99 protein-coding genes, 3 tRNA genes, 1 rRNA gene, 1 other RNA gene and 4 pseudogenes (2 of these 108 only partly in view) are annotated in these 115,343 nt (G+C 23.0%); 55 read left to right on the top strand and 53 right to left on the bottom strand.

The features are described 5' to 3' along the window. The 8 genes and pseudogenes from trpD to cls all read left to right on the top strand — a co-directional run. Positions 1–140, top strand: partial view of an anthranilate phosphoribosyltransferase gene (gene trpD, locus AB4W67_RS01360; protein WP_367682778.1) — the 3' portion only. It extends 871 nt beyond the left edge of the window; only the last 140 of its 1,011 coding nucleotides appear in the window; its start codon lies beyond the left edge, outside the window; the stop codon is at positions 138–140. A 3-nt stretch (positions 141–143) separates the two neighbouring features. Then, entirely contained in the window at positions 144–1,517 is a 1,374-nt protein-coding gene (gene trpCF, locus AB4W67_RS01355) for a bifunctional indole-3-glycerol-phosphate synthase TrpC/phosphoribosylanthranilate isomerase TrpF (RefSeq protein WP_367682777.1), read from the top strand. A 20-nt stretch (positions 1,518–1,537) separates the two neighbouring features. Next, positions 1,538–2,734 carry a tryptophan synthase subunit beta gene (trpB, locus tag AB4W67_RS01350; RefSeq protein ID WP_367682776.1) on the top strand — a complete coding sequence of 399 codons (1,197 nt, stop codon included), beginning with the start codon at positions 1,538–1,540 and terminating at the stop codon, positions 2,732–2,734. Continuing rightward, a pseudogene (trpA, locus tag AB4W67_RS01345) lies at positions 2,721–3,529 on the top strand (tryptophan synthase subunit alpha). Before trpB ends, trpA begins: the two are co-directional and overlap by 14 nt. A gap of 73 nt (positions 3,530–3,602) precedes the next feature. Next, positions 3,603–4,346: a YciC family protein gene (locus AB4W67_RS01340; RefSeq protein ID WP_367682775.1), complete on the top strand. Its 744-nt coding sequence runs from the start codon at positions 3,603–3,605 to the stop codon at positions 4,344–4,346. Between the two features lie 23 nt (positions 4,347–4,369). Beyond that, positions 4,370–4,900: a septation protein IspZ gene (gene ispZ / locus AB4W67_RS01335; protein ID WP_367682774.1), complete on the top strand. Its 531-nt coding sequence runs from the start codon at positions 4,370–4,372 to the stop codon at positions 4,898–4,900. Between the two features lie 42 nt (positions 4,901–4,942). After that, positions 4,943–5,353 (top strand): acyl-CoA thioester hydrolase YciA, encoded by a 411-nt coding sequence (gene yciA, locus AB4W67_RS01330; RefSeq protein WP_367682773.1) that lies wholly within the window; start codon positions 4,943–4,945, stop codon positions 5,351–5,353. Between the two features lie 255 nt (positions 5,354–5,608). Next, complete coding sequence (gene cls, locus AB4W67_RS01325) at positions 5,609–7,069, top strand: cardiolipin synthase (protein ID WP_367682772.1); 1,461 nt, start codon at positions 5,609–5,611, stop codon at positions 7,067–7,069. A gap of 176 nt (positions 7,070–7,245) precedes the next feature. Here cls and ribA read toward each other — a convergent pair whose 3' ends face one another. The 10 genes from ribA to mnmA form a co-directional block, all read right to left on the bottom strand. After that, on the bottom strand, positions 7,246–7,836 hold the full coding sequence (ribA, locus tag AB4W67_RS01320) for a GTP cyclohydrolase II (RefSeq protein ID WP_367682771.1): 591 nt from the start codon (positions 7,834–7,836) through the stop codon (positions 7,246–7,248). Between the two features lie 77 nt (positions 7,837–7,913). After that, positions 7,914–8,624, bottom strand: coding sequence for an orotidine-5'-phosphate decarboxylase (gene pyrF, locus AB4W67_RS01315; protein ID WP_367682770.1), 711 nt, complete (start codon positions 8,622–8,624; stop codon positions 7,914–7,916). 67 nt (positions 8,625–8,691) lie between these two features. Beyond that, positions 8,692–9,591 (bottom strand): lipoyl synthase, encoded by a 900-nt coding sequence (gene lipA, locus AB4W67_RS01310; RefSeq protein WP_367682769.1) that lies wholly within the window; start codon positions 9,589–9,591, stop codon positions 8,692–8,694. 69 nt (positions 9,592–9,660) lie between these two features. Beyond that, positions 9,661–10,314, bottom strand: coding sequence for a lipoyl(octanoyl) transferase LipB (gene lipB, locus AB4W67_RS01305; protein ID WP_367682768.1), 654 nt, complete (start codon positions 10,312–10,314; stop codon positions 9,661–9,663). A gap of 17 nt (positions 10,315–10,331) precedes the next feature. After that, the gene (locus AB4W67_RS01300; RefSeq protein WP_367682767.1) at positions 10,332–10,961 is read right to left on the bottom strand and encodes a YchE family NAAT transporter; all 630 of its coding nucleotides are present in this window, start codon (positions 10,959–10,961) and stop codon (positions 10,332–10,334) included. 75 nt (positions 10,962–11,036) lie between these two features. Further along, on the bottom strand, positions 11,037–12,977 hold the full coding sequence (rnb, locus tag AB4W67_RS01295) for an exoribonuclease II (protein ID WP_367682766.1): 1,941 nt from the start codon (positions 12,975–12,977) through the stop codon (positions 11,037–11,039). Positions 12,978–13,119: 142 nt separating this feature from the next. Further along, positions 13,120–13,902 carry an enoyl-ACP reductase gene (locus AB4W67_RS01290; protein ID WP_367682765.1) on the bottom strand — a complete coding sequence of 261 codons (783 nt, stop codon included), beginning with the start codon at positions 13,900–13,902 and terminating at the stop codon, positions 13,120–13,122. A gap of 28 nt (positions 13,903–13,930) precedes the next feature. Continuing rightward, a complete protein-coding gene (locus AB4W67_RS01285; protein ID WP_367682764.1) occupies positions 13,931–14,542 on the bottom strand; it encodes a transglycosylase SLT domain-containing protein in 612 nt (203 codons plus the stop codon). 39 nt (positions 14,543–14,581) lie between these two features. Continuing rightward, positions 14,582–15,955 carry an adenylosuccinate lyase gene (gene purB, locus AB4W67_RS01280; protein ID WP_367682763.1) on the bottom strand — a complete coding sequence of 458 codons (1,374 nt, stop codon included), beginning with the start codon at positions 15,953–15,955 and terminating at the stop codon, positions 14,582–14,584. Positions 15,956–16,000: 45 nt separating this feature from the next. Beyond that, positions 16,001–17,107 (bottom strand): tRNA 2-thiouridine(34) synthase MnmA, encoded by a 1,107-nt coding sequence (gene mnmA / locus AB4W67_RS01275; protein WP_367682799.1) that lies wholly within the window; start codon positions 17,105–17,107, stop codon positions 16,001–16,003. 232 nt (positions 17,108–17,339) lie between these two features. Here mnmA and lepA point away from each other — a divergent pair, with 232 nt between their 5' ends. The 5 genes and pseudogenes from lepA (at position 17,340) to acpS (ending at position 22,202) form a co-directional block, all read left to right on the top strand. Beyond that, complete coding sequence (gene lepA / locus AB4W67_RS01270; RefSeq protein WP_367682762.1) at positions 17,340–19,130, top strand: translation elongation factor 4; 1,791 nt, start codon at positions 17,340–17,342, stop codon at positions 19,128–19,130. A gap of 14 nt (positions 19,131–19,144) precedes the next feature. Continuing rightward, positions 19,145–20,079: pseudogene (lepB, locus tag AB4W67_RS01265) on the top strand (signal peptidase I). Between the two features lie 136 nt (positions 20,080–20,215). Next, on the top strand, positions 20,216–20,896 hold the full coding sequence (gene rnc, locus AB4W67_RS01260) for a ribonuclease III (RefSeq protein ID WP_367682761.1): 681 nt from the start codon (positions 20,216–20,218) through the stop codon (positions 20,894–20,896). Beyond that, positions 20,893–21,714: a GTPase Era gene (era, locus tag AB4W67_RS01255; RefSeq protein WP_367682760.1), complete on the top strand. Its 822-nt coding sequence runs from the start codon at positions 20,893–20,895 to the stop codon at positions 21,712–21,714. The genes rnc and era overlap by 4 nt, the downstream gene beginning before the upstream one ends. A 107-nt stretch (positions 21,715–21,821) precedes the next feature. Beyond that, positions 21,822–22,202, top strand: a complete 381-nt coding sequence (gene acpS / locus AB4W67_RS01250) for a holo-ACP synthase (RefSeq protein ID WP_367682759.1) — start codon at positions 21,822–21,824, stop codon at positions 22,200–22,202. Positions 22,203–22,215: 13 nt separating this feature from the next. Here the strand turns inward: acpS and tadA are convergent, their stop codons facing one another. From tadA to dnaQ, 7 genes are all read right to left on the bottom strand, one after another. Further along, positions 22,216–22,680 carry a tRNA adenosine(34) deaminase TadA gene (tadA, locus tag AB4W67_RS01245; protein ID WP_367682758.1) on the bottom strand — a complete coding sequence of 155 codons (465 nt, stop codon included), beginning with the start codon at positions 22,678–22,680 and terminating at the stop codon, positions 22,216–22,218. A 12-nt stretch (positions 22,681–22,692) separates the two neighbouring features. Next, entirely contained in the window at positions 22,693–23,181 is a 489-nt protein-coding gene (gene smpB / locus AB4W67_RS01240) for an SsrA-binding protein SmpB (RefSeq protein WP_367682757.1), read from the bottom strand. Positions 23,182–23,207: 26 nt separating this feature from the next. After that, the gene (grpE, locus tag AB4W67_RS01235; RefSeq protein ID WP_367682756.1) at positions 23,208–23,792 is read right to left on the bottom strand and encodes a nucleotide exchange factor GrpE; all 585 of its coding nucleotides are present in this window, start codon (positions 23,790–23,792) and stop codon (positions 23,208–23,210) included. Between the two features lie 74 nt (positions 23,793–23,866). Continuing rightward, positions 23,867–24,325 carry a xanthine phosphoribosyltransferase gene (gene gpt / locus AB4W67_RS01230; protein WP_367682755.1) on the bottom strand — a complete coding sequence of 153 codons (459 nt, stop codon included), beginning with the start codon at positions 24,323–24,325 and terminating at the stop codon, positions 23,867–23,869. Positions 24,326–24,424: 99 nt separating this feature from the next. After that, a complete protein-coding gene (gene lpcA / locus AB4W67_RS01225) occupies positions 24,425–25,003 on the bottom strand; it encodes a D-sedoheptulose 7-phosphate isomerase (protein WP_367682754.1) in 579 nt (192 codons plus the stop codon). A 34-nt stretch (positions 25,004–25,037) separates the two neighbouring features. Beyond that, positions 25,038–25,111, bottom strand: a tRNA-Asp gene (locus tag AB4W67_RS01220). 92 nt (positions 25,112–25,203) lie between these two features. Then, positions 25,204–25,911, bottom strand: a complete 708-nt coding sequence (gene dnaQ, locus AB4W67_RS01215) for a DNA polymerase III subunit epsilon (RefSeq protein ID WP_367682753.1) — start codon at positions 25,909–25,911, stop codon at positions 25,204–25,206. A 67-nt stretch (positions 25,912–25,978) separates the two neighbouring features. On the opposite strand from dnaQ, the gene rnhA reads away from it, so the two are divergent. After that, complete coding sequence (gene rnhA / locus AB4W67_RS01210) at positions 25,979–26,470, top strand: ribonuclease HI (protein WP_367682752.1); 492 nt, start codon at positions 25,979–25,981, stop codon at positions 26,468–26,470. Next, entirely contained in the window at positions 26,467–27,216 is a 750-nt protein-coding gene (gene gloB, locus AB4W67_RS01205; RefSeq protein WP_367682751.1) for a hydroxyacylglutathione hydrolase, read from the top strand. The genes rnhA and gloB overlap by 4 nt, the downstream gene beginning before the upstream one ends. A 5-nt stretch (positions 27,217–27,221) precedes the next feature. Here the strand turns inward: gloB and AB4W67_RS01200 are convergent. The 3 genes from AB4W67_RS01200 to AB4W67_RS01190 form a co-directional block, all read right to left on the bottom strand. After that, positions 27,222–27,294, bottom strand: a tRNA-Ala gene (locus tag AB4W67_RS01200). 11 nt (positions 27,295–27,305) lie between these two features. Next, a tRNA-Ile gene (locus AB4W67_RS01195) sits at positions 27,306–27,382 on the bottom strand. A gap of 60 nt (positions 27,383–27,442) precedes the next feature. Continuing rightward, a 16S ribosomal RNA gene (locus tag AB4W67_RS01190) occupies positions 27,443–28,989 on the bottom strand. Between the two features lie 397 nt (positions 28,990–29,386). Between AB4W67_RS01190 and argS the strand changes: the two genes are divergently transcribed. Next, positions 29,387–31,129 (top strand): arginine--tRNA ligase, encoded by a 1,743-nt coding sequence (gene argS / locus AB4W67_RS01185; protein WP_367682750.1) that lies wholly within the window; start codon positions 29,387–29,389, stop codon positions 31,127–31,129. A 96-nt stretch (positions 31,130–31,225) separates the two neighbouring features. Here the strand turns inward: argS and flhA are convergent, their stop codons facing one another. Then, positions 31,226–33,319 (bottom strand): flagellar biosynthesis protein FlhA, encoded by a 2,094-nt coding sequence (flhA, locus tag AB4W67_RS01180; RefSeq protein ID WP_367682749.1) that lies wholly within the window; start codon positions 33,317–33,319, stop codon positions 31,226–31,228. Continuing rightward, positions 33,312–34,463 (bottom strand): flagellar biosynthesis protein FlhB, encoded by a 1,152-nt coding sequence (flhB, locus tag AB4W67_RS01175; RefSeq protein ID WP_367682748.1) that lies wholly within the window; start codon positions 34,461–34,463, stop codon positions 33,312–33,314. Before flhB ends, flhA begins: the two co-directional genes overlap by 8 nt. A gap of 144 nt (positions 34,464–34,607) precedes the next feature. On the opposite strand from flhB, the gene AB4W67_RS01170 reads away from it, so the two are divergent. After that, the gene (locus tag AB4W67_RS01170) at positions 34,608–36,320 is read left to right on the top strand and encodes a proline--tRNA ligase (RefSeq protein WP_367682747.1); all 1,713 of its coding nucleotides are present in this window, start codon (positions 34,608–34,610) and stop codon (positions 36,318–36,320) included. 54 nt (positions 36,321–36,374) lie between these two features. On the opposite strand, the gene dnaE is transcribed toward AB4W67_RS01170, so the two are convergent. From dnaE to rpsB, 9 genes are all read right to left on the bottom strand, one after another. Further along, positions 36,375–39,848: a DNA polymerase III subunit alpha gene (gene dnaE, locus AB4W67_RS01165; RefSeq protein ID WP_367682746.1), complete on the bottom strand. Its 3,474-nt coding sequence runs from the start codon at positions 39,846–39,848 to the stop codon at positions 36,375–36,377. A 28-nt stretch (positions 39,849–39,876) separates the two neighbouring features. Beyond that, positions 39,877–40,341 carry a 3-hydroxyacyl-ACP dehydratase FabZ gene (fabZ, locus tag AB4W67_RS01160; protein ID WP_367682745.1) on the bottom strand — a complete coding sequence of 155 codons (465 nt, stop codon included), beginning with the start codon at positions 40,339–40,341 and terminating at the stop codon, positions 39,877–39,879. A gap of 93 nt (positions 40,342–40,434) precedes the next feature. Continuing rightward, positions 40,435–42,870, bottom strand: a complete 2,436-nt coding sequence (gene bamA, locus AB4W67_RS01155) for an outer membrane protein assembly factor BamA (protein ID WP_367682744.1) — start codon at positions 42,868–42,870, stop codon at positions 40,435–40,437. A 136-nt stretch (positions 42,871–43,006) separates the two neighbouring features. After that, positions 43,007–43,765 carry a polyprenyl diphosphate synthase gene (gene uppS / locus AB4W67_RS01150; protein WP_367682743.1) on the bottom strand — a complete coding sequence of 253 codons (759 nt, stop codon included), beginning with the start codon at positions 43,763–43,765 and terminating at the stop codon, positions 43,007–43,009. A gap of 72 nt (positions 43,766–43,837) precedes the next feature. Beyond that, entirely contained in the window at positions 43,838–45,034 is a 1,197-nt protein-coding gene (gene ispC / locus AB4W67_RS01145; protein WP_367682742.1) for a 1-deoxy-D-xylulose-5-phosphate reductoisomerase, read from the bottom strand. A 68-nt stretch (positions 45,035–45,102) separates the two neighbouring features. After that, positions 45,103–45,660: a ribosome recycling factor gene (frr, locus tag AB4W67_RS01140; protein ID WP_367682741.1), complete on the bottom strand. Its 558-nt coding sequence runs from the start codon at positions 45,658–45,660 to the stop codon at positions 45,103–45,105. A 56-nt stretch (positions 45,661–45,716) separates the two neighbouring features. Beyond that, positions 45,717–46,433, bottom strand: a complete 717-nt coding sequence (gene pyrH, locus AB4W67_RS01135) for a UMP kinase (RefSeq protein WP_367682740.1) — start codon at positions 46,431–46,433, stop codon at positions 45,717–45,719. A 71-nt stretch (positions 46,434–46,504) separates the two neighbouring features. Beyond that, complete coding sequence (tsf, locus tag AB4W67_RS01130; protein ID WP_367682739.1) at positions 46,505–47,308, bottom strand: translation elongation factor Ts; 804 nt, start codon at positions 47,306–47,308, stop codon at positions 46,505–46,507. 43 nt (positions 47,309–47,351) lie between these two features. Then, positions 47,352–48,086, bottom strand: a complete 735-nt coding sequence (rpsB, locus tag AB4W67_RS01125; protein WP_367682738.1) for a 30S ribosomal protein S2 — start codon at positions 48,084–48,086, stop codon at positions 47,352–47,354. A 233-nt stretch (positions 48,087–48,319) separates the two neighbouring features. Between rpsB and map the strand changes: the two genes are divergently transcribed. After that, positions 48,320–49,105, top strand: coding sequence for a type I methionyl aminopeptidase (map, locus tag AB4W67_RS01120; protein WP_367682737.1), 786 nt, complete (start codon positions 48,320–48,322; stop codon positions 49,103–49,105). A 58-nt stretch (positions 49,106–49,163) separates the two neighbouring features. Further along, entirely contained in the window at positions 49,164–49,982 is an 819-nt protein-coding gene (gene dapD, locus AB4W67_RS01115) for a 2,3,4,5-tetrahydropyridine-2,6-dicarboxylate N-succinyltransferase (protein WP_367682736.1), read from the top strand. Positions 49,983–50,041: 59 nt separating this feature from the next. Here dapD and degP read toward each other — a convergent pair whose 3' ends face one another. Continuing rightward, positions 50,042–51,478: a serine endoprotease DegP gene (gene degP, locus AB4W67_RS01110; protein ID WP_367682735.1), complete on the bottom strand. Its 1,437-nt coding sequence runs from the start codon at positions 51,476–51,478 to the stop codon at positions 50,042–50,044. Between the two features lie 869 nt (positions 51,479–52,347). On the opposite strand from degP, the gene AB4W67_RS01105 reads away from it, so the two are divergent. The 20 genes from AB4W67_RS01105 to speD all read left to right on the top strand — a co-directional run bounded on the left by AB4W67_RS01105 (position 52,348) and on the right by speD (position 73,311). Further along, a complete protein-coding gene (locus tag AB4W67_RS01105; RefSeq protein WP_367682734.1) occupies positions 52,348–54,063 on the top strand; it encodes an acetolactate synthase 3 large subunit in 1,716 nt (571 codons plus the stop codon). A 7-nt stretch (positions 54,064–54,070) separates the two neighbouring features. Then, positions 54,071–54,544: an acetolactate synthase small subunit gene (gene ilvN / locus AB4W67_RS01100; RefSeq protein ID WP_367682733.1), complete on the top strand. Its 474-nt coding sequence runs from the start codon at positions 54,071–54,073 to the stop codon at positions 54,542–54,544. Between the two features lie 106 nt (positions 54,545–54,650). Beyond that, positions 54,651–55,589: a 16S rRNA (cytosine(1402)-N(4))-methyltransferase RsmH gene (rsmH, locus tag AB4W67_RS01095; RefSeq protein ID WP_367682732.1), complete on the top strand. Its 939-nt coding sequence runs from the start codon at positions 54,651–54,653 to the stop codon at positions 55,587–55,589. Continuing rightward, positions 55,586–55,831, top strand: coding sequence for a cell division protein FtsL (gene ftsL, locus AB4W67_RS01090; RefSeq protein ID WP_367682731.1), 246 nt, complete (start codon positions 55,586–55,588; stop codon positions 55,829–55,831). The genes rsmH and ftsL overlap by 4 nt, the downstream gene beginning before the upstream one ends. 88 nt (positions 55,832–55,919) lie before the next feature. After that, a complete protein-coding gene (ftsI, locus tag AB4W67_RS01085) occupies positions 55,920–57,614 on the top strand; it encodes a peptidoglycan glycosyltransferase FtsI (RefSeq protein WP_367682730.1) in 1,695 nt (564 codons plus the stop codon). Positions 57,615–57,641: 27 nt separating this feature from the next. After that, complete coding sequence (gene murE, locus AB4W67_RS01080; RefSeq protein ID WP_367682729.1) at positions 57,642–59,135, top strand: UDP-N-acetylmuramoyl-L-alanyl-D-glutamate--2,6-diaminopimelate ligase; 1,494 nt, start codon at positions 57,642–57,644, stop codon at positions 59,133–59,135. Next, a complete protein-coding gene (gene murF / locus AB4W67_RS01075; RefSeq protein ID WP_367682728.1) occupies positions 59,132–59,950 on the top strand; it encodes a UDP-N-acetylmuramoyl-tripeptide--D-alanyl-D-alanine ligase in 819 nt (272 codons plus the stop codon). The genes murE and murF overlap by 4 nt, the downstream gene beginning before the upstream one ends. Continuing rightward, positions 59,926–60,498 (top strand): glutamate ligase domain-containing protein, encoded by a 573-nt coding sequence (locus tag AB4W67_RS01070; RefSeq protein ID WP_367682727.1) that lies wholly within the window; start codon positions 59,926–59,928, stop codon positions 60,496–60,498. Before murF ends, AB4W67_RS01070 begins: the two co-directional genes overlap by 25 nt. Further along, positions 60,495–61,562: a phospho-N-acetylmuramoyl-pentapeptide-transferase gene (mraY, locus tag AB4W67_RS01065; protein ID WP_367682726.1), complete on the top strand. Its 1,068-nt coding sequence runs from the start codon at positions 60,495–60,497 to the stop codon at positions 61,560–61,562. The genes AB4W67_RS01070 and mraY overlap by 4 nt, the downstream gene beginning before the upstream one ends. Further along, positions 61,562–62,890 carry a UDP-N-acetylmuramoyl-L-alanine--D-glutamate ligase gene (gene murD / locus AB4W67_RS01060; RefSeq protein ID WP_367682725.1) on the top strand — a complete coding sequence of 443 codons (1,329 nt, stop codon included), beginning with the start codon at positions 61,562–61,564 and terminating at the stop codon, positions 62,888–62,890. Before mraY ends, murD begins: the two co-directional genes overlap by 1 nt. A 16-nt stretch (positions 62,891–62,906) precedes the next feature. Then, on the top strand, positions 62,907–64,052 hold the full coding sequence (ftsW, locus tag AB4W67_RS01055; RefSeq protein WP_367682798.1) for a cell division protein FtsW: 1,146 nt from the start codon (positions 62,907–62,909) through the stop codon (positions 64,050–64,052). Continuing rightward, positions 64,052–65,113: an undecaprenyldiphospho-muramoylpentapeptide beta-N-acetylglucosaminyltransferase gene (gene murG, locus AB4W67_RS01050; RefSeq protein ID WP_367682724.1), complete on the top strand. Its 1,062-nt coding sequence runs from the start codon at positions 64,052–64,054 to the stop codon at positions 65,111–65,113. The genes ftsW and murG overlap by 1 nt, the downstream gene beginning before the upstream one ends. A 28-nt stretch (positions 65,114–65,141) precedes the next feature. Beyond that, complete coding sequence (gene murC / locus AB4W67_RS01045) at positions 65,142–66,593, top strand: UDP-N-acetylmuramate--L-alanine ligase (protein ID WP_367682723.1); 1,452 nt, start codon at positions 65,142–65,144, stop codon at positions 66,591–66,593. Further along, positions 66,590–67,513: a D-alanine--D-alanine ligase gene (locus tag AB4W67_RS01040; protein WP_367682722.1), complete on the top strand. Its 924-nt coding sequence runs from the start codon at positions 66,590–66,592 to the stop codon at positions 67,511–67,513. Before murC ends, AB4W67_RS01040 begins: the two co-directional genes overlap by 4 nt. Before the next feature lie 152 nt (positions 67,514–67,665). Continuing rightward, positions 67,666–68,910, top strand: coding sequence for a cell division protein FtsA (gene ftsA, locus AB4W67_RS01035; RefSeq protein ID WP_367682721.1), 1,245 nt, complete (start codon positions 67,666–67,668; stop codon positions 68,908–68,910). 51 nt (positions 68,911–68,961) lie between these two features. Beyond that, entirely contained in the window at positions 68,962–70,116 is a 1,155-nt protein-coding gene (ftsZ, locus tag AB4W67_RS01030) for a cell division protein FtsZ (RefSeq protein WP_367682720.1), read from the top strand. A gap of 193 nt (positions 70,117–70,309) precedes the next feature. Continuing rightward, positions 70,310–70,651, top strand: coding sequence for an iron-sulfur cluster insertion protein ErpA (gene erpA, locus AB4W67_RS01025; protein WP_367682797.1), 342 nt, complete (start codon positions 70,310–70,312; stop codon positions 70,649–70,651). A 75-nt stretch (positions 70,652–70,726) separates the two neighbouring features. After that, entirely contained in the window at positions 70,727–71,443 is a 717-nt protein-coding gene (locus AB4W67_RS01020) for a 5'-methylthioadenosine/adenosylhomocysteine nucleosidase (protein ID WP_367682796.1), read from the top strand. 164 nt (positions 71,444–71,607) lie between these two features. Then, positions 71,608–72,468, top strand: a complete 861-nt coding sequence (gene speE, locus AB4W67_RS01015) for a polyamine aminopropyltransferase (RefSeq protein WP_367682719.1) — start codon at positions 71,608–71,610, stop codon at positions 72,466–72,468. Positions 72,469–72,486: 18 nt separating this feature from the next. Continuing rightward, complete coding sequence (gene speD, locus AB4W67_RS01010) at positions 72,487–73,311, top strand: adenosylmethionine decarboxylase (protein WP_367682718.1); 825 nt, start codon at positions 72,487–72,489, stop codon at positions 73,309–73,311. Positions 73,312–73,435: 124 nt separating this feature from the next. Here the strand turns inward: speD and lpdA are convergent, their stop codons facing one another. The 4 genes from lpdA to AB4W67_RS00990 form a co-directional block, all read right to left on the bottom strand. After that, entirely contained in the window at positions 73,436–74,851 is a 1,416-nt protein-coding gene (gene lpdA, locus AB4W67_RS01005) for a dihydrolipoyl dehydrogenase (RefSeq protein ID WP_367682717.1), read from the bottom strand. A gap of 51 nt (positions 74,852–74,902) precedes the next feature. Then, a complete protein-coding gene (locus AB4W67_RS01000; RefSeq protein ID WP_367682716.1) occupies positions 74,903–76,081 on the bottom strand; it encodes a 2-oxo acid dehydrogenase subunit E2 in 1,179 nt (392 codons plus the stop codon). Between the two features lie 13 nt (positions 76,082–76,094). After that, positions 76,095–78,758 (bottom strand): pyruvate dehydrogenase (acetyl-transferring), homodimeric type, encoded by a 2,664-nt coding sequence (gene aceE / locus AB4W67_RS00995; RefSeq protein WP_367682715.1) that lies wholly within the window; start codon positions 78,756–78,758, stop codon positions 76,095–76,097. A gap of 199 nt (positions 78,759–78,957) precedes the next feature. Further along, positions 78,958–80,007 carry a GMP reductase gene (locus AB4W67_RS00990; protein ID WP_367682714.1) on the bottom strand — a complete coding sequence of 350 codons (1,050 nt, stop codon included), beginning with the start codon at positions 80,005–80,007 and terminating at the stop codon, positions 78,958–78,960. A gap of 114 nt (positions 80,008–80,121) precedes the next feature. Here AB4W67_RS00990 and coaE point away from each other — a divergent pair, with 114 nt between their 5' ends. Next, positions 80,122–80,790, top strand: coding sequence for a dephospho-CoA kinase (coaE, locus tag AB4W67_RS00985; RefSeq protein WP_367682713.1), 669 nt, complete (start codon positions 80,122–80,124; stop codon positions 80,788–80,790). A gap of 6 nt (positions 80,791–80,796) precedes the next feature. On the opposite strand, the gene AB4W67_RS00980 is transcribed toward coaE, so the two are convergent. The 3 genes from AB4W67_RS00980 to truA form a co-directional block, all read right to left on the bottom strand. Beyond that, positions 80,797–81,186 (bottom strand): NUDIX domain-containing protein, encoded by a 390-nt coding sequence (locus tag AB4W67_RS00980; RefSeq protein WP_367682712.1) that lies wholly within the window; start codon positions 81,184–81,186, stop codon positions 80,797–80,799. 41 nt (positions 81,187–81,227) lie between these two features. Continuing rightward, on the bottom strand, positions 81,228–83,843 hold the full coding sequence (gene secA / locus AB4W67_RS00975) for a preprotein translocase subunit SecA (RefSeq protein WP_367682711.1): 2,616 nt from the start codon (positions 83,841–83,843) through the stop codon (positions 81,228–81,230). A gap of 897 nt (positions 83,844–84,740) precedes the next feature. Next, entirely contained in the window at positions 84,741–85,547 is an 807-nt protein-coding gene (gene truA / locus AB4W67_RS00970; protein WP_367682710.1) for a tRNA pseudouridine(38-40) synthase TruA, read from the bottom strand. 207 nt (positions 85,548–85,754) lie between these two features. On the opposite strand from truA, the gene dksA reads away from it, so the two are divergent. From dksA to panC, 3 genes are all read left to right on the top strand, one after another. Continuing rightward, positions 85,755–86,210: an RNA polymerase-binding protein DksA gene (gene dksA / locus AB4W67_RS00965; RefSeq protein WP_367682709.1), complete on the top strand. Its 456-nt coding sequence runs from the start codon at positions 85,755–85,757 to the stop codon at positions 86,208–86,210. Positions 86,211–86,314: 104 nt separating this feature from the next. After that, the gene (gene panB, locus AB4W67_RS00960) at positions 86,315–87,106 is read left to right on the top strand and encodes a 3-methyl-2-oxobutanoate hydroxymethyltransferase (protein WP_367682708.1); all 792 of its coding nucleotides are present in this window, start codon (positions 86,315–86,317) and stop codon (positions 87,104–87,106) included. Between the two features lie 20 nt (positions 87,107–87,126). Then, positions 87,127–87,984 (top strand): pantoate--beta-alanine ligase, encoded by an 858-nt coding sequence (gene panC, locus AB4W67_RS00955; RefSeq protein ID WP_367682707.1) that lies wholly within the window; start codon positions 87,127–87,129, stop codon positions 87,982–87,984. Positions 87,985–87,994: 10 nt separating this feature from the next. Here panC and hpt read toward each other — a convergent pair whose 3' ends face one another. After that, on the bottom strand, positions 87,995–88,528 hold the full coding sequence (hpt, locus tag AB4W67_RS00950) for a hypoxanthine phosphoribosyltransferase (RefSeq protein WP_367682706.1): 534 nt from the start codon (positions 88,526–88,528) through the stop codon (positions 87,995–87,997). Positions 88,529–89,211: 683 nt separating this feature from the next. Between hpt and thrA the strand changes: the two genes are divergently transcribed. The 3 genes from thrA to thrC are packed head-to-tail and all read left to right on the top strand — an operon-like array spanning position 89,212 to position 93,900. After that, positions 89,212–91,659: a bifunctional aspartate kinase/homoserine dehydrogenase I gene (thrA, locus tag AB4W67_RS00945; protein WP_367682705.1), complete on the top strand. Its 2,448-nt coding sequence runs from the start codon at positions 89,212–89,214 to the stop codon at positions 91,657–91,659. 21 nt (positions 91,660–91,680) lie between these two features. Continuing rightward, positions 91,681–92,610, top strand: coding sequence for a homoserine kinase (gene thrB, locus AB4W67_RS00940; protein WP_367682704.1), 930 nt, complete (start codon positions 91,681–91,683; stop codon positions 92,608–92,610). A gap of 3 nt (positions 92,611–92,613) precedes the next feature. After that, entirely contained in the window at positions 92,614–93,900 is a 1,287-nt protein-coding gene (gene thrC / locus AB4W67_RS00935; protein WP_367682703.1) for a threonine synthase, read from the top strand. Between the two features lie 58 nt (positions 93,901–93,958). Here the strand turns inward: thrC and ychF are convergent, their stop codons facing one another. The 3 genes from ychF to AB4W67_RS00920 all read right to left on the bottom strand — a co-directional run bounded on the left by ychF (position 93,959) and on the right by AB4W67_RS00920 (position 96,379). Beyond that, positions 93,959–95,047, bottom strand: coding sequence for a redox-regulated ATPase YchF (ychF, locus tag AB4W67_RS00930; RefSeq protein WP_367682702.1), 1,089 nt, complete (start codon positions 95,045–95,047; stop codon positions 93,959–93,961). A 56-nt stretch (positions 95,048–95,103) separates the two neighbouring features. Further along, positions 95,104–95,637 (bottom strand): aminoacyl-tRNA hydrolase, encoded by a 534-nt coding sequence (gene pth, locus AB4W67_RS00925; protein ID WP_367682795.1) that lies wholly within the window; start codon positions 95,635–95,637, stop codon positions 95,104–95,106. Between the two features lie 130 nt (positions 95,638–95,767). Next, entirely contained in the window at positions 95,768–96,379 is a 612-nt protein-coding gene (locus AB4W67_RS00920; RefSeq protein ID WP_367682701.1) for a Fe-Mn family superoxide dismutase, read from the bottom strand. Between the two features lie 256 nt (positions 96,380–96,635). On the opposite strand from AB4W67_RS00920, the gene rnt reads away from it, so the two are divergent. Then, a complete protein-coding gene (rnt, locus tag AB4W67_RS00915) occupies positions 96,636–97,298 on the top strand; it encodes a ribonuclease T (RefSeq protein ID WP_367682700.1) in 663 nt (220 codons plus the stop codon). Positions 97,299–97,401: 103 nt separating this feature from the next. Here the strand turns inward: rnt and grxD are convergent, their stop codons facing one another. Next, positions 97,402–97,734, bottom strand: a complete 333-nt coding sequence (grxD, locus tag AB4W67_RS00910) for a Grx4 family monothiol glutaredoxin (RefSeq protein ID WP_367682699.1) — start codon at positions 97,732–97,734, stop codon at positions 97,402–97,404. Positions 97,735–97,860: 126 nt separating this feature from the next. Between grxD and ssrA the strand changes: the two genes are divergently transcribed. Next, positions 97,861–98,226, top strand: a transfer-messenger RNA (tmRNA) gene (ssrA, locus tag AB4W67_RS00905). A 12-nt stretch (positions 98,227–98,238) separates the two neighbouring features. On the opposite strand, the gene bamE is transcribed toward ssrA, so the two are convergent. After that, positions 98,239–98,580 (bottom strand): outer membrane protein assembly factor BamE, encoded by a 342-nt coding sequence (gene bamE / locus AB4W67_RS00900; RefSeq protein ID WP_367682698.1) that lies wholly within the window; start codon positions 98,578–98,580, stop codon positions 98,239–98,241. Positions 98,581–98,615: 35 nt separating this feature from the next. Then, positions 98,616–99,494 (bottom strand): NAD(+) kinase, encoded by an 879-nt coding sequence (gene nadK / locus AB4W67_RS00895; protein ID WP_367682697.1) that lies wholly within the window; start codon positions 99,492–99,494, stop codon positions 98,616–98,618. Between the two features lie 112 nt (positions 99,495–99,606). On the opposite strand from nadK, the gene AB4W67_RS00890 reads away from it, so the two are divergent. Next, positions 99,607–100,170 carry a nucleotide exchange factor GrpE gene (locus AB4W67_RS00890; RefSeq protein ID WP_367682696.1) on the top strand — a complete coding sequence of 188 codons (564 nt, stop codon included), beginning with the start codon at positions 99,607–99,609 and terminating at the stop codon, positions 100,168–100,170. Positions 100,171–100,277: 107 nt separating this feature from the next. Here the strand turns inward: AB4W67_RS00890 and ung are convergent. Next, positions 100,278–100,944, bottom strand: a pseudogene (gene ung / locus AB4W67_RS00885) (uracil-DNA glycosylase). A 63-nt stretch (positions 100,945–101,007) separates the two neighbouring features. Between ung and AB4W67_RS00880 the strand changes: the two are divergent. Further along, positions 101,008–101,604 (top strand): peroxiredoxin, encoded by a 597-nt coding sequence (locus AB4W67_RS00880; protein WP_367682695.1) that lies wholly within the window; start codon positions 101,008–101,010, stop codon positions 101,602–101,604. 98 nt (positions 101,605–101,702) lie between these two features. Here the strand turns inward: AB4W67_RS00880 and AB4W67_RS00875 are convergent, their stop codons facing one another. Continuing rightward, the gene (locus AB4W67_RS00875; RefSeq protein WP_367682694.1) at positions 101,703–102,407 is read right to left on the bottom strand and encodes a DUF2076 domain-containing protein; all 705 of its coding nucleotides are present in this window, start codon (positions 102,405–102,407) and stop codon (positions 101,703–101,705) included. A 223-nt stretch (positions 102,408–102,630) separates the two neighbouring features. Here AB4W67_RS00875 and gyrA point away from each other — a divergent pair, with 223 nt between their 5' ends. The 4 genes from gyrA (at position 102,631) to yfaE (ending at position 108,939) form a co-directional block, all read left to right on the top strand. Beyond that, a complete protein-coding gene (gene gyrA, locus AB4W67_RS00870; RefSeq protein WP_367682693.1) occupies positions 102,631–105,150 on the top strand; it encodes a DNA topoisomerase (ATP-hydrolyzing) subunit A in 2,520 nt (839 codons plus the stop codon). Positions 105,151–105,220: 70 nt separating this feature from the next. Next, positions 105,221–107,509: a class 1a ribonucleoside-diphosphate reductase subunit alpha gene (gene nrdA / locus AB4W67_RS00865; protein ID WP_367682692.1), complete on the top strand. Its 2,289-nt coding sequence runs from the start codon at positions 105,221–105,223 to the stop codon at positions 107,507–107,509. Positions 107,510–107,547: 38 nt separating this feature from the next. Next, positions 107,548–108,678, top strand: a complete 1,131-nt coding sequence (gene nrdB / locus AB4W67_RS00860) for a class Ia ribonucleoside-diphosphate reductase subunit beta (protein WP_367682691.1) — start codon at positions 107,548–107,550, stop codon at positions 108,676–108,678. Beyond that, positions 108,679–108,939 (top strand): class I ribonucleotide reductase maintenance protein YfaE, encoded by a 261-nt coding sequence (gene yfaE, locus AB4W67_RS00855; RefSeq protein ID WP_367682690.1) that lies wholly within the window; start codon positions 108,679–108,681, stop codon positions 108,937–108,939. Between the two features lie 6 nt (positions 108,940–108,945). On the opposite strand, the pseudogene pta reads toward yfaE, so the two are convergent. Both pta and AB4W67_RS00845 read right to left on the bottom strand, forming a co-directional pair. Next, positions 108,946–110,062: pseudogene (pta, locus tag AB4W67_RS00850) on the bottom strand (phosphate acetyltransferase); the annotation flags it as partial. Between the two features lie 489 nt (positions 110,063–110,551). Beyond that, positions 110,552–111,754, bottom strand: a complete 1,203-nt coding sequence (locus tag AB4W67_RS00845; RefSeq protein ID WP_367682794.1) for an acetate kinase — start codon at positions 111,752–111,754, stop codon at positions 110,552–110,554. A gap of 141 nt (positions 111,755–111,895) precedes the next feature. Here AB4W67_RS00845 and nadE point away from each other — a divergent pair, with 141 nt between their 5' ends. After that, positions 111,896–112,702 (top strand): ammonia-dependent NAD(+) synthetase, encoded by an 807-nt coding sequence (gene nadE / locus AB4W67_RS00840; RefSeq protein WP_367682689.1) that lies wholly within the window; start codon positions 111,896–111,898, stop codon positions 112,700–112,702. 3 nt (positions 112,703–112,705) lie between these two features. On the opposite strand, the gene sirB1 is transcribed toward nadE, so the two are convergent. From sirB1 to prfA, 3 genes are all read right to left on the bottom strand, one after another. Then, positions 112,706–113,515: an invasion regulator SirB1 gene (gene sirB1 / locus AB4W67_RS00835; protein WP_367682688.1), complete on the bottom strand. Its 810-nt coding sequence runs from the start codon at positions 113,513–113,515 to the stop codon at positions 112,706–112,708. Positions 113,516–113,590: 75 nt separating this feature from the next. Next, complete coding sequence (gene prmC / locus AB4W67_RS00830; RefSeq protein ID WP_367682687.1) at positions 113,591–114,418, bottom strand: peptide chain release factor N(5)-glutamine methyltransferase; 828 nt, start codon at positions 114,416–114,418, stop codon at positions 113,591–113,593. Then, positions 114,415–115,343, bottom strand: the 3' portion of a protein-coding gene (gene prfA, locus AB4W67_RS00825; RefSeq protein WP_367682686.1) for a peptide chain release factor 1. 157 nt of this gene lie beyond the right edge of the window; only the last 929 of its 1,086 coding nucleotides appear in the window; its start codon lies off the right edge, out of view — the gene reads right to left on this strand; it ends in the stop codon at positions 114,415–114,417. Before prfA ends, prmC begins: the two co-directional genes overlap by 4 nt.

The raw sequence follows: 115,343 nt of genomic DNA, 5'->3' as shown, positions 1-115,343 counted from the left end.
TCAATGTTGCTATTTTATTAAAAAACTTCGGATATATAAATTTAATAGAAAATACAAAAATTATATTAAAAAAAATTCGTAGTGGTAATATTTATAAACATATAATTAAAATTGCTAATATGTTGAAAGAAGACAAATAAATTATGCAAGATACAATATTAAATACTATTATAAAAGATAAATTAGATTGGATTAAAAATCGAAAAAAAAAAGAACCTTTTGAAAAAATTAAAAATAAAATAAATACAAAAACTCGTAATTTTTATAATTTCTTAAAAAATAAAAGCCCCTTTTTTATATTAGAATATAAAAGAAAATCTCCTTCCTTAGGAATAATTAAAAAAAATTTTAATTTAATTCAAATTTCCCATATATATAAAAAATATGCTTCTGCTGTTTCTGTTTTAACAGATGAAAAATATTTTGGAGGTGATTTAAAATTTATTAATATTGTTAAAAATTATGTTTTTCAACCAGTTTTATGTAAGGATTTTTTTATTGATCCATATCAAGTTTATTTAGCACGATTTTATAATGCTGATGCAATTTTACTTATGTTATCAGTATTAAATAATGAACAATATATTATTCTATCAAAAATAGCAAAAAAGTTAAATATGGGAATATTAACAGAAATTAATAATATTGAAGAATTAAATCGAGCTATTGAATTAAATGCTAAAATTATTGGAATAAATAATCGTAATTTACATAATTTATCAATTGATTTAAATCGTACAAAAATTTTATCTGCTTTAATAAATGATAGAATAATTATTAGTGAATCAGGAATAAATCAATATTCACAAATTAAAGAATTAAGTAAAATTGTTCATGGTTTTTTAATTGGTTCGCATTTAATGTCTAAAAAAAATTTAGAAATAGGTCTGAAATCTTTAATTTTTGGTCATAATAAAGTATGTGGATTAACTCAATCTATTGATATTGAAGCAAGTTCAAAATATGGAGCGATTTATGGTGGTTTAATTTTTGCAGAAAATTCACCTCGAAGAATTACAAAAAAAATTGCAAAAAATATTATATTAGATAACAATTTAAGATACGTTGGAGTTTTTCAAAATCAAAGTATTAATACTATTTTAAATATTTCTAATCAATTATGCTTATATGCTATACAACTACATGGTGATGAAAATCAAAAATATATTAATTTATTAAAAAAACAACTACCTAAAAATATTAAAATTTGGAAAGTATTTTCTATCACATCAAAATTACCGATGCTTAATTGGAAAAATGTTGATAAATATATTTTTGATTCTGGTTCTGGAGGAAGTAATACATCTTTTGATTGGTCAATTTTAAAAAATCATACATTTAATAATGTAATTTTAGCAGGTGGAATCAATATTAAAAATTGCAATATTGCATTAAAATTAAATTTTTTTGGATTGGATTTAAATTCTGGAGTAGAAAAATCACCTGGTATTAAAGATCATAATAAAATAAAACTAATTTTTCAAGAATTAAAATTTAACAAATCATTTTTTATATAAAAATAGGAAATTATTTTTAAATGACTTTACTTAATCCGTATTTTGGCGAATTTGGAGGTATGTACGTTCCTCAAATATTAATGCCAGCCTTGTATGAATTAGAAAAAAGTTTTGTTAGTGCAAAAAAAGATATAAAATTTCAAAAAAAATTTTCATCTCTATTAAAAAATTATGCAGGAAGACCTACACCATTGACTTTATGTAATAATTTAACTAAAGGAACAAAAACAAAAATTTATTTAAAAAGGGAAGATTTACTACATGGTGGAGCACACAAAACAAATCAAGTATTAGGACAAGCAATGTTGGCAGTAAAAATGAAAAAAAAAGAAATTATTGCTGAAACTGGTGCTGGTCAACATGGAGTAGCTACAGCAATTGCTTGTGCATTATTAAATTTAAAATGTAAAATTTATATGGGTTGTAAAGATATTGAACGTCAAAAACCTAACGTTTTTCGAATGAAATTAATGGGTGCAGAAGTAATATCTGTATCAACTGGTTCTGGTACTTTAAAAGATGCATGTAACGAAGCACTTAGAGATTGGTCAAATAGCTATAAATATACACATTATATGATAGGAACAGCAGCAGGTCCTCATCCATATCCAAAGATTGTTAAAGAGTTTCAAAAAATTATAGGCGAGGAAACAAAATATCAAATTTTAGAACAATCAGGACAATTACCAGATTCTATTATTGCGTGTGTTGGAGGAGGATCTAATGCTATTGGTATTTTTTCTGATTTCATTCATGATAAAGTTGAATTAATTGGTGTAGAGCCAGCTGGTTTAGGTGTTGATACAGGAAAACATGGAGCGCCATTACAATATGGAAGAACTGGTATTTATTTTGGTATGAAATCTTATTTGATGCAAAATAAAGAAGGTCAAATTCAAAAATCATGGTCTATTTCAGCTGGTTTAGATTTTCCTTCTGTTGGTCCAGAACATGCATGGTTAAAAAGTATTAAACGAGCTAAATATGTTTCAATTACTGATAAAGAAGCATTAAATGCCTTTAATATTTTATCTAAGAAAGAAGGTATTATTCCAGCTTTAGAATCTTCTCATGCATTAGCTTATGCATTAAAAATAATGAATTTGAATCCTAATAAAAAACAAATTTTAATTGTAAATCTTTCTGGACGAGGAGATAAAGATATTTTCACAGTAAATAAAATTTTAAAAACAGGAAAGAATTGTGAATCGTTATAAAAAAATATTTAAAAAAAAAAATTACTTAAAGAAGGATGTTTTGTTCCATTTGTAGTTATAGGAGATCCTTCTATAAAGATGTCTATAAAAATTATTGAATTATTAATTGAAAGTGGATCAGATGCTTTAGAATTAGGAATTCCATTTTCAGATCCATTAGCAGATGGCCCAATTATTCAAAAAGCTAATTTGCGTGCTTTGTCTAAAAATTATAGTATTTTAAAATATTTTGAAGTAATTCAAATATTACGTAAAAAATATTCTAAAATACCTATAGGTATATTGTTATATGCTAATCTTATATATAATCAAGGTATAGAAAAATTTTATCAATACTGTTCAAAATGCGATTTAGATTCTGTTTTAATAGCAGATGTACCGATTGAAGAATATAATATTTTTTATAAGTATGCTAATAAATATAATATTGACTCTATTTTTATTTGCCCTCCTGACGCAAATGACATTTTTTTATCAAAATTATCTTTATATGCAAAAGGATATATTTATTTATTATCTCGTCCTGGTGTAACTGGTATTGAAGAAAGTAAAAATTTAATTTCAAATATATTTATAAAAAGTATAAAAAAATACACTAATCTTCCTTTATTGCAAGGTTTTGGAATTAAAAATTCAAAACAAATTAAAAAATCAATCTTATTTGGAACAAATGGGGTAATATGTGGATCTGCAATTATAAATATTATTGAAAAAAATTTAAACCAAGAAAAAGAAATGCTGAAAAAAATAAAAAATTTTGTTTGCAAATTAATAATATCTACAAAATTTATTTAAAATATTAAAAAAATTACATTTAAAATAATATGTATCATCTTAAAGTTTTTTATAATATTTATAGGAGATATATATGTCTATTACAGTGCGTCAATTATGTAATGATACATATAATTTTGTATCTAAAGAAATAAAAACTATTTTTTTTATATCAATTATATCTACTTTTATTAGTGTTTTAATCAATATATTAATTAAACCAGATATGCACATTATTTCTATAATAGAAAATAATAAATTTATTAATTCTCATACGCTTTTTGATTTTATAAACAATATGAATGAATATGAGAAAAAAAAACTATTAAAATATTCAATATTTAAAATACTGGAGTTTTTAATTAGTAAAACGTTTTTATTAGGTAGTACAATTACTCTAATTACATACTTATCTAAAAATAAAAAAAAACCGATTATATTTTCAATGACTTTTTTTATTAAATTATTACCAAGTTTATTTATTTTAAATTTTATTATAAATATGATAGTACAAGTAGGCTTTGCATTTTTTATTTTACCAGGAATATTTTTATCTATATTACTTTCTTTATCACCTATTATTTTATGTTTTGAAAAAAACACTTTAATAAATACTATACGAATTAGTATTTTTACTGTATGGAATAATATAAATATTATAGGACCAGGTGTTTTATTTTTCATGTGTATAAAGTTTTTTTTAACAAAAATATTTATGAATATGCACTTAATAAATAAAAATTTTATTACTTTAATATTAAATATTAATATAAATATATTTTTTTCTATTTTAACAATATATTTATTTAGGTTTTATATGTTATTTAAAAATACTTAAAATAAAAATTTTGAGTTTTAAATATGAAAAAAATATTATATCTATTACCAATAATAACCTTTTTTATATTTTATAAAATATATGATATTTTTATAGCATCTGAAATTTTAACAATTATATCATTTGTAACATGTATATTAGATTGGATAATGTACAAAAAAATAAATAAAATTAACTTTTTGAATTTTATAACTATTATTTTTAATTCTCTTGCTATATTTTTTCATAATAGTTATTTTATTAAATGGAAAATTACAATAATTTATATGTTTATTTCTATTGTATTATTATTCAGCCAAGTTTTTAGTAAAAAACCAATATTACAAAAATTTTTAGAGAATAAAATAAAAATTTCTAATATTGAATGGAAAAAATTAAATTTTTTTTGGGCATTATTTTTTTTATTTTGCAGTATTTTAAATATTTATATAATGTTATTTTTTTCAGAAAACACTTGGGTAAATTTTAAAGTTTTTGGACTTTCAATTTTAACAATTTTTTCTATTTTGACTACAGTTATTTACATAAATTTTAAAATGTTAAAAAAAAAATAATTTTTTATATAATTTCAATATAATAGAGTGAATGTTATACTAATGTCAAAAAAAAATAAGTTATTACCTCATGGAACAATAGTATTAAAAACTTTAGCTATGCCTTCAGATACTAATGCAAATGGTGATATTTTTGGTGGTTGGATTATGTCACAAATGGATATAGGAGGAGCAATATTAGCTAAAGAGATAGCAGGTGGGAGAGTAGTAACTGTTAGAGTAGATGGAATTACTTTTTTAAAACCTGTATCGGTTGGAGATATTGTTAGTTGCTATGCAAATTGTATAAAAATTGGAAAAAGTTCAATTACTATTAATGTAGAAGTATGGATTAAAAAAATTTACTCTAAACCAATAGGACAATATTATTGTGCTACAGAAGCTATATTTATTTATGTAGCAATTGATAATTTAGGAAATCCTCGTGAAGTATTACCTATGAGTATTATTTAAATAGATTTAAGATGTTTTTAATTAAATGTAAAATTTTTAATTAATAATTACCAACATTTTTAAAAAGTAATAATATTTTAATTTAAATAAAAAAATTATTACTTTTTTAAAAGTGTTAAACAAAAAATTTTAATTTATAACTTATTTAAAAAATCTAATATTACTTATATAAACTAATATATATTTTATTGCTTAAAATATAAAATTATTAAATATAAAACTTTTTAAAAAAGTATAAATAGGACCATAAAATGAATGAATATTTTTTATGATTCATCTACATGTTTAGTTGTCTTAATATACTGGTTACTAATTGTTAATATTACCTATCGTGTTTTAATCAAACGTCGTAGTATACCCACTTCTATGTCTTGGCTTTTAACTATTTATATTATTCCTTTTATTGGAATTGCAATTTGGTTTTTTTTTGGTGAGCTATATTTAGAAAAAAAACATAAAAAAATAGCAAGAAAAATATGGTCTATATCTAATCAGTATCTTAAACAACTTAAATCATGTAAATATATTTTTCAAACAAAAAATAGTGAAGTTGCTACTTCTCTATTTCAGCTTTGTAAACATAGACAAGGTATGTTTGGGATTAAAAATAATAAAATTACGCTTTTACATGATAATAAACAAGCTATTAAAATTTTAATTCGTGATATTTATTTAGCACGTAAAAATATTGAAATGGTTTTTTATATTTGGAAACCAGGCGGTATTGCTGACGATGTAGCTATGGCACTGATTCATTCTGCTAATCGAGGTATACATTGTAGGCTAATGTTAGATTCAGCTGGAAGTCTTGAATTTTTTAGAAGCCCATGGGTAAAAAAAATGAAAAATTCTGGAATTCAAATTGTAGAATCATTAAAAGTTAATTTAGTAGGAGTATTTCTTCGTCGATTAGACGTAAGACAACACAGAAAAATCATACTAATCGATAATTATATTTCATATTCTGGAAGTATGAATTTAGTAGATCCTAATTTATTTAAAAGATCTTCTGGTGTAGGTAAATGGATTGATTTAATGACAAGAATTGAAGGGCCTATAGCTATAACAATAGGCATGATTTATTCATGTGACTGGCAAATAGAAACAGGTTTAAAAATTTTACCTAAATTACCAAATAGAGAAATGTTAAAAAATAAATCTAATCACAATTCTAGTGTTCAAGTAATTGCATCTGGACCTGGTTTTCCTAAAAATGTAATTCATCAAGCTTTATTAACTACAATTTATTCTGCTAAAAACGAATTAATTATAACTACTCCATATTTAGTACCTAGTGATGATTTATTACATGCTATTTGCACAGCAGCTCAAAGAGGTGTAAAAGTTAGTATTATTATACCTTTATATCATGATTCTATATTAGTAAAATGGGCTAGTAGAGCCTTTTTTAGTGAATTATTAGAAGCAGGAGTTAAAATTTATCAATTTAAAAAAGGATTATTACACAGCAAAAGCATATTAGTAGATCATCAATTAAGTTTAATTGGAACAGCTAATTTAGATATGAGAAGCTTATGGTTAAATTTTGAAATCACTTTATTAATTGATGATAATAAATTTAGTCAAAAATTATATTTAGTTCAAAAAGAATATATTTCTAATTCCGAATTACTAGATAAAAATATTTGGTTTGAACGTGAAAATTGGAAAATAATTTTAGAAAAAATTTTTTATTTTTTAAGTCCATTATTATAAAAAATATATTAATATTAAAATATTTATTAAATAATTAAATATAATATTAAAAAGTTGGGGGTTATAGAAACCCCTACTTATTATATAGATATATTTTTTAAAATATATATATAATAATATTATAATAAAAAATAATTTTTTTTAGTTAAATTATATTATATGTATATTTTAAAAAGTTATTTAAATAATATATGACCCATCTTCTTTTCTTTAGTTTTTAAATAATTATAATTATTATTATTTTTTTTTGTAATAAGAGGAACTCGTTCAATAATATTAATTCCAAAAGATAGCAACATATTAACTTTTAAAGGATTATTTGTTAATAATCGAACTTTTTTTATATTTAAAATATTAAAAATATCTGCACATAAAGAAAAATCTCTTTCATCTGCAGAAAAACCAAGTTTTAAATTAGCTTCAACAGTATCTAATCCTTGATCTTGTAAAGAATAAGCTTTAATTTTATTTAATAAACCAATATTTCTACCTTCTTGACGATGATAAATTAACAAACCTCTACCTTCACGTGTAATTTTATCCATTGACATTTTTAATTGATCACCACAATCACATCTTAAACTAAAAAAAGCATCTCCTGTTAAACATTCAGAATGAACTCTAGAAAGAATAGGTACATTTTTATTTATATCACCATAAACAAGTGCAATATGATTTTTTCCATTTTTTTTTTCTTCAAATCCAAATATAGTAAATTTACCCCAACGAGTAGGTAATATTGCTTTTTCTATCTGAATTAATTGCATAAAAAACTCCATAATTTTTTATTAATTTTTTATAAATTTATTTGATATAAAAAAATATTGATAAATAGATAAAGATATTATTGCATAGATTGTATTATAAAATTTAATTTTTTAATGGGATTTTTTGAGAAAGTAATAGATCGACCTATAACTATATAATCTATTGGAAACTTTTTTATTTGCTCTGGAGTAATAATATTTTTTTGATCATTAAAAGAATCATTTGTACATCTAATACCTGGAGTAATAATTTTACATTTATCACCATATAATAATTTAATTTTTTTAGCTTCCTGACCTGGGCATACTATACCATCCAAACCACAATCAATAGATAATTTTGATAAAGTTAAAATGTAATCTTGTAATGACATTTGTATACCAATCTCTTTTAAATCTTTTCTTTTTAAACTAGTTAATGCTGTAACTGCAATTAATAATGGAGCATTTTTAAAAGTTTTTAATGCTTTTTTTGCAGAAATCAACATTTTTTTACCCCCAGATGCATGTACACTTAACATCCATACACCTAAATCTGCAACTGCTTTTGTTGCATTAAAAACAGTATTCGGAATATCATGAAATTTTAAATCTAAAAATATATTAAAACCTAATTGATGTAATTCTTGAATAAATTTTTTTCCTAAAATTGTAAACATTTCTTTTCCAATCTTTAAATAAACAAGAGATGGATTAAGAAAATCTACTAATTTCATAGCTTCTTTTTTACTATAAAAATCTAATGCAATAATGATTTTTGGAATATTAGAAGAATTGATATTTAACACTATCGCACCTCTTTTAAATAACTTAATTTTTTAAATACTACAATTTTACTTGAAAAAAATATAATTATTAAATTTGAAGATGGGCATGGTATGAAGAACGAACAAAGGGCCCGCAAAAAGCATTTTTAAAACCTATAGAAAGAGCTTCTTTTTTAATATTTTCAAATTCTAAAGGTGATATATAACGTTTTACTGGAAGATGTTTTTTACTAGGTTGAAGATATTGACCTATTGTTAATAATGTAACTCCACAAGAATAAAGATCTTTCATTACCTGAATAATTTCTTTATCTTTTTCACCTAATCCTAACATTAAACCTGATTTAGTAGGAATATTACTATATTTATTTTTAAATGATTCTAGTAATAATAATGATTTTTTATAACTCGCCCCAGGACGTATTTTTTTATAAAGTCTTGGAATATTTTCTAAATTATGATTAAAAATATCAGGAAGTCCTGAATTAAAAATTTTTAATATTAATTGAATTCTTCCTCTAAAATCAGGAACTAATATTTCTATTTTTACTTTATTTTTATATCTAATAGATTTAATACAATTAACAAAATGTTGAGCACCACCATCATATAAATCATCTCTTACAACTGATGTAATTACAACATAGTTAATTCCCATATCAGATATAGTTTTTGCTAATTTATCAGGTTCTTTTAAATTTAAATTTGAAGGTATTCCATGTGAAACTGCACAAAATGGACAATTTCGAGTACATATTGAACCAAGAATCATAAAGGTAGCAGTTCCATTATTAAAACATTCAGATAAATTTGGACAATGCGCTTCTTCACATACAGAATATAAATTATTTTTACGTAATGCATCTTTTATTTTATTTATTTGAGATGTATAAATAGGTAATTTAATTTTTATCCAATCTGGCTTTTTTAATTTATTTTGTTTTTTTAAAATATTTTTAACTGGTATTAAGTTTGATATTTTTTTCATAAATTTTATTTATCATCAAATTTAAAAAATCAATATATTAATTAATATTATTTTAATATATTAAAATTTTTAAAAACATGGTTTTTTTATAATTTTAACATTTAATAACTCAGATAATTTTTTAATTAATATAATACGAAGTTCTGATAATTCTAAATTAGAATTAAATTCTTTTATTTGGGTCATTTTAATATATATATTTCCACATGGATAAATATAATTAAATGGAGTTAAATCCATATTTACATTTAGTGATAAACCATGTAAAGTACATCCATTTTTAACTCTTAATCCTAAAGAACATATCTTTTTATTATTAACATAAACTCCTGGACTATTTTTTTTTATACTAGATTTAATAGAAAAGTAACTTAAAGTTTCTATTATTAAAGTATGCATAATATCTATTAATTTACGAATATTAATTTTTCTACGTTTTAAATCAATTAAAAAATATAATATTTGTTGACCAGGACCATGATATGTAATCTGACCTCCTCTATCAGTTGTTACTACAGGAATGTGATTAATAAAATTATTTTTAGATGTAATTAAGCAATAATTTTTTAATATACCTTGAGTAAAAATAGGATAATGCTCAACAAACCAAAGTTCATCAGGTGTGCAAGTATTTCGATATTTTGTAAAAAAATGCATATTATTATAACTTCTTTCCCAATTTACTAACCCTATATTTTTAAAGAAAATAATTTTATTATTCAATATAATATCCAATATTATTAATGTAATAATTCATTTAAAATAGATTTGATACCAACATTAAAAAATTCTATTCCTAAAGACATTAGTAATAAACCCATAATACGAGTAATAATATTAATACCTGTTTTTCCTAATATTAAAACAACGCATGGAGCTGCTCGAAAACATAACCAACATACTAAAGAAAATAAAAAAATGCATATACTACAACCTATTAAATTTATCCAACTAGAATAATATGTACTCCAAACAATCGTAGAACTAATAGCTCCTGGACCTGCAATTAAAGGCATAGCAAGGGGAACAACACTAATATTTTCTTTATCTTTTTTAATTTTTTGATTTTTTATAAACTTTCCATTAATCATAGAAAAAGCAATACTCATAATTAATAAGCCTCCTGCAATTCTAAATGAATTAATAGATATACCAAAAATATTTAAAATACTATTACCTAGAAATAGTGATATTAATAATATTAAGAATGCAGAAAAATTTGCTATTAAATTAGTTTTTTTTTGTTCAAAAGTAGTTTGATGAGCAGTAATAGTTGTAAAAATAGGAATCATTCCAATTGGATTAACCAAGGCACATAGACTTATAAAAAATTTTATATATATAGAAAAATCAAAAATTGAAATATTCATATTATACTCTTAATTTATATTGGAGTTCTTTAAAAATCTTTTTAAAATAATAAATTTTTTATTATTTAATTAATTTTAATAATTAAGCTTAGCAATAATACTTCTTGTTTTTGTACGAATTTCAAATAATACAACTTCAATTAAATCAGAAACTTTATAATATAAATTACCATTAATAAAAACTTGTCCTATTTCTTGATTAAAAATTATTTCTTCTCTAATCGGATGTAAGAATAATGCAGGGATAAAAACATTTGCACCATTTTTTATTAATTTAGCTCTTATTCCACCTCTAGAAACATCAGTTATCTCAGCATAAAATTTTTTATTTTGATATTCTTTTTTTTGTAAAAGCAATGTATAAAGCCAATCTGAAATATCTCTTTCAGCTATTCTATTTTTTCGTCTTTGTTCACTAATTTTAAATTTAATGTCTTCATGAGGTTTAATAATTTTTTCTTTTTTAATGATTGATTTTAATAAACGATGATTAATTATATCACTATATTTTCGAATAGGTGAGGTCCAAGTTGCATATTCTGAAAAACCTAATGCAAAATGTGGACTTGGTGTAGTACTAAAATCCCCAAAAGATTGATACCGTCGAATTCGACTATTAATGTAATCATTAGATAAAATATTTAATACACGTCTGAGATTACAAAATCCTTTTAGAGTTGTTATTTCTTTAGCTGTAAATTTTAAATTATAATTTTCTAAAAAAGAAACTACATTTTCAGCATTAATAGAATCAAAACCAGAATGTATATTATAAATACCAAAACCTAAATTTCTTGATAAAAATTTTGCAGCTGATACATTTGCGATTATCATTGCTTCTTCAATAATTTTATGAGCAACTCCTCTTTTTTCAATAATTACATCTTGTACTGTACCAGATTCAGAAAATTGAAATCTATATTCCAGGGTGTCTTTAAACAACACTGCATTTAATTTTCTCCATTTTATTCGCAATAAAGATAATCGATATAAAATCAAAATTTGATTCTCAATTGAATGATTTGATGGCTTCCATAATCCTTTTTGATGAATCCAATTTGATACATCATCATAAGATAATTTTTCTTTTGATATAATCCATGCTAAAAAAAAATTAATTTTATTAGAAATATTTCCATCTTTATTAATTATTATAGAACATGCTAAAACTGGTCTACGTTTATTCGGAATTAATGAACATATATTTTCTGATAACTCTCTAGGCAACATAGGAATATTAAAACCAGGAAGATAATTTGTAAAACCACGTTTAGAAGCAATAATATCTAATTTACTTCCACTTTCTATATATGAAGTTGGATCTGCAATAGCAACTGTTAAACAAAAATTACCATTTTTTTCTTCTTTAACAAATAAAGCATCATCAATATCTTTTGTATTAGTATTATCTATTGTAATAAAATCAAGATTTGTTAAATCTTTTCGATATGAATGATCTTTTAAAAGAGTATCTTTTTTTTCAATTAAAGGAGCTTTTTTTTCAAGATTATGACGTGATAAAGTTACCCACCATGGTGTTAATGGATCATTTACTTTTACTATTTCTTCAATTAATTCAGCACAAAATATAGGATTTCCATTAAGTTTATGTTGTATTAAATTCGCAACAGCCCAATCTCCTGTTTCAAAAGAATGAGTAAAATTTTTTTTAGGATAACATATTATATTCAGATCTTTTAAAAAAGGATAATCAGGTAAAATAAATAACTTATTATCTTTTTTTTCAATTTTTCCTACAAATCTTTTTAAAATAGGTTCAATTAATTTTTCAGGATCAACTATTTCACGATCTTTTTCAACTTTTAATAATGCGGATATTTTATCTCCATGCATTACTTTTTTCATATTTTTAGGAGGAATAAAATAACTTTTTTGAATATCAATTTCTAAAAAACCAAATCCTCTTTCAGTACTTTTTACTATTCCTTCAACCCTTGGTATTTTTTTATGTAAATTTTTTTTCAATTGTGCAAGTAATGGATTGTTTTGGAACATAATTATACAACCTAACTATTAAAAATAGAAAATAAATGATTTTATTATTTAAGAATTTTTAATATATAACTTATTTGTAAATTATCATAGATAAATTTTATGAAAATTTTTATAAACACTAATAAAATATTTTTAATTTTTTTTAAATTATTTCATTAGGAATGTTAATATGAAATCCATTATCAACATAAATAATTGAACCAGTGATTCCTAAAGATAAGTCAGAACATAAAAAAGCAGCAACATTTCCTATTTCTTTACTAGTAATATAATTTTTAATTAATGAAACTGATTTTTGATATTCTTGTACTTTATAAAATTTTTTTATTTGACGTGAAGATATAGTTTTTATAGGACCAGATGAAATTGCATTTACTCTAATATTTTTTTTACCTAGTGAATACGCCATATATCTTACATTAGCTTCTAAAGAAGCTTTAGCTGATCCTATTACATTATAATTAGATAAAACTTTTTGAGCACCTATATAAGATAATGTAACTAAAGAAGAAAATTTATTTAGCATATTTATAGATTCCCTTGCCATACTTAAAAAAGTATATGAACTAATCTCATGTGATAAAATAAAAGATTCTTTAGTGCTATTTTTAATAAAATCTTCATTAATCTGCTTTTTAGGACAATAAGCAATAGAATGTACAAATCCATCAAATTTTTTCCATGTTTTTTTTAAATCAAAAAAAAATTCTTTAATATTTTCATCATTAGATACATCACAAAAAAAAATAGAGTTTGCACTCATCGGACGAATTAAATAATTAACTTTATTAATAATTTTTTTATTTTGACAAACAAAATTTAACTCTGCTTTTTGTTTATACATTGCTTTTGCTATACCAAAGGCTATAGATTTTTTATTTGATATACCTGTAATTAAAATTTTTTTACCTTTTAAAAATCCCATATTAAATTTCCAAAAAATTTTTATAAATTTAAATAATTTTATAAATTTTTATTACTTTTTCTAAATAATTTGATGCTTGTTTAGAAGGATGTGTTTTTATATGTTGAAAAAATGTTTTTACTGTCATAGTATTTATCATTTTTATTGCTTGATTTTTGTTTTCATGAAATATTTTTAATAATGCACTTGTTCCATTTACATAAGATACAATAGTTGCATATCTCATTATTTCTTTATCTTTAATCCCAAGTAAATTTTTTTTTTGTAATAAATGAATATAAAGTGTTCCAATATTAATATTAATTTTAGGATTATATAATTCTTCTATAGAAGGTTTTCCCTTTTTTCCATAAAATCTATATATATCTACACCTGCTGCAGAAGGCTTAATTTGCATTAATCCAATTGCATTGGAACTACTTTTTGCATAAGGATTTCCAGAAGATTCAACATATATAATAGATTTAATTAATTTTTCATCAACATGATATTTATTTGAAGCAATTTTAATAAAATTATTCCAATGATAAATTGTTTGTTCAATTTCTTTTTTATTTAAAGAATAGTTTTTTTCTATATTTAGTGATTTATTACAACCTATTAAAAATATAACAGAAAAAATAAGAGCTTTTAATAACACAAGTAAAACTCCTTAAAAATAAATTTTAAAAAAATTTATTTATTCAATTGTTTTTTCAACAATATGAATAGCATAACCAATATAATTTGTTGGAGTGATTTTTTTTAAACGTTTTTTTTCTATTTCTGGAATATTTAAATCTGAAATAAATTTATATATATTAGCTTTACTTATTTTTTTACCTCGAGTGAATTTTTTTAATTTTTCATAAGAATTTTTAATATTATAGCGACGCATAATAGTTTGAATTGCTTCAGATAATACTGACCAATTTTCATTTAAATTCTTTAAAAGTTGAAAACTATTAATTTTTAACTTACTCAAACCACGTAACATTGAATAATATGCAATTATTGCATAAGAAAATACAGCTCCTATATTTCTTAATACTGTAGAATCACTTAAATCACGTTGCCATCTAGAAATAGGTAATTTATTTATCATATGATTCATTAATGCATTAGATAATCCTAAATTACCTTCAGAGTTTTCAAAATCAATAGGATTAATTTTATGTGGCATTACAGATGAACCAATTTCATCTTTGATTAATTTTTGCTTAAAATAATTTAAAGAAATATAACCCCAAATATCACGATTAAAATTAATTAAAATAGTATTAAAAAGAGAAATACATGCAAATATTTCTGCAATATAATCATGTGGTTCAATCTGTGTAGTACATGGATTCCAAATAAGATTTAATGATATAATAAATTCTTTGCTAATAATATGCCAATTAATATATGGATAAGCCGCTAAATGTGCATTGTAATTTCCAGTAGTACCATTAAATTTTGCTAATATTTCAATATTTTTTAATTTTTTATATTGTCTTTTCACACGATAATAAAAATTTAAAATCTCTTTTCCCATAGTAGAAGGAGTGGCTGGTTGTCCATGAGTCATAGATAATAAAGGAATACTTTTATATTCAATTGATAATTTTTTTAAAATATTAATTATTTTTAACCAAAGCGGTAAAATTATTTTTTTAAGAGCATCTTTAATCATTAATGCATAAGCTATATTATTAATATCTTCTGAAGTACATGCAAAATGTATAAATTCTGTAAGATATGATAATTTTTTTGATTGAGATAATTTATTTTTTAAAAAATACTCTAATGCTTTAATATCATGATTAGTTTTTTTTTCTATATTTTTAATATATAACATATCTTTTTCATTAAATTTATTAAAAACGTTATCAATAAATAATATATCATTATTATCTATTTTTTTAATATCTAATAATTTATTCATAGACATGATTTTTTTAAACCATTCAATCTCTACTTTAAGTCGATATTTTAAGTAACCAAATTCACTAAATATATTTCTTAATAATTGTGTTGATTCAAAATAACGACCATCAATAGGAGAAATCGTAGTTAATGAAGTTAACTGCATATTTTAGATTCCTATTTTTGATAATTTTTAATAAAATATAAAATATTACATTAATGATAATTGACGTTTAATAATTCCTCCACCTAAGCATATATCATTATAATAAAATACTACTGATTGTCCCGGGGTAACTGCAATCACAGGTGAATTAAATAAAACTTTTATATGAAAATCATTTATATATTCTATTTTACAAATAACATCATTTTGTCGATATCTTGTTTTGGCGCAACAAGAAAATGATAATTTAATGTTAATACTATTTATCCAAGTAATTTTTTCGGCAATTAAACCTATCGACATTAAATATAGATTATTTAATCCTTGTGCAACAATTAATGTATTTGTTTTATTATTTTTTTTTACTACATACCATGGATTATTGTATTTTCCTTTAATTCCTCCAATGTTTAATCCTTTACGTTGTCCTATGGTATAATGAAATAAACCATTGTGTGTACCAATAATTTCTCCATTTATTGTAACTATATTACCTTTTTTTTTAGAAATGTAGTTAGAAAGAAAATTATTTATATTTCTAGGACCAATAAAACAAATACCTGTAGAATCTTTTTTTTCTGCAATTTTTAAACCTATTTTTTTTGCAATCATTCGAATTTGACTTTTTTTAAATGTTCCAATAGGAAATAAAATTTTTTTTAATTGATAATCTTTTAAAGTATATAAAAAATAACTTTGATCTTTTTGATAATCTATTCCTTTTAAAAGATAATTTACCCCATTTTTTTTTAAAATTCGAGCATAATGACCTGTAGCAATATAATCTGCATTAAGTTGGTTAATAGAATAATTAAAAAACAATTTAAATTTAATTTCTTTATTACATAATATATCCGGATTAGGTGTTCTACCTTTTTTATGTTCATTTATAAATTTTTTAAATACTTTATCCCAGTATTCTTGAGAAAAATTCATTTTATGAAGATGTATATTTAATTTTTTACAAACATTTTTTGCATCATTTAAATCTTTCGCAGCATGACAATAATTTTTTTTATCATCTTCTTCCCAATTTTTCATAAATAAGCCTTCTACAAGATAGGCGTCTTTTTTTAAAAACCATGCAGCTACAGATGAATCAACACCTCCTGACATAGCAATTATCACTTTTTTTTTACATTTATTCATAATAATTACATCTTTTTTAAGATTAAACAATTAAAAGAAAAATAAAATAACTTATATTATTTTATAACAATTCTTTAGTATAAAAATAATCATAAATATATTATATTAAAATAAAAAAAGAAATATATTAAATGTTTATACTTTTAAAAAATATTCATATAAAATACATTTTTATATTAAAAATATAATTAAAAAAAATTTTTAATTAATTTTAAAATAAGTTTAATCTAAAAAAATGAAATATATAAGAAATTTTTCTATTATTGCTCATGTTGATCATGGAAAATCAACCTTATCAGATCGTTTAATTCAAAAATGTGGTGGTTTATGTGATAGAGAGATGTCTCATCAAGTTTTAGACTCAATGGAACTAGAAAAAGAAAGAGGCATTACGATTAAAGCACAAAGCGTTATGATTGATTATATAGATAAAAAAAATAATGTTTTTCAACTAAATTTTATTGATACACCTGGTCATGTAAATTTTTCTTATGAAGTATCTAGATCATTATCTGCTTGTGAGGGAGCATTATTAGTTGTTGATTCAACTCAAGGAGTAGAAGCTCAAACATTAGCTAATTGTCAAACTGCACTAAAAATGAATTTATCAGTATTACCTGTTTTAAATAAAATTGATTTACCTAGTTCTGATGTATGTCGAGTTAAAAAAGAAATTGAAGATATTATTGGAATTTCTACTAAAAATTCTATTCAATGTTCAGCTAAAACAGGTGAGGGTATTGATACACTTATTGAAAAAATAGTTACTGATATTCCTGCTCCTAAAGGAAATAAAAATGGTCCATTACAAGCTCTTATAATTGATTCATGGTTTGATAACTATTTAGGTGTAGTATCTTTAATTAGAATTAAAAATGGATTTATCTCAAAAAAAGATAAAATACAAGTAATGAGTACAGGTCAAACTTATTTTGTTGACCAATTAGGTGTTTTTACACCTAAAAAAATAAACAAAAAAAAATTAAAATGCGGAGAAGTAGGTTGGGTCATATGTGGAATTAAAAATGTTAATGCAGCTCCTGTAGGTGATACATTGACACATTATCATAACCCATCTAAAATAATGTTAAATGGATTTAAAAAAATCAAACCTAAAATTTATGCAGGTTTATTTCCTACTGATTCAAATCAATATGAAACATTTAAAGATGCATTGGAAAAACTAAGTTTAAATGATTCTTCTTTATTTTATGAACCTGAAAATTCCAGTGCTCTTGGATTTGGTTTTAGATGTGGATTTTTAGGTTTATTGCATATGGAAATAGTTCAAGCTCGATTAGAACGGGAATATTCTCTTGATTTAATTTCAACTGCTCCTACTGTTGTTTATCAAATTGAATTAATTAATGGAAAAAAAATTTATTTAGATACCCCTTCAAATTTTCCTTTAATTAATACAATCAAAAATATCAAAGAACCAATTGCAGAATGCAGTATTTTATCTCCTCCAAAATTTCTTGGATCTATAATGAAATTATGTATAAAAAAAAGAGGATTGCAAACTGATTTAATTTATCATGAAAATCAAGTTTCTTTAAAATATCATATTCCTATGAGTGAGATTGTTTTAAATTTTTTTGATGAATTAAAATCAGTTTCTAGTGGTTATGCTTCCTTAGAATATAATTTTAAATATTTCCAAATAGTTAAAATAGTTCGAATAGATATATTAATTAATTCAAAAAGAATAGATGCTTTAACTACGCTTTCTTATTATAAAAATGTACAACAACGTTCTCGTGAAATAGTTGAAAAAATGAAAATGTTAATACCTAGACATCAATTTGATATTAGCATTCAAGCAAGTGTGAATAATGTAATTATTGCTCGATCAACAATTAAACAATTAAGAAAAAATGTATTATCAAAATGTTATGGAGGTGATATTAGTAGAAAAAAGAAACTATTAAAAAAACAAAAAGATGGTAAAAAAAGAATGAAAAAAATTGGTAATATTAATTTACCAAAAAAAGTATTTCTTACTATTTTAAACCTTAATAATTAAAAAGAGAACATAAAATGCCTAACATATTAACAATATTTTTAATATTAAGTACCTTATGTACTGGTTTTTTTTGGTTATTAAACTATATAAAATATTTTATTAACTATTTTTTCATTAAAAAAAAAGAAATAAAATTATTTTAAAAGAAAAAATACTCTTAAAAAATAAAAAAAATATTTATCAAAAAATATCATCTTTATTTCCAATGTTTTTCATTGTTTTTATAACACGTTCTTTTATTTATGAACCATTTCAAATTCCCTCAGGTTCAATGATGCCAACACTTTTAATAGGAGATTTTATTTTAGTAGAAAAATTCATATATGGTTTAAAAGAACCTATTACAAATAAAATATTAATAAAAAATCAACATCCTCAAAGAGGAGATATTATAGTTTTTAGACATCCGATTCAAACTAACATAAATTATATTAAACGTGTAATAGGTTTACCAGGAGATAAAATTAAATATAATATACATAATAAAAAAATTAAAATTTGTATTAATTATACTAATACAAAAAATTGCAAAAATATATTATCTATTAATTATTCAAATAAAAAAACAACTCAATTTTTTCAAAGAATATATTTTTCAGAAAAAAATAATATAAAAACAAAAAAAATATATAATTCTTTTTATTTTAAATTAGTAGAAGAAAATATTAATAATTTTAAACATAAAATACTATTATTAGATGAAATCCAAAATACAAAAAATCATTATTACCAACAAAAAAATATACCAAAATTTACTTGGATAGTACCCGAAAATAAATATTTTGTAATGGGAGATAATCGTGATAATAGTTTAGATAGTCGTTACTGGGGATTTGTACCAGAAGAAAATATTTTAGGAAAAGCTATAAAAATATGGATGAGTTTTGAAAAAAAAGAAAATGAATGGCCTACAAATATACGTATTAATAGGATCGGTAATATATATTAAAATTAATAATATATTAAATAATATTTTTAGATATCTTTCAATATTTTATTAAATTCTATCAAGTTTGTATTATTTTTATGTTATATAAATAAATGAATTAAAAAATTAATTAAAATATTATTGAAATTGGTATGATATGAACCACATTGTTACAAATAAAATACAGGAAGTTTTAGGATATACATTTACTCATAAAAATTTATTAAAACAAGCATTAACACATAGAAGTGCAGGTAGCAATCATAATGAAAGACTTGAATTTTTAGGAGATTCTATTTTAAGTTTTGTAATTGCAAATGCTTTATATCAACATTTTCCTTCTATTAATGAAGGAGATATGAGTCGAATGCGAGCAACTTTAGTTAGAGGCAATACTCTTGCAGAAATAGCATATGAATTTGATTTAGGTGAATATTTACAATTAGGACAAGGTGAATTAAAAAGTGGAGGTTTTCGCCGTGAATCTATTTTAGCAAATACTGTAGAAGCTCTAATTGGTAGTATTTATTTAGACAGTAATATTAAAACAGTAGAAGAATTAATATTAAAATGGTATGAAAAACGATTAGAAAAAATTAGCCCTGGTAATATACAGAAAGATCCTAAAACAAGATTACAAGAATACTTACAGTCTAAACATTTATCATTACCCGAATATTTTATAGTAAATATATGCGGTGAATCTCATAATCAAATATTTACTATACATTGTGAAATTAGTATATATTCGAAGTTATTTATTGGAATAGGAAAAAGTCGAAGAAAAGCTGAACAAAATGCAGCTAAAAAAGCATTAATTAAATTAGGTGTAGAGTGAAAAAAAAACAAAAATATTGTGGATATATAACAATTATTGGAAGAACTAATGTTGGGAAATCAACTTTAATTAATCAAATTGTCAAAAAAAATATTTCTATTACATCAAATAAAAAAAATACAACAAAAAAAAATATAATAGGTATTAAAACTAATGAATTCTATCAATCTATTTATATAGATACACCAGGAATATATTCTAATGATATAAATAGCTTAAAAATAATTAAAAATACAAATATAATTATATTTCTAATAGAAGCGCATATATGGAAAGAAAAAGATGAAATTATTTTAAAAAAAATAAAAAAAACTAATATCCCAATTATTTATGTAATTAACAAAATTGATAAATTATTTAATAAAAATAAAATTTTACCATATATTAATTTTCTTTCAAAAAAAACACATTCAACAGAAATTATTCCCATTTCTGCAAAAAAAAGAGAAAATATTAATATATTAGAAAATATTATAAAAAAATATTTACCAAATAATTTACATGTTTTTCCTAAAAATTATATTACAACAAATTCTTTTTATTTTGAAATATCAGAAATTATTCGAAAACAAGTAATATTTTTTTTAAGAGATGAATTACCTTCAATAATTAGAGTAAAAATTGAATCAATTAAAGATCAATTTAAAGAAATTTATATTCATGCAATTATTTATGTTAAAAATAAAAGACAAAAAAAAATTGTTATTGGTTACAAAGGAGAAATGATTAAAAAAATTAGCGTATCATCTAGATATCATCTTGAAAAAGAAAATAATAAAAAAACACATCTTTTTATATTAGTATTAGAAAAAATTTAAATATAAAACTTTATTTTTAAAATTAGTTAAAATATTTTCAGTATTTTAACTAATTTTAAAAAAATAAAGTTACACTCCTATTAATTTTTAAAAAGAGTTAAATAATAATGTCTATCATAAGTATAGGAACAGATATTGTAGAAATCAAAAGAATTAAAAAAATTTTTTTATCTTTTAGAAATAAACTAGCTCGAAGAATATTATCAGAAAACGAATATATAAAATATTTTAAAATAAAAAATAAAATTAAATTCCTTGCAAAAAGCTTTGCTGTTAAAGAAGCAGCATCTAAAGCACTGGGAACTGGTATTAATTGCGGAATTACTTTTAATCAATTAGAATTATATAATAGTTATCTTGGAAAACCTAAATTAAGATTTTTAAATAATGCTTTAAAAAAATTAAAAAAAATGAAATGTAAATCTATACACGTTAGCACTTCTGATGAAATATCATATTCATATGCTATAGTGATTTTAGAAAATTAATTATTAATAAATTTTAAATATTTGATTTTCTTTTATTTCTAAAAAAATTAGTTAAAATTTCAGAACACTGGTACTCCATAATATTTTTTTGAATTTTTAATTTACATTTTTTTTGAAATTGAAAAAAAATATTATTAATAGAGTATGTATTTTCTTTTTTATAACTAGCTCCAAATACTAATCTTTTAATACGACTATGTATAATTGCGCCAAAACACATTATACAAGGTTGTAATGTGACATATAATGTCGTATTTTTAAATCTATAATTTTTTATATTTTTCCCGGCTTGACGTAAAGCTATAATTTCAGCATGCGCAGTAGGATCATTTTTTGAAATAGAACTATTCCAACCAGTTCCAATAATTTTTTCTTTGAAAACTAATATTGCTCCTATTGGAACTTCACCAATTTTTTGAGCATAACATGCATATTTAAAAGCAATTTTCATCCAATTTTGATCTTTTTTAATTTTCATAGAATATTTTTTTTAATAGATATTTTTAGTTTTTTTTAGTATCTTTAATTTTTCTTTTCTCCATGCGTTACGTTTTTCATCTTCTCTTTTATCTACTTTACTTTTTCCTTTAGCTAATCCTATAAGCAATTTACACCAAGATTTTTTCCATAATAAAGATAACGCAATTAAAGTATAACCAATTTTGTTTTTTTTTATAGATAAATAATTAATTTCATTTTTATGTAATAATAATTTTCTTTTTCTTAAAGGATCACAGGATATATGGCTAGAAATTGTAGATAAAGGTTGAATAATAGAATTACAAAGATACATTTCATGTGAAATATTGCTAACATAACTTTCAGTAATATTAATTCGACCTAATTTAATAGATTTTATTTCCCATCCTTTTAATACTAAACCAGATTGAAATGTTTCTTCTATGAAATAATTATAATGTGCTTTTTTGTTTGTACAAATAGTAGAAAGTTTATAATTAGATTTTTTTTTGATTGACATATATTAATATGATCCGACAAATTAAATTAAGAATCTTTATTTTTTGATACTACAACCATAGCCGGACGCAATAAACGAGAATTATTAAGTAAATATCCAGATTGCATAATTTCAATAATTTGATCTGATTTAATTAAATTTGTATAATTAATAGATATGGCTTGATGAAGATCAGGATTAAATGGTACTTTTATTTCATTTATTTTAGATATTTTAAATACGTCAAATATATTTTTTATTAAAGAAAAAAAATGTTCGATTTTTTTTAAAATATTTTTATATCTTTCTTCTTTTTTTTGTTTTATTAACTCAAAAGCTCGCTCAATATTATCTATAATAGGAAGTAATTCAAAAATTAACTTTTCTAAAGAAAATTTTTCATATTTTTCAATTTCTTTATTTAATCGTGTTTTTATTTTAAAAATTTCTTCATTTTGTTTTAAAATTATATTTTTTATTTTTATTTTAGATGTTTCTAACTCATTCTCTAAATTTTTAATTAAAAAAATATTTTCATTAATTTCTGAATCATTTGATATTTCTTTATTAAATTTACGATCTATATTTTTATCATCTATTATATCTTTATCGGATTTTATATCTTTATTCATAAAAAAATATTCCTTTTTATATTTGATGTAATACTAAATCGATAAAAACCATTAAAAAATTTAAATATTCTAATTTATTTTTTAAGAGGAGAAATATAAGATATTGACATATCCCAAGGTTGTTCTATCCATATATTTTGAGATACATCAATAATATAGTTATCTACTAATATTTTACCCATCGGTTTTGCAAAAATAGTAACAAAATATGCTTTAGGATATAATTTTCGAATAATTTTTGCAGTTCCACCTGTATCTACAAGATCATCTACTATAATAATTTTTGAACTATTACTTTGTGATTTTTTTATAATTGTTCTATTTTTTTTTAAAGAATTATAATTATAACTTGCAATACAAATAGTATCAACATATCGAATATTTAACTCTCTTGCTAATATAGATGCAGGGACTAAACCACCTCTACTAATAGCAACAATTTTATTCCATGAGTTTAATTTAACTAATCGATTAGCTAACTTTCTAGTATAAATCTGAAGCATATCCCAAGTAACAATATATTTCTCACTCATGAAAAATTCCAAAACTATAAAATAGTATTTATTAGAAAGTGGAAATAATTTATAGTTATTTTAGGATGTTAAACTATTGAAATAAAATTAATGATAAATTTATTTATTCATTTCTTTTTCAATAATTAAGATTAATATATGAATAATTTTTATGTGCATTTCTTGTATTCTATCAGAATAACCAAAATATGGAACACAAATTTCTATATCAGATAATTCTTTAATTTTACCTCCATCATTTCCTGTTAAAACAATTACTTTCATATTTTTATCACGTGCTGCATGTATTGCTTTGACAATATTTTTTGAGTTTCCAGAAGTAGAAATAGCTAATAATATATCATTTTCGTTACCTATGCTTTCTATGTAACGTGAGAAAACATATTCATATCCAAAATCATTACCTACAGCAGAAATATGGCCAGAATCAGAAATAGGTATTGCTGGATATCCTAATCTCTTTTCTCTATAAAGCCCTGTTAATTCTTCTGAAAAGTGAATAGAGTCACAATTTGATCCGCCATTACCACAAGAAATTATTTTATTTTTATTTTTAAATGCTTTTGAAATTAAAATACCAGCCTTTTCAATATTTTTTATTTGATTTTTATCATTTAAAAAATTTTTTAATACATCTAATGCAACATTTAATTCACAATAAATAATTTTTTTATACATTAATTAAAGTTCTTATTTTTTTAAAATAATTTTTCGGTGCGGACGGGACTCGAACCCGCGACCCCCGGCGTGACAGGCCAGTATTCTAACCAACTGAACTACCGCACCTTCTTATATTTATTTTATTGTACATATTTTAAAAAAATGAGTCAATCATCTTTTTATAGTTATTAAAAAATTTAATATTTATATATTATTTTTTATTCAATATATTTTATATATTCCATATATTTTTGATGCAATTTTAGTTCTTTATCACTAGCCTTTAATATTTTTAAAGAATATTTTTTATTTGTTATTGTTTTTTTATAATAATCTACATTCTCAATATTTTTAATATTATTACAAAATAACATAGATTTTTGACCAACTGTCATTAAAAGATATAATTTACCTAATAAAAAAGAATCTAAAAGAGCTCCATGTAAAGTTCTATGTGAATTATTTATTTTATATCGGTTACAAAGTGCATCTAACGTATTTTTTTTCCCAGGAAATAATTTTCGAGCAATTTTCAAAGTATCTACAATATAACAAAATTTTGATATATCTACTTTTTTATTAGCAAATATAGAAAACTCTTGGTTTATAAAACCTATATCAAATGGTGCATTATGAATAATTAATTTACAATATTTAATATAGTTAAAAAATTTTTTAGCTATATTTTTAAATAATGGTTTATCTAATAAAAAATTATTAGTAATTCCATGCACTTTAATAGCACTTTGATCTATTAATCTATTAGGTTGAAGATAAACATGAAAATTGTTTCCTGTAAAACGTCGATTAATAATTTCAACAGCTCCAATTTCAATAATTCTATGATTTAAAAATGGTTTATCAGAGTTACTCATTCCTGTAGTTTCAGTATCTAGTATAATTATTCTTTTTTTATTATTTATCATTTTTAATTTATCATTTATGATTATAAACTATTAAAATAATTTAATTTTTTTAGGAATATTAAATATAATGTTAAAATTAGTAAAAATATTTACAGACGGATCTTGCTTAGGAAATCCAGGTTCAGGTGGATATGCTACAATATTAAGATATAAAAAAAAAGAAAAAATATTATCTTCAAGTTTTTTTTTAACTACAAATAATAGAATGGAACTCATGGGTGTTATATCAGGTTTAGAATCTTTAAAAATACCTTGTTTTGTTGAGATTTATACAGATAGTAGATATGTTAAAATAGGTGTAACAAACTGGATTTTTATCTGGAGAAAAAAGAAATGGAAAAAATTTAATAAAAAATCAATAAAAAATATAGATTTATGGAGACGAATGAATAATTTAATAAATAAACATTTTATCAAATGGATTTGGATTAAAGCACATATAGGTCACATAGAAAATGAAAAATGTGATCAAATTGCACGTAAATGTGCAAAATCTCCATCACTTAGAGATATTTTTTATGAAAAAATTTTTTATAATCAAAAAATGGTAAAATTATGATTTTAACAAAAATTTCTGTATTACATGATAATTATATCTGGATATTATATAATAAAAAAGGTTCTTGTATTATTATTGATCCAGGTGTTGCAGATGCAGTGATAACTAAAATTATTCAAAAAAAATTAAATCCAATAGCTATCTTATTAACACATGAACATATCGATCATACTGGTGGTGTAAATAAAATTTTAAAAATATATCCTAATATTATTGTTTTTGGACCAAAAGAAATAAAGAATAATTATATTCATGAAGTTGTTACTGGAGGAGATAAAATAAGTTTACTAAAAAAAAATATTTATGTTTTTTTTACGCCAGGTCACACTTTAAACCATGTTTCATATTATTTGAAACCATATTTATTTTGTGGTGATACTATATTTTCCTGTGGTTGTGGTAAAGTTTTCAATAATAATTATTTAGACATGTATTATTCTATAGAACTAATTAAATCATTTCCTAAATATACTATTTTATGTTGGTCACATGAATATACTCTTTCTAATTTAAATTTTTCTATAAACATTATACCAAAAGATAAATCAATTAAAAAATATTATAAAAAAATCAAAAAAAAATTATATTTAAAAAAAAGCATTTTTCCATTCTATCTATTCAATGAAAAGAAAAATAATATATTTTTAAGAACAAATGATCCTTCTTTGATCAAAGAATTAAAACTTCAATCAAAAAGTTATTTTGATATTTTCAAATACTTAAGAATTGAAAAAAATAATTTTTAAATTTTTGGAGCTAAGCGGGATTGAACCGCTGACCTCCTGCGTGCAAGGCAGGCGCTCTCCCATCTGAGCTATAGCCCCGTAAGCTTGTTTGGTAGGCCTGAGTGGAATTGAACCACCGACCTCACCCTTATCAGGGGTGCGCTCTTACCATCTGAGCTACAAGCCTTTCTAGAATAGAACTATATTAGATAATTTGTGTGGGCACTAAAAAATAAGCATATATTTTTAAGGAGGTGATCCAACCGCAGGTTCCCCTACGGTTACCTTGTTACGACTTCACCCCAGTCATGAATCACAAAGTGGTAAACGCCATCCCTGTTAAGGGTTAGGATATTTGCTTCTTTTGCAACCCACTCCCATGGTGTGACGGGCGGTGTGTACAAGGCCCGGGAACGTATTCACCGTGACATTCTGATTCACGATTACTAGCGATTCCGACTTCGTGGAGTCGAGTTGCAGACTCCAGTCCGGACTACGATTTACTTTATGAGGTTGGCTTGTCTTCGCAGATTTGCTTCTCTTTGTATAAACCATTGTAGCACGTGTGTAGCCCTGGTCGTAAGGGCCATGATGACTTGACGTCGTCCCCACCTTCCTCCGGTTTATAACCGGCAGTCTCCTCTGAGTTCCCGGCCGAACCGATGGCAACAGGGGATAAGGGTTGCGCTCGTTGCGGGACTTAACCCAACATTTCACAACACGAGCTGACGACAGCCATGCAGCACCTGTCTCACAGTTCCCGAAGGCACTTTCTTATTTCTAAGAAATTCTGTGGATGTCAAGACCAGGTAAGGTTCTTCGCGTTGCATCGAATTAAACCACATGCTCCACCGCTTGTGCGGGCCCCCGTCAATTCATTTGAGTTTTAGCCTTGCGGCCGTACTCCCCAGGCGGTCGACTTAATGCGTTAGCTTCGGAAGTCACTTCTCTTGGAAACAACCTCCAAGTCGACATCGTTTACGGCATGGACTACCAGGGTATCTAATCCTGTTTGCTCCCCACGCTTTCGCACCTCAGTGTCAGTATTCGTCTAGGAGGCCGCTTTCGCCACAGGTATTCCTCCAGATATCTACGCATTTCACCGCTACACCTAGAATTCTACCTCCCTCTACGATACTCTAGTATTTCAGTTTCAAATGCAGTTCCTAGGTTGAGCCCAGGGATTTCACATCTGACTTAAAAAACCACCTACGTGCTCTTTACGCCCAGTAATTCTGATTAACGCTAGCACCCTCCGTATTACCGCGGCTGCTGGCACGGAGTTAGCCGGTGCTTCTTTTGCAGGTAACGTCAAGAAATAAAATTATTAGTTTTATTTTTTTCCTCCCTACTGAAAGTACTTTACAACCCTAAGGCCTTCTTCATACACGCGGCATAGCTGCATCAGGCTTTCGCCCATTGTGCAATATTCCCCACTGCTGCCTCCCGTAGGAGTCTGGACCGTGTCTCAGTTCCAGTGTGGCTGGTTATCCTCTCAGACCAGCTAGAGATCGTCGCCTTGGTAAGCCTTTACCTTACCAACAAGCTAATCTCGTCTGGGCTCATCCAAAAGCATGAGGCCTAAAAGGTCCCCCACTTTGGTTTTTCAACTTTATGCGGTATTAGCTACCATTTCTAGTAGTTATCCCCCTCTTTTGGGTAGATTCCCAGATATTACTCACCCGTTTGCCGCTCGCCGACAAGAAAGCAAGCTTCCTTTCGCTGCCGCTCGACTTGCATGTGTTAGGCTTGCCGCCAGCGTTCAATCTGAGCCATGATCAAACTCTTCAATTTTTACAACATCGCTTAAATAAATTTAAGCGATTTAAAAAAATTAAATCTATTTTGTACTTAATTTTCTGTGCCCACACAGATTATCTAATATTTTTTTAAAGAGCGTTTTTGAATTTTTTCTTAAATTTCACTTTTATATAATTTAATTTAGATTACATTTTTTTTATTACCTTGTCAACCTTTTTAATAAAATTAATTTTTTTAATATTATTATCTAAAAGAAAAAATAAAAAAATGAACTTAAATAATATGGTTTTTTGTTATAATATAATTATATTTTAAATATTACGATATTTTTTTAAAATAAATTTTTACAACAAATATCTAATAAATAAATATTTAATAATTACAATTAAAATTTAATTTGAAATAATTTTTAAATACTAAGGATTATATAATGAAAATAAAATATATAATAAAAAAGGATATTGAACAAGCTTTAATTAATATAGGTGTAAAAAATTTTTGCGAACCATGTATTATATCTAGCAAAAAAATAGAATTCGGACATTATCAAGTTGATAATTTAATAAAAATATCTAATATATCTCATATTGATCCATTTAATTTATTTAATAAAATATACTATTTAATTAAATTTAAAGATATATATAAAAAGATAACATTTTCACCACCTGGATTTATAAATATTTTTATCCATTCTAAATGGTTATCGGAAAAATTAGAAAAAATATTTTTTTCATCACGTTTAGGAGTTAAATATGCTTCTTATAAAAAAACTATAGTTATAGATTATTCATCACCTAATGTTGCTAAAGAAATGCATGTAGGACATTTAAGATCTACAATTATCGGTGATGTTACAACAAGAGTATTAGAATTTTTAGGTCATAATGTAATCAGAGCTAATCATATCGGAGATTGGGGTGCTCAATTTGGTATATTGATTGCATATATAAAATATAAAAATTTACAAAAAAAGTTAAATAAAAATCTTATCTCTTTACATGAAATTGAAGAATTTTACTGCAAAGCTAAAAAAAAATATGAATCAGATAAAAATTTTAAAAAAATATCTAAACAATATGTAGTGCAATTACAAAGTGGAGATAAAAATTGTTATTCTATTTGGAAAAAATTAGTTTCTATTACAATGAATAATAATTATAAACTATATAAAAAACTTAATGTAACATTGAATAAACAACATACTATGGGAGAAAGTATATATAATAAAATGCTACCAAATATCATAAAAGATCTTAAAAAAAAGAAATTAGCTGTAGAAAAAAATGGAGCAATTATCGTTTTTTTAGATAAATTTAAAAATCGAATAGGGGAACCTATGGGAGTTTTAATTCAAAAAAAAGATAAAAGTTTTTTATACTCTACTACTGATATTGCTTGTTTAAAATATCGATATGAAATATTTCACGCTGATCGAATAATATATTATACGGATGTACGTCAACACCAGCATTTATTACAAGCTTGGATAATTGCTAAAAAAGCAAAATATATACCAAGTAATTTATTATTAGAACATCACGAATTTGGAATGATGCTATCTAAAAATAAACGACCTTTTAAAACTCGAGATGGTAATACTATTAAATTAAATACATTAATTAATGAATCAATAAATAGAGCTTTAAAATTAATTAAAATAAAAAAACCAAACTTACCAAAAAAAAAGCTTATCAAATTATCAAAAATTATTGGTATAAGTGCAATAAAATATGCCGATTTATCTAAAAATAGAAAAACTAATTATATATTTAATTGGGATTTAATGTTAAGTTTTGAAGGAAATACATCACCTTATATACAATATGCTTATACAAGAATTATATCTATAATAAAAAAATCTAATTTTCATGTACATAAGATTAAAGAAAAAATTAATCTTACAAAAAATAGTGAAATTAAATTAGCAATTAAAATACTAGAATTCGAGGAAATTATTTTAATAATGGAAAAAAATGGAACCCCTCATATTATGTGTAGATATTTATACCAATTAGCTATATATTTTTCTAATTTTTATGAAACATGTTCAATTTTATTTGCTAAAAAAATTAAAATTTGTAAAAGTAGATTAAAATTATCTTTTATAACAGCAAAAACATTGAAAAAAGGATTAAATCTATTAGGTATTAAAATATTAAAAAAAATGTAATTTATATAATTAAGATTTTAACAAGGTGAGGTAGTAATGTAGTATTATAAACAACATACCACTTAAAACCACACCAATTTATTTTTAAAAATATTTTTATTTATTACCAATAATATAAGTAACTTTAATATTTTTTGATTCTGTTATTTCAAGTTGAGATAGAACAGTTAATTCGGGATATTGAGAACGTAAAAATTTAGATAAAAATAATCGCAAAGCATGAGGAACTAGTAAAACAATAGGGGCATTTATTAATTTTTGATTTTCAATTGCTTCTTTAGTTTTAACTAATAAAATATCAGATAAACCTGGTTCTATACTATTTTTTTTACCCTTCAAACTATCTAATAATAATTTTTCTAAATTTGATTCTAAAATCATGACTTCAATTATAGATTTTTTATAAAATAACTTTTGTATAATTAGCTTGCTTAATGAAATTCGAACTAAACTAGTTAATTCATTTGCATCTTTTTGATTAATAGAATATTCTGATAATGTTTCTAAAATAGTTCGCATATCTCGTATTGAAACTTGTTCTAAAAGTAAATTTTTTAAAATTTTATGAACAGTTGTCAAATCAATTACATTAGGTATTAAATCTTCAGTTAATTTAGGTATTTCCTTATTAACATGATCTAATAATTTTTGAGTTTCATAACGTCCAAATAATTCATTAATATTCTGAGAAATTAAAAAATTTAAATGTGTGGCAATAATATCACTACATTCAATTATAGAATATCCTTTCTTTTCAGCGTCATCTTTAAATTCTTTATTAATCCAATAACCAGAAAAACCAAAGGTAGGTTCAATAACTTTTTTGAAAGGTAAAGATTCTATTTCCTGACCAGTAGCAAGCGCCATAAGTTTTCCATATAAACATTTACCTTGTCCAACTTCTAAACCTTTAATAAATATACGATATAAATTACTATTTAATTCTATGTTATTTTTAATATGAACTATAGGCGGAAGAAAACCCATATCTTTTGCAATTCGCTTACGTACAATACGAATTTTTTCTAATAAATCACCATTTCTTTTAATATCTAACAACGGTAATAAATTAAATCCTATTTCAATCCTTATAGGATCTTCTAATTCTACATCATTCCAAGATGCTTCATTATTTAAATTTAAAGTAGATTCATTCTTATTTTTAGAAACTAAAGAAATATTATTATTTAAACTAAGTTTTTTCTTATTTAACCACCAAGATAAAGTAAATAATAAAATTGTAAATATTAAAAATATTAAATTTGGCATACCAGGAATAAAACCAAGTATACCTAAAACTACTGCAGTTAATAAAATTACTTGAGGATTATAAAATAATTGACTAATAATTTGTTCCCCAACATTTTGATTAGTACTAACGCGTGTAACAATTACTCCAGCAGCTGTAGAAATAACTAAAGCTGGAATTTGAGCTACTAAACCATCTCCAATAGTTAATAAAGTATAAACTTGAGCAGCTTTACTTAACAACATATCATGTTGTAAAATACCGATGATAAAACCACCACATATATTAAGTATCATAATTAAAATACCAGCAATTGCATCACCTCGAACAAATTTACTTGCGCCATCCATAGAACCATAAAAATCAGCTTCTTGTGTAATTTGTAAACGACGTTTTTTAGCTTCTTCTTCTCCAATTAAGCCTGCATTTAAATCAGCATCAATTGCCATTTGTTTGCCTGGCATAGCATCTAATATAAATCTTGCACCTACTTCTGCTATTCTTCCAGCCCCTTTTGTAATAACCATAAAATTAATAATTACTAAAATAATAAATACAACAATTCCAATAGCAAAATTCCCACCAACTAAAAAATGTCCAAATGCTTCTATAACTCGACCAGCTGAATAAGTTCCTGTATGTCCATTTAAAAAAATAACACGAGTAGATGCAACATTTAATGCTAATCGTAACAATGTTGAAAAAAGTAAAATAGTTGGAAATGCAGCAAAATCTAAAGTTTTTCGAGTAAACATGGCAACAAGTAAAATAATTACTGATAAAGCAATATTAAAGGTAAAAAAAATATCTAAAATAAAAGGAGCTAATGGTAATACCATCATTGATAAAATAATTAAAATTAGTATTGGACCTGCTAATACTTTCCATTGAGTATTTTTAAAGTTTCTCATGTTCTGAAAAACAGAATAAAAATTAATCATTACTTTTATTTGCTCCTCTAAAATTCAATTCTGATGGAACCGATATATTTTTTGGTTTTTCTGGAAAAATTCCACCTTCTTTTTTCCATTTTTTTACTTTCCATACCCACGCTAAAATTTCAGCAACAGCTTGATAAAGAGGACCTGGTATATATTGTCCTATTTCAGCATATCGATATAGTGCACGAGCTAATAATGGGGCAGAAATTATAGCAATATTATGTCTTATTGCTATACTTTTTATTTGGATAGCTAAAGACCCAATTCCTTTTGCTATAACTTTAGGCGCATTCATATTCTTTTCATCATATTTAAGCGCTACTGAACAATGTACTGGATTAGTGATAACAACATCAGAATTTGGAATATTTAAAATCATTCTTCTTCTTAAGTTATTTTTCATTTGTTGACGAATTCTAGCTTTTAAATGAGGATTACCTTCGTGTTCTTTAAATTCATCTTGAATTTGTTTATAAGACATTTTTAACTGTTTATAGTATTTAAATTGTTGCCAAAAAATATCAAACATAACAACTGGGATTAACCCTAATATTATTAAAAAACAACAATAAAAAATATTTTTCAATCCAAAAGAAAAAGCAGAAAAAACATCTTTAACATGAAAAAATAATATTTCAAAAAAATGTAATGATAGATAATAAAAAACTATACCCCCTATTATTAATAACTTTAACATAATTTTAAATAACTCAAAAAATATTTTTAAAGAAAAAATTCTCTTTAATCCAGTTAATAAATTTAATTTTTTTAAATCAAATTTCAATGATTTAAAACTAAATTTTATACCACTAAATAAAATAGATGGTATGATAATTATAAAAAATAAAGATACTAAAAATGGAGTAAAAACAATTAAAATTCTTTTTAAAAAATAGATTATATTTAATAAACAATTATGTTCATTAAAAATAATATTATTATTAAAATACAAACTACTAAACATAATTTTTTTAAATTCAAATATAATTTTATCTTTAAAATATAATAAATTTAAAACTCCTATTATTAAAATTAGCAAAGAGTTTAATTCACGAGAGTATCTAGTTATTCCTTTCTTTTTAGATTTTTTAATATGACGCTCAGTCGGCTGTTGATTTTTTTCTTCATTCGTATCATTTTTCATTTTAAAATATTTTAACCATAATTAAAAATTATAAATATTAAAAAGTGTTTTATAAAATATCTTATTATATAATAAAATTATTTTTTATTATTAATAAATACTTTAATTTCAAATAAATTTTATTCTTAATTGAGAATTTAACATATGAAAGCAAGTCAATACCTATTACTAACTTTAAAAGAAACATCTCATGAAACAAAAATTATTAGTCATGAACTTATGCTGAAAAGTGGAATGATTAGACAATTATCTTCAGGTTTATATACTTGGCTACCAACAGGCTTGCGAGTAATAAAAAAAATAAATAAAATTATCATAAATGAAATGAAAAAAATAAATGCTTTAGAAATTTTAATGCCTATTATACAACCTAAAACACTATGGGAAAAAAGTGGTCGACTAGATATATATGGAAAAGAACTATTACAATTTTTTGATCGACGAAATCAAAATTTTATATTAAGTCCAACTAATGAAGAAATTATTACAAATTTAATTGGAAAAGAAATTCAGTCGTATCAAAATTTTCCATTAATTGTATATCAAATTCAAACAAAATTTAGAGATGAAATACGTCCAAGATTTGGAATTATCAGAGCTAGAGAATTTATTATGAAGGATGCGTATTCTTTCCATACCAATCAAACATGTTTAGAAAAAACATATAATGATTTTTATCAAAGTTACATTAATATATTTAATAAAATTAACCTTAAGTTTCGTGTAGTTAAAGCTGATTCAGGTTCTATGGGCGGTAAAATTTCTCATGAATTCCAAGCTTTATCTGAAAATGGAGAAGATGAAATAGTATTTTCAGAAAAAACATCATATTCTTCTAATATTAATACAGCAAAATCAATAGAATCTATAAATTTTTTTCAAACATCAAATAAAGATATTCATAAAAAAATAAAAAGTATTAAATCTATTAAACATATAAACGAACTAAAACATCCTATTAAAAAATTAGTAAAAACTATTTTAGTTAAAACTAATAAAACAGAAAAATATCCATTTATAGCTTTATTAATACGATCCGAACATACATTAAATTTATTTAAATTAGAAAAAATTGATATTATAAAAAAACCATTAAAAATACTTAATGAAGAAGAAACTATTAAATTAACAGGTGTGAAAAAAAAATTTTTAGGACCATTAAATTTAAAATTTCCTATATTTTCTGATGTTTCAGTATATTATATGAAAAATTTTATTATTGGTTCAAATATAAATGAAAAATTTTTTATTAATGTAAATTGGAAAACAGATATCCCAATACCTACTGTTGTTGATATTAGAAATATTGATAAAAATGATTTAGGACCAGATGGATTAGAATACTTAAAAATCAAAAAAAGCATAGAAATTGGACACATCTTTCAATTAGGATTAAAATATTCAAAAAAAATGAATATATTAATAAAAAATAAATCTGGTAAAAAACAACACTTATACATGGGATGTTATGGAATTGGTATTTCAAGAATGATTGCAGCTATAATTGAACAAAACCATGATAATAATGGAATTATTTGGCCAAATTCTATCGCTCCTTTCGAAGTTGCTATTTTACCAATTAATATAGAAAATTGCCAAAAAACTAAAAAAATTTCAGAACAACTATATAAAAAAATTAAAAATGAAAATATCGATGTTATTTTAGATGATAGAAATAAAAGAACTGGTATTATGTTCAATGAAATTGATTTACTTGGAATACCACATCAAATTATTATCAGCAAACATAACATAGATAAAGAAAATGTTGAATATCGTTCGAGAATAAATAAAACAAGTATTTTTATTAATATAAAAGATGTTATATTTTTTTTAAAAAAACAATTAAAAATATAAAAAATTAAAAATTGAAAGTAAAATTTTTTATAAAAGAAGTTTTTTATATTTTATCTAATGAAAAAAATCTAATTTTATTTTTTTTAATCCAATTAAAAATTTTAATTCCATTAAAAACTCATTAGTAATAGTAATATAAAACTTCTTTTTTTGCATAATACCTAAAGAAAAATAATATTTTTTAACAATAATATCAATAAAAATATGTCCTTTTTTTTGGTTTTCTAACAATTGATATAATTTTTTTAAACAATACTTATCATTTTCTTTTGTTAAAAAAATAGTTAATTTTTTTACATATTTTTTTCTTAGCAATGGTAAATTTATAATATTAGATGCTATTATTCTATTATTCTTATCTATATCTATTGTTCCTTGAATTAATAAAATTTCATTTAATTTAATTAATCTTTCAAATAAATTAAATAATTTATTAAAAATAATAATTTCTATACGAGAAGTATAATAGTCTAATATTAATATAGCTATTTTATTTTTATTTTTTGTAATTTTAATTTTAATTGAAACTACTATACCTATAATAATTCTTTTTTTATTATCTTTTAAAAGATTTAAATCTAAAGATTTTAAATGATTTATATAATATTTTAATTCTTTTTTAAATTGATCCATAGGATTTTCAGTTAAATAAAAACCTAAAACTTGATACTCATTTTTTAATCTATCTTTTTCAAACAAATCTAATTTTAACAAACGATCATTTTGAATGATATTAAATTCATCTTTAAATGTACCAAAAAGACTACCTTGTCGATTTTTTTGAACACGTAAATATTCTTTAGATGCTTTAATAACGTCTTCAATTGAATTAAGTAAATAACTTCGATTTTTATGAAAAGAATCAAAGCTACCAGACATGATTAATTGTTCTAATATTCTACGAGTAATTTTATAACAATCACAGCGAATACATAAATCAAATAAATCAGAAAATAAACCGTTCCTATTCCTTTCTTTAAGAATATTTTTTATTGAATTCTCACCTATTCCTTTTATCCCTCCAAGCCCATAAACAATATTATTATTACCATCAACATAAAACATATATTCACTTAAATTAATATTTGGAGCAATAATATTTAATTTCATATTTAATGCTTCATTTACTAAAATTATTATTTTATCTGTATTACCTATATCAGAATTTATAGTAGAAGATATAAATTCGGAAGGATAATATAATTTCAACCACAATGTTTGATAAGATATTAAAGCATAAGCTACAGAATGAGATTTATTAAAACCATATCCAGCAAACTTTTCTAATAAATTAAAAATTTTTTCTGATAATTTAAGATTAATACCGTTTTTTTTTGTTCCATTTAAAAAAATTTTTCTTTGTTTTAACATATCTTTTGAATTTTTTTTACTCATAGCCCTTCTTAAAATATCTGCTTTCCCTAAACTATAACCAGCTAAAACTTGAGCAATTTTCATTACTTGCTCTTGATATAAAATAATTCCATAAGTTGAATCTAAAATCGGTTTTAAAAGAATATGTTGCCATTTATGATCAGGATATGAAATTTTTTCATAACCATGTTTTCGATTTATAAAATTATCTACCATACCTGATTGCAATGGACCTGGCCTAAAAAGTGCTAAAAGTGCAATAATATCTTCAAAACAATCAGGTTTTAACCTTTTAATTAAATCCCTCATTCCATCAGATTCTAATTGAAATATTGCTCTAGTTTTACACTGGTTTAATAAATTAAAACATTTTTTATCATTTAAAGAAATAGTATTAATATTAATTTTCTTTTGATTTGTTAACAACTTTGAATTAATCATATCTACTGTGCAACTAATTGTTGTTAATGTACGTAAACCTAAAAAATCAAATTTTAGTAAACCAACATATTCAATGTCATTTTTATCAAATTGAGTAACTGGATTATCTCCTTTTTCATCACAATATAGTGGACAAAAATCAGTAATCTTAGTAGGGGAAATTACAACCCCTCCTGCATGCTTCCCAATGCTTCGATTTATACCTTCTAATTTTTTAGATATATCAATTAAATTTTTTACATCTTCATTGTTTCTATAAAGATGATATAATTCTGATTTTTCAGAAAAAGCATCATTTAATGTTATTCCTGGATCTAAAGGCACTAACTTAGATAAATTATTAATAAATCCATAAGGATATCCCAATACTCTTCCTACATCTCTAATTACAGCTTTTGCTGTCATAGTTCCAAAAGTAATAATTTGAGCTACTGAATTTCTACCATATATATCTGAAACATGATCTATCACTTGATCTCTTTTATCCATGCAAAAATCAATATCAAAATCAGGCAAAGAGATACGTTCAGGATTTAAAAAACGTTCAAACAATAAATCAAATAATAAAGGATCTATTTCTGTAATGTTTAATGCATATGCTACTAATGAACCAGCCCCAGAACCTCGGCCTGGACCTACTGGTATATTATTATCTTTTGCCCATTTTATAAACTCCATAACAATTAAAAAATATCCAGGAAATCCCATTTTATTTATTACACTTAATTCCATATTTAAACGATTTTTATATTTTAAATAAGTTTCTTTATTTATCTTGATATTAGAAGAAGAATGCTTTAAACGTTTCTTTAATCCTTTGTTAGATTCTGTAATTAAATAATTCTCAACACTTATATCACCTGTTGGAAAACATGGTAAAAAATATTTTCCAGACGATATAAAAACATTGCAACGTTTTGCAATTTCTACACTATTAATTAAAGCTTCAGGAAATTCAGAAAAAAGTTTAAACATTTCTTCTTTGCTTTTTAAAAATTGATGTTGACTATAATTATTTTGAATTCTAGAATTTTTTAATATTTCTCTTTCATGAATAGAAACCTTAATCTTATGAATTTTAAAATCTTCTTTATTTAAAAAACAGACATCATTCGTTGCAACTACTGGAATATTTTTAGAATCAGATAATTCTATAGCTAAATGTAAATATTTTTCTTCATTTTCTCGTCCTGTACGTATTAACTCTAAATAATAAGCTTCAGGAAAATATTTTTTATAAAATCCCAAACAATGAGATAATAATGAAAATTCCTTACGTAGTAAAATTTTTCCAATTTCACCTTGACAACCACCAGAAAGTAATATTAATCCATTATTAAATTCAGACAACCATTTTTTTTTTATCGTAATACATTTATTATTAAGATATCCTTTTTTATAAGCACGAGAAATTAATATAATTAAATTTTTATACCCCTCTAAACTAGAAGCTAATATAGTTATTTCTGTTAATTCGTTTTTTATAAACTCTGAAACAAATTTAACAGTTATTCCAATAATTGGCTTTAATTTATACTTATGTGCAAAATTATAAAATTTTATAACACCATATAAATTATTAAAATCTGTCATTGCTAAAGCCATCATTTTTAAAGATACTGCTTTCTTTACTAAATCTTCTGGTTTTGATAATCCATCAGATATTGAATAATGACTACGTACATGAAGATGAATAAATTTTGGTATATTCATTTATTTTCCAAATTTAAAATATAAATTTTTATTTAATATAAACTTTTTTATAAAATAGAATGGTGGCATAACAAATTTTTTGATTATTCACCATAGCAAAAACTTTAAATTTTACTAAATTTTTTTGAGTTTTTAAATAAATTACTGTAATAATAATTTGATCTCCAGGAATAACATTTTTTTTAAATCTAGCATTCTCAATACCAATAAAATAATATAATTGATTAATTCTTAATATACCCGTACTAACATATATTAAAATAGCAGCTGCTTGAGTCATAGATTCAATTAATAAAACACCTGGAAAAATAGGTTCTTCTAAAAAATGACCTTGAAAAAATGGCTCATTTATCGAACAATTTTTCAAAGCTTTCAAATAATCAAATACCTTAAATTTAATAATTTTATCGATTAATAGCATAGGATAACGATGAGGTAAAATTCTTAGAATTTCTTTAATATCTAGAATGTAATCATGATGATTAAAACTCAAAATATTCACCTTATAAAAAAATAAAATAAAAAATATATTATATTAATAATAACTAATACATTAAAAAAATAAAATATGTAAATATTATATAAATCACCAATTTTTACCAATACTAAATTGAAATTTTTCAATTTGATCATTTTCATTTTTTTGAATAGGGTGTGCATAAGAAAAAACTAATGGTCCAATTGGAGAAAACCATTGCAAAGCAAATCCAACTGATGAATGAAAATTTTTTAATTGGTTAAAATCTATAAATTTAATATCAGATTGATTTTTTTCTTGTATTAACTTAGTATCCCAAATATTTCCAAAATCTAAAAAAAATGAAGGTCTAAGAAATTGCGTATAATCTTTTTTAATGAATGGAATAGGTATGATCAATTCTAAATTAGCAACTAAAATAGCATTCCCACCAATTGATTCAATAGATTCACAAAAATTATTTTTTTTATACCCAAAACATTCTTGTATTTTATTAATAGCATATTTTTTTTTAGGACCAATAGTGTTAACACCAAATCCACGTATATAATTTGAGTTATTTAAATGAAAAGATTCATAAAAAGGCAATTTTGATTTATTAAAACTATCTCCGAATCCAGCTTTAAAATGAGCTGAAAATATAAATTCTTTTTCTGTATCTAAAGGAATATATTGTTCAGTATCTAATAAAAATTTATAAAAATTATTATCAGAACCAGGAATTGTGTTCTTTCCAATTAAATAAGTTTGATTTCCAGAAATAGGAAAATATAAACTTTTTAAAGTATCATGTAAAAAAGAATAATTTAAAGTAATATCATTCATTAAACTATTTGTTAAAAATTGATCATCAAGAATTTCTTTTGAATTACTAGTTAAATTTTTTTTATTTATTTTAATAAGGCTATTATTTGACGTACTATCTTGATTAATTAAACTATTATGAGTATATCCTACACCTACATTAAATCTATTAGCATTATTAATTAAAAAACTTAAATCATTTTCAAAACCAAATGTTTTTTTTATTAGATTCGACATATCATTAAAATGATATATAAAATTATTGTAAAACAATCTACTATTTAAATTCGTACCATTATCAAAAAAATATGGATATGTCATTTGAAAGTCTATATATTTTTGATTGTCATTCTTAATAGCACTGACTTTAAAAAAATTTCCCAGTCCAAATAAATTATCTTTTGAAATAGAAGTGTTGAAACTAATACCACTTTCTTTTCCATAACCTAATCCAAAATTTAACGAACCAGTATTACGTTCTTTCAATTCATAAATAATATTAACAGCATTATCTTTATCATGTAAAAACTCTTTAATCATTTTAATATCATATATATACTTAATTTTTTCTAATGCTTCTTTACTTAAATCAAGTAATTTTAAATTACACCATTCACCTTCAGATTGTTTTATTTCACGACGTAAAACTATATCTTTAGTTAATTTATTACCTTTAAAATATATCTGATTTATAAAATAACGTTGATTTATATTTATATTAAAATTTAAAATTATAGTTTTTTTGATAAAGTTAATTTCAGGATTAATTTCAATTTGCGTATTAATATATCCTCTTTCAGATAAAAAATATTTTATTCTTTGAATGATTAATTGAATTTTTTCTTTATTGTAAATTTCATTAGAACTAATAGAAATTAGATTTTTTATTTGCGTATAATATTTTAAAAAATTACCGTTAATAAAAAAATTAGAAATTTTATATTGATTACCTTCAGATATTTTTAAAATAATATTTACTTTATTTTTATTTTTTAAAAAATTAACTATTTTTTTATCTATACTAAAATAATAAAATCCATGATTTAAATAAAAATTATGTAAATTGTTTATATCTCGCTCTAACTCGTCTGCATAATAAATACGTTTTTCAAAAATATTCCACCAAGATGCATAATCTTTTAATTTAAATAATGAAATAATTTTTTCTCTAGAAAAACTTTTATTTCCAATAATTTTAATATGATTTATTTTTAATAAATTCCCCTCATTAATTAATATTTTTATATTAACTCGGTTGTTTGAAGAAAAATTTGTTAATAATCTAATACTTGATTGATATCTTCCAAAATGATAATGAAGTTTTTTTATATTTTGAATAAAAATATATTTTAAATAAGGATTGTATTGTTTACCTATTTCCATTCCTAGTTTTTTTAAATACTCATTAAAATTTTTTTTTGGAATAATATGATTTCCAAAAACATCAATATGAAAAATTAAAGGTTGTTCTTTAATCTTAAAAATTATAGAATTATTAGTAGAAAAAAAAACTTGAATATCTGAAAATTTACCTGTTTTAAATAATAATCTAATGCTTTTTTGGATATCATTTTTAGATATTTTATCACCAATATTAAATAAAATATTTCCTAATACTTCTTGTTTTGTACAATTTTTTAATCCTTTAAATTCAATGTTTTTTACAGTCCATAAAGATTTTGAATAAATATTTATACTAAAAAACATTAAAAAAATTATAAAAAATTTTTTAATTAACATTATTGCATTTTTTCCTGCAATAGATCTAATACTTTTTTGTATTTGTATACAATCTAAAAGAAATTAGAAAATAAAAAAATAAAATTTTGATATAAATTAAAACATCAAAAAATATTTATATACAATTTAAATAAAATTAAATTTTTTTTTCATCTTGAACTAATCCTCCAAAAGTACGATTTCTAGTACTAAAATAATCAATTGCTTCTTGAAATATATAAGAATTAAAATCAGGCCATAGAACATCAGTAAAATACAATTCAGAATAAGCTATTTGCCATAAAAAAAAATTGCTAATTCTTTTTTCACCACCAGTTCTAATAACTAAATCTACTGGTGATAATTGATGCGTAGATAAATATTGAGAAAACGTATTTTCTTCAATTTGATTAATATTTAAATATCCTTTTTGAATAGCAGTTAAAATTTTTTTAACACCCTGTAATATATCCCATTTTCCACTATAATTTGCAGCAATATTTAAAATTAATCCAGTATTACTAAAGGTAATTTTTTCTACATAATGTATATATGACTGCAATTCATTATTAAAAGAAGTTAAATCACCTATTACTTTAAGACAAATATTATATTTTTTTAAATAATAAATTTCACTTTTTAATGCAAATAAAAATATTTTTAGCAAAGATTGTACTTCTAATTTTGGGCGTTTCCAATTTTCTTTACTAAAAGTATATAATGTTAATATTTCTATTTTATTTTGAAGAGCAAATTTTATTGTTCTTTTTACTGCTTTAAAACCTTCTTTATGTCCAAAAGTACGTATTTTATTTCTTTTTTTTGCCCATCGTCCATTTCCATCCATAATAATTGCAACATGATTAGGAAAATTTTTTTTATTTTCTTTATGTAATTTACATTGTTTACATAACATTAAATATATTATCTCTATATGCAATATTTTCTTATCAAAGAAAAAACACTTTACACTAAAATAATATTAATTTTAAGATGATAATGATAATATTCTTTTTTTTGTGTTTATTCTAGTTTTTTGATCAATATCTATAACCTCTTCAATAGAAAGAGGTTCTAATAAATTAGATGACATTAAAATATCATTGTTAATTTCAAATATTTTATTAAATGAAATTCTTGAATTTAAAAAAGCAGATACAGTGACTTCATTAGCAGCATTTAATACTATCATAGCTGATTTTCCATAAATAAATGCATCAATTGCTAATTTTAAACATGGAAATTTTATAAAATCAGGTGTAAAAAAACTTAAATTATTTATTTTTTTAAAATCTAAAAAACTAGATCCAGAAGGAATTCGATCAGGAAAAGAAAATGCATATGAAATAGCTACTCTCATATCTGGTAAAGAAAGTTGTGCTAATACCGATCCATCAATATACTCAACCATTGAATGGATAATTGATTGAGGATGAATGATGATATTAATTTCACTATCTGAAGCATTAAATAGCAATCTTGCTTCAGCATATTCAAAACCTTTATTTATCATTGTGGCTGAATCTACTAAAATTTTTTTTCCCATTGACCAATTTGGGTGTGAATATATTTGAGATGGTTTAACAAAAGGCAAGTCTCTTTTTTTAAAATTAAATAATGGACCACCAGAAGCAGTTAAAATAATAGATTTAACATTAGCTTTTTTTAAACTTATTTTACCTAAATTTTTTTGAAAATACTTAGGTAAAACTTGAAAAATAGCGTTATGTTCACTATCAATAGGAATAATCTGAGCTTTATGAGAAATAACAGCTTTCATAAATAGATTACCACATGTAATTAAAGATTCTTTATTTGCTAATAAAATTATTTTACCAGCATATATAGCTGATAAAGTAGGTAATAAACCTGCTATTCCAACAATAGCAGAAACTACATATTCAATCTGTTCTAATGCAGCAAGCGCACAAATTTCTTTATCTCCAGATAAAACTTGAGTTTGAATATTTTTTTCTTTTAGTTTCTTTCTAAGTATATTAGCAGATTTTTCATTTTTCATAGCCACCCAATCAGGAGTAAATATCTCACATTGTTTTAACATAACAGAAATATTTTTATTAGCTACTAATGCAACTACTTTAAATAAAGTAGAATTTTTTTTAATAATAGATAATGTACTAGTACCAATTGAACCAGTTGATCCTAAAATTGTTACTCGTTTCATAAGTATTTTAAATATTTTTATTAAATTAAGATATCTTTAAGATAATATTATATATTTTTTAAAATATATTAAAATTCCATAAGCTCTTTTTCTTTTATTAATAAGATTTTTTCTATTTTTTTAATATATTCATTTGTAATATTTTGAATTTTATTTTGAGCAATACGTTCTTGATCCTCTCCAATAATTTTATTTTTTACATGAAGTTTAATTTCTTCATTAGCATTTCTTCGAATATTTCGTATACAAACTCGCGTATTTTCTGCATTATTTTTTATAATTTTAATAAGATGTTTTCTTCGTTCCTCTGTAAGTCCTGGTATAGGAACAATAATATCTTTACCATGAATAATAGGATTTAAATTAAGATTAGAATTTAAAATAGCTTTATTTATTAAAGGTGTACTATAACTATCAAATACGTTAATTTTAAGTGTATGATAATTTTCAACTACTATATTAGATATTTTAGGAAGTGATACTTGAGAACCAAAATATTCAATATATATATCATTAAGTAGTTCTGGAGATGCCCTTCCAGTACGAATATTATTTAATTGATTTTTAAAACTTTTAAGACAAATTTCCATTTTTTGATTACTTTTAACATAGATCTTATTAATCACGTAGTTACCTATATATTTTTTACAATTCGTTATTATAAATTAACATTTTAATTTTTTTAATTTGTGATAATTGTACCTTCATTATATCCTTTAATAATACGATATAAAGATTCATTTTTATTAATATTAAAAACTATAATTGGTAAATTATGATCTCTAGCTAATAAAAATGCAGATAAATCCATCACTTTTAATTCATGTTTGATAACATCTCTATACGTTAATTTTTTATACAAAGTAACCTGAGAATATTTTTCTGGATCTTTAGAATATACCCCATCAACTTTAGTACCTTTTAAAATTATATCTGATTGTGTTTCAATACCACGTAGACATGCAGCAGAATCAGTTGTAAATAATGGATTTCCTATGCCTGCTGCGAAAATTACTACATAATGTTTTGATAAAAGTTTAATCGCCCTTTGATATGTATAAGTTTCACATATTCCATGTAATGGAATAGGAGACATAACACAGGAATGAATAGAATAATTATTCATGATATCTTGCATTGCTAAACTATTAATAATTGTAGATAATATTCCAATATGATCACAAGCGATTCTATTTATACCAACTTTAGATAAAGTTGTACCGCGAAATAAATTCCCACTACCAATTACTAAACCAACTTGAACACCAATATTTAATATTAATTTTATTTCTTTAGCTATTTTTTTTAAAGAATTTATATCAATACCAAATTTATTTCTTCCTTGTAATACTTCACCACTTATTTTCAACAAAATACGAGAGTATATATTGGTAGACATATATTTTATCCAAAAAAAAATATTTCATATATAAATTTTATTATAAATATAAAACAAAAAAATATTAACTATTATTTAAGTAGTTTTTCCCCAAGTTCAAATCTAATAAAAGATATAATACTACCTTTATTGTCTTTTAATATTTGACCTACTTTTTTATTTGAATCAACAATAAAATCTTGACCTACTAATGAAATATTATTTACAAATTTGTTCATACGACCATCAACGATTTTTTTTAATATATTAATAGGTTTTTTATATTTTTTTACTAATTCTAATTGGATATTATATTCTCTTTTAAAAATAGAATCAGGTATGTCTTTAGGATAAATATACTCAGGTTTACTTGCTACTATATGCATAGCTATATTTTTTAATATTTCTTTATTTAAATTTTTAGCACTAACTAATACACCAATTCGACTCCTATGTACATAAGAAAATATATGATCTCCCTGTATAATATTAAACCTACTAATTTGAATATTTTCACCAAATTTTATAATTAAATCTGTTATTTTTTCTTTAAAATAACTTCTTATATCAAAAAGATTATTTATATTTTTTAAAAATGCTACTGAGATAATTTCTTGACCTAAATTAATAAATAAATTATCTTTTGATACAAAATCAGTTTCACAATTTAGTTCAAAAATAACTCCAATATGATCTTGAACTTTTGAAAATATTGCACCCTGATTTGTAGTATTTTTTAATTTTTGTACAACTTTCATTTGACCAGACTTTCTTAAATTATCAATTGATAATTCAATATTACCGTTTTCTTCTAATAGTGCTCGTTTACATTCCATGAAACCAACACCTGTTAACAATCTTAATTTTTTAATTAATGCAGCATTAATTGAAATCATGAAATTTCCCTCTAAAATATAAAAAAAATAATATATAAATTATTTATTCAACATATGTATTTTCTTTAGGTGTAATAAATATTTCATCTGATAAATTATTTCTATTTACTCTACAAATACTCATTGAAACAGCTTTTAAATATAATGAAATAGAACGAATAGCATCATCATTTCCAGGTATAATATAATCTATACCATCAGGATTAGCATTTGTATCTACAACAGCAAATACTGGTATCCCTAAATTATTTGCTTCTTGAATTGCAATGTGTTCATGAGCAGCATCAATAACAAATAAACAATCTGGTAACCCTCCCATATTTTTTATACCACCTAAACTATTTTCTAATTTATATAGTTCTCGTGTTCGTATTAAAGCTTCTTTTTTAGTAAGTTTTAAAAAAGTCCCATCTTTAGATTCTATTTCTAGATCCTTTAAACGTTTAATAGATTGACGAACTGTTTTCCAATTAGTTAACATACCACCTAACCAACGATGATGAACATAAAATTGATTGCAATTAATTGCTGTTTCCTTAATTTTTTTACTAGCTGCTTTTTTCGTTCCAACAAATAAAATTTTTCCTTTTTTAAAAGATATCTTTTTTAATTCTAATAAAGCAAAATTAAACATTGGAAGAGTTTTTTCTAAATTAATAATATGTACTTTATTTTTAGAGCCAAAAATAAAAGGTTTCATCTTTGGATTCCAATAACGTGTTTGATGTCCAAAATGAACACCTGCTTTTAACATATCTCTCATTGATACTATTTCCATATTAATTCCTTAAATTATTTTGATGTTATTTATAAATATTAAAAAATATAAATCCTGAATTATATATATTATATTAAATATATTTAAAACTTTAATAAAATATATCATATTCAATGTTTAAGAACAGTAATAATTGAGCACATATTTTATTTTTTATTAAATTAAAAAAATTTTTAAACAATTTTTTATTTATTGTGTAAATATTAATTTTATTTTTAAAATGGATAAATATTATGAACCATATGATAAAACAAAAAACAGAAATAGAAAAAATTAAAATATCCGGAAAACTAGTTGCTAGAGTATTAGAAATGATTGAAGAATATGTTCAACCAAATATAAATACAGAAGAATTAAATAATATCTGTCATAATTTCATTAAACAAGAAAATGCAACTCCGGCATGCTTGGGGTATCATGGATTTCCAAAATCTGTTTGTATTTCTGTTAATGATGTAGTTTGTCATGGTATTCCAAATAAAAAACAAATTTTAAAAACAGGCGATATAGTTAATATTGATGTTACAGTTATTAAAAACAATTATTATGCAGATGCTTCAAAAATGTTTTTTGTAGGAAAAATAAGTAATTTATCTAAACGTTTATGCAAAGTTGCTCAAGAAAGTCTTTATAAATCTTTAAAAATAATAAATCCAGGAATACCAATTTTTAAAATTGGAGAAATAATTCAAAATTATGTTGAAGATCATAATTTCTCAGTTGTAAAAGAATACTGTGGTCATGGAATTGGTTCTTCTTTCCATGAAGAACCACATATATTACACTATAAAAATAATAATAAAATAATTTTAAAAAAAGGAATGGTTTTTACTATTGAACCTATGATTAATGCAGGAAAATCAGAAGTAAAATGCATGAAAGATGGATGGACAGTTAAAACTAAAGATCAGTCTTTATCTGCTCAATATGAACATACTATTTTAGTTACAGATCAAGGATGTGATATTTTAACATGGCAAAAAAAAGAAAAAATACTTCCCAATCTTATTAATCAATGATAAAAAATAAAAATTTTTTTTAATTTTATATCAAACAATAAATTAGGATATTTTATAAATGAATAAATTTAAAAAAATTATTGAACACACCTATGAAAATAAAATTAATTTTCAAAAAATTGATATTCAAACATATCAAGTTATACAAAATGTAATTCAATTGTTAAATCAAGGTAAAATAAGAATTTCAGAAAAAAAAAATGATAAATGGATAACTAATCAATGGTTAAAAAAAGCAATTTTATTATATATGTATTTTACAAAAAATAGTATTTTTTTAGAAAAAAATACTAATTACTACGATAAAATACCATTAAAATATCATCATTATACAGAAGAAGATTTTAAAAAGGAAAAAATTCGTATAGTACCACCTGCGACAATTAGATATGGTGCATTTATTCATCAGAATACAGTTATTATGCCTTCTTATATTAATATAGGTGCATATATAGATCAAGGTACTATGATAGATACTTGGGCTACTGTAGGATCATGTGCACAAATTGGAAAAAATGTACATTTATCTGGAGGAGTTGGAATAGGTGGTGTTTTAGAACCATTACAAAATAATCCTACTATTATTGAAGATAATTGTTTTATCGGAGCTCGTTCTGAAATTGTAGAAGGGGTAATTGTAGAAAAAGGTGCTGTAATATCTATGGGTGTTTTTATTGGTCAAAGTACAAAAATTTATAATAGAGAAACAGGAGAAATTTCTTATGGAAAAGTTCCTTCAAATTCTGTTGTAGTACCTGGAAGCTTGCCCTCGAAAAACGGAAAATATAGTTTATATGCTGCAATTATTGTAAAAAAAGTTGATAGTCAAACATTAAGCAAAGTAGAAATTAATAAACTATTACGTAATTTAAATTAATTTAATTATAATAAAAAACCGCCCGTAGTTAATAAAATCGGGCGGACATACAAAAAAAACTATTCACTTACTAAGTAAATGTTATTATTTCCTCTTTTTACAGTAAAAAGTAAGACATTAGGTTTAATATCTAAAGCATGTTTTAAATCATCAATATTATTTATAGATTTTTGATTTACTGCTATAATAATATCATTTTTTTTAAAGCCAATTTTTGAAGCTGGAGTATTTACTCTAATGTTATCTACTTTAACACCTTTTTGTTTATCTGAAATATAATTAGATAAACTAGCACCTTCAATACCTAAATAAATATTTCCTAAACTAACACTATTTTTTATAGATGATGGTTTTAACTCAACAATTATATCTTTAATTATACCATTTCGAAATATACCTAACTCCATTTTTGTAGCTACCGGTAAAGATCCTATTTCAGCTCGCAACGCTGAGAAACTAGAAATAGGTTTTTTATTTAAAGAAACAATTACATCTCCAGCTTTAATACCAGCTTGAAATGCAGAAGAATCAGGTAAAACTTGGCTTACAAAAGCACCTTTTTGAGTATTAACTTTCATAATTTTTGCTAAATCAGAATTTAGCTCCATTCCAATAATTCCTAATTCACCACGTCTTACTTGTCCAAATTGAACCATTTGTGCTGTAAGGTTTTTAACCATATTTCCTGGAATTGCAAAACCTATACCTATATTTCCACCATCTGGAGCTAATATTGCAGTGTTAATTCCTATTAATTCACCATTAAGATTCACTAGAGCACCACCAGAATTGCCTCTATTAATTGCTGCATCTGTCTGAATAAAATTTTCATAATGTTCAATATTTAAACCACTTCTCCCTAAAGCAGAAATAATACCAGATGTAACAGTTTCACCTAAACCATAAGGATTTCCAATAGCTACAGTATAATCACCTACTCTTAAAGCATCAGAATCTGCAATTTTTATTTCACTTAAATTACTAGCATTTTTTAATTGTATTAAAGCAATATCAGAACGTGGATCTTTTCCAATTACATGCGCCTCATAACGACGACCATCACTTAATTGTACTTGAATCTTTTTGGCATTTTCTACAACATGATTATTAGTTACAGCATATCCTTTTTGAGCATCAATAATCACACCAGAACCTAATGCATGAAAAATCTCTTTTGTTTCATCAGAATTTGAATTAAAACGACAAAAAGGAGAATTTCTAAATGGAGAATTTCCTTGACAAAAAGGAGAATTATCATTAAAAAATGGTGAAAATTGATGAGGTAAGCGAGAACTATGAATTGTAGTGCTTCCTTCAATATTTATACTGATTACTGATGGCATAACTTTTTCTAACATAGGTGCTAAACTAGGCATAGTATAAGTATTTGAAGCAACATTAGAAACAGAACTTTTATTTTCTAAAGACATTCCAAAACTTAATAATAAAGTTAAAAAAAATACTATACCACCTAATACTATATTTATTTTTTTCATTATTTCTTTCTCATAAATACAATCTAATCTTATTTCAACAAAAACGGATAATATAAAAAAATTTTAAAAATAAAGTTTTAGTATACACTTCATTATTAGTTAACTCCATTAATCAAAAAGTAAAAAAATAGGTAATACTAAAAAATATTAAAAACTTTTTAAAATTATAATTTTATAATATATTTAATGAGTATTTTAATGATTCTAGATAGAATAATAGTTTTACAAAGAATTACATGAATGACAAAACATAATTATTTTCTATTTATTTTATATTTTTTATCTGTATAATAATTTTTTATATATTATCCATATAAATATATAATATTTGTATAAAAAATCTAAAATTTAAAACTACTTTTTAAAAATAATTAAAATTCTTAAAAAGATAATTTACTAGGATATGAATTAAAACAATTTACTTTAATATATGAGAGTTTAAGAGTCAAAATAAACCTTATCATTATTCTTTTAATCCATAAAAATTTATACAAATATCTCCTTCTAATTTTATAAAAATTTTATAAAAAAATTCAATGATAATTATTTTTAAAAACAGTTTATATCCTAATTTATAAAAATTGAGTAAAATAAAAAATTATATTAAAATTAATTAACTAATATTTTTTAAACACCATCTTAATTTAAAAAACAATTTTATTAAAATTTTTATTTTTAAAAATAATTTAATTATTTTAATATTTAATTTAATTTCAAATTGTTGATAATATTTAATATATTTGCAATAATAAAAAATTTAATTTAAATATTTTTAAATATATTCTTCTTACTTTATCTAGATAAACTATCAGGATAAACTACAAATAAAAATAGGAATAAACCTAATAAATAGCATCCTGGAGGAAAAAATGGAAATATTATCAGGAGCCGAAATGGTTATTAGATCATTGATTAATCAAGGAGTAAAACATATATTTGGTTATCCTGGTGGTGCAGTACTAGATATTTATGATGCACTAAAAAACATTAGTGAAATTAAACATATTTTAGTAAGACATGAACAAGCTGCTACTCATATGGCAGACGGATATGCAAGATCTACTGGTAAAACAGGTGTAGTTTTAGTTACATCTGGTCCAGGTGCAACCAATGCAATTACTGGTATTGCTACTGCTTATATGGACTCCATTCCTATGGTGGTAATTTCAGGACAAGTAGCATTATCATTAATTGGATATGATGCATTTCAAGAATGTGATATGATCGGAATTTCTCGACCAATTGTAAAACATAGTTTTTTAATTAAAAAAACTGAAGATATACCTATTATTTTTAAAAAATCTTTTTGGATTGCTTCAACTGGACGTCCTGGACCAGTAGTGATTGATATACCGAAAGATATTTTAAAACAAAAAAGTAAATCTATATTTACATGGCCTAAAAATATACATATACGCTCCTATAATCCAACAAAAAAAGGCCACCAAGGACAAATCAAAAAAGCACTTAGTATACTACTAAAAGGAAAAAAACCTATTATTTATGCAGGAGGAGGAGTTATTAGCTCTAATTGTAGTCATGAATTAATTGAATTTTCTGAAAAAATTAATTGTCCTGTAACTACATCTTTAATGGGTTTAGGTGCATTTCCAAGCAACCATGTTCAAAGTGTATCAATGTTAGGAATGCATGGTACTTACGAAGCTAATATGGCTATGCATCACGCTGATGTTATCTTTGCGATTGGAGTGAGATTTGATGATAGAACAACAAATAATTTAAAAAAATACTGTCCAAATGCAACTATTTTACATGTTGATATTGACCCTACATCTATTTCTAAAACTGTTTCTGCAGATATTCCAATAGTAGGAGATGCTCGAAATATTTTAAAAGAATTAATAACACTAATAAAAAAAGAGAAAAAAATTCACTCTTTAAAAAAATGGTGGTCTACTATTAATGAATGGAAAAAAATTAAAAGTTTAAAATATGATATAAATAGTAAAAAAATAAAACCACAAAATGTTATTGAAATAATTTCAAAATTAACCAAAGGAGAAGCATATATCACTTCCGATGTAGGTCAACATCAAATGTTTACAGCATTATATTATAAATTTAATAAACCTAGACATTGGATTAACTCAGGCGGATTAGGTACTATGGGTTTTGGTTTTCCTGCAGCTTTAGGTGTAAAATTCGCATTACCTGAATCTACTGTCATTTGTATTACCGGAGATGGTAGTATTCAAATGAATATTCAAGAATTATCTACTGCAAAACAATATAATTTAGCTATTTTAATATTAAATTTAAATAATTCTTCTTTAGGCATGGTAAAACAATGGCAAGATATGATTTATTCCGGAAGACATTCCCATTCATACATGAATTCTCTTCCAGATTTTGTAAAATTAGTAGAATCTTATGGACATATTGGATTACGTGTAGATAAGAAAGAAGAATTAGAAAAAAATATAATGTTTTCATTAAAAAAACTTAAAGAAGGAAATCTAGTTTTTTTAGATATCCAAATAGACAATTCCGAGCACGTTTATCCTATGCAAATTCAAGGAGGAGGTATGAATGAAATGTGTTTAAGGAAAAAAGAGGATTGTTAATAAAAATATGCGAAGAATCTTATCTATTATTTTAGAAAATGAATCAGGTGCATTATCTCGTGTCATAGGACTATTTTCACAAAGAGGATATAATATAGAAACAGTGACAGTAGCACCTACTGAGGATTTTTCACTTTCGAAAATGACAATACAAACAGTAGGTAATGAAAAATCTATTGAGCAAATTGAAAAACAATTATATAAATTAATTGATGTATTAAGAGTTATAAGAATTGAACAAACATCACATATAGAACGTGAAATTATGTTATTAAAAGTATCAACAAATAACTGTAAAAACGATATTAAACATATTACTGAAATTTTTCGAGGACAAATTGTAGATATTACTTCTGCAACATATATACTACAACTTTCAGGTACAACAAAAAAACTAGATTCTTTTCTTAAAATAATTCGTAATATATCAGAAATTATTGAAATGACTCGTTCTGGAATAGTAGGTATTTCTCGAGGTTAATAAAATTTATTTTTCTATTATTAATATTAAAATATAAAATATATAATATTCAACATGGTCGTTAAAATATAAATGACCATGTTTTCTCTTTACAAAAAATTCTACTATGAATAAAAAAAATATAGAACATATTCCTGTGATGAAAAAAGAATCAATTAAATCATTGAATATTAAAAAAAATGGTATTTATATTGATGGCACATTTGGAATGGGTGGACATTCAACTGAAATTTTAAAAAAATTAGGAAAAGATGGTAAATTATATGCTATGGATAAAGATTTTAACTCTGTATTAATAGCAAAAAAAATAAAAGATATACGTTTTAATATATTTCATGATGATTTCTCAAATATTTTAAATTTTTCAAAATCTCAAAATATTATTGGAAAGGTTAATGGTATATTATTTGATTTAGGTATGTCTTCATATCAAATAGAAGATAGTAAAAGAGGTTTTTCATTTAAAAAAAATGGACCTTTAGATATGAGAATGAATCAAAAAATTGGAATTACAGCTTCAGACTGGATTGATAAAAGTGATATTAAAAAAATTGCTTTTGTTTTAAAAAATTTTGGAGAAGAGCGTTTTGCAAAAAAAATTGCATATGCAATTAAAAATTACAATAAAAAAAAAAAAATTACTGAAACTTTTGAATTAGTAGATATTATAAAACGAACAATACCATCAAAAAATAGATTTAAACATCCAGCTAGAAGAACTTTTCAAGCAATTAGAATTTATATTAATCAAGAGTTAGAAGAAATAAAAAAAGCATTAAAAGATATATTAAAAATTTTAAAACCAGGTGGTCGAATTGTAATTCTTAGTTTTCATTCATTAGAAGATAGAATCGTTAAAAATTTTATGATTAAAAATAGTACAAAATTAATGATTCCATATGGAATTCCTATCACAGAAAAAGAAATAAAAAAACTTCAAATATGTAAATTAAAAATTATAAATCGTATATTACCAAATAATAAAGAAATTCAAAAAAATCCTCGATCTAGAAGTTCTATATTACGCACAGCAGAATTAATATGAACAAAAAATACTACTATGATTTACCAAAAATTATTAAAAATGATTTTCTTTCATTTTGGAAAATACATCTAATTTTATTATTTGCAATAATATTATCTGCTAATTCTATTATCATTATAGTTTATAAAACTCGATTACTAATTTCTGAAGAAGAAAAATTACAAATTGAAAAAAAAAAAAAAGATGAAGAATGGAGAAATTTAATTATAGAAAAAAATACACTTACAATACTTTCAAAATAATTAAAAAATATTCAATAGTTCAAAATTCAATATTATTCCTAATATTTAAATTTTAAAATAATTTAAAAAAAATAAAGATAATTATCAAATGTATAACAAAAAAAATACAAGAAAAAAAATTTATATAAATTTTCGTTTTTCAATATTATGTACTATTGTTTTTTTATTTTTAATTATCTTAACATTACGCATAATATTTCTGCAAATTATTAATTCAAAAAAATTATCATATGAAGGAGATCGAAGAACATTACGAATACAACCTATAATAAATATGAGAGGTATAATCAATGATCGTATGGGTTTTCCATTAGCCGTAACAGTACCAGCAAATTCAGTTTTTATAGATCCAACTATGATTCATAATCATATAGATATCAAAAATAATATAAAATGGAAATTATTATCAAAATTACTTTCTATTTCATTAGAAAAAATTATTTCTAATTTAGAAAATAATAAAAATTTAAAATTTATTTATTTAGCACGTCAAATTGACCCAGAAATTGGAAAATATATCAAAGCACTGAAATTACCTGGTATTTATTTAATAAAAGATGCAAAAAGATATTATCCTTCTGGTAAAATTGCTGCGCAACTTATAGGAATTAATAATATTGATGATATAGGAATTGAAGGTGTTGAAAAAAGTTTTAATGATTATTTAACAGGAAAACCAGGAAAAAGAAAAATAAGAAGAGATAATCAAGGTCGTGTCATTGAAAATGAATCTTTAATTAATAAATTAAATCCTAATAATTTAGTATTAAGTATTGATAAACAATTACAAAATATTACTTATCAAACACTACATCAAGCAGTGCTTAAAAATAATGCCAATTTTGGAATTGCCGTCTTAACTAATATAAAGACTGGAGAAATATTATCAATGGCTACTAGCCCTGCTTATAATCCAAATGAAAAACAATATTTAATTCCAAAAAATTTTAGAAATAGAGCTATAACAGATGCTTACGAACCAGGTTCAACAATAAAACCGTTAGTTATTATGGATGCTTTAAAAAAAGGAATTATCACACCAAAATCAATAATAAATACTAAACCATTCTTTATTCAAAAATATAAAATTAAAGATGTTTCATATTATGAAAAATTAACTGTTACAGGAATATTACAAAAATCTAGTAATGTAGGAGTATCAAAAATAGCTTTATCTATGTCAAGTAGTGATCTAATTAATACTTATTTAAAATTTGGATTAGGAAAATCAACTAATTTAGGATTAATTGGCGAACAAAAAGGATTTATCCCCCAAAAAAAAACATTATCAAATTTAGAAAAAGCAACTTTTTCTTTTGGTTATGGATTAATGGTGACACCACTTCAACTAGCAAAATTATATACAATTATTGGAAATTATGGAATTGATCGACCACTTTCTATTATTAAAATTAATCACCCAGTAGATGGAAAAAGAATATTTCCTGAAAAATATGTAAAAAGTGTTTTAAGTATGATGGAAGATATTGTTAAACCAGGAGAAAGTGGAGCTCAAGCTTCAATAAAAGGATATCGCGTAGCTATTAAAACAGGAACTGCAAAAAAAGTGGATTCTAATGGATCTTATATTAAAAAATATATAGCATATACAGCAGGTATTGCACCAGTTAGCAATCCAAAATTTTCTTTAATAATTATTATTGATAATCCTCAAAAAGGAAAATACTATGGCGGTACAGTTTGCGCTCCAGTATTTAGTGAAATAATGAAATCAGTATTAAAAATAATGAAAATTCAACCAGATCAAAATAATAAAAAATAGTAATATATTTAAATAAAAACAATTTTTATGAAGAAAAATAACTTAAAAAAATTTTTATCACCTTGGGTTAAAAATCTTCCAGAAAAAGATATTAATAATTTAGTTTTAGATAGCAGAAAATTACAGCCTAAAGATATTTTTATAGCTATAAAGGGTGTTAATAAAAATGGACATGATTTTATCTACGAAGCTATTTCTAAAAAAGTCACAGCAATTTTATCTGAAACAAAAGAAAAAATAAAACATGGAGAAACCAAATATATTAATAAAATCCCTATTATATCTTTTTTTAAACTATTTCAAAAACTTCCAAATTTATCAGACAGATTTTATTATACGCCTAGTAAAAAAATGAAAGTAATTGGAGTTACTGGTACAAATGGAAAAACTACAGTAGTCCAATTAATTAATCAATGGAATGAATTATTAGGAAATCAAATTGCTACAATGGGAACATTAGGAAATGGATTATATAAATCATTAAAACCTGCGAAAAATACAACTGCATCAATTATAGATATACAATCTTTTTTATACAAAGTATTAAATAAAGTTAAAATAGTAACTATAGAAGTATCATCACATGGTTTAATTCAAAATCGTGTTAAGAATATTTTTTTTTATATTGCAATATTTACTAATTTAACAAAAGAACACTTGGATTACCATAAAACTATGAAAGAATACGAATTAAGTAAACTTTCATTTTTTACTAAACATAAAGTAAATAAAATAATCCTAAATGCTAATGATAAATATGCAAAAAATTGGTTAAAAAAATTTTCTAATAAATATACAATTGCTGTAACTATTAAAGATAATGAACAAAAAAAATATGCTAAAAAATGGTTAAACGCCACTCATATCAAATACGATGATGAAAAAACCAATGTAACATTTGAATCTAGCTGGGGTAATGGAATAATATCAACATACTTAATAGGTGAATTTAACATAGAAAATTTATTATTAGCATTTGCATGTATGTTAGAAATGAAATACCAGTTATCTGATCTTATTAGTACATGTAATAAGCTTCAACCAATATATGGACGTATGCAAAAAATTCATAAAACAAAAAAACCAATTATTATTATAGATTATGCTCATACTCCTGATGCACTAGAAAAATCATTAAATGCTATTAAATTAAAATATTCTAAAAAAAAAATATGGTGTATATTTGGATGTGGAGGAGAAAGAGATAAAAAAAAACGACCAATTATGGGTAGAATTGCAGAAAAAATAGCAGATAGAATAATTATTACTAATGATAACCCGAGAAATGAAAATCACAATAAAATTATTAAAGAAATCGTCAGGGGGTGTACAAAAAAAAATAAAATAATAATTATCCCAAATAGAAAAAAAGCAATTTCTTATGTTTTTTTTCATACAAGTGTTCATGATATAATTTTTATTGCTGGAAAAGGACATGAAAATTATCAAATTATTAAAAATAAAAACATTCATTATTCAGATCAAAAAACAGTATTAAATCTATTGGAAAAAACAACATGATTCCTGTGTCGTTAAAAAAAATTGCTAATATTACAAATGGTTATTTATATGGAAAAAATATTATAATAAATAATATTAGCAGTAATAGTAAAGAAATAAAATCAAAAACACTTTTTATAACTTTAAAAGGTAAAAAATTTGATGGATATATATTTATTCAAGAAGCTATCAAAAACGGATGTACTGCAATAATCACCGATAGAAAAATAAAATTTTGTGTTTCTTATATTATAGTTGAAGATACATTAATTGCTTTAAGAAAAATTTCATTTTGGTTACGTAAAAAAATTAATCCAAAAATACTAGCTATTACTGGTTCTTGTGGAAAAACTTCAGTAAAAGAAATGACTGTTTCTATAATTAAAAAATACTATGATAATACGATATATACAATAAATAATTTTAATAATCATATAGGCGTTCCTATAACATTACTAAAACTAAAAAAAGCAGATAAATATGGAGTAATTGAATTAGGATCAAATAAACCAGGTGAAATTAAATATAATTCAAAAATTGTAGAACCAAATATTGTATTAATAAATAATATTTATCATTCACATTTAGAAGGTTTTAAATCATTGTTAGGAGTATCAAAAGAAAAATCAGAAATTTTATCTTATTTAAAAAAGAACAGTATAATTATTATTAATTTAGATAGCCATCATTTATCACAGTGGATAAAAAAAATTCAAAATAAAAAAATACTTTATTTTTCTATAGAAAAAAAAAAGAAAGTAATTTTTTCGCTACTAATATTAAATTATCTGCACACCAAACATCTTTTACTATGCATACACCAAATGGTAAAATAGATATTTTATTACCATTCTTAGGTTATCAAAATATATCTAATGCATTAGCTGCTAGCGCTCTTTCGTATTCAATTAATATACCTTTAAAAAAAATTCAACTTGGATTATTAAAAACTCCTGTTATACCTGGAAGATTAGAACCTATTAAATTAAATAAAAATATAATTTTAATTAATGATACATATAATTCTAATGTTGCTTCTATGATTATCGCAATTAAAATTCTAGAAAAAATGCCAGGTTATAAAATATTAATAATAGGAGATATGGCTGAATTAGGTGAAAAGAGCGTAATGTATCATAAAATTATAGGCAATATAATTAATTTTTCAAAAATTAATTATATTTTCACTTTAGGAAAAAACAGTTATGAAATTTTTAAAATATGTAAAAATGGAGAACATTATTTAGAAAAATATAAATTAAAAAAAAAATTAAAAAAAATCATTTTAAAACAAAAAATAAACACGATTTTAGTAAAAGGTTCACGTAATATGAAAATGGAAACTATTATACAATATTTAATAAAAGAGTATAAAAAAAAATGATATTTTTAATTGATCAATGGTTAAATTGTAAAATATTTAACATTCTTTCTTTTAGAATAATTTTTAGTTTATTAACATCATTTTTTATAAATTTATTTATCGGACCATATGTTATATCCTATTTTAAAAAAATACAAAATTTTCAAACAATACGTCAAGATGGACCTATTAGACATATGTATAAAAAAAATACACCTACTATGGGAGGACTTCTTATTCTTGTTTCAATATGTATTTCTATTTTTTTGTACTGTGATTTATATAATATATATATATGGTATGTTTGTTTTATTTTACTAGGATATGGTTTAATTGGTTTTTTAGACGATTTAAAAAAAATTAAATATAATAATTCTAGAGGATTAAATATCTTATGGAAATTTTTTTGGTTATCAATCATTTCTATTTTTATTATTTATATAATATGTTCAAATAATACGAAAAATATTTCTATTGAATTAGTTATCCCCTTCTATGATAAAGTATTTATAAAAATTAATTATTTTTATATATTTTTATCTTATTTAGTTCTTGTAGGAACAAGTAATTCAGTAAATTTAACAGATGGACTAGACGGATTGGCAATTATGCCAGTAATTTTTATATCATTTGGATTTGGATTAATTGCTTTTTTAAGTTCTGATATTACTATATGTAACTATATAAATATTTCTTATATAGAAAAATCAAATGAATTAAGTGTTTTATGCTCTGCTATCATTGGTTCTAGTTTGGGATTTTTATGGTTTAATATTTATCCAGCTAAAATATTTATGGGAGATGTAGGTTCTTTATCATTAGGTGGATCATTAGGAATGATATCTATATTACTAAATCAGCAATTACTATTAATCATCATGGGTGGAATATTTGTTTTTGAAACTGTTTCTGTAATATTACAAATAATATACTTCAAAATAAAGAAAAAAAGAATATTTAAAATGGCGCCAATACATCATCACTATGAAATAAAAGGTATATCTGAAAATTTAATTACTATTAGATTTTGGATTATATCTTTTATATTATTATTAATAGGAATTATATCTTTAAGGATGTATTAATGTTATATAATTATTCACAAAAAAAAATATTAATTTTAGGTATGGGTTTAACAGGAATATCTTGTATTAATTTTTTTTTAAAAAAAGGAGTAACCCCTAAAATAATTGATGAATCTAAAAAACCTTACTATCTTAAAAAATTACCTAAAAATATTCAATATAAACTAGGAAATTTAGATAAAAAATGGATTTTAGAATCAGATTTAATTATTATTAGTCCTGGAATATCTTCATTTAAACCTATTTTAATAGAAGCTAAGTTATCAGGTATTGAAATTATTAGTGATATTGAGTTATTTGCTAGAGAAACAAAAAATCCAATTATCTCTATTACTGGTACTAATGGAAAAAGCACTGTTTCAACAATGGTAAAAGATATTGCAAAAAACTCAGGATATAAAGTTTGTTTAGGAGGGAATATTGGTTTTCCAGCATTAGATATGCTTAAAGAAAAAGCTGACTTATATATATTAGAATTATCTAGTTTTCAATTAGAAAATATATTTACTTTAAAATCAAAAATAGCAGTAGTTTTGAATATTACTCCAGATCATCTAGATCGTTATCCTGGAGGATTTGAGCAATATAAAAAAATAAAATTATCTATTTATAAAAATTCAAAAATATGTTTATTTAACTTAAAAGAAAATTTTAAAGAAAATAATTTATATTTTCAAAATAAAAATAAAAAATGCATTACCTTTGGTACTTTTAAGAGTGATTATAATATTAAATATAAAAAAAATTACGCTTATTTATATTATAAGAATCAAAAAATAATGAATACGAAAAATACATCACTACGTAGTAATCAAAATTATGAGAATGCACTAGTATCATTTGCAATTTCAGATAATATGAATTTTAATAGAAAAATAGTTATTAATACACTTAGTAAATATGTAAGTTTACCACATCGTTTTCAAATAGTACATAAAAAAAATAATATATATTGGATTAATGATTCAAAATCTACTAATATTAATAGCACTAAAACAGCTTTAACAAATATTAATACTCAAGGAACAATACGATTATTATTAGGAGGAGATAAAAAATGCGCTAATTTTGAAGAATTAAAAAAATATTTAAAAAAATTAAAAGTAAAAATTTACTGTTTTGGAAAAGATGGCATGAAAATAGAAAAAATATATCAAAAAAATTCTATTTATACAAAAAAATTAGAAGATGCTATAAATCTAATTTCTAAAGAAGTTACTTCAGGTGATATAGTGCTTTTATCTCCAGGATGTAGTAGTAAAGATCAATTTAAAAATTTTGAAGAACGAGGTAATCTTTTTATAAAATTATCAAAGGAAATAGGTTAATGTTTTTAAAAAAAAAATAAAAAATCATCAAAATGATATCATATTATATGATCGATTATTAGTATGGATGACCTTATCTTTATGTGTGACCGGGTTAATTATGGTAACATCTACATCTATACCTGTAGGAGAAAATTTATATCAAGATCCATTTTTTTTTGTAAAAAGAGAAATATTTTATTTTATTTTAATGTTTTTATTATCTTGTTTTTTTTTACGAATTCCTGTAGATATTTGGAAAAAATATAGCAATATAATACTAATTCTCTCAATTTTATTATTAATTTTTGTTTTACTGATAGGAAAATCAGTCCATGGCTCTTATCGATGGATAAATATAGGAATATTAAACATACAACCTTCTGAAATATGTAAAATTTCTGCTTTTCTTTATATTTCTAATTATCTTTCAAGAAAGATTAAAGAAGTAAATAGTAATTATTGGGGGTTTTTAAAACCTGTAGTTATTATAACTATACAATCTATTTTATTATTAGCTGAACCTGATTTAGGAACTGTTATAGTTTTATTTTTAACCACATTATCAATTTTATTTCTTTCTGGTGTAAAAATAAAACAATTTTGTACAATTATTAGTCTAGTTTTAATAATAATAATATTTTTAATATTAATAGAACCATATCGTATTAATAGAATGTTAACATTTTTAAATCCTTGGAAAGATCCATTTGGAAATGGATATCAATTAACACAATCATTAATAGCTTTAGGAAGAGGTCATTTTTTTGGTCAAGGATTAGGAAATTCAATACAAAAATTAAATTATTTACCTGAAGCTCATAGTGATTTTATATTTTCTATTATAGGTGAAGAATTAGGATATATAGGCTGTTTTTTAACATTATTAACGATTTTTGTTATTGCTTTTAGATGTATGTATATTGGACAAAAATCCTTAGAAAAAAAACAAATTTTTTCAGGTTTTTTAGCGTGTTCTATTGGTTTATGGTTTAGTTTTCAAACATTAATTAATATTGGAGCTGTTACTGGTATATTACCTACTAAAGGTTTAACTTTACCATTAATTAGTTATGGTGGATCAAGTTTAATTATTAATTTAATGGCTATATGTATTCTTATAAGAATTGATTTTGAATTTCGATTATATGAACATCAAGCATTACCTAAGGAAAAATCTTAATGCATTCTAAAAAAATAATAATTATAGCAGGAGGTAGTGGTGGACATGTATTTCCAGCAATTACTATAGCAAATTATTTAATAAAACATGGATGGAAGATTAATTGGATTGGAACAAAAAATAAAATAGAATCTGAAATTGTACCTAAATTTAATATAAAAATGCATTTTATTGATATTTATGGATTAAAAAATGCAAATTTAAAAACATTAATTTTTTCTCCTATATATATGTTAAAATCATATTTTAAAATAAAAAAAATTATACAAAATTACTTGCCAGATATTGTATTAGGAATGGGAGGATATGTATCTGGTCCTGGAGGTATTGCTGCATGGTCTTTAAAAATTCCTTTTATTTTGCATGAACAAAATAAAATTCCAGGAATGACGAATAAGTTGCTTTCTAAAATATCTACAAAAAATATGCAAGCTTTTAAAGGAGCTTTACCAAATGCTGAAGTTGTAGGAAATCCAGTTCGAGAAGATATTATTAAAATTTCATCACCTCAACATCGTTTTAAAAATAGATTAGGTCCTTTAAGAATATTAATTATCGGAGGAAGCCAAGGAGCATCTATTTTTAATAATATTTTACCAAAAATTTCATATTTTTTAAAATCAAAAGTTTCTATTTGGCATCAAGTAGGAAAAAATGAATTGGAAAAAACAAAAAAAAAATATAAAAGATATAGTTCGTATCAACATAAAATTACATCTTTTATCGATAATATTGCTTCTGCATATGCATGGGCTGATCTAATAATATCTAGATCTGGAGCATTAACAGTAAGTGAAATAATCACTGTAGGAATAGGTGCAATATTTATACCTTATCCACATAAAGATAAACAACAACTATTAAACGCACAAGATTTAAAAAAAAATGGTGCTGCAAAAATTATTGAACAAAATCAATTTAATATAGAAATAATACTAAAAATATTAAATTCTTTAGATAGAAAAAAGTTACTTATCATGGCAGAAAAAGCATTTTCATTAAGAACAGAAAATTCTATAATAAAAATTTTTAAAATTATTAATAATATTTCTAAAAAATAAATTACTATCATTAAATATATATTAAAATATGAGTATAATAAATATTAAAAAAAATAATTTTTTTATAAATAAATTATTTAATAAAATTCATTTTATTGGTATTGGTGGTTCCGGAATGAATGGAATTGCTTTAATTTTATTAAAACTAGGATATAAAATTAGCGGTTCAGACATATTAGATAACTTAGCTACTAAAAAACTTAAAAAAGTAGGAGCAAAAATTTATTTTAAACATTCTAAAAAAAATATTAAAAATATTGACTTAATTGTGATATCTAGCGCAATTCCACCTAATAATTTAGAAATTTTAGAAGCAAAAAAAAAAAAAATTCCTATACTATTAAGAGCTGAAATGCTTCAAATACTAATGAAATTTAAATTTGGAATAGCTATTTCTGGAACACATGGGAAAACAACTACTACTTCAATGATTTTTGATATATTTAATAAAAGTAACTTTGACCCAACTGTTATTAATGGAGGATTAATTAAATCAATTAATAATTACTCTAAATTGGGTTCTTCTAAATATCTTATTGCAGAAGCAGATGAAAGTGATCAATCATTTCTATATTTAACTCCAAAAACTATTATTGTAACTAATATTGAACCTGATCATATGAATTATTACAATAATAATTTTGAGTTATTAAAAAAATCATTTTTAAAATTTATAAATATTATTCCGATAGATGGAACTGTTATATTATGTATAGATAACCCTGCTATACAAGACATTATATCTAAAATAAAATGTAAAATTATTACATATGGATTTCATCCAACTGCTGATTTTAGAATAATTGATTATAAACAAAATAAATTCTCTTCACATTTTACTTTATCTCAAAAAAATAAAGCTTATTTAAAAATAAATTTAAACATGCCTGGCAAACATAATGCTTTAAATGCAACAGCTGCTATAGTGTTGTCAAAAAAAGAAAAAATATCTTATCAAAATATTTTTAAATCATTAAAAAATTTTCAAGGTACTTCTAGAAGATTTGAATATTTTGAAGAAACTTTAATTAAAAAAAATAATATTCCAATAAGTAGAGTTATATTAATAGATGACTATGGTCATCATCCTAATGAAATATCTGAAAATATTAAAACAATAAGGACTAGTTGGCCAAAAAAAAAATTAATTATGATATTTCAACCACATCGATATACAAGAACCTATAATTTATATCATGATTTTATCAAAGTTTTATCTCAAGTAGATGTATTATTGATATTAAATATATATTCTGCAAATGAAAATGCTATTCCAGGAATAAATAGTACATCAATATATAATGATATTAAAAAAAATAAAAATATCAACATAGTTTTAGTAAATGATTCTAAATCAATATTACATTCTCTTTTTCCTTATTTAAATGGAAATGATATTATTTTAATACAAGGTGCTGGAAGTATAGAAAACATAGCTAAAAAATTTTTTATCTATAAAAATAAAAAAGTGGTAATATGAAAAAAAAAGTTGCGGTATTATTAGGTGGTAATTCTTCTGAACGAGAAATATCAATAGAATCAGGGCATTCGATATTAAAAAGTTTACTTCGTTCTGGTATTAATGCATATCCATGTGATATTCGTGATTTTCCTATTATGCAATTAAAAAAACAAAAATTTAATATTGCATATATTGCACTACATGGAAAAGGCGGGGAAGATGGTACTATTCAAGGTGTTTTAGAATATTTAAATATTCCATATACCGGAAGTGGTGTTATGGCGTCCTCTATATCTTTAGATAAAAAAAGAACTAAATTATTATGGAAATCTATAGGTTTACCTGTATTACCAGATATATATATAAAAAAAGAAGATATTTTAATAGATACATATACTCGTTTAAATAAAAAAATTTCAAAACTGAATTATCCTGTTCTAGTAAAACCAAATAATCAAGGTTCAAGTATAGGAATAACGTTAGTTTCTTCAAAAGATCAAATAAAAAAAGCAATGTCAGTAGCTTTTAATTATAGTCATGATATTTTAATAGAAAAATTTATAAATGGAATAGAATATACAATCCCTATTCTAAATAATAAAATATTACCTCCGATTAAAATTATTACAAAAAATAATTTTTATGATTATTATTCAAAATATAAATCATCATCTACTAAATATTTATGTCCTAGTGGATTAGACATTAAACAAGAAAAAAAACTAAAAAAAATAGTACAAAAAGCATGGAAAATATTAAAATGTGACGGATATGGTAGAATTGATGTAATATTAGATAATAACAATAAATTTTGGTTATTAGAAATTAATACTATTCCTGGTATGACAAATCGTAGTTTACTTCCAATATCTGCAAATTCTATAGGTATATCATTTGATAAATTAGTACTGGAAATTTTAAATACAATCAAAGTATAAAATATTTGATTGAAAAAATAAATATTATAAAAAATACTTATTTCTATCAAATAGTTTTTAAAAATTATTAAATAACTAAAATATAAAATATCAGAAATCCTGATTTATAATAAAATTAATAATTAAAAAAATATAGTGCAGGCTAAGAAATAATGATTATATCAACAAATAAAAAACTAATAGTAGGACTGGAGGTAGGAACCACTAAGGTAGTTACCTTAGTAGGAGAAATACAAATAGATAATACAATAAAAATAATTGGAATTGGAATATGCCCATCAAAAGGAATAGAAAAAGGTAGAATTATTAATTTAGATTTAGTTGTTTCATGCATAAAAAAATCTATTTATCAAGCTGAAAAAATGGCTAATTGTAATATTACTTCTGTGTATTTATCTTTATCTAGTAAACATATTAATTGTCAAAATGAAATTGGAATAGTACCAATTTCTGAAGATGAAGTAACAAAAGAAGATATAGAGAATGTTATACATACTGCAAAATCAGTGAAGATTCCAAATGAACATCATATACTACATGTAATTCCACAAGAATATTCAATCGACCAACAATCTGGAATAAAAAATCCTATAGGTTTATCAGGAACAAGAATGCAAGTAAAAGTTCATTTAATTACTTGTCATCAAAACATAGCTAAAAATATTATTAAAGCTGTAGAAACATGTAATATTAAAGTTGATCAAATAATCTTTTCAGGTCTAGCATCTAGTAAAGCTGTATTAACAGAAGATGAATGCAAACTTGGTGTCTGTATGATTGATATAGGTGGAGGAACAATAGATTTTAATATATATATCGATGGATTTATACAAGATAGCCAGGTTATTCCATATGCTGGTAATATTGTAACAAGAGATATCTCATATGTTTTTAATACATCTTTTAAAGATTCAGAAATTATAAAAAAAAACTATATTTCTTCATTAGAAACATCGAAAAATATTGAATTATCTGAAAAATATAAAAATTTATTCAAAGATTTAAAATTAGATAATATAGTAGAAGTTATGGAATCAAGATATATTGAATTATTAACTTTAATTAATAATAGAATCATATATATACAAAATAAGTTATATAAAGAAAATAAAAAGTATCAATTATTAAGTGGTATTGTATTAACAGGAGGTGTTTCAACTTCTTTATTATTAAATAAATACGCAGAAAAAATATTTCAAAAAAAAATTCGAATAGCAAAACCTATAAATATTTCAGGATTAATAGAAAATATAACTGAACCACATTATTCAACAGTCGTGGGTTTATTAAACTATGGAAAAGAATTTTACTTACAATCTAAAAAAATGAAAAAAGAAAATTCTTTTCTTGAAAAATGGTTTAAACAAATTAGTAATTGGTTTAAAAAAGAATTTTAAACTAATTTTAAAAAAATCTCTAAATTTTAAGACAGATAATGGAATAAAATTATGTTTGAGCCTGTAGAAATCAGTAATAATGCAGTAATTAAAGTAGTTGGTGTTGGCGGAGGCGGTGGAAATGCAGTAGAATATATGGTAAGAGAAAAAATCGAAGGAGTTGAATTTTTTGCCATTAATACTGACGCTCAAGCTTTAAGAAAAATAGAAGTAAGTCAGACAATTCAAATAGGCAATAATATTACTAAAGGATTAGGAGCCGGTGCTAATCCAGAAATTGGTCGAAATTCAGCAGAAGAAGATAAAGAATTATTAAAATCTGCATTAGATGGATCTGATATGGTCTTTATTGCTGCTGGAATGGGAGGTGGAACTGGTACTGGAGCAGCACCTGTAGTAGCAGAAATAGCAAAAGAATTAGGAATTTTAACTGTAGCAGTAGTAACAAAACCTTTCAATTTTGAAGGTAAAAAAAGAATGATTATTGCAGATCAGGGAGTTGTAGAATTATCAAAATATGTGGATTCTTTAATTACAATACCAAATGATAAATTACTTAAAGTATTAAGTAGAGGAATTTCTTTACTAGATGCTTTTGGAGCTGCAAATAATGTTTTAAAAGGAGCAGTTCAAGGCATTGCAGAATTAATTACTAGACCAGGTCTTATGAATGTAGATTTTGCAGATGTTCGAACAGTCATGGTAGAAATGGGATATGCAATGATGGGAACAGGTATATCTTCCGGTGAAAATCGTGCAGAAGAAGCTGCAGAAATAGCTATATCTAGTCCATTATTAGAAGATATTGATTTATCAGGAGCTAGAGGTGTATTAGTTAATATTACTGCTGGTTTCGATTTAAAATTAGATGAGTTTGAAACTGTAGGAAATACTATTAGATCTTTTGCATCAGATAATGCAACAGTTGTAATAGGAACTTCTTTAGATCCAGATATGAATGATACACTTCGAGTAACAGTTGTGGCAACAGGTATAGGTATGGAAAAATATTCAGATGTTAATCAAATTAAAAATAAGTCTTCTAAAGAAACATTAATAGATTATCGTTATCAATATTTAAATATGTCATCCCCAACATTAGACAAAAAACATATAAAAAACGAAATTAAAGACACAGAAAATTCAAAACGAAAAGAAACAGAATATTTAGATATTCCTGCTTTTCTTAGAAAAAGATCTGATTAGTTTTTAAAATAAAAATTAAATAAATAAAAAATTTAATTATATTAATTATAAAATTTTATATTAAACTATCTTTTATTACCTGCGCCAATAAAGAAAAATTATATATCGGCGCAAGGAATAAAAAATTATATGATAGTGATTATATATAATTTTTTTAAATATTTTTAATAATATTTAAAAATTATCTGAGAATATATTACAAGTGATAAATAATATTCAAATTACATATAATGCAGCTAAAAAAATTAAAGATTTTATTTCAACTAAAAAAAATAAAAATTTAAAATTAAGAATATATATTATTGGTGGAGGATGCAGTGGTTTTCAATATCAATTTATTTTTGATGAAAATATTAATCAAGATGATATAATAATTAAAAAATTAGATATTTCTATTATTATTGATCCTATTAGTCTGCAATATTTGCATGGCGGAAAAATAGATTATATAGAAAATTTAGAAGGCTCAAAATTTATAGTATACAATCCAAATGCGAAAAATACATGTGGATGTGGTTTATCATTTGATATTTAATCTATTTAAATATTTTTTAAAAATATTAATTGTATCAAAATATTCTTAAAAAAATTAAAAATCATTAAAATGAATATAAAAATTGGAATTATTGGAGCTATCAAACAAGAAATTAAAATATTTAAAAATCTTATAAATTATAACAAAATAAAAATTTTTGGAAATTTTAAAATTTATATAGGAAAATTTAATAAAATTAATATATTTTTAATACAATCAGGAATAGGAAAGGTTGCAGCTAGTATTGCAACTATGATACTAATCACTTTATTTAAACCAAATATGATTATTAATAGTGGATCAGCAGGTAGTTTAAATAGTAAATTAAAGATAGGAGATATTATAATTCCAAATCAACTATGTTATCATGATGTAAATTTAACCAATTTTGGATATAGTATAGGACAAATACCTAAATATCCAAAAAAATTTCAAATAAATAAAAAATTATTTAATAAAATAATAGAAATTTTTAAAAAAAATAAATTAAAAATTTTAACAGGTTTAATTATTACTGGTGATTCATTTATAAACAAAAGAGAATTAATTAATAAATTAAAAATTAAATTTTCTTCTGCGATTGGAGTTGAAATGGAGGCTGCAGCAATAGCTCAAGTATGTTATAAATTTAACATTCCTTTGATTATTATAAAATCAATATCTGATTTATCTAACAATCAAGCTACTATAAATTTTAAAAAAAACATATCTATCGCATCATTAAAATCTTCAAATTTAGTTATATTAATTTTAAAAAAAATAAAATATTTAATAAATCTATTAAATAAATAATAGCATTATTATTATATTTTTGATAATCTTTAATAAACAAAAAATTTTAAATATATTTTATAAAATCATTATCCTTCTTTAAAAAAATCTAAAAATAAACTCTATTATTTCACTACATTTATAATCAATTATTAAATAATTATATTTCAAGGGTAAAAAATACCATGATTAAAAATAAAATATGGCATGAAACATTTCATTGCCATCTTGGGCAATATTTTTTAATTGATAAAATACTATATCAAAAAAAAAATCAATATCATGATATTAAGATATTTCATAATTCAATTATGGGAAATATCATGACAATAGATGACGTAGTACAAACTACAGAAAAAGATGAATTTATATATCATGAAATGTTAAGTCATGTACCTATATTTTCTCATGGCTTAGTAAAAGATGTATTAATAATAGGAGGAGGAGATGGTGGTACATTAAGAGAGGTATGCAAACATAAAAACATTAGTAATATTACAATGGTTGAAATTGATATTAATATTATTAATTTATGTAAAAAATATTTTCCAAATCATAGTGATAATGCATATAATGATTCTCGTTTAAAATTAATTATTGATGATGGTTTAAATTTTATAAAAAATACACATCAAAAATTCGATTTAATTATATCTGATTCTACTGATCCTATAGGATGTGGAAAAAATTTATTTCTATCAGAATTCTACTTAAATTGTAAAAAAAATTTAAAAAAAAATGGAATTTTTGTTGCACAAAATGGAACATCTTTTTTACAAATAGATGAAATTTTTTTAACTTATAAAAACTTAAAAAAATATTTTCATGATTGTACTTTTTATCAAGCTATAGTACCTACTTATTATGGAGGAGCTATAATGTTTGCATGGGGATCTGATAATCAAAAATTACGTTATATTGATCAAAAAATATTAAAATCTAGAATAAAAGAAAAAAAAATAATTTTTAAGTACTACAATCCTAAGATACATATAAGTAGCTTTTCTTTACCACAATATATAATTAATAAGTTAGATACAAGTTAGAAATCCTTTTAAAAGAGAGTGATAAAATTGCAAAAACTAAAATTATATGGCTTTAATAATTTAACAAAAAGCCTAAGTTTTTGTATTTATGATATTTGTTATGCAAATACTAATAATTCAAGAAATAGCTATATTACATATATTGATGAACAATACAATGCTGTTAGATTAACAAAAATATTAAAAAAAACATGCTCAATTATTGGTGCTAATATTTTAAATATATCTTGTCAAGATTATGAACCACAAGGTGCTAGTGTGACTATATTAGTATGTGAAGAACCAATAAATTTAGATACAGTTAATATTGAAAAAAAAAATAATAATATTATTTCTTCATCAGTTCTTGCTCATCTAGATAAAAGTCATATTTGTGTTCATACATATCCAGAAAGTCATCCTCAAAGTGGCATTTGTACTTTTCGAGCAGATATTGAAGTGTCAACATGTGGTATAATTTCCCCGCTAAATGCATTAAATTATCTTATTAATCAATTAGAATCAGATATTGTAACAATTGAATATCGTGTTAGAGGATTTACTAGAGATATTAATGGAATTAAACATTTTATTGATCATAAAATTAATTCTATTCAAAATTTTATGTCTGATACTATTAAAACTATGTATGAAATGGTAGATGTTAATATTTATCAAGAAAATATTTTTCATACTCGAATGTTATTAAAAGAATTTTGTTTACAAAATTATTTATTTAATACTAATATATGGGATTTATCAAAAAAAGAGCGAACCTATATAATCAATTTATTATGGAGAGAAATGAGAGAAATATATCATGGTAAAAATATTACAATGATAGAATCATTATCAAAAAAATAATATTTTTATATATCTTTTTAAAAATCCTAATATTTAATATTATTCTTTTAGAACAAGAAAAGATTATAGAAACATAATTTCTATAATCTTTTCTTGTTCTAAAAGAATAATATTAAATATTAAATTAAGATACTTTTTTAACATTTAATAAATCTGTAATTGTTCCCTGGAAAATTTCTGCTGCTAAACAGATTGATTCAGATAAAGTTGGGTGTGCATGTATAGTCAATGAAATATCTTCTACATTACATCCCATTTCAATAGCAAGTGTAATTTCATTAATTAATTCACCAGCATTTAAACCTATTATTGAACCACCAATAATTTGACTATTTTCTTTATTAAAAATTAATTTAGTCATTCCAGATGTACAATTCGAAGAATTAGCTCTACCTGAAGCACTCCAAGGAAAAATAGCAGTTTCATAATTAATTTTTGATGCTATTGCCTCTTTTTCATTTAATCCTACCCAAGAAATTTCAGGATCAGTATAAGCTACTGATGGAATAGCTTTAGGTTCATAAAAATGATTTTTTCCTGCAATAACTTCTGCAACAATATGTGCTTCATGTATAGCTTTATGAGCTAACATAGGGAAACCTGTTACATCACCAATTGCATAAATATTAGATATATTAGTTCTTAATTGATTATTTACTTTAATAAATCCAAACTTATCTAAATCAATGCCAATTTTATTTAATTCTAGATATTTAGTATTAGGTTTTCTACCTATTGCAACTAATATATTATCATAATGCTTACTTTGTTTAATATTTCCTTCCATATGCACTATAAGATCATTTTCTTTTGATTCAATATTTTTAATATGTGTATCTAAAAATAAATTAAATCTTTTATTTATTATTTCAGTATACTTTTTAGAAATATCTTGATCTAATAATGGAAGAAGCATGTCAAATCGATCAACAATATCAACTTTCGATCCTAATGCACTATATATTGTGGCCATTTCTAAACCAATAATACCACCCCCAATAATTAAAAAACGATTTGGAATTTTTTCAAATGTCAATGCATCTGTAGAATTCCATATTCTATTATCTTGCAAAGATAGAGAGGGGAGCTGGATAGAACTAGATCCAGTTGCTATAATAGCATGCTTAAAAGAAATAGAAAATTTATTTTTATCACCTTCTATAAAAATATTATTATTATCTTCAAAGTAAGCTTTACCTTGAATAAATCTTATATTTCTTTTATTATTCATACTATACAAACCACTAGTAAGTTTATGTATAATATTGTTTTTCCAAGTTTGAATTTTTTTAACATCAACAATAGGTTTTGTAAAAAATACACCTGCTTCAGATAAATCTTGCGCATCTCGTATAACTTTTGCTATATGTAATAAAGATTTTGAAGGAATACAACCAACATTTAAACAAACACCACCTAATTTTGAATGACGTTCTATTATAATAGTATCTAAACCTAAATCAGAACAACGAAAAGCTGAAGAATAACCAGCCGGCCCAGAACCTAAAACTACTACTTCTGTTTCAAGTTTTTGATGCATTTTAACCTCTTTTATAATTATTTAAAAAAAAGTATTTTCATTAATATAAAATTACATAAGTAAAAAACGTATATCACATAAAACTTTTTTAAGAAAAGAAATAAAACGAGCTGCATCTGCTCCATTAATAATACGGTGATCATAAGATAAAGATAAAGGTAGAATTAAAGATGGGATAAAATTTTTACCATCCCAAATAGGTTTAATTACAGATCTAGATACTCCAAGAATTGCTACTTCAGGAAAATTAATAATTGGAGTAAACCAATTTCCACCAATACCCCCTATATTTGAAATTGTAAAACAACCATCTTTCATATCCAACTTATCTAATTGATTTTTACGAGCTTTATTAGAAAGTAAAATTAACTCAGATGATAAATCAACAATATTTTTTTTATCAACATTTCTTATTACTGGAACAAATAACCCATTATCCACTTCTACAGCAAAACCAATATTTATATATTTTTTAAAAATGATTGTTTTTTTATCTAAAGATAAAGAACTATTAAAAATTGGAAATTTTGATAATGCATATGATACTGCTTTTATTATAAAAATTAATATTGTAATATTAATGTGATTAATATTTTTTTTATATTCTTCTTTATTATAATTCTTACGAAATTGTTCTAATTCAGTAATATTTACATCTTCAAATTGTGTTACATGAGGTATATTTATCCAATTATTATATAAATTTTCACCAACAGTTCTTTGTAAATCATTTATTTTCTTTTTTTCTATTGTTAATTGATCTAAATTTTCACAACTTTTTTTTGCATATAATTCTAAATCATCTTTTAAAATACGATTTTTAGGACCAGAACCTATAATTTTATTTAAATCAATATTTAAATCACGTGCTAATCGTCTTACTGATGGAGTAGCATGTATAATATCTTTTTTAAAATTAATATCATTATGAATAGCTAATTTATTAGTTATTGGAGAATTAATATGAATAAATTCTTTTTTATTAGATGCTTCAATATTATTTTTTAAAAATACCATAATTTTAGAATTAGAAGTAACTCTATCCCCAATTTTAACATTAATTTTTTTTACAATACCGGATTCAGGCGATGGTATTTCTATAGAAGATTTTTCACCTTCTACAGTTATAATGCTTTGATCTAATTGTACTTTATCGTTTATTTTAACTAAAATTTCTACTACTTCTGCTTTATCTAAACCAATATCAGGCATTTTGATATCAATATACACTATATCCCCTTATTTATGCTAATCTAGGATTAATTTTATTTGGATTAATATTAAATTTAACAATTGCTTCTTCTACTATATTTTTATTTATATTATTTAACTCAGCTAATAAACTTAATGCAGCTACTACAATATAGTAAGCGTTAACTTCAAAATGATTACGTAATTTTTCACGACTATCTGACCGACCAAACCCATCTGTACCTAATACATAATATAACTTTGATGGAATATAACTTCGAACTTGTTCCGCAAATAATTTCATATAATCAGTTGCAGCAACAGCAGGAGAAGAATTCATAATTTTTTTTATATAAGGGATTTTATTTTCTTGATTAGGATGTAACATATTCCATCTTTGACAATCTTCTCCATCTCTAGCTAATTCTGTAAAAGAAGTGACACTATAAATATCTGTTGTAATGCAATAATCACTAGATAAAATTCGACCAGCTTCATATATACAACGCAAAATAGCTCCAGATCCCAATAACTGCATTCTTAATGCATTTCCATGTAATGTTTTTAATTTATAAATACCTTTACATATACCTTCTTCTGAACCTTTAGGCATAGCAGGCATATAATAGTTTTCATTAATCGTAGTAATATAATAAAATATATTTTCCTGAAGAGCTCCATACATCCTTCTTAAACCATCCTGTATAATAACAGCTACTTCATAAGCAAAGGAGGGATCATATGAAATGCAATTTGGAATTGTTAAAGATTGTATATGACTATGACCATCTTCATGTTGTAAACCCTCTCCATTAAGAGTTGTTCTACCAGAAGTTCCCCCAATTAAAAATCCTCTAGCTTGTTGATCTCCGGCCGCCCAAAAAAGGTCACCAATTCTTTGAAAACCAAATATTGAATAATATATATAAAATGGAATCATAGGAAAATCATTCGTACTATAAGAAGTTGCGGCAGCAAGCCATGATGAAGCTGCTCCTAATTCATTAATTCCTTCTTGTAAAATTTGTCCTTTTTTATCCTCTTTATAATAAGCTAGTTGTTCATGATCTTGAGGTGTATATTTTTGACCATTAGGACTATAAATTCCAATATTTCTAAATAAACCTTCCATTCCAAAAGTACGCGCTTCATCAGCAATAATAGGAACAATTAAATTTTTAATTGAATTATTTCTTAAAATTAAATTTAATGTACGAACAAAGGCAATTGTTGTAGATATATGTTTACTTTGTTCTTCTAATAGTGATTGAAAATCTATCAAACGAGGAAGATCTAATTTTTTTGTAAATTTATCCAAACGAAATGGAATATAACCACCTAATTTTTTTCTTTGATTCTTCAAATACAAATATTCTTTAGATGTTTTTTCAAATTTAATATAAGGTAAATCTTTAATTTTTTGATTAGATATAGGAATTTTAAAACGATCTCTAATATAAATAATACCATCAAGATTAATTTTTTTTATTTGATGAGCAATATTTTTACCTTCTGCTACAACACCCATACCATATCCTTTTATAGTATGTGCTAAAATTACTGTAGGTTTTTTTTTAGTTTCTTTCGCTTTTTTTATCGCATTAAACATTTTTATAGGATCATGTCCGCCGCGATTTAAATTCCATATTTCTTGATCTGTCATATTTTTTACTAATTCTAATGTTTCTTTATATTTACCAAAAAAATATTTTCTAACATAAGCTCCATCTTTTGATTTAAATGTTTGATAATCACCATCTATTGTTTCATTCATCAACTGAATTAATTTTCCAGATTTATCTTTTTTTAATAAATTATCCCATGCTCCTCCCCATATTACTTTAATAACTTTCCATCCTGCACCATGAAAAAAACTTTCTAGTTCATTTATAATTTTTCCATTTCCTACTACAGGACCATCTAATCTTTGTAAATTACAATTTATTATAAAAATTAGATTATCTAATTCTTCCCGAACTGCGATAGAAATCGCTCCTTTAGATTCAGGTTCATCCATTTCACCATCCCCTAAAAAAGCATAAACTGTTTGATTAGAAGTATTTTTTAATTCTCTATTTTTAAGGTACTTTAAAAATTTTGCTTGATAAATTGCAAAAAGAGGGCCTAGCCCCATTGAAACAGTAGGAAATTGCCAAAAATTAGGCATTAATTTAGGATGTGGATAAGAAGAAAGCCCATTTCCATCAACTTCTTGTCTAAAATTATCAATTTGATTAATAGATAAACGACCTTCTAAAAATGATCTTGCGTAGATACCAGGAGAAATATGCCCTTGAAAGTAAACTAAATCGCCTCCATCATAATCATTTTTAGCTCGAAAAAAATGATTAAAACATACTTCATATATAGTTGCTGATGATTGAAAAGAAGCTAAATGTCCACCTAATTCTAAATTTTTTTTTGATGCACGTAAAACCATCATAATTGCATTCCATCGTATAGCAGATCGAATTTTTTTTTCTAGAATTAAATCACCAGGATATTTTACTTCGTCTTCATTATGAATTGTATTAATATAATCGCTTGTAAAAAAATGTTTAAAAAAACCTGATTTGTTTATTTTTGCTTGTTTTAAAATTTTTTCAATTAAAAATTTTGCTCTTTCAAGACCTTCTTTTTGAATAACAGATTCAATTGATTGTATCCAGTCATTAGTTTCAATTGGATCCACGTCATCATATAAATTTTCTGACATGGTATAAATTCCTTGTATATTATTTTTATATTAAATTTTATATTAAATTAAAAATTTTGCATTAATTTTTAATTTAATATAAAATACATTTAAAATAAAATTAAAAATAAATTATTGATTTCTAAAAAAAATCAATAAAATTAACTATAAAATAATTAATTTTATTGATTTTATTTTTAAAATATATTTTATATAATATTTAATATGTAAAATTATTAAAAATACAATTTTCTTGTTCATTAACTTTAATAAATGTAGTTCTTTTTGTTAATTCTTTTAATTTTTGAGCTCCTACATAAGTACAAGATGATCTAATACCACCTAAAATATCACGCACTGTGGCATCAACATTTCCACGAAAAGGTAATTTTACTCTTTTCCCTTCTGAAGCTCTATACCCTCTTATTTCACCTGAATAAATTTTCATTGCAGAATCAGAACTCATACCATAAAATAACATAAATTTTTTTGAATCTTCTTCAATGATTTTTCCAGAGCATTCATAATGACCTGCAAGCATACCACCTAGCATCACAAAATCTGATCCACCACCAAATGCTTTTGCTATATCCCCTGAAACCACGCAACCACCATCACTAATAATCTGACCATTTAGTCCATGTGCAGCATCAGAACATTCTATAATAGCTGATAATTGAGGATAACCTACTCCAGTTTTTACTCGAGTAGTACAAACTGAACCTGGTCCAATACCAACTTTGACTATATCAGCACCAGATAAAATTAATTCTTCTACCATTTCCCCAGTAACAACATTTCCAGCACAAATAATTTTATCAGGAAAAATATTTCTAATTTTTTTTAAAAAGTCAACAAAATGCTCGGAATAACCATTAGCTACATCAATACAAATATATTTTAATGCAGAAGATAATGAAAAAATTTTTTGAACTTTAAAAAAATCTACATCAGAAGTACCAATTGAAACAATAACATGTTCTAACGTTTCTTTTGAACTTTGATTAATAAAATTTTTCCATTCATTAAATGAATAATATTTATGTATTGCTGTTAATATACGAAATTTAGACAAAGAAATTGCCATTTTAAAAGTTCCAATAGTATCCATATTTGAAGCGATAATAGGAATTCCAGACCATGAGTAGTTAGAGTACTTGAAAATAAAACTTCGAATTAAATCAACTTCAGAACGACTTTTTAACGTAGATCTTTTAGGTCTGATAAGAACATCTTTAAAACCTAATTTCATATCTTCTTCGATACGCATAAAAATTAATATCCTATGAAATAAATATATTTATATTAAAATAGTAATTTGTTATATTATAATAATAATATTCTATATATTAATTTTTTAAAACCAACCTAAATTTAAATAATTATGACTTATATTGTAGCACTTACTGGAGGTATTGGTAGTGGAAAAACTACTATTTCTAATTGTTTTAAAAAAATAGGTGTTAGTGTTATTGACACTGATGTGATTACAAGAAAAATAATAGAAAAAAATATACAAATATTTTATTCTATTAAAAAAAAATTTGGATCAAGCATATTAAATTTAAATAATTCAATTAATCGCCAACGTCTTAGAAAAAAAATTTTTAATGATAAAAAAAATAAATTATGGCTAGAAAATATTTTAATTCCAAAAATTTATAAAGAAAGCAAAAAACAAATTCAATTAATAAATTCAATATGGTGTTTATGGGTAGTTCCATTACTTATTGAAAAAAAATTAAACAAAATAGCGCATCGTATCTTATTAGTTGATACATCTGTAAAAACACAAATTAAACGTATAATAAAACGAGATAAAATTAATATATATCAAGCAAAAAATATTATTTATCAACAAGCAAGTAGAAACAAAAGAATTTTATTTTCAGATGATATTATTTATAATGATAATAATACAAATATAAAAATATTGGATAATTATGTATATTACTTAAATTCTTTTTATACATATTTATTTAATTTTTACCAATCTAAAAAAAATATACAAAAAAATTTTTTTAAAAAAAATTATTTAACAAAAATTTATTAATTATTATTATCTCAAAAATATATTTTTTAATTTTTTTATAACTGTATAATTAGATATTGGAAATTGATAATTTTTTATTGTTTTTACATCTACCCAGCAATGTTTATAACCTTCTCGACTATATATTTTTCCTTTCCATTTCTTCACTAAAAAAAAATATAATTTAATTTTTTTAAAAAATATTTTCTTATATTGAAAAAAAGAAAAATATAATATTTTGATACCTACTTCTTCAAATAACTCACGTTTTAATCCAGATATTAATTTCTCATTTTTTTTAATTTTACCACCTGGAAATTCCCAAGTATTTAAATTATATTTATTTTTATTTGCTTTAGTAATATAAATCTTATTTTTGTTTAAAACGATTCCAATAGCAACTTTTATATAATTCATATAATATATTTAATATTAAATTAATTAAATTTATAAAAAAATTATAAAATACCATGACAATATTTATATTTTTTATTTGAACCACAAAAACATAACGTATTTCTTCCAATCTTAATATTTTCTGACGATTCAATTGATTTTTTTTTAAAAATAAAATGTTTTTTTACATCAGAAGGATTTAATTTAAAAAGAAATGATATTATTTCATATTTTAAAAATTCCAACATATTAGAAAACATATTAAAAGATTCTCTTTTATATTCTTGTTTTGGATCTTTTTGAGCATATCCACGAAGATGAATTCCTTGTCTTAAATAATTCATAGAAGATAAATGATCCCTCCAAAGTTCATCTAATTTTTGTAAAAAAATAGACTTTTCTATAGTCCGAATATTATCATAACCAATTAATTTCTCTTTATTTTTATAATTTTTTTCTGCAACTTCAACAATATGTTTTACAATATTATCTATATTATAATTAGATTGTTTCTCAATTAAATTAATTATTGATATATATATATTGAATTCATTACTTAATTTTTTCTCTAAATTTATATAATCTAAATTATGTTTTTCTATTTTTTTATTTATATATCTTTTAATAGTATTATTCAGTACATCTTTTAAAATATCATAAATAATATTTTTAATATTTTCAGAATCAATTATTTTATTACGTTGTGTATAAATAATACGACGCTGTTCATTACAAACATCATCATATTCTAATAATTGTTTTCGCATTTCAAAATTTCGATTTTCTACTTTTTTTTGAGCATTTTCAATTGCTTTTGTCACCCATGAGTGTTCAATTGCTTCGTTTTTAGAAAGTCCTAATTTACGCATCATATTAACAATTTTATCAGATATAAAAATTCTTATTAATGAGTCTTCCATAGACAAATAAAAACGAGAAGAACCACTATCTCCCTGACGACCTGATCGACCTCTTAACTGATTATCAATACGACGAGATTCATGACGTTCAGTACCAATAATATGTAAACCACCAGATGAAATAACCAAATCATGTTCAATTTTCCAATTTTCTTTAATTTTTTTAATTTTATTTAAAGACATGTTTTTATTTAAAAAATCAATACTACCTCCTAAAACTATATCTGTGCCTCTTCCAGCCATATTAGTAGCAATAGTAACTGATTTAGATTTTCCTGCTTGTGCTATTATATCAGCTTCTTTAGCATGAAATTTTGCATTTAATACATTATGTTGAATATTTAATTTTTTTAATTTTTTTGAAATTACTTCTGATTTTTCGATAGATACTGTTCCAACTAAAACAGGTTGATTATTTTTTACACAATTCTGAATATCTTTTATAATAGCATATATTTTTTCTTCTTCAGTCATATATACTAAATCTGGCATATCTTTTCTTATCATTGGTTTATTTGTAGGTATAACAATAGTATCTAAATTATAAATAGATTTAAATTCAAATGACTCAGTTTCAGCAGTACCTGTCATACCTGCTATTTTTTTATATAAACGAAAATAATTTTGAAATGTAATAGAAGCTAAAGTTTGGTTTTCATTTTGAATTTTGACTTGCTCTTTAGCTTCTATTGACTGATGTAAACCATCTGACCATCTTCGACCAGGCATAGTTCTACCAGTATGCTCGTCTACAATAATTATATTATTATTTTTTATAATATAATCTATATCTCGAGTAAATAATTTGTGAGCACGTAATGCTGATATAACATGATGCATCAAAACAATATTATTTGAAGAATATAAAGATTCATTTTTATTCATTAATCTTTTTTGAATTAATAATTTTTCAAGTTTAATTAAACCTCTTTCAGTTAAATAAATTTGTTTTAATTTTTCATCTATTGTAAAATCTCCTTCACCTTGAAAATCATCTGAATCTTCTTTTTTTTGAAAAATCAAAGAAGGTACAATTTTATTGATTTCTGTATATAAAAATGAACTATTTTCAGAAGGTCCTGAGATAATTAACGGTGTTCTAGCTTCGTCTATTAAAATAGAATCCACTTCATCTACTAATGCATAATTTAATTCACGCTGAACTCTTTCTTGTTTATAAAAAACCATGTTATCACGTAAATAATCAAAACCATATTCATTATTTGTACCATAAGTAATATCACATAAATAAGCATGTTTCTTTTGATCAAAGTTCATTTCAGATAAATTTAAACCAACTGATAAACCAAGAAACTCAAATAAAGGAGTATTTTTTCTAGCATCTCTTTCTGCTAAATAATCATTCATAGTTACTATATGAACTCCTTTTCCAGATAAAGCATTTAAATAAGCAGGAAGAGTAGATGTTAAAGTTTTTCCTTCTCCCGTTCGCATTTCTGCAATACATTGTTTATTTAAAACTATCCCACCAAGAATTTGAACATCAAAATGACGCATACCAAAAATACGTTTACTTGCTTCTCGAACAGTAGCAAAAGATTCCACTAATAAATTATTTAAATTCTCTCCTTTCTCTAAACGTAATTTAAATAATTTTGTTTTTTCTTTTAATTGTATATCTGATAAATGTTCAAAATCTTTTTCCAAAGAATTAATTTTAGAAACAACTTTCTTGTATTTTCTTAAAATACGATCATTATAATTTCCAAAAATTTTTTTTAAAAATTTAATTAACATATTATAATTCTCAATTTATATTTTATTACAACTAAAAACATTTTATATAAAAAATTAAAGTACACTTCCACTCTAATACAAAAAATTTTTATATTTTCCCTTATAAATTTTTTATACTTTAATAATTAATATATTATTAATTTTTTATAAATTATCTAAAACTTAACATAAAATATAAAAAATTTTTAACTTCATAAAATATTTATATTTAATAATCATTCTAAATATATTTATATATAATTAGAATAAATATATACTAATTTATATTTAATTATTTTTATATTTATGTAGATCAGTATAATTTTTCTTATTAATTTTATTATGATATTTTTAATATTATTAAAAAAAATAGATATAAATTAATAATAATTAATAAATTAAATTTTTTTTATTACTATTTTAGTATCTGATATTATTTAAGTTTTAATTTAAGATAATTATTTTAATTTATTAATAATAAAAATATTTTTATTATTTTTACTGATAAAATATATTAATTTTAAAATAATTAATAGATTTCTTAACATAATTTTTTTATATTAAAGAATAAATTACTTTATTAATTATAAAAAAATTTCTATTTTGTACTATTTTAAATGCTATAAAAAAATTTTATAAAATTTTAAAATACAAAAAATATAAATTCTATTATATTCATAAAAAATTTAATTCTTAATTACTAATAATATTTAAATTAAATTTATTAAATATTAATAAACTATATATTAAAAATTATATTTTATATTAATAAAAAAATTATTTTAATTATAAAAATTATTAAAATTAAAGAATAAAACACTTCTTTTAGATAGTTTCATTTTTTTATTTATTTTAGTACATCCTAATTTTAGAAAAATATATTTTATTGAAAATTTTATAAAACAACATATATTCTATTTAAAAAATATTATAATATTTAGATAAGTTATTTTTAAAAATAGGTAAATTAAAACATTTAGGATATTCTACAGATAATAAATACAAACCTTTAGATGGAGCAGTAGGACCTGCATAATATCTATTTTTTTTTTTTAAAATTTCTTTTATAATATCTTTTTTATTTAAAAAATTTATTTTAATTAAAGAACCAATAATATTTCTAACCATACGATATAAAAAAGAATTAGCTGTAATATCAAAAATAACAAAATTATTTATACGATAAATATTTATTTTTTTTATACTTCTGAATGGAGTATTAGATTGACAACCTGATGCTCTAAAAGAAGAAAAATCATGATTTCCTAATAAATATTGAGCTTCAAAATTTATTTTAGAAATATTTAATTTTTTATATACATGATTAGTATAGTTATATAAAATACTAGAACGAAAAATATTATTATATATTATATAACGATAAGTTCGACTAACAGCGCTATAACGTGAATGAAAAAAATTTGGTACCTCTTTGATCCATTTAATTGAAATATTCTTAGATAAATATGTATTAATACCAACTGTCCAATTATAATTACTTCTAATAGAAGTTGTTTTAAAATGAATAACTTGCCCTATACTATGAACACCAGCATCAGTTCTACCAGCACAAAAAACATAAACTTTATGATTTGCAATTTTAGATAAACATTGCTCTATTTCTTTTTGAATAGAAGGATAATTTTCTTGAGATTGCCAACCATGATAATTGCTCCCATCATATTCAACGCCTAAAGCAAATGTTTTTATTTTCTTTTGTATCATAAAAAAATACTCCAATTTAAAGAACTATTAAAAAAAAATCTATAATTATATAAAAATATATTTAATAAAAGTTTATGTTAATATTAATTATTGATATTAATTTTAATTAATTTTTATAAAAATATTAATAAATTTCCTACATGCTTTATTTTAGAAATAAAAACATTTCATAATATTATAATAAGAAATATCTTACTAGGAAAAACTATGACAAAAAAAAACCAAAAAAAAAAATCTTCTTTAAATGTTCTTTCTTTAGCTGGTTTGCAGCCTTATCAAAAAAAAACAAATGAACAATATATGAACAAGAATCAAATATTACATTTTAAAAAAATTCTTGAAACATGGAAAAATCAACTAAAATTTGAAATTGATCATACTCTACTTTATATACAAGATAAATCGACAAATTTTCCAGATCCAATTGATAGAGCAGCACAAGAAGAAGAATTTAGTTTAGAATTAAGAAATCAAGATAGAAGTCAAAAACTAATAAAAAAAATCGAAATAACTCTAAAAAAGATAAATAATAATGATTTTGGATATTGCAATTCCTGTGGAATTGAAATTGGAATACGTCGATTAGAAGCTAGACCAACTGCAAGTTTATGTATTGACTGTAAAACATTAGCAGAAATAAGAGAAAAACAAATGGCTGGATAATTATATAATATATAGATTAGGATATTCGATTAATATATTATATATCGAGTATCCTTTTTTACTCGTATTTTTAAAAAAATTAACTTATTAAAATTAGGTTTGATATGACAGCTATACATATTGATACATTGCAAAATTGGAAAACTAAAAAGAATAAATTTGCTGCTATTACGGCTTATGATTTTAGTTTTTCTAAATTATTCGCAAACCAAGGTATTCCAGTTATCCTTGTTGGAGATTCTCTTGGAATGACTATACAAGGACATAATTCAACAATACCTGTAACTATTCAAAATATTGAATATCACACAAAAGCAGTAAGAAAAGGAGCTCCAAATGTTTTTTTAATATCTGATTTACCATTTATGTCATATTATCAAGTTAATCAAGCTTTAAAAAATACCGCTAAAATTATTCAGTCTGGCGCTAATATGATTAAAATTGAAGGTGGCAAACATTTAATTAATATTATCAAAGAATTATCTAATAGATCTATATTAGTATGTGGGCACATAGGATTAACTCCACAATATATAAACTATTTAAATGGATATAAAGTACAAGGAAAAACAGAAAAAAGTGCAAAAAAAATAATAGAAGACGCATTATTACTTGAAGATGCAGGAATTAAAATGTTAGTACTTGAATGTATTCCTTCTGTATTAGCTAAAATAATTACTGAAAAATTGTCTATTCCAGTAATTGGAATAGGAGCAGGAAGATATACCGATGGTCAAATACTAGTTATGCAAGATATATTAGGAATAACTGAAGGAAAAAAATTAAAATTTGTAAAAAACTTTTTATCTCAAAGTGGAAGTATTCAAAATGCAATTCAAACATATATTGATGAAGTAAAAAAAGGTATTTTTCCTAATCAAAAATATAGTTTTTAAAAAAATAAAATAAGAAAATTATGAATATAATAAAAAAAATAAATATTTTATATAAAGAAATTCAACTACTTAAAAAAAAACAAAAAATAATAGGATTAATACCTACAATGGGAAATCTTCACGAAGGCCATATTCAATTAATGTTATTATCTAAAAAATATATTGATATTTTAGTAGTAAGTATATTTATTAATCCTATGCAATTTGAAAATTTATTAGATTTTAAAAAATATCCTAAAACTTTATCAAAAGATTTAAAAATTTTAAAAAAAGAAAACGTAGACATTGTTTTTATTCCTAAAATATCTGAAATTTATCCTAATGGTTTTAAAAAACATACATATATTCAAGTTCCTAAGTTATCTAAAATTATTGAAGGCCAATCAAGACCTGGTCATTTTATAGGAGTTACTACAATAATTGGGAAATTATTTAATTTAATACAACCTAATTTTTCATTTTTTGGTGAAAAAGATTATCAACAGTTGTTAATTATAAAAACTGTAGTTAAAGAACTTAATTATCCTATCAAAATTATCAGTTTACCCACTATTCGATTAAAAACTGGATTAGCTTTTAGTTCAAGAAATAAATATTTAAATAATTTAGAACTTAAAAAAGCTCCTTTATTATATAAAACTATAAATACAACTATTAATAATATTATTCATACTAAAGGAAAAAAAATAAACACTATTATTCTTAATTCAAAAAAAAACCTAATAAAAAATGGTTTTTTAATCGATATATTTAATGTATATAACGCAAAAACACTTGATAATTTCTCTATAAAAAATAAAATAAATATTCTTCTAGCATCTGTTTGGTTAGGTAAAACTCGTTTAATTGATAATAAAAAATTTATATTACCTAACTAATAAAAAATTTTTATTTCTTAAATACTACTTTTCCAATATATGGTAAATAACGATAACATTGAGCATAATCTATTCCATAACCAACCATAAAATCATCAGGTATTGAAAAACCTATGAAATCAACATTAATATTTACTTCTCGACATTCAGGCTTATCTAGAAGTGTACAAATTGATAAAGATTTCGGATTTCTTAATTTTAAAATACCTAATACTTTGCTTAAAGTCTTTCCAGAATCAATAATATCTTCAACAATTAAAACATTTTTATTATATATATCCTCATCTAAATCTTTAATAATTTTTACATCACCACTGGATATAATACCGCGTCCATAACTAGATGTTGTCATAAAATCAACTTCATGCTCAACTTTTATACTTCGACATAAATCTGCTATAAATACAAATGAACCACGTAATAAAGCAATTAATATCATTTTATTTGAACTATTTTTATATTTTTTAGTAATTTCTTGACCTAGTTCACGTACACGAATATTTAACTCTTTTTCAGAAAAAATAACTTTAATAATATGTTTCATAATATCAACTAATTTTATAATTTATATAGTTTAATTATACTAAAAAAATATTTTATTGATTTTTATTAAAAATATTATAAATAATATTTTTTAAAAAATTTAAAAATTAAAATATTTATTTTTAAACTATTGCAATAGTAATAATCATTATGATATAAAAAATTTATTATACTTAAAAAATGTTTATTTCTTACATTATTTAAAAAATGATTTTTATATAAAAATATATTTTATATAATCTTATTAAGGAATTCATGCGGATAAATAATATGATTGTTTAAAATGTTTTAATCAATATAAAAAACTTTTTAATAAAATATTATTTTTTTAATTTGATTAAAAAATAATTAACTAAATATATGATAAAATTAATAAAATAAAATATAAATTTAATAATGATAATATATTTTCTTAATTTAAAATTTAATTCTTATTAAAAATATCTAATACATTAATTAAATTCATTTAAATATTAACTATTACTTATTAACGTAACTATTACTTATTAACGATTTTACCTCTCAGGATATAAAACAAATATCTATTCATAATCTTATTAAAAAATAACTATTCCATTAAATAATAAAATATACATATATTCTAGGAGCAAGATATTTTCAATAAAAAAACTAATGATAAATTAATTCGAGTTTTTATGAAATAAATTTAAGGATTCATAAAATATGAAACTATTAAAATTTGGTGGAACCTCACTAGCTAACGCAAAAAAGTTTTTATGTGTAGCTGATATTATAGAAAAAAATCAAATAAATGAACAAATTGCAATAGTTCTTTCAGCTCCTGCTAAAGTAACTAATTATCTAGTAAAAATTTCTGAAAATAATACTAATACTAAACAACTATTAGAATATGCTAATCTTTCAAAAAATATATTTATTGAAATTATAAAAAATATAAAAAAAATAATATCTTATTTTAACTATGAAAAAACAAAAAAAACAATTATAAAAGAGTTTAACGAATTAAAAAAAATTATAGATAATATTATATCATTAAAAAAATGTCCTGAAAGTACTAAAGCTATAATAATTTCTCGAGGAGAAATACTGTCTATTTGTATTATGAAAAATATATTACAATCCCTAAATCATCAAGTTACTATTATTAATCCTGTAAAAAACCTTGTATCTATAGGAAGTTACTTGAATTCAATAGTTAATATTAATGAATCTAAGAAAAATATAAAAAAAATAAATATAAATAATAACGATATTATTTTAATGCCAGGTTTTATTGCAGGTAACAAAAAAAATGAAGTAGTAGTATTAGGGCGTAATGGATCAGATTATTCTGCTGCAATATTAGCTGTTTGTTTAAAAGCAAGAATATGTGAAATATGGACAGATGTTGATGGAGTATTTACTTCGGATCCAAAGAAAATATTTAATACTTCCTTATTAAAATCTATATCATATGAAGAAGCAAGAGAACTATCTTATTTTGGAGCTAAAGTATTACACCCAAGAACTATTGAACCACTTGAAAATTTTAATATCCCATGCGTTATTAAAAATACTTCTAATATAAAATCTAAGGGTACATTAATTTGTAAAACAAAAAATTTAAATAAAACATCTTTAAAAGGTGTAACTAATTTAGATAATGTTACTATGTATACAATATCTGGTTCTATATTAAAAAAAACAAATAATATATTTATTCGAATAAATAAAATACTTACAGAAAAAAGCATTAATATTATCTTAATAACTCAATCTTCTTCAAAAAATAATTTTAGTTTTTGTACTTTTAAAAAAGATCAAGAAAAAATTCTATCTTTATTCAAACAAGAATTTAAATTAGAATTAGAAAACAAATTATTAGATAATATGAATATTAATAATAATATATCTATTTTATCTGTTATTGGTTTGAATATTTATAAAAAAAACAATATTATATCAAAAATTTTTTCTGCTTTAAATCATCCTAATATTAATATATTTTCAATTGCGCAAGGTTCTTCAAAACATTCCATATCAATAGTAATTGATAAAAAAAACATATTTAAAAATCTTCAAAATGTTCATAATATATTATTTTATAACAAAAAAATTATAAATGTTTTTTTAATTGGAGCAGGTGGAGTAGGAAAAGCTTTAATAAAACAAATATTAAAACAAAAAAAATTTTTACATAATAAAAATATAGAAATTAAAATTAATGCTATTGCTAACTCCAAAAAAATATTATTTTCAGATAACTTTATTGATCTAAAAAATTGGGAAAAAAACCTACAAGAATCAACAAATAAATTTAATCTTGAAATATTAAATCAATTATTAAAAAATAACAATTTTTTAAATTCTGTTTTAATTGATTGCACCGCAGACGAAAATTTATCAAAACAATATACTAATTTTCTTTCACTAGGATTAAATGTAGTTACATCCAATAAAAAAGCAAATACTAATTCATTAGAATATTATAATAATATTAGACGAACTATGTTAAAAACTAATAAAAAATTTTTATATGAAACTAATGTTGGAGCAGGATTACCTGTTATACAAACATTACAAAATCTATTTAATACAGGTGATAATCTAATTTGTTTTCAAGGTATTCTATCTGGTTCTTTATCTTTTATTTTTGGTAGATTAGAAGAAGGTATTTTATTATCAAAAGCTATTGAAGAAGCTAAACAACTAGGATTTACTGAGCCTAATCCATATGATGATTTATCAGGAATAGATGTTGCAAGAAAATTATTAATTCTAGCTCGTGAAATCGGATATTCAATAGAATTAAAAGATATTCAAATTGAACCAATATTACCTGACTTTTTTAAGAAATATCAAGATACTAAAGAACTTTTAAATAAAATAAAAAAAATAGACTGTAAATTTAATCAAATAGTAAAAAAAGCAAAAAGTTTAGGCAACGTATTACGATTTGTTGGAACAATAGAAAAAAAAGGAAAATGTTCAGTAAAAATCAAACAAATTCATAAGAAACATCCATTATATAAAGTAAAAAATGGCGAAAATGCACTGACATTCTATACAAATTATTATCAACCAATTCCTCTTGTATTAAGAGGATATGGTGCTGGTAACAATGTTACTGCCTCTGGAGTATTTTCAGACCTACTACGTATAATATTATAAACGTCAGTGTGGAGTACGGCAATGATTAAAATTTATGCACCAGCTTCCATTGGTAATATTGGAGTTGGATTTGATATTCTAGGTGCAGCCATAAAACCTATAAATGGTTACTTCTTAGGTGATCTTATTACAATTAAACTATCTCAAAATTTCCAACTAAATAATAGAGGAATTTTTTCTAATCAATTACCAATAAATAATCAACATAATATTGTTTGGAAATGTTGGTCTAAATTTTGTAAAAAAATAAAAAAAAATATTCCTGTTTCTATAATTTTAGAAAAAAATTTACCTATTGGTTCAGGATTAGGATCTAGTGCTTGTTCTATAGTTGCAACTCTAGTTGCAATTAATGAAATATTTAATACTCCATTAAATTCAAAAGAACTGCTATTACTTATGGGTGAAGTAGAAGGAGAAATATCAGGAGGAATTCATTATGATAATGTAGCTCCATCATATCTTGGAGGGATTCAATTAATCTTGGAAGATTATAATATCATTAGCCAAAAAATTCCACATTTTAAAAATTGGTTTTGGATAATAGCATGGCCGGGAATAAAATTATCTACTGCAGAAGCAAGAAAAATTTTACCTAATAATTACACAAGAGATATTTGTATTAAAAATAGCCGTTATTTAGCAAGTTTTATTCATGCATCATATACTAATCAATCTAATTTAGCAGCAAAATATATGCAAGAATTTATAGCAGAACCATATCGAAGTAAATTATTACCTAATTTTTTAAAAAATAAAGAAAAAATTAAAAAATTAGGAGCAATAAGTTGCGGAATATCTGGATCAGGGCCTACTATCTTTGCTATTTCAGAAAATATTAAAATTGCTCAAAAAATATCTTTATGGTTAACAAAAAACTATCTACAAAACGACACAGGATTTGTTCATATTTGTTATATAGATACGAAAGGTGCTAGAAAAATAGGATAAAAAATGAAACTTTATAATTTAAAAAATCATTGTGAACAAGTGAACTTTGAAACTGCTATAAAACTTGGTTTAGGAGAGCAACAAGGTTTATTTTTTCCAGTAAAAATACCAGTTATAACACCTTTTGAATTATCAAAAATATTAGAAATGGATTTTATTACAAGAAGTACTGAAATACTTGATAAATTTATTAATGGTGAAATATCTAAAAAAATACTATATGAGCATGTAAAAAAAGCATTTTCATTTCAAAAACCATTAAAAGTTAAAATAAAAAAAAATATAAGTTGCTTTGAGTTATTTCATGGTCCAACATTAGCATTTAAAGATTTTGGTGCTCGTTTTATGGCTCAAATGATATTTTCTTTAAATAAAAAAAATGAATCTTGTACTATTTTAACTGCAACATCAGGAGATACTGGTGCAGCAGTTGCACATGCATTTTATAAAATGAAAAATATTCGAGTAATTATTCTATACCCTAAAGGAAAAATTAGCTTATTACAAGAACAACTATTTTGTACTTTAGGAGAAAATATTACAACTATATCAATTAATGGTAGTTTTGATGATTGCCAAAATTTAGTTAAAACAGCTTTCAACGATAAAAAATTAAAAAAATTTATTGGCTTAAATTCAGCAAATTCTATTAATATTAGTCGTTTATTAGCACAAATATGTTACTATTTTGAAGCTTTTTCATTAATTTCAAAAGATCAAAGAAAGAATTTAGTTATTTCTGTTCCATGCGGGAATTTTGGAAATTTAACTGCTGGATTATTAGCTAAATCTTTAGGTCTTCCAATTAAATCTTTCATAGCATGTACAAACTCTAATGATACTGTCCCAAGATTTTTAAAAACTAAAAAATGGGAACCAAAAAAAACTATCTCAACTATCTCTAATGCTATGGATATTAGTCAACCAAATAACTGGCCTAGAATTGAAGAAATATTTAATAGAAATAATTGGAATTTAAAAAATTTAAGATTTGGAAGTGTATCAGATATAACTACAAAAAAAACAATTAAAGAACTTTTTAAACTAGGATATGTATCTGAACCACATGCTGCAATTGCATATCGATTATTAAATGATCAATTAAAACAAGATGAATATGGTTTATTTCTAGGAACTGCGCATCCATCAAAATTTAAAGATACTGTTGAAGAAATTTTAAATAATAATATTAAATTACCAGATGAGATTAATAACCGAATTAATTTACCATTATTATCTCATAATATTGATCCAAATTTTAATATACTTAAAAAATTTTTATTAAATTAATAAAAAAATTAGAGAGGATAATTATTCTCCTCCTCTCTAAGTAAAAATTAAATTATTTTTAAATATTAAATAAAAAATTAACAATATCACCATCTTTCATTTTATAATCTTTTCCTTCTATTTTACATTTTCCCATCTCTTTTAATTTAATTTCACTTTTATATTTAATAAAATCTGAATATTTAATAATTTGAGCACGAATAAAACCTTTACTAAAATCACTATGTATTTTATGAGCAGCTTGAATACTTGTACTACCCTCAGGTATTGACCAAGCATGAATTTCTTTAACACCAACTGTAAAAAATGTTATTAAATTAAGTATTTTATAACCAAATTCAATAACTTTATTCAAACCTAAATATTTTATATTAAAAGCTTTCATAAAATCTTTTTGTTCTTCTATATTCATTTTAATTAAATCTAATTCTAAATTAGAAAAAATTGGAATAACCATTGAATTTTCTTTCTTTGCAACTTCATATAACTGATTTAAAAAAATTAAAGATTCTTTATTTTCATTGATATTTGCAACATATATAGTTGGTTTTAAAGTTAAAAAACGAAACTCATGAATCAGTTGTTTTTCAAAGGTATTTAAATTTAATGTTTTTAACATTAAAAATTTTTTTAAATGATTTAGACATTTTTTTAAAATAATTAACTTTTTATCTATTTGTTTTACATTGTTTTTAAAATTTTTTTCTAACCTTGTTATAGATTTTTGACATATATCAAAATCAGATAATATAAGTTCAGAATTGATAATTTCTACATCGTTTTTTGGATTAATTTCATTATAAATATGAATGATATTATTATCTTTAAAACAACGAACTACATGTATAATAGCTTGTGTATCTTTAATATTAGTTAAAAATTGATTACCTAATCCATCGCCTTTAGATGCATTTTTTACTAAACCAGCAATATCTACAAATTCTATATATGCATGTACTATTTTTTTAGGAAAAATAATTTTAGCAAGCTCTTCAATTCTAAAATCAGGCACTAAAACAATTCCAACATTAGGTTTAATAGTACAAAATGGAAAATTGGCAACTGTAGCATTTTTTTTTGTAAGTGCATTAAATAAAGTAGATTTTCCAACATTTGGAAGCCCTATAATACCGCATTTAAAACTCATATGTATATAACCTTAAAAAATAGACATTAATATTTTATATTAAAAAACATATTTAATTAAAAATTAGTATTTAATAATATATGAGTTTTTTTTATAGCATGTTGAATAGATATTTTAATTAAATTTTTTTCTTCAGATATAGGTGATGAAAGCACAAAAGATGATATTTCATTTTTATTTTTAGGTCGACCAATACCAATTCTAAATCTATAAAAATTAATTTTTTTATTAAAATTATTTATAATACTTTTTAATCCATTATGACCACCATGTCCATAACTATATTTTAATTTTGATTTTCCAACTTCTAAGTCTAAATCATCATGTACTACTAATATTTCATTTAAATAAATCCGATAAAAAGAAGCTACTTTATAAATTACTTCACCATTAATATTCATAAAAATATTAGGTACAAATAATCTAATTTTATTTGAATTAATATTAATAAATGTAATAAAACCAAAAAATTTTTTTTCTTCTTTTAAGTATGCAGAAAAATATTTTGCTAAAGAATAAATATACCAAGAACCAACATTATGACGTGTTTTATGATACTTATTTTTAGGATTAGATAATCCAACAATCATTTTAATAGCAGTCAAAAAAATAATCCTTTAGTAATTCTTTAATTTTTTAAAAACATATAATAATGTATATTATATGTTTTTAAAATAAAATTTAAATAATTTAATTAAAAAATAAAATTATATATAAAAACTATTTTTGTAAACGATTATCTATTTCATCCCAATTTACTACATTCCAAAATGCTTTAATATAATCTAATTTTCTATTTTGATATTTTAAATAATAAGCATGCTCCCAAATATCTAAACCTAAAATTGGTTCACCATAAGTGTTTGATATTATTTTTCCCATTAATGGATTATCTTGATTTGCAGTAGAAACAACATTAAGTATACCATTTTGATTTACTAACCATACCCAACCTGAACCAAAATGATTCATAGCTATTTCTTCAAATATATTTTTAAAACCTTCAAAACTACCAAAATGTTTATCTAATTCTGATTTTATACTATTATTTAATATAGTGCCAATTTTTAAAGAATTCCAAAAAAGACTATGATTTATATGACCTCCTGCATTATTACGTAAAGCAGTTTTCTTTTCTAAACTTATTTCATTAAATATAGACATTAGCTCTTCAATTGTCAGAGATGAAAAAGCAGTATTTTTTAAAATAATATTAGTATTATTAATATAATTTTGATGATGTTTTGTATGATGAATTTTCATTGTTTGTTCATCAAAATAAGGTTCTAAAGCATCATATGAGTAAGGTAAAACAGGTAATAAATAACTCATTTTATTTTCCTATTAATTAAAAAAAATTAAATATAAAATAATATATATAAATTAAATTAAAAATTTCGTATTAAATATTCAAGTAAATTATAGTACACTTACTAAATAATAAACAAGAATCATAATAAATTATAAAATAAAAATAATTTTTTTATTACCACTTTTAAAATTATTATTTAAATAATAAAATTAAAAAATAAATTTAAATAAATTTTCTATAAAATTAATATCATAGATTCTAAAAAATGAGATGTAAATGTCTATCACGCAAAAATTTAATTTATTAAATAGCAGATTTCGTAGCTTTTATCCTGTAGTTATCGACATAGAAACAGCTGGTTTTAATCCTAAAACTGATGCAGTGTTAGAAATTGCTTTAATTACATTAAAAATGGATAAATTAGGATGGTTGCATAAAGAAAACACATTTCATTTTCATATCGAACCGTTTAAAGGTTCCACTATTAATTCTGATGCAATTGCTTTTAATAAAATAGATCCATTTAATCCATTACGTGGTGCTATTAGCGAAAAATTAGCAATTAAATCAATATTAGAAACAGTAGAAAATGGAATTAAAATTGAAGGTTGTAGTAAAGGTATTATAGTTGCTCACAATGCTAGCTTTGATCATAATTTTTTAATGGCTGCAATACAGAGAGTACAAACAAAACAAAATCCATTTCATCCATTTGTTACATTTGATACAGCAGCTCTAAGTGGGTTAGTTGTAGGAGAAACAGTTCTTGCAAAAGCATGTAAAGCTATTGGATTAACATTTGATAATAATCAAGCACATTCTGCGCTTTATGATAGCTTGCAAACTGCAAACCTTTTTTGTGAACTAGTAAACCGTTGGAAACGCTTAGGTGGATGGCCAATAAACCTTAAAGAAAATAAAAATATTTCTACATATTAAAATATATTACTTTTTAAAAAAAATCATTATTTTTTTAAATAAAAAGATATGACATTAATTTAAAATATATTTATTATAAATGTCATATCTTTTTTAAAAAAAATTAATTATCTTTCTTATATTTTTGAACTGTTTTAGATATTAATGTTTGTAATTCTCCATTATTTAACATTTCTAATATAATACTACAACCTCCTATTAATTTACCATCTACCCATAATTGTGGAAAAGTAGGCCAATTTGAATATTTAGGTAGTTCTTTTCTAATATCTGTATTTTCTAAAACATCTACATATGCAAATTTTTCACCACATGCAGATAATGCTTGAACTGCCTGAGCAGAAAATCCACAACTTGGAGAGCTCGGTGTTCCTTTCATATAAATCAAAATAATATTATCTTTAATTTGACGTTCTAATTTTTTAATTATATTCATAAATATTTCCAACTTTAAAAAATTGATCTTTTTTACTATAAACTATTTTAAAATATTTTATAGACAATTTTATTTTTTTTTGTAATACTAATTAATAAATTATTTTTTCTAATGATATATTATTACGGGGCTGTTTTGGATTCGACAAGATTATCAAAAAAATAAAGTGCATGCCGAGGAACGGTTTGCCTCGATAAAAGCCGTAAAAAAATAGATACAAATAACAAACAAAACTACGCATTAGCAGCTTAAAATACTGTATAATGCCCTTTAATCTCAAAATTACCTCTTTTATTAATGAGATGTTATTAAAGGTTATTTAAAAAGAGAAAACGTATCAACTAAGCTTGACAGTTGAGCGAAAAAATTTTCAAGCTATATTCCTAAAATGATTTTTTCCAAATTAGGAAATGAATTTTTTTGAAAAAATAAGCATGTAGTATCTTTATTTATAGAAATTTTGGACGCGGGTTCAAATCCCGCCAGCTCCAAAAATTTTTAAAATTAAAAATTTTCTAATTCCCTTATATTAAAATCAATAACTTTATCATTATTAAAAAAAATATTTAATATTTCTTTTTTACATCTACTAATTTTACATTTTTTATAAAAAATATAATGATACGAATCACTAAAAGTATCAGAAATAATTGGATAACCAAAAATATAAATTATTTGTTCTCTTGTCATACCTTTGTATTTTTTTTTAAAATTCTTTAAATTCATATAAAATTCATTCATATCATCTGAATAATATTCTTCAGAAGAATAGTTTTGACCTTTTAGAAAAGAACAACTAGTACATAAAAAAGTTATTAATAATAATATAAAAATTCGTATACTCATTAATTACTTCCTATTATAAAATATTTTTAAATTATTTAAAAAAATTTTTTAGACCAATTTAATTTTGAAGTTAAAGTTTGAAAATAATTATAACTTTTAGGATGGATAAGATTTAAATAATAGTTGCTTTTACGAATTAAAACATATTGATTTTTATTAACAGGCAAAACAATTTGACTATCACAACTAATTTTTAAATTTTTTTCTAAATGAGAAAATTTTAAACAAATCAGACTATCACTTCTAATTACTAAAGGTCTAGCTGAAAGAGTATGAGGAAACATAGGTATTAATAATATTGCTTCTAAAGATGTAGATATAATTGGACCTCCTGCAGATAATGAATAACCTGTTGATCCAGTTGGAGTTGAAATAATTAAACCATCAGAACGTTGTGAAAATGCAAATTTTTTATCAATATAAACCTGAAATTCTATCATATGAGCAACATTTTTAGGATGCAAGACCACTTCATTAATAGCAATGCTCGATTTGTAAAGTTTTTTTTTATGATAAATTTTAGTATCTAATAAAAATCGTCGTTCTATTATATAATCACCAGACAAAACTTCTAATAATTTTTTAAAACGATTATCAGGATTAAGATCTGTTAAAAACCCTAAATTACCTTGATTAATACCAATAATATTAATATTAAAATATGATAAAACACGTGCTGCAGATAATAAATTTCCATCTCCACCAATTACGATAGCTAAATCACAAAGTTTACCAATTTCTAATAAAGTCGCTGTATTTGGTTGTATTAATTTTAATTTTTTAGAAATATTATATTCAATAAAAACTTTATAACCTCTTTTAATTAACCATTTATAAAGCGTCTCATGTGTTAAAAATGCATTAGAATGACGAGGATAACCAACAATACCAATACAATTAAAATATTGTTTCATTCTATTTAAATCCCTAATTAAAATATATATTTATCCATATATGAATCAACTTGAAAGTTATAAAAAAAGAATTTATATTTAACTAGTTAATAATATTTAAAAAGGTGACATTATGGATACTGAAAAAAAACAAACAAAAGAAAAAAATACTAAAACGCAACATAAAAAAAATAAAAATGATATAATTCAAGAAGATACACAACCTAAAAAAATAAATATAAATCAATTAAAAACAGATTTATCGAATAATAAAAAAAAAATAAATGACATAAAATTAAGACATTTAGCAAATATAGAAAATATTAAAAAAAATACAGAAATTGAAATAAAAAATATAAAAAATATAAAAAAAGAACAATTTTTTAGAGAAATTATACCTGTTATAGATATTTTAGAAGAAATATTGTCTTATTCTAAAGAAAAAAAAATGGAACATGATACCTTAATACAAGGAATACAGTTAACACTGAAATCTTTGCTTAAAATAACAAATAAATTTGGATTAAAAATAGAAGATAAAAAAAATGAAATATTTAATCCAAAAATTCATCATGTTATATTAACTGAAAATTCAAATAAAACAAAACCTAATCATGTTGTTTCAGTAAAACAAAAGGGATTTATCTTTAAAAATATTATACTTAGAAAAGCTTCTATTATACTTTCTAAAACTTAAAATATTTTTTAATTTCAATTAAAAACGTTATTAATATTTTAATAAATAAAAATAGAAAAAATATTAAAAAATTTTTTCTATTTTTTAAATAAATTATTTTTTTAAAATTAAATGTCAAACCAATTAATTTCTTTTTTTTTACATTTCACTAATATTTTATTAGTTTTAGAAAAATGTTTGCATCCTAAAAAACCTCGATGCGCTGAAAATGGAGAAGGATGTGGTGCTGTTAAAATATAATGCTTATTAATATCAATTAAATTAATTTTTTTTTGTGCGTTTTTTCCCCAAAGTAAAAATATAATAGATTTTTTATATTTACTAATATAAAAAATAACTTTATTAGTAAACGTTTCCCACCCTATATGATTATGGGATTTTGGTTTTCCTGATTCAACAGTTAAAATAGTATTTAATAAAAAAACACCTTGATAAGCCCAATTTTCAAGACAACCATGAGGAAATATATAATTTTTTTTAAAATCATTATTTAATTCTTTATATATATTTTTTAAAGAAGATGGTATAGTTTTTTTTTTAAGTACCGAAAATGCTAAACCATGTGCTTGATTTTTTGAAAAATAAGGATCTTGTCCTATAATAACTACTTTTATTTTCTCAAATGGAGTCAGAAAAAAAGCATGAAATACATCTTTTGAAGATGGATATATTATTTTTTTTAAACGTTCTTTTTTAATATAATTAATAATATCCAAAAAATATTTTTTTTTTTTCTTGAGATAAAAGTTTTTTCCAAGTTAAACTATTTTTCATAATAAATTCTCTCTAAAATTAAAAAAATATAATTAATATTTAATAAAATAAAAGGAAAAAAATATGATATTAGTAACAAAAAAAGCACCAAATTTTCAAGCTCCAGCAGTTTTAGATAATGGAAAAATTACAAATATTTTTGATCTAAAAAAATATTCTGAAGGTCAAGCAATTGTTTTATTTTTTTGGCCAATGGACTTTACTTTTGTATGCCCCTCTGAAATTATAGAATTTAATAAATCTTATGAAGAATTTAAAAAAAGAAATGTAAAAATTGTAGGTGTATCTATTGATAGCGTGTTTGTACATCAAGCATGGCAAAAAACACTCCCTAAAAATGGAGGAATTGGAAAAATTAAATTTCCTATGATTTCTGATATAAAACATGAAATTCAAAAATCCTACGGTATTGAGCATCCAGAATTAAATGTAGCACTAAGAGCCTCATTTTTAATTGATAAAAATTGGATTGTTCGCCACCAAACAATTAATGATCTTCCATTCGGACGTAATATTAATGAAATAATACGTATGATAGATGCTATAGAATTTCATAATAAATATGGAGAAGTTTGTCCAGCTAATTGGAAACCAGGAAAAGACGGTATACAAACTTCTGTAGAAGGAGTTTCTTCATATTTAAATAAACACTACTCATAATATTACTTAAAAAATTATTTTAAAGTCAGCAAATATATGCTGGCTTTATTTGAATTAAAAATTTTAATGAAAAAAATTATTATATTTTTTAAAAATTATTAAATAAAATTATCATCGTTAATATCACTTATGTCATTAATATCATTAGTATTTTCATATTCATCAAAATTAGATAAATTTTCAGAATCTACAAAGTCATTTTGATCATTATAGTCTACCAAACTATTATCATTATAATCATAAGATCCATCATGATCTAAATTAGATATTACATGTTCATTATTAATAGTATCAAATATTTCTTCTTCCGGTTTACTATGGTTAAAAATATTCATTAACATATTACCTAAAATCATCCCTCCTGCTACACCAGTTGCAGTTTGTAATGCATTTTTAAGAAAACCACTGCTACTATTATTTGTTATAGGACCTATAGTTGAAGTAGAAGTTGGCATATGATTGCATGATCTTGGAATATTTGAATTTTTTTCCCAAATACTATTAGATTTTTCTAAAGAATTAGGTTCCTTTTTAAAAAAACTAGATAAAAAACTTGGCTTTTTATTTTTAATATCAATCGTAGATAATTTATTTTCTAATTCTTCGATTTTTAAACTTAATTTTTTAATTGCAGTTTCTTGAATTAATATTGTTTGAACCATGTAATAAGAAGAGTATGGCTGCTTTTTTACTAAATCTTGAATCAAATTATTTGCACCATCATCACGATCTGAAGAATTTAATTCAGCATTTTTTAAACGATAAAATAAATTTTCTATTAATTTTTTTTCTTCATCTTTCATAAAAAAATCTCATATTTAATTAATTAAAATTGAAAAAATATTATTTTTAATATTCAACATTTTAAGAATTATTTTTGACTAACTATTATTTTAATACTTTCATTTAAAATAAACAATATAAAAAATTTTTAAATTTATAATCTATTTCTTTACGTTCATCTGAGTTATCAATTATGTTATAATTTTTACTTAATTTTATTAGTTTAAAAGAGATAATAGTTATATGAAAGAACTTGCACGAAAGATAAGACAAGTGAATATTGAAGAAGAATTAAAAAGTTCTTATTTAGATTATGCTATGTCTGTCATAATAGGTCGAGCTTTACCTGATGTTAGAGATGGTTTAAAACCAGTTCATCGAAGAATATTATTTGCAATGTATATATTAAATAATGATTGGAATAAACCATATAAAAAATCTGCTAGAATAGTAGGAGATGTAATTGGTAAATATCATCCACATGGTGATTCAGCTGTATATGATTCAATAGTACGTATGGCACAAAATTTTTCATTAAGATATATGTTAATAGATGGTCAAGGAAATTTTGGTTCAATAGATGGGGATGCTGCAGCAGCAATGAGATATACAGAAATTCGTATGTCTAAAATTGCACATGAATTATTAACAGATTTAGAAAAAAATACTGTAGAATTTTTACCTAACTACGATAGAACTGAATATATTCCAGAAATATTACCATCAAAAATACCAAATTTATTAATTAATGGTTCATCTGGTATAGCTGTTGGAATGGCAACAAATATTCCCCCACATAATTTATATGAAGTAATTAATGGATGTTTAGCATATATAGAAAATAATAATATTACAATCGAAGAATTAATTAAATATATTCCAGGTCCAGATTTTCCTACTTATGGAATTATTAATGGAAAATCAGGTATTGAAGAAGCATATCGAACTGGAAAAGGAAAAATTTACATTCGAGCTCGAAATAAAATTGAAAAAAATAAAAAAAATAATAAAGAAAGTATTATTTTTTATGAAATTCCTTATCAAGTTAATAAATCACGTTTAATAGAAAAAATAGCAGAACTGGTAAAAGAAAAAAGAATTGAAGGAATTTCAGCCTTACGTGATGAATCTGATAAAGATGGTATGAGAATTGTAATCGAAATAAAAAAAGAAGCTTTATCAGAAATTATTTTAAATCAATTATATTCTCTTACACAATTACAAGTTTCTTTTGGAATTAATATGGTTGCATTATGTCAGGGACAACCAAAAACTTTATCTTTAAAAGAAATAATAAAATTTTTTATATTACACAGAAAAGAAGTTGTTACACGTCGTAGTATTTTTGACTTAAAAAAATCACTTAAAAGAAGTCATATTTTAGAAGGATTAAATGTTGCTTTAATAAATTTAAATACAATTATTAATTTAATAAAAAATTCAAAAAATTCAATAGAAGCAAAAAAACTTATAATAGAAAAAAAATGGATTTATGATAATGAAAAATATCATATTCAGAACACTTCAAAAATAAAAAAATCAAATAAAAAAATTAATTACTACTATTTTACTGAAAAACAAGTACAAGCTATTTTAGATTTACGTTTGCAACGATTAACAAATTTAGAACAAAACAAAATTACTTTAGAATATAATAATTTAATAAAAAAAATTAACGAACTAGAAGAAATACTAAAAAATCCACATCGTATGTTATCAGTAATTAAAAAAGAATTAATATCTATACAGTGTAATTTTCATGATAAAAGAAAAACAGAAATTACTGAAAATCATAATAATATTAGTATCGAAGATTTAATAAACCAAGAAGATGTAGTAGTTACACTCTCTCATTCTGGATATGTAAAATATCAACCTATTTCAGATTATAATGCGCAAAAAAGAGGAGGAAAGGGTAAATCTGCAGCTAAAATTAAAGAAGCAGATTTTATACAAAACTTAGTAATAGCTAATACACATGATATGATTTTATGTTTTTCAAGTCGAGGTATTTTATATTGGATGAAAGTATATCAATTACCAGAGTCAAGCCGACATGCCAAAGGTAAACCTATAGTTAATTTACTACCATTAAATCATAAAGAAAGAATTACAGCTATTTTACCTGTAAATAAATATAAAGATAATCTTTATATTTTTATGGCAACTGAACAAGGTATAGTTAAAAAAACTTCTTTAAAAAAATTTCAAAAACCTAGATCTGCTGGAATTATAGCTATTAATTTAAGAGCTAATGATCAATTAATTGGAGTAGCATTAACTAATGGAAATAATAATATTATGTTATTTACACAAAATGGAAAAGTAGTTCAATTTTCAGAAAATAGTGTTAGAACGATGGGAAGAACTGCATCTGGTGTCAAAGGTATTAAAATTATAAAAAATGATAAAGTAGTTTCATTAATTGTTCCTCATCAAAAAGAAACTATTTTAATAGCAACTAATAATGGATATGGTAAGCGAACAAAAATTTCTGATTTTCCAATTAAATCACGTGCGACAAAAGGGGTAATTTCTATTAAAATAACAAAAAAAAATGGAAAAATTATTGGGGCAATACAAGTTGTAGAAAAAGATCAAATTATGATGATCACCAATGCAGGAACATTAGTTAGAATTAGAGTTTCAGAAATAGGAGTTTTAAAAAGAAACACACAAGGCGTAATTTTAATACGAACATCAAAAAACGAAAAAGTTGTTGCTTTACAAAGAATTGTTAAACCTATTATAAATAATATCTAATAAAAATATATTAATAATTAAATACAAAATAAAATTAAAAACATATATTTATAACATAAGTTGAATAAATATGAAAAATAATCTATTTGTAATTAAACGTAATGGAAGGAAAGAACAAATTAATTTAGATAAAATTCATAAAGTTTTAAACTGGGCTTCTAATGGACTAGAAGATATTTCTGTTTCTCAAGTAGAATTAAAATCAAGAATTCAATTCTATAATAATATAACAACTATTAATATACATGAAACAATCATAAAAGCAGCAGCAGATTTGATTTCTGAAGATACACCTGATTATCAATATATGGCTGCTAGACTTTCTATTTTTCATCTTAGAAAAAAAGCATATGGTCAATTCGAACCTCCTAAATTATATAAACATGTAAAGAAATTAGTTCAACTAGGAAAATACGATAAAAATTTATTAAAAGATTATTCCCATGAAGAATATACAATAATGAATTCTTTTATTGATCATCATCGTGATATGAATTTTTCTTATGCTGCCGTAAAACAATTAGAAGGAAAATATTTACTACAAAACCGAATTACTGGAAAAATTTATGAAAGCGCTCAATTTTTATATGTTTTAATATCTGCATGCTTGTTTTCTAAATATCCTAAAACAATTCGAATGAATTATATACAACGTTTTTATGACGCAATTTCTACTTTTAAAATCTCATTACCTACTCCAATTATGTCTGGTGTAAGAACACCAACTCGTCAATTTAGCTCTTGTGTGTTAATTGAGTGCGCAGATAATCTAAATTCTATTAATGCAACTACTAGTTGTATTGTAAAATACGTTTCACAACGAGCAGGAATTGGAATTAATGCTGGTCAAATTAGAGCTTTAGGAAGCCCTATTCGAAATGGAGAAGCATTTCATACAGGATGTATTCCTTTCTATAAACATTTTCAAAGTGCAGTTAAATCTTGTTCACAAGGAGGTGTTAGAGGAGGTGCTGCAACAATATTTTATCCAATATGGCATTTTGAAATTGAAAATTTATTAATTTTAAAAAATAATCGGGGTATTGAAGAAAATAGAGTACGTCATCTCGATTACGCTGTTCAAATTAATAAATTAATGTATAAAAGAATGCTATCAGGTCAAAATATTACATTATTTAGCCCTCATGATGTCCCAGAATTATATATAGTATTTTTTTCTGATCAAAAAAAATTTAAAGAAATGTATATTCAATATGAAAAAAATAAAAATATAAGAAAAAAAACTATTAAAGCAATTGATTTATTTTCTCTAATTATGCGTGAAAGAACTTCTACAGGACGTATTTATATACAAAACGTAGATCATTGCAATTCACATAGTCCTTTTAACCCAAAAGTAGCACCAATAAAACAATCCAATTTATGTTTAGAAATTACCTTACCTACAAAACCACTCAATGATATTTATGACACAAATGGAGAAATAGCTCTTTGTACATTATCAGCTTTAAATTTAGGAAAAATAAAAAATTTAAAAGAACTTAAAGAATTGTCAAGACTATCAGTACGTGCATTAGATGAAATATTAGAATATCAAAGCTACCCTATTAAATGCGCAAAAAAATCTTCTATTTCAAGACGTTCTTTAGGTATAGGTGTAATTAATTTTGCATATTATTTAGCTAAAAATAAAGTTCGTTATTCAGATGGAAGCGCTAAAAATTTAACACATAAAACTTTTGAAGCAATTCAATATTATTTATTAAAAGCATCTTGTGAATTAGCGAAAGAAAAAGGTGCATGTATATTATTTAATCAAACTAATTATTATTTAGGTAAATTACCAATTGATACATATAAAAAAGATATAGATATAATATGTCATGAACCTTTGCATTTAAATTGGAAGTTACTACGAAAAAAAATTAAAAAATATGGATTAAGAAATTCTACTTTATCAGCTTTGATGCCATCGGAAACTTCTTCTCAAATTTCAAATGCTACTAATGGAATTGAACCACCAAGAGGGTTTATTAGTATTAAAGCATCAAAAGATGGTATGTTGAAACAAGTTGTACCTGAATATAAAAAATTAAAATCTCAATATGAATTACTCTGGGATATACCAAATAATACTGGATATTTAGAACTCACAGCTATTATGCAAAAATTTATCGATCAATCTATTTCGGTTAATACTAACTATGATCCAAAACGATTTTTAAATGAAAAAATACCAATGAAACAACTATTATACGATTTACTTTTATCATATAAATTAGGAATAAAAACTTTATATTACCAAAATACTAGAGATGGTGCTGAAGAAAGTTATAATTTTGATGTATTAGAAAGAAATAAAGAAGATAATTGTACAAGTGGTTCTTGTATTATATAATAAAACATAAAAAAAATTTATTTTTTAGGTATAAAAAAGTGTCCTATACAACATTTTCAAAAAAAAAGAATAATCAACTTATAGAACCTATGTTTTTCGGACAATCTGTTAATATAGCCCGATATGATCAACAAAAATATAATATTTTTGAAAAATTAATTGAAAAACAACTTTCTTTTTTTTGGAGACCAGAAGAAATAGATTTATCACAAGATAGAATAGATTTTCAAAATCTTCCATCTCATGAGAAACATATTTTTATTAGTAATTTAAAATATCAAACATTACTTGATTCAATTCAAGGAAGAAGCCCAAATATTGCATTTCTTCCTATTATATCTATTCCTGAATTAGAAACATGGATTGAAACATGGTCATTTTCAGAAACAATTCATTCTAGATCTTATACACATATAATTAGAAATATTATTAATAATCCATCTATTATTTTTGATGATATTATTAATAATAAAAATATCAACGATAGAGCTCAAGATATTTCTATTTATTATGATAAACTAATTAAAATGACAAGCTATTGGCATTTATTAGGCGAAGGCAATCATACTATTAATAAAAAAACAATTTATATTAATTTAAACATATTAAAAAAAAATTTATATCTTTGTCTAATCAGTGTTAATGTTTTAGAAGCTATTAGATTTTATGTTAGTTTTGCTTGTTCATTTGCATTCGCAGAAAGAGAAATTATGGAAGGAAACGCAAAAATTATTAGATTAATCGCAAGAGACGAGGCATTGCATTTAACAGGAACACAACATATTTTATATTTTTTAAATAATAAAAAAAATAATGAAAATATGTATAATATTGCAAATGAATGTAAAGAAATAGCTACTCAAATTTTTATATCTGCTGCTGAACAAGAAAAAAAATGGGCAGAATATTTATTCCAAGATGGTTCTATGTTAGGATTAAATAAAGATATATTATGTCAATATATAGAATACATTACTAATATTAGAATGCACGCGATAGGTTTTAAAATGCCTTTTGAAAAAAAATCTAATCCTATTCCATGGATTGATTCTTGGTTAAATTCTGATTATATACAAAATGCACCACAAGAAACAGAAATTAGTTCTTATTTAGTAAATCAAATTGATTCTGAAATATCTAACCACGAATTTAAAAAATTTAAATTATAAATGAATAATTATATTATTGAAATAATAAATAAAAAAAAAATTATTTATAAAAAAAATATCTCATTATTATCTACATTAAAAAAAAATAATATATATATAGCAAGCCAATGTAAATCTGGATATTGTGGAACTTGTCGTATTAAAATATTAAAAGGTAATATAATTTATTTAATAAAACAGCCAATGGCTGCTTTATTTAAAATAAATGAAATATTACCATGTTGTTGTAAACCAATAAGTAATATAATTATTAAAATTTAAAATATATTATGATTGAATCGAAGTTAAAGAAATTGTATAAACAATATCTTTAATTGATGCTCCTCTTGATAAATCATTTACTGGTTTATTTAAACCTTGTAACATTGGTCCAATACAAATTAATTTTAAAGAATGTTGAACTGCTTTATAAGTAATATTTCCAGAATTTAAATCTGGAAAAATAAAAATATTTGCATCTCCTAAAATTGAAGAATTTGGTATTTTTATTTGAGCAACTCTTTTTGAAATAGCTGCATCATATTGAATCGGCCCTTCAATAATTAAATTGGACTGTTTTGATTTTACAATAGATGTTGCATGTTTTACCTTTTCAACTTGTTCACCATATCCAGAATTACCACTAGAATAAGATAACATTGCTATACGTGGTTCTATACCAAAAATTTTAGCTGAATGCGCAGATTGAATAGCAATTTCAGCTAACTCCTCGGCATTTGGATTAATATTAATTGCACAATCTCCGTAAATAAATACTTTTTTAGGGAAAAGCATAAAAAATACTGAAGAAACTAAAGAATAAATAGGACTGGTTTTAATAATTTGTAACGCTGGACGTATAGTATTAGCTGTTGTATTTATTGATCCAGACACTAAACCATCAACTTGATTAAATTTTAACATTAAAGTTGCTAAAATTATATTATCTTCCAGCTGTTTTCTTGCAAGAATCTCAGTCATCCCTTTATTTTGACGTAACTTTAATAATTTTAATATATAATCTTCTCGTATTAAAGAAGGATCTATTATTTCAATTTCTTTACTTAAATTTATTCCTTTATCCTGAGCTATTTGGTAAATTTTTTTTGCGTTTCCTAATAAAATACATTTTGCAATTCTTAAATTATTACAAATCTCAACAGCTTTTAATATACGCGGTTCATATGATTCAGGCAATATAATTCGCTTAAAATTTTTTTTTGATAATTTCTTTAAATGATAACAAAACTCTTGAGATGAATATTTTTTATTAAAATAAAATGTTTTTTGAGAATTAAAAGACAAGATTATATCCTTTAAAAAAATATATTTAATTGATTTATTAATGTAAATATTATTATTGATAATAATTAATATTGAAATTAAATTTTTCTAATCGATGTAAAGTTAATGATATATTATATTTAATAAAAAATAGGAATATTAATATTTAAAATAACTAAATAAATATTGAATATTTTTATTAATTAAAATATATCTATTAAAATAATTCTTCTAATTTAATTAATTTTAAATATAATAAATAAAATATTTATAAAAATTTGATATTGATATATATTAATTAAAAAAATATATTTATATTTTCTAAATTAAAAATTTTTCATATAAAAAATTAAAAATCTATATTATAGATATATAAATTTTTTCCTACAGAATAAATTAGAAAAAATTTTTTTAATTTCAATAAGACCTGCATTTTTTAATATTATTCAAAATATACAATATTTTTATAAAATTATATTTTATTGTTTAATTAATTATAAAAATTAAAATTATAGTAATAATACTTAATCCAATATTTTCATCTAAAATATTTAATATTATAATATATAAAATAACATTATAAAATATAAAAACTAATATAATAATTATATTAACTAATTATTTTTATAGTTTCTTTTGCTATTAATAATTCTTCATTAGTTGGAATAACTAAAACTGGGATAGAATTTTTTATTGTAATTAATCCACTTTTTCCATTTTTTATTAATATATTTTTTTTAATATTAATTTTAAAGCCCATTATAGATAATTTAGATAATGTTATATCTCTAATTAAAGGTACATTTTCACCAATACCTCCAGTAAATACTAAAGAATCTAATTTTTTATCCATTAAACACATATAAGAAGAAATATACTTAGATAATCGGTAACAAAAAATATCTACAGATAATTTAACTTGTTTATTAGATAAATAATTTTTTTCAAGATATCTAAAATCACTACTAACTCCACTTAATCCTAATAAACCAGATTCTTGTGTTAATATATGATTAATTTTATCAATATTAATTCCTAGTTTTTTATACATAAAAAAAATAACTGATGGATCAATATCACCGCTTCTTGTACCCATAACTAAACCTTCTAGAGGCGTTAAACCCATAGATGTATCAACGCAAACTCCATTTCGAATAGCAGAAATTGAAGCACCATTACCTAAATGACATGTAATAATATTTAATGAATCAAAATCTTTATTTAACATAACTGATGCTACATGTGAAACATAATTATGACTAATTCCATGTGCACCGTATCGTCGAATATGATGTTTTTTATAAAATATATACGGAATAGCATATAAAAAAGAAGTTTTAGGCATTTTTTGATAAAAAGAGGTGTCAAAAACTGCTACATTTTTTTTTGATAAATGAGGAAACTGATTAATAACTATTTTAATTCCTATTAAATTTGCAGGATTATGCAATGGAGCGAATAAAATAGCTTGTTTAATTAAATCTATAACTTCATGATTTACTAAAATAGATTCTTTAATTTTTTCACCACCATGAACTACTCTATGTCCTATGCCTATAATATTATTATATATATTTTCTATTTTAGATAAAACTTCCTTAAAAATAAAATTTAAAGCATATTCATGAGATATATTAGAACCAACACATTTTTTATATTTTACCCCTAAATACTCCCATTTAATATACGTTTTTTTTAAAAATAAACATTCTACTAAACCAGATAAATATTTTTTTTCAGTATTTGGATTTAGTATAGAAAATTTTATAGAAGAACTTCCACAATTTAATACAAGAATTAAATTATTCAATATGATTTACCAATGTTATTTGAATATACTTAAAATAATTATTTATATATTTAAAAAATTACTTAATATATAATAATTAATAAAATAAAAAATACAATCTAACAGAAAAAAACATTTTTATAAATAAATTCACAGCTCAATAATATGAAATTACAAAAAAAAATTATAAAACTATTAGGCGTAAAACCAAAAATTATACCAAAAATAGAAATTTCAAATCGTATATTTAAACTAAAACAATATCTTTTGAAAAATACTCATATAACATCTTTAATTGTAGCTATTAGTGGTGGTCAAGATTCGACTTTAACAGGTAAATTATGCCAAATTACAATTAATCAAATACGTAAAGAACAAAAAAAACAATCTTATAAATTTATTGCATTAAGATTGCCATATGGTATTCAAAAAGATGAAAAAGATTGTAAGAAAGTGATTGATTTTATTAAACCAGATAAAGTTTTTACAATTAATATTAAAAACGCTGTAGTAAGCAGTGAAAAATCATTAAAAAAAGCAGGTATTAAAATTTCAGACTACATAAAAGGTAATGAAAAAGCAAGAGAAAGAATGAAAGTTCAATATAGTATTTCTGCAATAGAGAATGGGATAGTTATAGGTACAGGTAATGCGGCAGAAATTATTACAGGGTTTTTTACTAAACATGGTGACCATGGAATAGATATAAATTTAATATCTAAATTAAATAAAAGACAAATTCAACTATTATTAAAAAAATTAAATTGTCCTAAATTTTTATATATGAAAACACCTACTGCAGATCTTGAAGATAATAAACCACAACAACCAGATGAATTTGCTTTAGGTATTAAATATAACATAATTGATTCTTATTTAGAAGGAAGAAAAATTAAAATATCTGATAAAAAAATAATTGAAAAACTTTATTTAAATTCAGAACATAAAAGAAATATAATTAATCTTGGATAAATTTTAATGTAATATTATTTTTTTTTGTTCAATAGAATGAATCTGAACTTTAATAATTTCACTAATAGGATCTTCTGGACAATGTTCAACAAAATAAATTAAATCTTTCAGAGCAACATGATTACAATCTAAATGTGCATGAATTAAACCGCGATCACGCATTTCATATGGATCGTTAGGATTAATTTGTAAAAGTAAATTACTAACATTTAATGCTAACTCCATATTTTTTTCTTCCATTAAAGCTGATTTTAAAGTATTTAACATCTTTAAGATAATAGTAATAGATTCGGCTTTACACAAATCATTTTCATATAATTTTGCCATTGGACTAATATTTCCTTTTAACCATACTTCTAATGTATGTTGATCTAATATATCACCATTAAATGGATTAATTAAAAGGTTTTTTTTATCTATTCCATCAGCTCTTAAAATTAATTGAGTAGGAAAAGCAACAGGATATAATGGCAAATTTAATTCTTTTGCAATATGTAATAAAATAATACCTAAAGATATAGCAGTACCTTTTCCTGTTTTTAATACATGATCAACCCATAACACATCTGAAAGTTTATAAATACCACTTGCTCCACCAAATTTCCAATTTTTATAAAATAAATCTAATAATTTTTTTAATTTTTGACTCGGTTCTATTTCAGATGAAATATAAGATTTCGCTTCTTTAACTTTATTAGATACATCTAAAATTACAAGATCTGAAGGAAAATCACTTCGAATAAATTGAGAAGCAGAAATAATAGAAGTTAAAATTGATAACTTAGATAAATTAATTTTCGAAAAAGATTTCATAATTACATCAATACTTTTAAGTAGTAAAAAAATTATTTTAAAATTTTTTAATAAGATTATTATTAAACAATTTTTTTATTTTTTTTGTCCAATAGTGACACGATCATTACCTGAATAATCTTTATAAGATTTTATATTAAAAAAACTATATTTTTTGAATAAAAATTGAACTTTTAATTTTTGTTTCCAACCATGCTCAATAAAAAGCCATCCTTGATTAAATAAAAAATTTTTTGCTTGTTTTATAATTAATTCTATATCTTTTAGTCCATTTTTTTTTGAAATTAAAGCATTTAATGGTTCAAAAAAAATATTTTTTTTTAAAAGTTTTATTTCTTTTAAACTAATATATGGCGGGTTACTAACAATAATATGAAACTTTTTATTAATATTTGAAAACCAATTACTGTAATGAAAAGTAATATTATTTAAATTTAATTTAAACGCATTTAATTTAGCTATTTTAATAGCTTTATTTGAATTGTCAACAGCTATAATACGAAAATTTGGAGAAATACTCGCTAATGCTAATCCAATAGCACCACATCCAGTACCTAAATCAAGAATATATTTTTTATTTTTATTAATTTTAGATAATACTTTTTCTACTAAAATTTCTGTATCTGGTCTTGGAATTAAAGTGTCTTTAGAAATAGATAGAGATAAAGACCAAAAGTCTTTTTTACCTAATATATAAGCCATAGGTTCGCCTATAGATCTACGATAAACAAAATTATTTAATTTTTTCTGAGATAATTCATTTATTTCTGTTTCATCAAAAGCTATAATCCAAGATCGTGTACATTTTAAAACATGACTTAATAATATTTCAGCTTCATATCGGGGATTGTCAAGATAAGATAATATCTTAATCGATTTTTTTAACCATTGATATATTTTCATAATTCAAATTTAGATAAAGTAGAAAGCATATCTGCCTGATACTCATGAAGTATCGGTTTAATAAGTAAATCTAAATTTCCCTCTAAAACTTCGTCTAGCTTATATATAGTTAAATTAATTCTATGATCTGTAATTCTATTTTGCGGAAAATTATATGTTCTATTTCTATCTGATCTTGATCCACTACCTAATAAATTTCGTCTCATAGAAGAATTTTCTTGTTGATCCTTTGCTAATTTTTCAGCATATAAACGAGCAGATAAAATAGATAAAGCTTTTGATTTATTTTTATGCTGTGATCGCTCATCTTGGCATTCTACTACATTTCCAGTAGGAAGATGTGTAATTCGAATTGCTGAATCAGTAGTATTTACATGCTGACCACCAGCACCAGATGATCGAAATGTATCGATTTTTAAATCAGATAAATTAATTTCATCTTTTTTTGTTTCAGGTTGAACTGGCATAATAGCAATAGTACATGTTGAAGTATGAATTCTTCCTTGTGATTCAGTTTCTGGAACTCTTTGAACACGATGACCTCCTGATTCGAATTTTAAACGTCCAGAAGCACCTTTTCCTGTTATTTTTATTATTATTTCTTTAAAACCTCCTTTTTCATTTTCACTAGAACTAATAACCTTTGTTTTCCACATACAACTTTCAGCATATCTTATATACATTCTTACTAATTGACCTGCAAAAATAGATGATTCATCTCCTCCTGTTCCTGAACGGATTTCAATAAAACAACTATGTTCATCATTAGGATCTTTTGGTAATAATAATATTTTAATTTTTTTTTCTAATTTTTTTTTTTCTTTTTTAACTATATAATACTCTTCTTTAGCAATATCATGCATTTCTAAATCATTAAATAAAGAACGAATATTTTTAAGATCTTTTTTTATTTTTTCCCATTTAA

This window comes from Buchnera aphidicola (Protaphis terricola) (genome assembly GCF_964059145.1).
Taxonomy (GTDB): domain Bacteria; phylum Pseudomonadota; class Gammaproteobacteria; order Enterobacterales; family Enterobacteriaceae; genus Buchnera; species Buchnera aphidicola_BP.
Note: the sequence above shows the minus strand (reverse complement) of the source record. Positions and strands in the feature narration are given on the sequence as shown.

What these genes read in the sequence shown, in the direction of transcription:
- AB4W67_RS01105 (WP_367682734.1), top strand. Translation starts at nt 52,348, where the DNA reads ATGGAAATATTATCAGGAGCCGAAATGGTTATTAGATCATTGATTAAT.
- tsf (WP_367682739.1), bottom strand. Translation starts at nt 47,308, where the DNA reads ATGATTTCAATTAATGCTGCATTAATTAAAAAATTAAGATTGTTAACA.
- trpCF (WP_367682777.1), top strand. Translation starts at nt 144, where the DNA reads ATGCAAGATACAATATTAAATACTATTATAAAAGATAAATTAGATTGG.
- ychF (WP_367682702.1), bottom strand. Translation starts at nt 95,047, where the DNA reads ATGAGTTTTAAATGCGGTATTATAGGGCTTCCAAATGTTGGAAAATCT.
- AB4W67_RS00890 (WP_367682696.1), top strand. Translation starts at nt 99,607, where the DNA reads ATGGATACTGAAAAAAAACAAACAAAAGAAAAAAATACTAAAACGCAA.
- aceE (WP_367682715.1), bottom strand. Translation starts at nt 78,758, where the DNA reads ATGTCAGAAAATTTATATGATGACGTGGATCCAATTGAAACTAATGAC.
- thrB (WP_367682704.1), top strand. Translation starts at nt 91,681, where the DNA reads ATGATTAAAATTTATGCACCAGCTTCCATTGGTAATATTGGAGTTGGA.
- grpE (WP_367682756.1), bottom strand. Translation starts at nt 23,792, where the DNA reads ATGAATAAAGATATAAAATCCGATAAAGATATAATAGATGATAAAAAT.
- AB4W67_RS00990 (WP_367682714.1), bottom strand. Translation starts at nt 80,007, where the DNA reads ATGCGTATCGAAGAAGATATGAAATTAGGTTTTAAAGATGTTCTTATC.
- ispC (WP_367682742.1), bottom strand. Translation starts at nt 45,034, where the DNA reads ATGAAACGAGTAACAATTTTAGGATCAACTGGTTCAATTGGTACTAGT.
- flhB (WP_367682748.1), bottom strand. Translation starts at nt 34,463, where the DNA reads ATGAAAAATGATACGAATGAAGAAAAAAATCAACAGCCGACTGAGCGT.
- murC (WP_367682723.1), top strand. Translation starts at nt 65,142, where the DNA reads ATGAGTATAATAAATATTAAAAAAAATAATTTTTTTATAAATAAATTA.
- panC (WP_367682707.1), top strand. Translation starts at nt 87,127, where the DNA reads ATGAATATAATAAAAAAAATAAATATTTTATATAAAGAAATTCAACTA.
- gloB (WP_367682751.1), top strand. Translation starts at nt 26,467, where the DNA reads ATGATTTTAACAAAAATTTCTGTATTACATGATAATTATATCTGGATA.
- ilvN (WP_367682733.1), top strand. Translation starts at nt 54,071, where the DNA reads ATGCGAAGAATCTTATCTATTATTTTAGAAAATGAATCAGGTGCATTA.
- murD (WP_367682725.1), top strand. Translation starts at nt 61,562, where the DNA reads ATGTTATATAATTATTCACAAAAAAAAATATTAATTTTAGGTATGGGT.
- dnaQ (WP_367682753.1), bottom strand. Translation starts at nt 25,911, where the DNA reads ATGATAAATAATAAAAAAAGAATAATTATACTAGATACTGAAACTACA.
- dksA (WP_367682709.1), top strand. Translation starts at nt 85,755, where the DNA reads ATGACAAAAAAAAACCAAAAAAAAAAATCTTCTTTAAATGTTCTTTCT.
- murG (WP_367682724.1), top strand. Translation starts at nt 64,052, where the DNA reads ATGCATTCTAAAAAAATAATAATTATAGCAGGAGGTAGTGGTGGACAT.
- truA (WP_367682710.1), bottom strand. Translation starts at nt 85,547, where the DNA reads ATGATACAAAAGAAAATAAAAACATTTGCTTTAGGCGTTGAATATGAT.
- gpt (WP_367682755.1), bottom strand. Translation starts at nt 24,325, where the DNA reads ATGAGTGAGAAATATATTGTTACTTGGGATATGCTTCAGATTTATACT.
- dapD (WP_367682736.1), top strand. Translation starts at nt 49,164, where the DNA reads ATGAATAAATTTAAAAAAATTATTGAACACACCTATGAAAATAAAATT.
- gyrA (WP_367682693.1), top strand. Translation starts at nt 102,631, where the DNA reads ATGAAAGAACTTGCACGAAAGATAAGACAAGTGAATATTGAAGAAGAA.
- lipA (WP_367682769.1), bottom strand. Translation starts at nt 9,591, where the DNA reads ATGAAAAAAATATCAAACTTAATACCAGTTAAAAATATTTTAAAAAAA.
- map (WP_367682737.1), top strand. Translation starts at nt 48,320, where the DNA reads ATGAACCATATGATAAAACAAAAAACAGAAATAGAAAAAATTAAAATA.
- degP (WP_367682735.1), bottom strand. Translation starts at nt 51,478, where the DNA reads ATGAAAAAAATAAATATAGTATTAGGTGGTATAGTATTTTTTTTAACT.
- murE (WP_367682729.1), top strand. Translation starts at nt 57,642, where the DNA reads ATGAAGAAAAATAACTTAAAAAAATTTTTATCACCTTGGGTTAAAAAT.
- AB4W67_RS00980 (WP_367682712.1), bottom strand. Translation starts at nt 81,186, where the DNA reads ATGAATTATATAAAAGTTGCTATTGGAATCGTTTTAAACAAAAATAAG.
- yfaE (WP_367682690.1), top strand. Translation starts at nt 108,679, where the DNA reads ATGAATAATTATATTATTGAAATAATAAATAAAAAAAAAATTATTTAT.
- rnt (WP_367682700.1), top strand. Translation starts at nt 96,636, where the DNA reads ATGTCTATCACGCAAAAATTTAATTTATTAAATAGCAGATTTCGTAGC.
- coaE (WP_367682713.1), top strand. Translation starts at nt 80,122, where the DNA reads ATGACTTATATTGTAGCACTTACTGGAGGTATTGGTAGTGGAAAAACT.
- ftsZ (WP_367682720.1), top strand. Translation starts at nt 68,962, where the DNA reads ATGTTTGAGCCTGTAGAAATCAGTAATAATGCAGTAATTAAAGTAGTT.
- smpB (WP_367682757.1), bottom strand. Translation starts at nt 23,181, where the DNA reads ATGTCAATCAAAAAAAAATCTAATTATAAACTTTCTACTATTTGTACA.
- rpsB (WP_367682738.1), bottom strand. Translation starts at nt 48,086, where the DNA reads ATGGAAATAGTATCAATGAGAGATATGTTAAAAGCAGGTGTTCATTTT.
- nrdA (WP_367682692.1), top strand. Translation starts at nt 105,221, where the DNA reads ATGAAAAATAATCTATTTGTAATTAAACGTAATGGAAGGAAAGAACAA.
- AB4W67_RS01170 (WP_367682747.1), top strand. Translation starts at nt 34,608, where the DNA reads ATGAAAGCAAGTCAATACCTATTACTAACTTTAAAAGAAACATCTCAT.
- sirB1 (WP_367682688.1), bottom strand. Translation starts at nt 113,515, where the DNA reads ATGAAATCTTTTTCGAAAATTAATTTATCTAAGTTATCAATTTTAACT.
- trpB (WP_367682776.1), top strand. Translation starts at nt 1,538, where the DNA reads ATGACTTTACTTAATCCGTATTTTGGCGAATTTGGAGGTATGTACGTT.
- pth (WP_367682795.1), bottom strand. Translation starts at nt 95,637, where the DNA reads ATGATTGTTGGATTATCTAATCCTAAAAATAAGTATCATAAAACACGT.
- tadA (WP_367682758.1), bottom strand. Translation starts at nt 22,680, where the DNA reads ATGAAAATTAAAAAAGATCAAAATTGGATGAAAATTGCTTTTAAATAT.
- rnb (WP_367682766.1), bottom strand. Translation starts at nt 12,977, where the DNA reads ATGTTCCAAAACAATCCATTACTTGCACAATTGAAAAAAAATTTACAT.
- AB4W67_RS01340 (WP_367682775.1), top strand. Translation starts at nt 3,603, where the DNA reads ATGTCTATTACAGTGCGTCAATTATGTAATGATACATATAATTTTGTA.
- AB4W67_RS01040 (WP_367682722.1), top strand. Translation starts at nt 66,590, where the DNA reads ATGAAAAAAAAAGTTGCGGTATTATTAGGTGGTAATTCTTCTGAACGA.
- nadK (WP_367682697.1), bottom strand. Translation starts at nt 99,494, where the DNA reads ATGAAACAATATTTTAATTGTATTGGTATTGTTGGTTATCCTCGTCAT.
- uppS (WP_367682743.1), bottom strand. Translation starts at nt 43,765, where the DNA reads ATGTTATGTAAACAATGTAAATTACATAAAGAAAATAAAAAAAATTTT.
- rsmH (WP_367682732.1), top strand. Translation starts at nt 54,651, where the DNA reads ATGAATAAAAAAAATATAGAACATATTCCTGTGATGAAAAAAGAATCA.
- lpcA (WP_367682754.1), bottom strand. Translation starts at nt 25,003, where the DNA reads ATGTATAAAAAAATTATTTATTGTGAATTAAATGTTGCATTAGATGTA.
- grxD (WP_367682699.1), bottom strand. Translation starts at nt 97,734, where the DNA reads ATGAATATAATTAAAAAATTAGAACGTCAAATTAAAGATAATATTATT.
- dnaE (WP_367682746.1), bottom strand. Translation starts at nt 39,848, where the DNA reads ATGAATATACCAAAATTTATTCATCTTCATGTACGTAGTCATTATTCA.
- purB (WP_367682763.1), bottom strand. Translation starts at nt 15,955, where the DNA reads ATGCAGTTAACTTCATTAACTACGATTTCTCCTATTGATGGTCGTTAT.
- AB4W67_RS00875 (WP_367682694.1), bottom strand. Translation starts at nt 102,407, where the DNA reads ATGAAAGATGAAGAAAAAAAATTAATAGAAAATTTATTTTATCGTTTA.
- rnhA (WP_367682752.1), top strand. Translation starts at nt 25,979, where the DNA reads ATGTTAAAATTAGTAAAAATATTTACAGACGGATCTTGCTTAGGAAAT.
- ftsA (WP_367682721.1), top strand. Translation starts at nt 67,666, where the DNA reads ATGATTATATCAACAAATAAAAAACTAATAGTAGGACTGGAGGTAGGA.
- thrA (WP_367682705.1), top strand. Translation starts at nt 89,212, where the DNA reads ATGAAACTATTAAAATTTGGTGGAACCTCACTAGCTAACGCAAAAAAG.
- lpdA (WP_367682717.1), bottom strand. Translation starts at nt 74,851, where the DNA reads ATGCATCAAAAACTTGAAACAGAAGTAGTAGTTTTAGGTTCTGGGCCG.
- lepA (WP_367682762.1), top strand. Translation starts at nt 17,340, where the DNA reads ATGAAATATATAAGAAATTTTTCTATTATTGCTCATGTTGATCATGGA.
- nadE (WP_367682689.1), top strand. Translation starts at nt 111,896, where the DNA reads ATGAAATTACAAAAAAAAATTATAAAACTATTAGGCGTAAAACCAAAA.
- ribA (WP_367682771.1), bottom strand. Translation starts at nt 7,836, where the DNA reads ATGCAATTAATTCAGATAGAAAAAGCAATATTACCTACTCGTTGGGGT.
- ftsI (WP_367682730.1), top strand. Translation starts at nt 55,920, where the DNA reads ATGTATAACAAAAAAAATACAAGAAAAAAAATTTATATAAATTTTCGT.
- acpS (WP_367682759.1), top strand. Translation starts at nt 21,822, where the DNA reads ATGTCTATCATAAGTATAGGAACAGATATTGTAGAAATCAAAAGAATT.
- mraY (WP_367682726.1), top strand. Translation starts at nt 60,495, where the DNA reads ATGATATTTTTAATTGATCAATGGTTAAATTGTAAAATATTTAACATT.
- yciA (WP_367682773.1), top strand. Translation starts at nt 4,943, where the DNA reads ATGTCAAAAAAAAATAAGTTATTACCTCATGGAACAATAGTATTAAAA.
- pyrH (WP_367682740.1), bottom strand. Translation starts at nt 46,433, where the DNA reads ATGTCTACCAATATATACTCTCGTATTTTGTTGAAAATAAGTGGTGAA.
- bamE (WP_367682698.1), bottom strand. Translation starts at nt 98,580, where the DNA reads ATGAGTATACGAATTTTTATATTATTATTAATAACTTTTTTATGTACT.
- AB4W67_RS00920 (WP_367682701.1), bottom strand. Translation starts at nt 96,379, where the DNA reads ATGAGTTATTTATTACCTGTTTTACCTTACTCATATGATGCTTTAGAA.
- AB4W67_RS00880 (WP_367682695.1), top strand. Translation starts at nt 101,008, where the DNA reads ATGATATTAGTAACAAAAAAAGCACCAAATTTTCAAGCTCCAGCAGTT.
- speE (WP_367682719.1), top strand. Translation starts at nt 71,608, where the DNA reads ATGATTAAAAATAAAATATGGCATGAAACATTTCATTGCCATCTTGGG.
- rnc (WP_367682761.1), top strand. Translation starts at nt 20,216, where the DNA reads ATGAACCACATTGTTACAAATAAAATACAGGAAGTTTTAGGATATACA.
- ftsL (WP_367682731.1), top strand. Translation starts at nt 55,586, where the DNA reads ATGAACAAAAAATACTACTATGATTTACCAAAAATTATTAAAAATGAT.
- prmC (WP_367682687.1), bottom strand. Translation starts at nt 114,418, where the DNA reads ATGAAAATATATCAATGGTTAAAAAAATCGATTAAGATATTATCTTAT.
- AB4W67_RS01070 (WP_367682727.1), top strand. Translation starts at nt 59,926, where the DNA reads ATGCATACACCAAATGGTAAAATAGATATTTTATTACCATTCTTAGGT.
- thrC (WP_367682703.1), top strand. Translation starts at nt 92,614, where the DNA reads ATGAAACTTTATAATTTAAAAAATCATTGTGAACAAGTGAACTTTGAA.
- secA (WP_367682711.1), bottom strand. Translation starts at nt 83,843, where the DNA reads ATGTTAATTAAATTTTTAAAAAAAATTTTTGGAAATTATAATGATCGT.
- flhA (WP_367682749.1), bottom strand. Translation starts at nt 33,319, where the DNA reads ATGATTAATTTTTATTCTGTTTTTCAGAACATGAGAAACTTTAAAAAT.
- AB4W67_RS01290 (WP_367682765.1), bottom strand. Translation starts at nt 13,902, where the DNA reads ATGGGATTTTTAAAAGGTAAAAAAATTTTAATTACAGGTATATCAAAT.
- AB4W67_RS01300 (WP_367682767.1), bottom strand. Translation starts at nt 10,961, where the DNA reads ATGAATATTTCAATTTTTGATTTTTCTATATATATAAAATTTTTTATA.
- bamA (WP_367682744.1), bottom strand. Translation starts at nt 42,870, where the DNA reads ATGTTAATTAAAAAATTTTTTATAATTTTTTTAATGTTTTTTAGTATA.
- murF (WP_367682728.1), top strand. Translation starts at nt 59,132, where the DNA reads ATGATTCCTGTGTCGTTAAAAAAAATTGCTAATATTACAAATGGTTAT.
- panB (WP_367682708.1), top strand. Translation starts at nt 86,315, where the DNA reads ATGACAGCTATACATATTGATACATTGCAAAATTGGAAAACTAAAAAG.
- argS (WP_367682750.1), top strand. Translation starts at nt 29,387, where the DNA reads ATGAAAATAAAATATATAATAAAAAAGGATATTGAACAAGCTTTAATT.
- ispZ (WP_367682774.1), top strand. Translation starts at nt 4,370, where the DNA reads ATGAAAAAAATATTATATCTATTACCAATAATAACCTTTTTTATATTT.
- hpt (WP_367682706.1), bottom strand. Translation starts at nt 88,528, where the DNA reads ATGAAACATATTATTAAAGTTATTTTTTCTGAAAAAGAGTTAAATATT.
- cls (WP_367682772.1), top strand. Translation starts at nt 5,609, where the DNA reads ATGAATATTTTTTATGATTCATCTACATGTTTAGTTGTCTTAATATAC.